Annotated in this window: 124 protein-coding genes, 1 tRNA gene and 3 other annotated features (2 of these 128 cut by a window edge); of the genes, 11 read left to right on the forward strand and 114 right to left on the reverse strand. The window is 41.5% G+C overall.

Features of this window, described 5'->3' with window-relative positions; translation table 11 throughout:
* The 8 genes from AC1EKL_RS01410 to pyrR form a co-directional block, all read right to left on the reverse strand.
* Window positions 1-422 carry the start of an RsmB/NOP family class I SAM-dependent RNA methyltransferase gene (locus AC1EKL_RS01410; protein WP_480189174.1) on the reverse strand. The gene continues 958 nt to the left of window position 1, outside the view, so only the first 422 of its 1,380 coding nucleotides appear in the window; it begins with the start codon at window positions 420-422; its stop codon lies off the left edge, out of view.
* 33 nt (window positions 423-455) lie between these two features.
* On the reverse strand, window positions 456-1,382 hold the full coding sequence (locus AC1EKL_RS01415) for a DNA/RNA non-specific endonuclease (RefSeq protein WP_480189175.1): 927 nt from the start codon (window positions 1,380-1,382) through the stop codon (window positions 456-458).
* 157 nt (window positions 1,383-1,539) lie between these two features.
* Window positions 1,540-2,466: a dihydroorotate dehydrogenase gene (locus tag AC1EKL_RS01420; RefSeq protein WP_480189176.1), complete on the reverse strand. Its 927-nt coding sequence runs from the start codon at window positions 2,464-2,466 to the stop codon at window positions 1,540-1,542.
* Between the two features lie 19 nt (window positions 2,467-2,485).
* Window positions 2,486-5,662, reverse strand: a complete 3,177-nt coding sequence (carB, locus tag AC1EKL_RS01425) for a carbamoyl-phosphate synthase large subunit (protein ID WP_480190172.1) — start codon at window positions 5,660-5,662, stop codon at window positions 2,486-2,488.
* 2 nt (window positions 5,663-5,664) lie between these two features.
* Window positions 5,665-6,744, reverse strand: coding sequence for a carbamoyl phosphate synthase small subunit (locus AC1EKL_RS01430; protein WP_480189178.1), 1,080 nt, complete (start codon window positions 6,742-6,744; stop codon window positions 5,665-5,667).
* Between the two features lies 1 nt (window position 6,745).
* Window positions 6,746-8,032, reverse strand: a complete 1,287-nt coding sequence (locus AC1EKL_RS01435) for a dihydroorotase (protein WP_480189179.1) — start codon at window positions 8,030-8,032, stop codon at window positions 6,746-6,748.
* Complete coding sequence (locus AC1EKL_RS01440; RefSeq protein ID WP_480190173.1) at window positions 8,032-8,985, reverse strand: aspartate carbamoyltransferase catalytic subunit; 954 nt, start codon at window positions 8,983-8,985, stop codon at window positions 8,032-8,034. The genes AC1EKL_RS01435 and AC1EKL_RS01440 overlap by 1 nt, the downstream gene beginning before the upstream one ends.
* Window positions 8,986-9,099: 114 nt before the next feature.
* Entirely contained in the window at window positions 9,100-9,621 is a 522-nt protein-coding gene (gene pyrR, locus AC1EKL_RS01445) for a bifunctional pyr operon transcriptional regulator/uracil phosphoribosyltransferase PyrR (RefSeq protein ID WP_480190174.1), read from the reverse strand.
* A 254-nt stretch (window positions 9,622-9,875) separates the two neighbouring features.
* Between pyrR and AC1EKL_RS01450 the strand changes: the two genes are divergently transcribed.
* Complete coding sequence (locus AC1EKL_RS01450) at window positions 9,876-12,539, forward strand: HAD-IC family P-type ATPase (protein WP_480190175.1); 2,664 nt, start codon at window positions 9,876-9,878, stop codon at window positions 12,537-12,539.
* 54 nt (window positions 12,540-12,593) lie between these two features.
* On the opposite strand, the gene AC1EKL_RS01455 is transcribed toward AC1EKL_RS01450, so the two are convergent.
* From AC1EKL_RS01455 to gmk, 34 genes are all read right to left on the reverse strand, one after another.
* Entirely contained in the window at window positions 12,594-13,940 is a 1,347-nt protein-coding gene (locus AC1EKL_RS01455; RefSeq protein ID WP_480189183.1) for an FAD-dependent oxidoreductase, read from the reverse strand.
* 227 nt (window positions 13,941-14,167) lie between these two features.
* A complete protein-coding gene (gene rplS / locus AC1EKL_RS01460; RefSeq protein WP_006916165.1) occupies window positions 14,168-14,530 on the reverse strand; it encodes a 50S ribosomal protein L19 in 363 nt (120 codons plus the stop codon).
* A gap of 126 nt (window positions 14,531-14,656) precedes the next feature.
* On the reverse strand, window positions 14,657-16,093 hold the full coding sequence (locus tag AC1EKL_RS01465; RefSeq protein WP_480189908.1) for an APC family permease: 1,437 nt from the start codon (window positions 16,091-16,093) through the stop codon (window positions 14,657-14,659).
* A complete protein-coding gene (trmD, locus tag AC1EKL_RS01470; protein WP_480189185.1) occupies window positions 16,083-16,841 on the reverse strand; it encodes a tRNA (guanosine(37)-N1)-methyltransferase TrmD in 759 nt (252 codons plus the stop codon). The genes AC1EKL_RS01465 and trmD overlap by 11 nt, the downstream gene beginning before the upstream one ends.
* Window positions 16,841-17,356, reverse strand: coding sequence for a ribosome maturation factor RimM (gene rimM, locus AC1EKL_RS01475; protein ID WP_480189186.1), 516 nt, complete (start codon window positions 17,354-17,356; stop codon window positions 16,841-16,843). Before rimM ends, trmD begins: the two co-directional genes overlap by 1 nt.
* A gap of 60 nt (window positions 17,357-17,416) precedes the next feature.
* Window positions 17,417-17,677, reverse strand: a complete 261-nt coding sequence (locus AC1EKL_RS01480; RefSeq protein ID WP_480189187.1) for a KH domain-containing protein — start codon at window positions 17,675-17,677, stop codon at window positions 17,417-17,419.
* A gap of 20 nt (window positions 17,678-17,697) precedes the next feature.
* Complete coding sequence (rpsP, locus tag AC1EKL_RS01485; protein ID WP_006916172.1) at window positions 17,698-17,973, reverse strand: 30S ribosomal protein S16; 276 nt, start codon at window positions 17,971-17,973, stop codon at window positions 17,698-17,700.
* Between the two features lie 85 nt (window positions 17,974-18,058).
* Entirely contained in the window at window positions 18,059-18,559 is a 501-nt protein-coding gene (locus AC1EKL_RS01490) for a mucin-binding protein (protein ID WP_480189232.1), read from the reverse strand.
* Window positions 18,463-19,713, reverse strand: a complete 1,251-nt coding sequence (locus AC1EKL_RS01495) for a mucin-binding protein (protein WP_480190176.1) — start codon at window positions 19,711-19,713, stop codon at window positions 18,463-18,465. The genes AC1EKL_RS01490 and AC1EKL_RS01495 overlap by 97 nt, the downstream gene beginning before the upstream one ends.
* A gap of 66 nt (window positions 19,714-19,779) precedes the next feature.
* The gene (locus AC1EKL_RS01500) at window positions 19,780-20,340 is read right to left on the reverse strand and encodes a hypothetical protein (protein WP_480190177.1); all 561 of its coding nucleotides are present in this window, start codon (window positions 20,338-20,340) and stop codon (window positions 19,780-19,782) included.
* Window positions 20,341-20,342: 2 nt separating this feature from the next.
* Window positions 20,343-20,447: a YSIRK-type signal peptide-containing protein gene (locus tag AC1EKL_RS01505; RefSeq protein ID WP_480189190.1), complete on the reverse strand. Its 105-nt coding sequence runs from the start codon at window positions 20,445-20,447 to the stop codon at window positions 20,343-20,345.
* A 92-nt stretch (window positions 20,448-20,539) separates the two neighbouring features.
* Window positions 20,540-21,121, reverse strand: coding sequence for a histidine phosphatase family protein (locus AC1EKL_RS01510; RefSeq protein WP_480189191.1), 582 nt, complete (start codon window positions 21,119-21,121; stop codon window positions 20,540-20,542).
* A 102-nt stretch (window positions 21,122-21,223) separates the two neighbouring features.
* A complete protein-coding gene (ffh, locus tag AC1EKL_RS01515) occupies window positions 21,224-22,666 on the reverse strand; it encodes a signal recognition particle protein (protein WP_480189192.1) in 1,443 nt (480 codons plus the stop codon).
* 12 nt (window positions 22,667-22,678) lie between these two features.
* Entirely contained in the window at window positions 22,679-23,020 is a 342-nt protein-coding gene (locus tag AC1EKL_RS01520; protein ID WP_480189193.1) for a putative DNA-binding protein, read from the reverse strand.
* 27 nt (window positions 23,021-23,047) lie between these two features.
* Window positions 23,048-24,382 carry a signal recognition particle-docking protein FtsY gene (gene ftsY, locus AC1EKL_RS01525; RefSeq protein WP_480189194.1) on the reverse strand — a complete coding sequence of 445 codons (1,335 nt, stop codon included), beginning with the start codon at window positions 24,380-24,382 and terminating at the stop codon, window positions 23,048-23,050.
* A gap of 14 nt (window positions 24,383-24,396) precedes the next feature.
* Window positions 24,397-27,966, reverse strand: a complete 3,570-nt coding sequence (smc, locus tag AC1EKL_RS01530) for a chromosome segregation protein SMC (protein WP_480189195.1) — start codon at window positions 27,964-27,966, stop codon at window positions 24,397-24,399.
* 15 nt (window positions 27,967-27,981) lie between these two features.
* A complete protein-coding gene (gene rnc, locus AC1EKL_RS01535; protein WP_480189196.1) occupies window positions 27,982-28,683 on the reverse strand; it encodes a ribonuclease III in 702 nt (233 codons plus the stop codon).
* An 81-nt stretch (window positions 28,684-28,764) separates the two neighbouring features.
* Window positions 28,765-29,013 carry an acyl carrier protein gene (gene acpP / locus AC1EKL_RS01540; RefSeq protein WP_006916180.1) on the reverse strand — a complete coding sequence of 83 codons (249 nt, stop codon included), beginning with the start codon at window positions 29,011-29,013 and terminating at the stop codon, window positions 28,765-28,767.
* 39 nt (window positions 29,014-29,052) lie between these two features.
* A complete protein-coding gene (gene plsX, locus AC1EKL_RS01545) occupies window positions 29,053-30,084 on the reverse strand; it encodes a phosphate acyltransferase PlsX (protein WP_480189197.1) in 1,032 nt (343 codons plus the stop codon).
* Between the two features lie 15 nt (window positions 30,085-30,099).
* A complete protein-coding gene (gene recG, locus AC1EKL_RS01550; RefSeq protein WP_480189198.1) occupies window positions 30,100-32,130 on the reverse strand; it encodes an ATP-dependent DNA helicase RecG in 2,031 nt (676 codons plus the stop codon).
* Between the two features lie 124 nt (window positions 32,131-32,254).
* The gene (locus AC1EKL_RS01555; protein WP_480189199.1) at window positions 32,255-33,940 is read right to left on the reverse strand and encodes a DAK2 domain-containing protein; all 1,686 of its coding nucleotides are present in this window, start codon (window positions 33,938-33,940) and stop codon (window positions 32,255-32,257) included.
* Between the two features lie 25 nt (window positions 33,941-33,965).
* On the reverse strand, window positions 33,966-34,328 hold the full coding sequence (locus AC1EKL_RS01560; RefSeq protein WP_006916184.1) for an Asp23/Gls24 family envelope stress response protein: 363 nt from the start codon (window positions 34,326-34,328) through the stop codon (window positions 33,966-33,968).
* A 139-nt stretch (window positions 34,329-34,467) separates the two neighbouring features.
* Entirely contained in the window at window positions 34,468-34,656 is a 189-nt protein-coding gene (rpmB, locus tag AC1EKL_RS01565) for a 50S ribosomal protein L28 (protein WP_295728236.1), read from the reverse strand.
* Between the two features lie 121 nt (window positions 34,657-34,777).
* Window positions 34,778-35,443 (reverse strand): thiamine diphosphokinase, encoded by a 666-nt coding sequence (locus AC1EKL_RS01570; RefSeq protein WP_480189200.1) that lies wholly within the window; start codon window positions 35,441-35,443, stop codon window positions 34,778-34,780.
* Between the two features lie 46 nt (window positions 35,444-35,489).
* A complete protein-coding gene (rpe, locus tag AC1EKL_RS01575) occupies window positions 35,490-36,143 on the reverse strand; it encodes a ribulose-phosphate 3-epimerase (protein WP_480189201.1) in 654 nt (217 codons plus the stop codon).
* Between the two features lie 16 nt (window positions 36,144-36,159).
* A complete protein-coding gene (rsgA, locus tag AC1EKL_RS01580) occupies window positions 36,160-37,029 on the reverse strand; it encodes a ribosome small subunit-dependent GTPase A (RefSeq protein WP_480189202.1) in 870 nt (289 codons plus the stop codon).
* 12 nt (window positions 37,030-37,041) lie between these two features.
* Window positions 37,042-38,961, reverse strand: coding sequence for a Stk1 family PASTA domain-containing Ser/Thr kinase (gene pknB, locus AC1EKL_RS01585; protein WP_480189203.1), 1,920 nt, complete (start codon window positions 38,959-38,961; stop codon window positions 37,042-37,044).
* Window positions 38,962-38,978: 17 nt separating this feature from the next.
* A complete protein-coding gene (locus AC1EKL_RS01590; protein ID WP_480189204.1) occupies window positions 38,979-39,710 on the reverse strand; it encodes a Stp1/IreP family PP2C-type Ser/Thr phosphatase in 732 nt (243 codons plus the stop codon).
* A gap of 18 nt (window positions 39,711-39,728) precedes the next feature.
* Window positions 39,729-41,072 (reverse strand): 16S rRNA (cytosine(967)-C(5))-methyltransferase RsmB, encoded by a 1,344-nt coding sequence (gene rsmB, locus AC1EKL_RS01595; RefSeq protein WP_480189205.1) that lies wholly within the window; start codon window positions 41,070-41,072, stop codon window positions 39,729-39,731.
* On the reverse strand, window positions 41,065-42,015 hold the full coding sequence (gene fmt / locus AC1EKL_RS01600) for a methionyl-tRNA formyltransferase (RefSeq protein WP_480189206.1): 951 nt from the start codon (window positions 42,013-42,015) through the stop codon (window positions 41,065-41,067). Before fmt ends, rsmB begins: the two co-directional genes overlap by 8 nt.
* A 13-nt stretch (window positions 42,016-42,028) precedes the next feature.
* Window positions 42,029-44,449 (reverse strand): primosomal protein N', encoded by a 2,421-nt coding sequence (gene priA, locus AC1EKL_RS01605; protein ID WP_480189207.1) that lies wholly within the window; start codon window positions 44,447-44,449, stop codon window positions 42,029-42,031.
* Window positions 44,450-44,464: 15 nt separating this feature from the next.
* Window positions 44,465-45,661 (reverse strand): bifunctional phosphopantothenoylcysteine decarboxylase/phosphopantothenate--cysteine ligase CoaBC, encoded by a 1,197-nt coding sequence (coaBC, locus tag AC1EKL_RS01610; RefSeq protein ID WP_480189208.1) that lies wholly within the window; start codon window positions 45,659-45,661, stop codon window positions 44,465-44,467.
* Between the two features lie 80 nt (window positions 45,662-45,741).
* Window positions 45,742-46,017 (reverse strand): DNA-directed RNA polymerase subunit omega, encoded by a 276-nt coding sequence (rpoZ, locus tag AC1EKL_RS01615; protein WP_480189209.1) that lies wholly within the window; start codon window positions 46,015-46,017, stop codon window positions 45,742-45,744.
* Complete coding sequence (gmk, locus tag AC1EKL_RS01620) at window positions 46,014-46,634, reverse strand: guanylate kinase (protein ID WP_480189210.1); 621 nt, start codon at window positions 46,632-46,634, stop codon at window positions 46,014-46,016. Before gmk ends, rpoZ begins: the two co-directional genes overlap by 4 nt.
* Before the next feature lie 172 nt (window positions 46,635-46,806).
* On the opposite strand from gmk, the gene AC1EKL_RS01625 reads away from it, so the two are divergent.
* Window positions 46,807-47,142 carry a hypothetical protein gene (locus tag AC1EKL_RS01625; RefSeq protein ID WP_480189211.1) on the forward strand — a complete coding sequence of 112 codons (336 nt, stop codon included), beginning with the start codon at window positions 46,807-46,809 and terminating at the stop codon, window positions 47,140-47,142.
* A 54-nt stretch (window positions 47,143-47,196) separates the two neighbouring features.
* On the opposite strand, the gene recN is transcribed toward AC1EKL_RS01625, so the two are convergent.
* From recN to AC1EKL_RS01720, 19 genes are all read right to left on the reverse strand, one after another.
* Window positions 47,197-48,879 (reverse strand): DNA repair protein RecN, encoded by a 1,683-nt coding sequence (gene recN, locus AC1EKL_RS01630; RefSeq protein ID WP_480189212.1) that lies wholly within the window; start codon window positions 48,877-48,879, stop codon window positions 47,197-47,199.
* 14 nt (window positions 48,880-48,893) lie between these two features.
* Window positions 48,894-49,343 (reverse strand): arginine repressor, encoded by a 450-nt coding sequence (locus tag AC1EKL_RS01635; RefSeq protein WP_480189213.1) that lies wholly within the window; start codon window positions 49,341-49,343, stop codon window positions 48,894-48,896.
* 15 nt (window positions 49,344-49,358) lie between these two features.
* Window positions 49,359-50,177: a TlyA family RNA methyltransferase gene (locus AC1EKL_RS01640; RefSeq protein WP_480189214.1), complete on the reverse strand. Its 819-nt coding sequence runs from the start codon at window positions 50,175-50,177 to the stop codon at window positions 49,359-49,361.
* An 8-nt stretch (window positions 50,178-50,185) separates the two neighbouring features.
* A complete protein-coding gene (locus AC1EKL_RS01645; RefSeq protein WP_480189215.1) occupies window positions 50,186-51,049 on the reverse strand; it encodes a polyprenyl synthetase family protein in 864 nt (287 codons plus the stop codon).
* A 9-nt stretch (window positions 51,050-51,058) separates the two neighbouring features.
* A complete protein-coding gene (locus AC1EKL_RS01650; protein ID WP_480189216.1) occupies window positions 51,059-51,358 on the reverse strand; it encodes an exodeoxyribonuclease VII small subunit in 300 nt (99 codons plus the stop codon).
* Window positions 51,345-52,736, reverse strand: a complete 1,392-nt coding sequence (gene xseA, locus AC1EKL_RS01655) for an exodeoxyribonuclease VII large subunit (RefSeq protein ID WP_480189217.1) — start codon at window positions 52,734-52,736, stop codon at window positions 51,345-51,347. Before xseA ends, AC1EKL_RS01650 begins: the two co-directional genes overlap by 14 nt.
* Window positions 52,729-53,589, reverse strand: a complete 861-nt coding sequence (locus tag AC1EKL_RS01660) for a bifunctional 5,10-methylenetetrahydrofolate dehydrogenase/5,10-methenyltetrahydrofolate cyclohydrolase (protein ID WP_480189218.1) — start codon at window positions 53,587-53,589, stop codon at window positions 52,729-52,731. The genes xseA and AC1EKL_RS01660 overlap by 8 nt, the downstream gene beginning before the upstream one ends.
* A gap of 75 nt (window positions 53,590-53,664) precedes the next feature.
* Complete coding sequence (gene nusB, locus AC1EKL_RS01665; protein WP_480189219.1) at window positions 53,665-54,078, reverse strand: transcription antitermination factor NusB; 414 nt, start codon at window positions 54,076-54,078, stop codon at window positions 53,665-53,667.
* A complete protein-coding gene (locus AC1EKL_RS01670; RefSeq protein ID WP_480189220.1) occupies window positions 54,078-54,521 on the reverse strand; it encodes an Asp23/Gls24 family envelope stress response protein in 444 nt (147 codons plus the stop codon). The genes nusB and AC1EKL_RS01670 overlap by 1 nt, the downstream gene beginning before the upstream one ends.
* Window positions 54,522-54,607: 86 nt before the next feature.
* The gene (locus AC1EKL_RS01675) at window positions 54,608-55,273 is read right to left on the reverse strand and encodes a 2'-5' RNA ligase family protein (protein WP_480189221.1); all 666 of its coding nucleotides are present in this window, start codon (window positions 55,271-55,273) and stop codon (window positions 54,608-54,610) included.
* Window positions 55,274-55,275: 2 nt separating this feature from the next.
* The gene (locus AC1EKL_RS01680) at window positions 55,276-56,352 is read right to left on the reverse strand and encodes a M24 family metallopeptidase (protein ID WP_480189222.1); all 1,077 of its coding nucleotides are present in this window, start codon (window positions 56,350-56,352) and stop codon (window positions 55,276-55,278) included.
* Window positions 56,353-56,429: 77 nt separating this feature from the next.
* Window positions 56,430-56,711, reverse strand: coding sequence for a 50S ribosomal protein L27 (rpmA, locus tag AC1EKL_RS01685; RefSeq protein WP_006916294.1), 282 nt, complete (start codon window positions 56,709-56,711; stop codon window positions 56,430-56,432).
* A gap of 22 nt (window positions 56,712-56,733) precedes the next feature.
* Complete coding sequence (locus AC1EKL_RS01690; RefSeq protein ID WP_480189223.1) at window positions 56,734-57,060, reverse strand: ribosomal-processing cysteine protease Prp; 327 nt, start codon at window positions 57,058-57,060, stop codon at window positions 56,734-56,736.
* Window positions 57,061-57,073: 13 nt separating this feature from the next.
* Window positions 57,074-57,382 carry a 50S ribosomal protein L21 gene (gene rplU / locus AC1EKL_RS01695; protein WP_006916296.1) on the reverse strand — a complete coding sequence of 103 codons (309 nt, stop codon included), beginning with the start codon at window positions 57,380-57,382 and terminating at the stop codon, window positions 57,074-57,076.
* 12 nt (window positions 57,383-57,394) lie between these two features.
* Window positions 57,395-57,464 (reverse strand) — a sequence feature (ribosomal protein L21 leader region).
* Window positions 57,465-57,524: 60 nt separating this feature from the next.
* Complete coding sequence (locus AC1EKL_RS01700) at window positions 57,525-58,160, reverse strand: TetR/AcrR family transcriptional regulator (RefSeq protein ID WP_480189224.1); 636 nt, start codon at window positions 58,158-58,160, stop codon at window positions 57,525-57,527.
* Window positions 58,161-58,645: 485 nt separating this feature from the next.
* Window positions 58,646-58,719 (reverse strand) — tRNA-Arg (locus AC1EKL_RS01705).
* A gap of 377 nt (window positions 58,720-59,096) precedes the next feature.
* Window positions 59,097-59,615, reverse strand: a complete 519-nt coding sequence (locus AC1EKL_RS01710) for a dUTPase (RefSeq protein WP_480189225.1) — start codon at window positions 59,613-59,615, stop codon at window positions 59,097-59,099.
* Window positions 59,616-59,627: 12 nt separating this feature from the next.
* Window positions 59,628-60,557: a hypothetical protein gene (locus tag AC1EKL_RS01715; protein ID WP_480189912.1), complete on the reverse strand. Its 930-nt coding sequence runs from the start codon at window positions 60,555-60,557 to the stop codon at window positions 59,628-59,630.
* A complete protein-coding gene (locus AC1EKL_RS01720) occupies window positions 60,550-61,437 on the reverse strand; it encodes an exonuclease SbcC (protein WP_480189227.1) in 888 nt (295 codons plus the stop codon). The genes AC1EKL_RS01715 and AC1EKL_RS01720 overlap by 8 nt, the downstream gene beginning before the upstream one ends.
* A 222-nt stretch (window positions 61,438-61,659) precedes the next feature.
* Here AC1EKL_RS01720 and AC1EKL_RS01725 point away from each other — a divergent pair, with 222 nt between their 5' ends.
* Window positions 61,660-61,785, forward strand: coding sequence for a hypothetical protein (locus AC1EKL_RS01725; protein ID WP_006916302.1), 126 nt, complete (start codon window positions 61,660-61,662; stop codon window positions 61,783-61,785).
* Window positions 61,786-61,856: 71 nt separating this feature from the next.
* On the opposite strand, the gene AC1EKL_RS01730 is transcribed toward AC1EKL_RS01725, so the two are convergent.
* Window positions 61,857-64,370: a mucin-binding protein gene (locus tag AC1EKL_RS01730; RefSeq protein ID WP_480189913.1), complete on the reverse strand. Its 2,514-nt coding sequence runs from the start codon at window positions 64,368-64,370 to the stop codon at window positions 61,857-61,859.
* 284 nt (window positions 64,371-64,654) lie between these two features.
* Window positions 64,655-65,578 carry a tRNA (adenosine(37)-N6)-dimethylallyltransferase MiaA gene (gene miaA / locus AC1EKL_RS01735; RefSeq protein WP_480190178.1) on the reverse strand — a complete coding sequence of 308 codons (924 nt, stop codon included), beginning with the start codon at window positions 65,576-65,578 and terminating at the stop codon, window positions 64,655-64,657.
* An 85-nt stretch (window positions 65,579-65,663) separates the two neighbouring features.
* Between miaA and AC1EKL_RS01740 the strand changes: the two genes are divergently transcribed.
* On the forward strand, window positions 65,664-65,840 hold the full coding sequence (locus AC1EKL_RS01740) for a DUF3042 family protein (RefSeq protein WP_295728320.1): 177 nt from the start codon (window positions 65,664-65,666) through the stop codon (window positions 65,838-65,840).
* A gap of 61 nt (window positions 65,841-65,901) precedes the next feature.
* Here the strand turns inward: AC1EKL_RS01740 and AC1EKL_RS01745 are convergent, their stop codons facing one another.
* The 7 genes from AC1EKL_RS01745 to AC1EKL_RS01775 all read right to left on the reverse strand — a co-directional run bounded on the left by AC1EKL_RS01745 (window position 65,902) and on the right by AC1EKL_RS01775 (window position 71,262).
* Window positions 65,902-66,324: a rhodanese-like domain-containing protein gene (locus tag AC1EKL_RS01745; RefSeq protein WP_480189234.1), complete on the reverse strand. Its 423-nt coding sequence runs from the start codon at window positions 66,322-66,324 to the stop codon at window positions 65,902-65,904.
* Window positions 66,325-66,349: 25 nt separating this feature from the next.
* Window positions 66,350-67,333: an ROK family glucokinase gene (locus tag AC1EKL_RS01750; protein ID WP_480189235.1), complete on the reverse strand. Its 984-nt coding sequence runs from the start codon at window positions 67,331-67,333 to the stop codon at window positions 66,350-66,352.
* Window positions 67,317-67,568 carry a YqgQ family protein gene (locus AC1EKL_RS01755; RefSeq protein ID WP_480189236.1) on the reverse strand — a complete coding sequence of 84 codons (252 nt, stop codon included), beginning with the start codon at window positions 67,566-67,568 and terminating at the stop codon, window positions 67,317-67,319. Before AC1EKL_RS01755 ends, AC1EKL_RS01750 begins: the two co-directional genes overlap by 17 nt.
* 2 nt (window positions 67,569-67,570) lie before the next feature.
* Window positions 67,571-68,233, reverse strand: coding sequence for a rhomboid family intramembrane serine protease (locus AC1EKL_RS01760; RefSeq protein WP_480189237.1), 663 nt, complete (start codon window positions 68,231-68,233; stop codon window positions 67,571-67,573).
* A 9-nt stretch (window positions 68,234-68,242) separates the two neighbouring features.
* Window positions 68,243-68,800 (reverse strand): 5-formyltetrahydrofolate cyclo-ligase, encoded by a 558-nt coding sequence (locus tag AC1EKL_RS01765; protein WP_480189238.1) that lies wholly within the window; start codon window positions 68,798-68,800, stop codon window positions 68,243-68,245.
* 119 nt (window positions 68,801-68,919) lie between these two features.
* Window positions 68,920-69,069: a 50S ribosomal protein L33 gene (gene rpmG / locus AC1EKL_RS01770; protein WP_006916314.1), complete on the reverse strand. Its 150-nt coding sequence runs from the start codon at window positions 69,067-69,069 to the stop codon at window positions 68,920-68,922.
* 141 nt (window positions 69,070-69,210) lie between these two features.
* A complete protein-coding gene (locus tag AC1EKL_RS01775; RefSeq protein WP_480189239.1) occupies window positions 69,211-71,262 on the reverse strand; it encodes a peptidoglycan D,D-transpeptidase FtsI family protein in 2,052 nt (683 codons plus the stop codon).
* 261 nt (window positions 71,263-71,523) lie between these two features.
* Here AC1EKL_RS01775 and AC1EKL_RS01780 point away from each other — a divergent pair, with 261 nt between their 5' ends.
* Window positions 71,524-74,115, forward strand: coding sequence for a YfhO family protein (locus AC1EKL_RS01780; RefSeq protein ID WP_480189314.1), 2,592 nt, complete (start codon window positions 71,524-71,526; stop codon window positions 74,113-74,115).
* A gap of 100 nt (window positions 74,116-74,215) precedes the next feature.
* On the opposite strand, the gene AC1EKL_RS01785 is transcribed toward AC1EKL_RS01780, so the two are convergent.
* The 10 genes from AC1EKL_RS01785 to AC1EKL_RS01830 form a co-directional block, all read right to left on the reverse strand.
* On the reverse strand, window positions 74,216-74,857 hold the full coding sequence (locus AC1EKL_RS01785; RefSeq protein WP_480189240.1) for a DUF421 domain-containing protein: 642 nt from the start codon (window positions 74,855-74,857) through the stop codon (window positions 74,216-74,218).
* A 15-nt stretch (window positions 74,858-74,872) separates the two neighbouring features.
* Window positions 74,873-75,319 (reverse strand): DUF3290 domain-containing protein, encoded by a 447-nt coding sequence (locus AC1EKL_RS01790; protein ID WP_480189241.1) that lies wholly within the window; start codon window positions 75,317-75,319, stop codon window positions 74,873-74,875.
* A gap of 66 nt (window positions 75,320-75,385) precedes the next feature.
* Entirely contained in the window at window positions 75,386-75,862 is a 477-nt protein-coding gene (gene greA / locus AC1EKL_RS01795) for a transcription elongation factor GreA (protein WP_480189242.1), read from the reverse strand.
* Window positions 75,863-75,948: 86 nt separating this feature from the next.
* Window positions 75,949-76,590 carry a uridine kinase gene (gene udk / locus AC1EKL_RS01800; protein ID WP_480189243.1) on the reverse strand — a complete coding sequence of 214 codons (642 nt, stop codon included), beginning with the start codon at window positions 76,588-76,590 and terminating at the stop codon, window positions 75,949-75,951.
* A gap of 16 nt (window positions 76,591-76,606) precedes the next feature.
* Window positions 76,607-76,966: an endolytic transglycosylase MltG gene (locus AC1EKL_RS01805; RefSeq protein ID WP_480189244.1), complete on the reverse strand. Its 360-nt coding sequence runs from the start codon at window positions 76,964-76,966 to the stop codon at window positions 76,607-76,609.
* An 83-nt stretch (window positions 76,967-77,049) separates the two neighbouring features.
* Entirely contained in the window at window positions 77,050-79,479 is a 2,430-nt protein-coding gene (gene pheT, locus AC1EKL_RS01810) for a phenylalanine--tRNA ligase subunit beta (protein WP_480190179.1), read from the reverse strand.
* A 6-nt stretch (window positions 79,480-79,485) separates the two neighbouring features.
* Window positions 79,486-80,532 carry a phenylalanine--tRNA ligase subunit alpha gene (gene pheS / locus AC1EKL_RS01815; protein ID WP_480189246.1) on the reverse strand — a complete coding sequence of 349 codons (1,047 nt, stop codon included), beginning with the start codon at window positions 80,530-80,532 and terminating at the stop codon, window positions 79,486-79,488.
* 36 nt (window positions 80,533-80,568) lie between these two features.
* Window positions 80,569-80,774: a binding site (T-box leader), on the reverse strand.
* A gap of 47 nt (window positions 80,775-80,821) precedes the next feature.
* Complete coding sequence (locus AC1EKL_RS01820) at window positions 80,822-81,154, reverse strand: winged helix-turn-helix transcriptional regulator (RefSeq protein ID WP_464465349.1); 333 nt, start codon at window positions 81,152-81,154, stop codon at window positions 80,822-80,824.
* A 26-nt stretch (window positions 81,155-81,180) separates the two neighbouring features.
* Window positions 81,181-81,687 carry an HD domain-containing protein gene (locus AC1EKL_RS01825; protein WP_006916325.1) on the reverse strand — a complete coding sequence of 169 codons (507 nt, stop codon included), beginning with the start codon at window positions 81,685-81,687 and terminating at the stop codon, window positions 81,181-81,183.
* Between the two features lie 85 nt (window positions 81,688-81,772).
* Window positions 81,773-82,546 carry a TrmH family RNA methyltransferase gene (locus tag AC1EKL_RS01830; protein ID WP_480189247.1) on the reverse strand — a complete coding sequence of 258 codons (774 nt, stop codon included), beginning with the start codon at window positions 82,544-82,546 and terminating at the stop codon, window positions 81,773-81,775.
* 60 nt (window positions 82,547-82,606) lie between these two features.
* Here AC1EKL_RS01830 and AC1EKL_RS01835 point away from each other — a divergent pair, with 60 nt between their 5' ends.
* The 3 genes from AC1EKL_RS01835 (at window position 82,607) to AC1EKL_RS01845 (ending at window position 84,447) form a co-directional block, all read left to right on the forward strand.
* Entirely contained in the window at window positions 82,607-82,885 is a 279-nt protein-coding gene (locus tag AC1EKL_RS01835) for an acylphosphatase (protein WP_480189248.1), read from the forward strand.
* 63 nt (window positions 82,886-82,948) lie between these two features.
* The gene (gene yidC, locus AC1EKL_RS01840; RefSeq protein WP_480189249.1) at window positions 82,949-83,893 is read left to right on the forward strand and encodes a membrane protein insertase YidC; all 945 of its coding nucleotides are present in this window, start codon (window positions 82,949-82,951) and stop codon (window positions 83,891-83,893) included.
* Between the two features lie 143 nt (window positions 83,894-84,036).
* Window positions 84,037-84,447 carry a peptide deformylase gene (locus AC1EKL_RS01845; protein ID WP_480189250.1) on the forward strand — a complete coding sequence of 137 codons (411 nt, stop codon included), beginning with the start codon at window positions 84,037-84,039 and terminating at the stop codon, window positions 84,445-84,447.
* A gap of 49 nt (window positions 84,448-84,496) precedes the next feature.
* Here AC1EKL_RS01845 and AC1EKL_RS01850 read toward each other — a convergent pair whose 3' ends face one another.
* The 25 genes from AC1EKL_RS01850 to AC1EKL_RS01970 form a co-directional block, all read right to left on the reverse strand.
* Window positions 84,497-85,984 carry a HAMP domain-containing sensor histidine kinase gene (locus AC1EKL_RS01850; protein ID WP_480190180.1) on the reverse strand — a complete coding sequence of 496 codons (1,488 nt, stop codon included), beginning with the start codon at window positions 85,982-85,984 and terminating at the stop codon, window positions 84,497-84,499.
* Between the two features lie 15 nt (window positions 85,985-85,999).
* On the reverse strand, window positions 86,000-86,686 hold the full coding sequence (locus AC1EKL_RS01855; RefSeq protein ID WP_480189252.1) for a response regulator transcription factor: 687 nt from the start codon (window positions 86,684-86,686) through the stop codon (window positions 86,000-86,002).
* Between the two features lie 138 nt (window positions 86,687-86,824).
* Entirely contained in the window at window positions 86,825-87,004 is a 180-nt protein-coding gene (rpmF, locus tag AC1EKL_RS01860; protein WP_178659582.1) for a 50S ribosomal protein L32, read from the reverse strand.
* Between the two features lie 50 nt (window positions 87,005-87,054).
* Complete coding sequence (locus AC1EKL_RS01865) at window positions 87,055-87,606, reverse strand: DUF177 domain-containing protein (protein WP_480189253.1); 552 nt, start codon at window positions 87,604-87,606, stop codon at window positions 87,055-87,057.
* 54 nt (window positions 87,607-87,660) lie between these two features.
* Entirely contained in the window at window positions 87,661-88,818 is a 1,158-nt protein-coding gene (locus AC1EKL_RS01870; RefSeq protein ID WP_480189254.1) for a nucleotidyltransferase, read from the reverse strand.
* Between the two features lies 1 nt (window position 88,819).
* Window positions 88,820-89,563 (reverse strand): class I SAM-dependent DNA methyltransferase, encoded by a 744-nt coding sequence (locus tag AC1EKL_RS01875; protein ID WP_480189255.1) that lies wholly within the window; start codon window positions 89,561-89,563, stop codon window positions 88,820-88,822.
* The gene (gene rsfS / locus AC1EKL_RS01880; RefSeq protein ID WP_480189256.1) at window positions 89,564-89,920 is read right to left on the reverse strand and encodes a ribosome silencing factor; all 357 of its coding nucleotides are present in this window, start codon (window positions 89,918-89,920) and stop codon (window positions 89,564-89,566) included. It abuts the gene before it with no gap.
* Window positions 89,920-90,534 (reverse strand): bis(5'-nucleosyl)-tetraphosphatase (symmetrical) YqeK, encoded by a 615-nt coding sequence (gene yqeK / locus AC1EKL_RS01885; protein WP_480189257.1) that lies wholly within the window; start codon window positions 90,532-90,534, stop codon window positions 89,920-89,922. Before yqeK ends, rsfS begins: the two co-directional genes overlap by 1 nt.
* Window positions 90,527-91,156 carry a nicotinate-nucleotide adenylyltransferase gene (locus AC1EKL_RS01890; RefSeq protein WP_480189258.1) on the reverse strand — a complete coding sequence of 210 codons (630 nt, stop codon included), beginning with the start codon at window positions 91,154-91,156 and terminating at the stop codon, window positions 90,527-90,529. Before AC1EKL_RS01890 ends, yqeK begins: the two co-directional genes overlap by 8 nt.
* Window positions 91,157-91,168: 12 nt before the next feature.
* Window positions 91,169-91,480, reverse strand: a complete 312-nt coding sequence (gene yhbY / locus AC1EKL_RS01895) for a ribosome assembly RNA-binding protein YhbY (RefSeq protein WP_480189259.1) — start codon at window positions 91,478-91,480, stop codon at window positions 91,169-91,171.
* Between the two features lie 17 nt (window positions 91,481-91,497).
* Window positions 91,498-92,625, reverse strand: a complete 1,128-nt coding sequence (gene yqeH, locus AC1EKL_RS01900) for a ribosome biogenesis GTPase YqeH (protein ID WP_480189260.1) — start codon at window positions 92,623-92,625, stop codon at window positions 91,498-91,500.
* Window positions 92,618-93,148, reverse strand: a complete 531-nt coding sequence (locus AC1EKL_RS01905; RefSeq protein WP_480189261.1) for a YqeG family HAD IIIA-type phosphatase — start codon at window positions 93,146-93,148, stop codon at window positions 92,618-92,620. Before AC1EKL_RS01905 ends, yqeH begins: the two co-directional genes overlap by 8 nt.
* Before the next feature lie 120 nt (window positions 93,149-93,268).
* Window positions 93,269-93,622, reverse strand: coding sequence for a 50S ribosomal protein L20 (rplT, locus tag AC1EKL_RS01910; RefSeq protein WP_006916342.1), 354 nt, complete (start codon window positions 93,620-93,622; stop codon window positions 93,269-93,271).
* 52 nt (window positions 93,623-93,674) lie between these two features.
* On the reverse strand, window positions 93,675-93,872 hold the full coding sequence (gene rpmI, locus AC1EKL_RS01915) for a 50S ribosomal protein L35 (RefSeq protein ID WP_006916343.1): 198 nt from the start codon (window positions 93,870-93,872) through the stop codon (window positions 93,675-93,677).
* Between the two features lie 20 nt (window positions 93,873-93,892).
* Window positions 93,893-94,405 carry a translation initiation factor IF-3 gene (infC, locus tag AC1EKL_RS01920; protein WP_480190181.1) on the reverse strand — a complete coding sequence of 171 codons (513 nt, stop codon included), beginning with the start codon at window positions 94,403-94,405 and terminating at the stop codon, window positions 93,893-93,895.
* Window positions 94,406-94,448: 43 nt separating this feature from the next.
* Window positions 94,449-94,583: a sequence feature (ribosomal protein L20 leader region), on the reverse strand.
* Between the two features lie 54 nt (window positions 94,584-94,637).
* Entirely contained in the window at window positions 94,638-95,549 is a 912-nt protein-coding gene (gene dnaI / locus AC1EKL_RS01925; protein WP_480189263.1) for a primosomal protein DnaI, read from the reverse strand.
* On the reverse strand, window positions 95,549-96,946 hold the full coding sequence (locus tag AC1EKL_RS01930; protein ID WP_480189264.1) for a DnaD domain protein: 1,398 nt from the start codon (window positions 96,944-96,946) through the stop codon (window positions 95,549-95,551). The genes dnaI and AC1EKL_RS01930 overlap by 1 nt, the downstream gene beginning before the upstream one ends.
* Window positions 96,939-97,415 (reverse strand): transcriptional regulator NrdR, encoded by a 477-nt coding sequence (gene nrdR, locus AC1EKL_RS01935; RefSeq protein WP_006916347.1) that lies wholly within the window; start codon window positions 97,413-97,415, stop codon window positions 96,939-96,941. Before nrdR ends, AC1EKL_RS01930 begins: the two co-directional genes overlap by 8 nt.
* A 56-nt stretch (window positions 97,416-97,471) precedes the next feature.
* Window positions 97,472-98,062, reverse strand: a complete 591-nt coding sequence (gene coaE / locus AC1EKL_RS01940; RefSeq protein ID WP_480189265.1) for a dephospho-CoA kinase — start codon at window positions 98,060-98,062, stop codon at window positions 97,472-97,474.
* Entirely contained in the window at window positions 98,059-98,892 is an 834-nt protein-coding gene (mutM, locus tag AC1EKL_RS01945; protein WP_480189266.1) for a bifunctional DNA-formamidopyrimidine glycosylase/DNA-(apurinic or apyrimidinic site) lyase, read from the reverse strand. The genes coaE and mutM overlap by 4 nt, the downstream gene beginning before the upstream one ends.
* Window positions 98,893-99,051: 159 nt before the next feature.
* Entirely contained in the window at window positions 99,052-101,715 is a 2,664-nt protein-coding gene (gene polA, locus AC1EKL_RS01950; RefSeq protein WP_480189267.1) for a DNA polymerase I, read from the reverse strand.
* Window positions 101,716-101,825: 110 nt separating this feature from the next.
* Entirely contained in the window at window positions 101,826-102,533 is a 708-nt protein-coding gene (locus tag AC1EKL_RS01955) for a Bax inhibitor-1/YccA family protein (protein WP_480189268.1), read from the reverse strand.
* Between the two features lie 86 nt (window positions 102,534-102,619).
* Window positions 102,620-103,930 carry a UDP-N-acetylmuramate--L-alanine ligase gene (gene murC, locus AC1EKL_RS01960; protein ID WP_480189269.1) on the reverse strand — a complete coding sequence of 437 codons (1,311 nt, stop codon included), beginning with the start codon at window positions 103,928-103,930 and terminating at the stop codon, window positions 102,620-102,622.
* Window positions 103,931-103,947: 17 nt separating this feature from the next.
* On the reverse strand, window positions 103,948-104,586 hold the full coding sequence (gene ytpR, locus AC1EKL_RS01965; protein ID WP_480189270.1) for a YtpR family tRNA-binding protein: 639 nt from the start codon (window positions 104,584-104,586) through the stop codon (window positions 103,948-103,950).
* 137 nt (window positions 104,587-104,723) lie between these two features.
* Window positions 104,724-105,044, reverse strand: coding sequence for a thioredoxin family protein (locus AC1EKL_RS01970; RefSeq protein ID WP_480189271.1), 321 nt, complete (start codon window positions 105,042-105,044; stop codon window positions 104,724-104,726).
* 157 nt (window positions 105,045-105,201) lie between these two features.
* Between AC1EKL_RS01970 and AC1EKL_RS01975 the strand changes: the two genes are divergently transcribed.
* Complete coding sequence (locus tag AC1EKL_RS01975; protein WP_480189272.1) at window positions 105,202-105,534, forward strand: hypothetical protein; 333 nt, start codon at window positions 105,202-105,204, stop codon at window positions 105,532-105,534.
* A gap of 93 nt (window positions 105,535-105,627) precedes the next feature.
* On the opposite strand, the gene AC1EKL_RS01980 is transcribed toward AC1EKL_RS01975, so the two are convergent.
* The 4 genes from AC1EKL_RS01980 to AC1EKL_RS01995 all read right to left on the reverse strand — a co-directional run bounded on the left by AC1EKL_RS01980 (window position 105,628) and on the right by AC1EKL_RS01995 (window position 109,330).
* Window positions 105,628-106,362 carry a transaldolase family protein gene (locus tag AC1EKL_RS01980; RefSeq protein WP_480189273.1) on the reverse strand — a complete coding sequence of 245 codons (735 nt, stop codon included), beginning with the start codon at window positions 106,360-106,362 and terminating at the stop codon, window positions 105,628-105,630.
* A 383-nt stretch (window positions 106,363-106,745) separates the two neighbouring features.
* A complete protein-coding gene (trmB, locus tag AC1EKL_RS01985; RefSeq protein WP_480189274.1) occupies window positions 106,746-107,390 on the reverse strand; it encodes a tRNA (guanosine(46)-N7)-methyltransferase TrmB in 645 nt (214 codons plus the stop codon).
* A 10-nt stretch (window positions 107,391-107,400) separates the two neighbouring features.
* Entirely contained in the window at window positions 107,401-108,600 is a 1,200-nt protein-coding gene (locus AC1EKL_RS01990; RefSeq protein ID WP_480189275.1) for an ABC transporter permease, read from the reverse strand.
* Window positions 108,593-109,330: an ABC transporter ATP-binding protein gene (locus AC1EKL_RS01995; protein WP_480190182.1), complete on the reverse strand. Its 738-nt coding sequence runs from the start codon at window positions 109,328-109,330 to the stop codon at window positions 108,593-108,595. The genes AC1EKL_RS01990 and AC1EKL_RS01995 overlap by 8 nt, the downstream gene beginning before the upstream one ends.
* 123 nt (window positions 109,331-109,453) lie before the next feature.
* Between AC1EKL_RS01995 and AC1EKL_RS02000 the strand changes: the two genes are divergently transcribed.
* Window positions 109,454-109,882 (forward strand): HIT family protein, encoded by a 429-nt coding sequence (locus AC1EKL_RS02000; protein ID WP_480189277.1) that lies wholly within the window; start codon window positions 109,454-109,456, stop codon window positions 109,880-109,882.
* A 1-nt stretch (window position 109,883) separates the two neighbouring features.
* On the forward strand, window positions 109,884-110,090 hold the full coding sequence (locus AC1EKL_RS02005) for a hypothetical protein (RefSeq protein WP_480189278.1): 207 nt from the start codon (window positions 109,884-109,886) through the stop codon (window positions 110,088-110,090).
* Between the two features lie 69 nt (window positions 110,091-110,159).
* On the opposite strand, the gene AC1EKL_RS02010 is transcribed toward AC1EKL_RS02005, so the two are convergent.
* From AC1EKL_RS02010 to argS, 5 genes are all read right to left on the reverse strand, one after another.
* A complete protein-coding gene (locus AC1EKL_RS02010; RefSeq protein WP_480189279.1) occupies window positions 110,160-111,128 on the reverse strand; it encodes a peptidylprolyl isomerase in 969 nt (322 codons plus the stop codon).
* Between the two features lie 96 nt (window positions 111,129-111,224).
* Window positions 111,225-112,181 carry a 3'-5' exoribonuclease YhaM family protein gene (locus AC1EKL_RS02015; protein WP_480189280.1) on the reverse strand — a complete coding sequence of 319 codons (957 nt, stop codon included), beginning with the start codon at window positions 112,179-112,181 and terminating at the stop codon, window positions 111,225-111,227.
* Window positions 112,182-112,240: 59 nt separating this feature from the next.
* Window positions 112,241-112,594 (reverse strand): YlbF family regulator, encoded by a 354-nt coding sequence (locus AC1EKL_RS02020; RefSeq protein ID WP_480189315.1) that lies wholly within the window; start codon window positions 112,592-112,594, stop codon window positions 112,241-112,243.
* Between the two features lie 53 nt (window positions 112,595-112,647).
* The gene (locus tag AC1EKL_RS02025) at window positions 112,648-114,741 is read right to left on the reverse strand and encodes a PBP1A family penicillin-binding protein (protein WP_480189281.1); all 2,094 of its coding nucleotides are present in this window, start codon (window positions 114,739-114,741) and stop codon (window positions 112,648-112,650) included.
* Between the two features lie 163 nt (window positions 114,742-114,904).
* A protein-coding gene (gene argS, locus AC1EKL_RS02030) for an arginine--tRNA ligase (RefSeq protein WP_480189282.1) crosses the window boundary here: on the reverse strand, window positions 114,905-115,343 show its final stretch. It continues 1,253 nt past the right edge of the window; the window shows 439 of its 1,692 coding nt (coding positions 1,254-1,692); its start codon lies beyond the right edge, outside the window — the gene reads right to left on this strand; it ends in the stop codon at window positions 114,905-114,907.

The following is a 115,343-nucleotide window of genomic DNA, read 5'->3' on the forward strand; positions in this document are numbered from 1 at the left end:
AGGTTAGATGCCAAAATTTGTACCCGTTTTTTAAAAATTTCGTTTGCAACTAACAAACCCTGATCGTGCATTTTAGCAATTAAATGGGTACTTTTCCCACCCGGTGCCGCACACAAATCTAAAACCCGTTCACCCGGCTGGGGATCGACGACTTCACCAACATACATAGCGGATGGCTCTTGACTATATACCCACCCCGTCACATGGTCCAGTGAATGACCATCAACCGAACCATAGTAACCATCTGGTACTGCAGGAACCTTGCCGTCAGCACTATCAATCGTTGCCGTCGGAATGTCATTTTTAAGCGGATTTTGGCGAAAACCACTCGTGCTTGGCTGATTAAACGATGCCAGAAAGGCGATGGCTTCATCCCCTAATAATTGTTGATATTTCTTTTTAAAAGCTTCTGGTAAGTCCATGAAATCCCTCTTTTAATTTAAATTCATTTTATTTTACCATTTTCGGACGTACTGCCGTGGATGATTAGCAATTGGTCGCTGATAATTACCGATAAATTTGAATTGGGAAGTCGTCTGATGCTGGTTGTCAGCCGCATCCACCGCATTGAGTGGAACTGGCACGGTCATTGTCGAATCTGCAACATAGCTATCACTTTGGTAATTAATCCGAATTCCCGGTTCAACGTTAAAAAGATAAACGTTGAAATTTAACTGGCCATTGGTCGAAATTGCTTGCAAATTAATGCCCCGCGGTACTAATTCTCGATCACGAAAAATTGGGGTAACTTGATAAATTACCCGCTGACCATGCTCAATCGCATGCCGGACTTTCGTTTCATAAATCGTCTGTACTTCCTGATTCACAAAATCAGTTTCCGTAAATAAATTTTGCGGATTATTTTGGTCACCAACCATTGTTGGCTGATACTTTCCCGTATCGGAATTAATTCCAGCCGTCAGTGAATAGGCAATCAGATGGCCCCGATTATACACTAGGTTGCCACCATAATTATCATGCCAACCAGCTGGTTGAGCGTCCTGATCCGATCGCAAAGATGTATCCGCATGATTGTGTTGTTCTAAAAATGCGGTATTACCACGTGATGTCCGTCCCAAATCATCAAGTGGCTGGTAATCCACCCGATTACTGGTCCAAGACCTGGGATTCAGGGTAGATCTTCCATGATTAACGTAGGCAATGACAGATTGCCCTGGTTGATAATTCAGCGCTGCTAACGACTGGCGTTGATGGTTAGTGATACCACCGATCACGCTGGCCGGTCGTGAATCCTGTTGAGTAAACTGACTACGTTGACTAAGCGCATGATGAGCTTGGTAAGCAATCGTGCCCCCTTCACCAAGTAATGCCCCCACAATCAGTAACAGGAAATATTTACTTGATTTTTGCCAAAAGTTCACTTCTGGTCCTCACTTTCCAAATCAATAACCTTCATATTGTAGCGGATTTTTTATTGAGGAGCCATTATTTAGACATAAATTATCATTTTCATAAGGACTAAAAAGAGCGTTACCCTGGTCGTTATCAACCGGACTAACGCTCTATTAAAGTAATATTCTAATTTCGTACTGAATTACTCAATTCCTGTAGTGAATCAATCCCCAACTTATCTAGTAAAGCCGGGAGTTGTTGAGCAATGTGTGGGCAAGCATTAATGTCTTTAAAGTGTGCTGCTCCTACCGCCACGGCATTCGCACCAGCCATAAAGAATTCGACAACATCCGCCGCTGTTGCAATTCCCCCCTGGCCAATAATCGGGAGTTTGGTTGCGTGGGCCACTTGGTAAACCATCCGCACGGCTAATGGTTTAATTGCTGTACCAGAATAACCGCCCATCCCGTTTCCGAGAACAGGTTTGCGCGTTTTAATATTAATATGTAATCCTAAAACGGTATTGATCAAACTTAGGCCGTCAGCGCCTCCCGCTTCTGCCGCCTTAGCAATCTCCACGCTATCAGTAACATTGGGCGTTAACTTAACGTAAACGGGAACTGCCCCAACAACGTCCTTCACTGCTCGCGTAATTTTCTCTACAGCATGGGGATCCACACCAAAAGACATCCCACCATGGGCAACATTCGGACAGGAAACGTTGAGTTCTAAAGCACCCACTAAACCACTAGCCGCCAACTTAGTTGCCACGGTCACGTATTCAGATAACGAGGCCCCACCAACACTGCCTAAAATTGGTAAGTTGGGGTAATTTGCATGGAGCTTAGGCAGTTTTTCCTTTATCACTACGTCTACGCCAGGATTAGTCAACCCGACTGAATTCATTACCCCATCAGTTAATTTAGCAATTTGTGGTTGAGGATTCCCGGTTGTGGCGCGAGGAGTGGTGGTCTTAATGGCAAGTGCACCCAGTTGATTAAAGTCGACTTGGTCAGAACCCCATGCATCACCAAACCCAAAGGTCCCAGAAGCAGGCATCAATGGAGTAGACATGTTTAACCCCGGTAATTTAACAGCAATTTGATTAGTCATAGTAAAACTCCTCACGTTTTTACAGTGCTTGAGTAGCAAATGAACGGTTTTCCAATGCCCGTAACAGTGCATCCACGGTGTCTAAGGCAGTCAACAATGGGACATTATGTTCAATGGCAGTTTGCCGAATAATAAAGCCATCCGATGTCTTTTGATAATCATGTCCCATCGTGTTAATAACGATATCAACCTCATTCCTGATCGCGTCAAGAATATTATGCTGTCCTGCTTCATGGAGCTTATCCACCACTTCGACATGCAGTCCATTTTTTTGAAGAAAATCGGCAGTTCCACTTGTGGCGAGCAAACGGTAGCCGATTTTAGCGAACCGTTGGGCAATTGGCAAAATTGCTTGTTTATCATGATCTTCAATCGTTAGCAGAACGTTACCATTTTCTGGAAGCTTCATTTTGGCGCCCACAAAGGCTTTATATAAAGCTTTTTCGAAGGTTTCATCGCTGCCCATCACTTCACCAGTCGATTTCATTTCGGGTCCTAGGAAGGCATCAACATCATCCAGTTTATTAAAGCTAAAGACTGGAGCCTTAACGTGAACCGTTTGCGGTTCGCGGTATAAGCCATCTTGATAACCTTGGTTCTTCAATGATTCGCCGAGAATAACCCGGGTCGCGACCTGTGCCATTTCAATTCCCGTAATCTTACTTAGGAATGGGACCGTTCGACTAGCCCGCGGGTTAACTTCCAAAACATAAGCCTCATGATTATGAATAATAAATTGAATGTTCATAATACCGATGCACTTCAGCGCAAGACATAATTTTTTGGTAGCGTCGACAATCTGTTGCTTGATATCTTGGTCAAAACTTTGTGGTGGATAAACCGCCATTGAATCACCAGAGTGGACTCCAGCGCGTTCAATATGCTCCATGATGCCAGGTAAGAGAACGTCTGTCCCATCACAAATGGCATCAACTTCACATTCACGTCCTTCGAGATATGCATCAATCAAAATAGGATGATCAGCTGCAACGTTAGCGTTATCTTGCAAGTATTGTTCCAGCTCAGTTTCGTTATAAACGATTTCCATCGCTTTGCCACCAAGAACATAACTTGGCCGGACTAACACCGGATAGCCAATTTTGGTTGCGGCAGCAATAACCCCTTCATGAGTCGTCGCTGTCAAACCAACGGGTTGCTTCAACTGCAGATCCTTAATAACTTGATCGAAGACCCGTCGATCTTCTGCAGCATCCAAATCTTGCACGCTGGTTCCCAGGATCTTAATTCCATGTTGATCCAACCCCGCTGCAAGGTTAATGGCAGTTTGCCCACCGAATTGAACAATCACTCCTGCTGGTTGTTCTAAGTCACAAACATTTAAAACATCTTCTAAGGTTAACGGTTCGAAGTATAACTTATCTGAAATTGAAAAGTCTGTTGAAACCGTTTCGGGATTTGAATTCATCACAATTGCCTCATACCCATGTCGTTGAATTGCTTTGACACAGTGGACGGTGGCGTAGTCAAATTCAACCCCTTGACCAATTCGAATGGGCCCAGAACCAATTACCAAAATTGCTGGTTTTGTAGAGCGGTGACTTTCATTTTCATGATCATAAGTACTGTAAAAGTATGGCGTTGCCGAAGCAAATTCGGCTGCACAAGTATCCACCATCTTATAAACAGGGACAATCCCATTAGCAAGCCGTAATTTACGGACGGCATCCACAGTAGTTTCCCAAAGATGAGCAATTGTCTCATCACTAAAGCCGTATTGCTTGGCTTGTTTCAAAACTTCGCGGTCATCCGGATGATTTTCAATTGTGGTTTCCAATTCCACTAAATGTTGAACAATATCTAAAAAGTAATCGTTAATTTTGGTTAATTCGTGAATATCTTCAATTGAATAGCCACGACGGAATGCTTCCGCAATGTAGAATAAACGGTCATCCTGTGCATGGACCAATTTATCTTCTAATTCCACATCCGTTGCCTGATGAGCTGCTGGTAAAAAGAAATCCTTTGTATCAATTTCCAGAGACCGGACCGCCTTTTGAAAAGCCTCTTCGGCATTGCGGCCGATGGCCATGACTTCTCCCGTAGCCTTCATTTGGCTGCCCAATGTCCGATCAGCCCGCGTAAATTTATCAAACGGCCACCGTGGAATCTTGCAAACAACATAGTCTAATGCTGGTTCAAATTCCGCATAGGTGGTCCCGGTAACGGGGTTAATAATTTCATCCAATGTCAACCCAACCGCAATTTTGGCCGCCATTTTAGCAATTGGATAGCCAGTAGCTTTGGAAGCTAATGCCGATGACCGCGAAACCCGTGGGTTAACTTCAATCACATCATAGTGGTAACTATTGGGGTCTAAGGCAAGCTGAACATTACAGCCCCCTTCGATTTTCAATGCACGAATCAGCTTGAGGGCACAATCCCGTAACATTTGGTATTCACGATCCGATAAAGTTTGGTTGGGGGCAAAGACGATGGAATCACCAGTGTGGATCCCCACTGGGTCAAAGTTTTCCATACAACATACCACCATCGCATCGTCTTTGGCATCCCGCATTACTTCAAATTCGATTTCTTTATACCCGGCAATGGATTTTTCAATTAAACACTGGGTGACCGGTGATAAATCAAGTCCGTTGGCCGCGATAATTTTCATTTCATCATCGTCATGACACATTCCGCCACCAGTACCACCCATTGTAAAAGCCGGCCGGACAATCACCGGGTAGCCAATTTCATGGGCAAATGCTAACGCTTCGTCAACCGTTGAGACCGTTTGCGAAGCCGGAACTGGTTCATGCAATTGTTGCATTAATTCCTTAAACCGTTCCCGATCTTCAGCTTGGTCAATTGAATCTAATTTGGTTCCCAGTAATTGGATCCCCAATTCATCTAAAAGACCAGTCTTAGCAAGAGCCACAGCTAAGTTCAAGCCAATCTGACCACCTAATGTTGGTAAGATGGCATCCGGATATTCCTGGCGAATAATTCGGGAAACTGATTCGACTGTTAACGGTTCAATATAAACGTGATCAGCAATCTCATTGTCCGTCATAATGGTTGCTGGATTAGAGTTAACGAGGACCGTTTCATAACCTTCTTCTTTAAGAGCTAAACAGGCTTGAGTCCCTGAATAGTCAAATTCTGCTGCTTGACCAATAATAATGGGACCGGAGCCAAATACCATAATCTTATGAATATCCTTGCGTTTAGGCATAATTAGCGTTCCTCCTTTTGCTGATCAACCATATTGATAAAATCGTCAAACAATGCGTCTGCATCGTGGGGACCAGGAGCTGCATCCGGGTGAAATTGTACTGAAAATGCTGGATAATGCTTGTGCCGCAGTCCTTCAATCGTCCCATCGTTCACTTCTTCATGAGTGATTAACAATTGATCCTTATCAATGGACTTCGCATCAACCGCATACCCGTGATTTTGGGAGGTAAACGCGATCTTGCCCGTTGCAATATCCCGGACAGGATGGTTAAAGCCACGATGACCAAACTTCATCTTGTAAGTTTTTGCTCCATTGGCTAACGCAAAAATTTGGTGCCCCATGCAAATGCCAAAGAGTGGAAAATGCTGCTCAATTTCCGCCACCATTTTAACTGCTGAAGTCATTTCTTCCGGATCACCAGGACCATTGCTCAAAAGAATACCATCCGGATTAAGGTTCATGATTTGTTGGGCCGTGGTTGAACAAGGTACCACAATCACATTACAGTCACGCTTGGCTAACTCCCGAAGAATACTGTGCTTGATTCCAAAATCAACGACCACAATGTTGCGCTTTGTTCCCGGATTCGGGTATGCGGACTTAGTGGAGACTTTCTGAATAATTCCCTTGGTTGGTTGCACCTGCTTTAAATGCGCAATTACCTCATCAACCTGTTCAACACTATCCACAATCGTGCCCCGCAAGGTTCCATGTTCACGCAATTGGCGGACTAATTCACGAGTGTCAATTCCTTGCAAACCTGGAATATTATTTTGTTTTAAGAAGTGTGGTAAAGTATCTTGCATCCGCCAACTGCTAGGGCGCCGTGCCAATTGTCGACAAATTACCCCCTTAATCTGTGGTTCTAGACTTTCCAAATCATCTAAATTAACCCCATAGTTACCAATTAAAGGGTTAGTAAACACCAGAATTTGGTTGGCGTATGACTGATCGGTAATTGACTCCTGATAGCCCGTCATTCCAGTGTTAAAAACTACTTCCCCAATGGTTGAAACCGTGGCACCAAATCCTTCACCGGCAAATACACTACCATCTTCTAACACTAAGTATCGCTTCATATTATTTTTCCTTTCGTTGGTAAACTACTTGCCCATCAACTAAAGTCATGACGGTCGTACCGTAAACTTCATCACCAGTAAATGGGGTATTAATGCCCTTTGATTCATAATCATTAGCATTAATCGTTGCTGAATGGTCAATATCAAAAATAGCGATATCGGCTGGCTTTCCCGGTTCTAAATGACCAGCTTGTTCAAGGTGGAACAAGTCAGCCGGCTTGGCTGTCATTAAGTCGATCAGTTTCGAGAGGGAAATAATTCCAGGCTGCACCAACTTAGTGTAGAGTTCACTAAAGGCAGTTTCGCTTCCGGTGATCCCATTGGCCGCGTGACGGAAGTCAGCTGGCTTATCCGCAACCGTGTGAGGAGCATGATCGGTAGCAATCATATCGATCGTGCCGTCTTGTAATCCGTGAATTAATGCTTGTCGATCAGCTGCCGTCCGCAGTGGTGGATTCATTTTGTAGTTCGTATCATGACCATCAATATCATCAACCGTTAAGAGTAAATGGTGTGGTGAAGCTTCGCAGGTTACGTTTACCCCTTGTTGCTTAGCCAAACGTACCATTTCAATGCTTTCTTTTGTGGAAACGTGGCAAATGTGATAATGAACTCCTGTCGCCTTAGCCAAGACCAGATCACGCGCTACTTGGGCTGACTCAGAAACACTTGGCGCACCAGGTAAGCCCAATTCCTTTGACCGTTGGCACTCAGTCATCACCCCACCAAACAGTAACGAATTATCTTCAACGTGAGCAGCTAGTGGCAAGCCGACTTTGGCGGCTTCTTGCATTGCTCGATACATTGTGCCCGCTGTTTGCACCCCGGAACCATCATTGCTAACCGCAAAGGCGCCCGCCTTCTTTATACCAGCAAAGTCAACGAGTTGATCGCCAGTCCGGCCCGTCGTGATCGTGGCAAATTGTTCAATATGCACGACCCCTTCTTGCCGATTCCGTTTGACCATTTCAGCCAACCGTTCGGGAGTATCTGGACTGGGCGTTAAATTTGGCATCGCCCCAACTGTCGTAAAACCACCATGGGCAGCAGCTAAGGAACCAGTCTTGATGGTCTCCTTTTGTGTTTCACCAGGATCGCGGTAATGAACATGGACGTCAACTAACCCTGGCGTAACTAACATTCCCGTTGCATCAATCGTTTTATCGACGTCGTTTCTAAAACTCCCTGGTTTTCCAATCGCTTGAATCATTTGACCATCAATCAAGATATCTGCCACAAGCAAACGACCATCCACATCAACTGTTCCATTTTGAATCAGTGTTTTCATTATTTTAATCCTCCTAGGTGCCGGCCACGTAGCACAGCTTCCAACATTGCCATCCGCATGAAGACGCCATTCTGCATTTGAAGGAAGAAGGCACTCTTTGGTGCTTCCACTAGGTCACCTGCTAATTCAACATCGTGATTAATTGGACCAGGGTGCATGATCAAGCATTCTGGTTTTAATCGATCATATCGGGCCTGGTTAATCCCATATTCGGCATGATACTTGGCTGCATCAAATTGGCTTTCGTTTGCATCTCCAGCGTGGCGTTCGTGTTGAACCCTCAATAGCATCATAACGTCAACTTGATCAACCAATTCATCCAAGGACCGATATTCTCCATAACGATCAAAGGCGTGATCGTACCAATATTCAGGACCGGAAAAGTAGACCTTGGCCCCCAGCCGCGTCAAAATTTCCATATTGCTGCGGGCTACCCGCGAGTTGGTAATGTCTCCGACAATGGCAACTTTTAATCCCTGAAAGTCCCCAAAGTGTTCATGAATTGTCATCATATCAAGTAGGCTTTGGGACGGATGCTGACCACTTCCATCTCCGGCATTTACAATTCCAAGGTTAAGATGATGGTTGGCTGTCGGATGAATTAATGGTTCATAGTATTCATTTTCTGAATCGCGAATTACCGTCAAATCAACCCCTAGAGCATTCATCACTAAACAGGTATCATACATAGTTTCACCCTTGCTGCGGGAACTGTGCGAACCATCAAACGGAATTTCAGTCAAGCCTAGCTTTTTTTCTGCCATCGCGAAACTTGTGTGAGTTCGGGTGGAATTCTCAAAAAACATGTTCGTTACGTATACCGGTTGCGTAAGCTGTGGTACCGCACCACCTTGCTTAAAGGATTCCGCCCGATTAATTAACGCCTTAATTTCTGGAACGGTTAGGTGTTCAACACTAACAAAATGAGGTAATGCTACTAAATCTTCAGTCATAATATTCTCCTCTATAAAAATAAAACCCGGTCGCAATAATTGCTCCGGGGGGGGTTCACGCCTAGCATGATTTTATTACCATCTCACCCTCTCTGGAGCACCCTTAATGGTCAATTATTTGATTAAATTAATCTGATCGTGCTGATCAACTTCTGATAAATTAACTTGGACTTTTTCGTCGTTAGCAGTGGGAATATTTTTTCCAACAAAATCTGGACGGATTGGCATTTCACGATGTCCCCGATCAACTAAGACTGCAATGCTAATTCGTTGTGGACGTCCCATATCCATTAAAGCATCCATTGCCGCCCGCATCGTCCGGCCAGTATAGAACACGTCATCCACTAAAACGATGTGCTGGTTGTCAATATTGTCCGGAATTTGGTTGGTTAATTGGCTGGCTTCAGAATTCTGCCGATCATCGCGATAAGCGAAAACATCAACTGCAAAGACTGGAACATGGGCCCCTTCTAGCTTTGTCATTTGATCCGCAATCCGTTTTGCAAGGAATTCTCCCCGAGTCTTGATGCCCACTAAAATCAGGTTATTAATTCCCTTGTTCTTTTCAATAATTTCGTAGGTCAGTCGCGTCAATGACCGTTGAATTGTTAAGTTATCCGCAATTGTCTTTTCCATATGAACCACCTTTCACTTTTCGATGTCCAATAAGAAAACCCCTAGCTACATCAACCGTGTAGTCTAGGGGTTGCGAGATAAAAACCTAGCCATGCTAAGTAATATTTAACCGCTCCTTACTAGCCTCACGGGACTAACTTAAAGGACATTGATTGCCAATATAATATAAAGAAAATTTAAGAATGTCAACGCCATTTTAAAAAATAGTTATGATAAAATTATTGTATAAACCAACAAAAAGTAAGGAGACTAAATTGAAGGAAAAATATCAATTAAATTTAACTGAGCTGAAGCAACAATTTGGCATTCAAGACTGGACGACCGGATTATCTAGTCAAGAAGCTGCCCAACGACTACAAGAAAATGGCCCCAACGAAATTGAAGTGAAGCCAACTCCTAAATGGAAAATTTTCTTACGTCAATACAACAACATTGTGATTTACATTTTGCTGGCCGCGACCTTATTAACAATCTTAATCGGTCACTATACCGATGCCGTGGTAATTACTGCCGTAGTGATCTTAAATTCGCTAATTGGTTATTTCCAAGAAACAAGTGCTGCCAACACCTTGGCCAAGATTAAAGAAATGATGGCCCAACACGCTACGGTCTACCGCAATGGTGAACGTCAAGACGTCAACGCAGCCGACCTCGTAGTTGGTGACGTGGTCTTTCTTGAAGCCGGTGATAACGTTCCCGCGGACCTGCGGATCGTCTCAGCTGACAATCTGCGGATTGAAGAATCCGCGTTAACTGGTGAAACAAACTCGGTCATCAAAACCGCGGAACCGTTAGTCGATGATAATGTTCCCCTGGCGGACCGGGTCAACATGGCATTTGCTTCCACATCAGTCACCAGCGGGAGCGGAATGGGTATCGTTGTGGCGACTGCTGAACAAACTGAAATTGGTAAGATTTCCCAAGAAGTCGCGCAAATCAATACGCAAAAGACCCCGCTAACTAAGGAAATCGATTACGTTGGTAAGGTCGTTTCTTACATTACCATCATTGCGTCGGTGATTGTCTTTATCGTTGGCTTCTTCTTGAAAATTTACTCACTACCGGCTCTGGCACTAGCGGTCGTCGCCATGCTAGTTGGGGCCATCCCTGAAGGATTACCAGCAATTACCTCTGTGATTCTGGCCTTTGGAATTAGTAAAATGGCTAAGCTGTATAAAACCATTATTAAGTCAATGCCTGCGGTGGAAACGTTAGGATCAGTGGACGTTATCGCGACTGATAAAACTGGGACCCTAACTAAGAACGAAATGAGTGCAACGGAACTGTGGGTCGGTAACCAGCATTATATGGTGAGCGGGAATGGCTACGCCCCCGTTGGAGAAATTACGATCGCTGGTCAGCCCGCCGAAATGACTAGTGACTTGAAACTTTTTCTTGAAGCTGGTTATCTAGCCAATGACACTATTTTGACAGAAAATGATGGTAAATGGTCAATTAACGGTGAACCAACTGATGGTGCATTCCTCACCCTTTACCGAAAGGCATTCGGGATTGACTATCAGTCACCATATGAACCGGAAGATCTTCTACCGTTTGATTCAGATTACCGCTACATCGCAGAATTAACCAAAAACCTGGAAAATCGCCGTCAGTATATTTTTGTTAAGGGCTCGCCTGATAAACTTTTTGAAATGGCAACCAAAGGGGACCCAAACTTCGCACTGGATCAATGGCAGCAACGGGTTGCTGATTGGTCAGCGGATGGTAAACGGGTGATTGCCGTTGGTTATCGTGAAGTACCTAGCAATGAAACACTGACCGACGTTGAACATGAACACCTTTTTGCAGGGATTAAGTTGCTTGGTTTAGCAGCACTGCGGGACGAACCCCGTAAAGAAGTCATTGCCGCCCTTAAAACCATGAATAAGGCTGGGGTGGCTGTTAAGATGATTACCGGTGACGACCCAACAACTGCGCGAGCAATTGGGAAAGAGCTTGGTTTGGCACCGGGTGAAATTAACGCCATTACCGGTGCTGAATGGGATCAGTTACCAGAAGACGCTCGCCCAGATGTTGCCGATCAAACCCAAGTCTTTGCACGGACGACGCCACAAAATAAACTTGAGATTATTGAAGCACTCCAAAAGAAGCAAAAAACAACCGCCATGGTTGGTGACGGTGTGAATGATGCGCCAGCCCTCAAAAAGGCTGATATTGGGGTTGCAATGGGGATTAAGGGAACGGACGTTGCTAAAGACTCAGCTGATATGATTCTTGGTGATGATAATTTTGCCACAATGGCGGCAGTCATTAAAGAAGGACGGCGAATCTACGACAACATTAAACGAAGCATTCTCTTTCTGCTTCCAACTTCCTTTGCGGAAGGATTAGTGGTTGCCTTTTCACTGTTAACCGGACAGGAAGTTCCACTACAACCTTCTCAATTGCTATGGATCAACTTGATTTCCGCGATTACTATTCAATTCGCCTTTGTCTTTGAACCAGCGGCCAAGGGGATTATGAATCGTGAACCACGACCGGTCCATCAACGGCTGATGAATCGACATGATTTGATTCAAATGGGATATGTTGCAGCCCTAATGGCAATCTTTGCCTTAGTCGGCTACGACTGGTTTATTCATGCTGGAGCAGATACAATTAATGCTACAACGATGATGGTAAACACAATTGTTTTCAGTAAGATCTTCTACTTCTTCAGTATTCGAACTGACGACTACGGTGTTCACCGTCTTAACAGCATTACTGCTAAAGCCTGGGGAGTTATCCTCCTGATGATTGGGTTCCAGTTAATCCTCACCTACGTTCCCTTCATGCAAAGTGTTTTCCACGTTGAAGGGTTAAACATTATTGAATGGATTGCCGTCCTTATCTTTGCTGCCCTGACCTTCATCTTGGCAGAACTAGATAAATTAATTATGGTTATTCGCCAACGATAGTTTTAATTTCAGATCAATAAAGGCGAGACAGAAAATGTCTCGCCTTTTATATTGTTATTTCACTGGTTGTTTAAATAAATCATTGAATGCTTCCGCCATTGTTGGATGAGTGTAAATCATGTCACGAAGCATTTCATATGGTAAATGGCCCTTCATCGCTAGCGCAACCGTGTTAATTAATTCGTGGGATTCTTCCGCATAGATCGTTGCCCCTAAAATTTCATGTGAATTTTGGTCAACAATCGCCTTAAAAATACCACGTTGATCTTCAATTACCCGGGCTTTTGGAATAGCATTAGCCATTAATTTGAAGACCAATACCTTCTTCCCTGCCTGTCGAGCTTCTTCTTCGGTCATCCCGACACTGGAAAGTGGTGGCGTGATGAATGTACTGTGAGGAACGACATTGCGGTCTGCCGTTGTCCGTTGCCCATCACCAAATAGCTGATCCTTAACAATCCGGAAATCATCAAGTGAAATGTAGGTAAATTGAGGCCCACCATTCACATCACCCAATGCCCATACATTATCAACGGTTGTTTTAAGGTACTGATCAACCTTAATTGCACCCCGCTTGGTTAATTCGATGTCGGTATTGTTAAGCCCAAGGTCCGCAGTATTTGGCTGCCTTCCGGTAGCAACTAATAGTACGTCAAATTCTTGTTCACTTGTTTGACCGTTTTGGAGATAACTAATCATTACATCATGATCTGTCGAGTGAACACTTTGTAATTCACTGTTCAATTCAACATTAATGCCAGATTCTTTTAAGTCAGTCGCTACTAATTTGGCTGCTTCTGGCTCCGTGCGTCCTAAAAGCTGATCATGATGATCAAAAATGGTCACATCACTACCATAGCTATTAAACATTTCAGCAAATTCTAGGCCAATGTGCCCACCACCTAGGATTGCTAACCGTTTTGGCAAACTAGGTAGTGTCATCGCTTCTTTAGACGTTACAATGCGCTTACCTAACTGTAATCCGGAAATATTCGGAATGATTGGCTGAGCACCAGTATTAATAAAGATCCGTTCACCTTCAACGGTTACTTCAGTGCCATCAGCCTTGCGCACACTAATTTGATGATTACCAGTAAAAGTAGCCTTACCATCTAGGACTATGATTGTTGGTTCATCAGCAAGCATATGGTAGTTCTTGTTCCGCAATTGGGCAGTCATTTCGCCCCGTCGTGAAACGGCTTCAACAAATGGCACATTCCGTTGACCATTTAAAATTAAATTCTTTGATGGCAGACAGCCGATGTTAATACAAGTACCACCGTACATTTGGTTGGATTGTTCAATTACTAACACTTCTTCATGCTGAGTAGCCAGAAATTTAGCAAGGGTTTTACCACCCTTACCAAAGCCAACAACAATATTTTGGTAACGTTTTGTCATGGTGTCGCCTCCTGAATCTTTCAACTTGATAACTTACTTTTTATAAGTGTTTCAAATTAAGTATACATAATTTCTAGGTATTTGGCAATTAATTATTATGTCAAATTGATACTGAACCTGAGAAGTTTTACCACTAGAGTCCCCCCCTGATGCAAAAAAAGACCGCCTCACCAAAAGTGAGACGGCCTTTAGTATTTTGATAATCCCTTGTGTCGCAAGGGTTAAGACTACTTAACGTCGCGACGCTTTTCAGCAATCCGAGTAGCCTTACCAGTACGTTCACGTAAGTAGTACAACTTAGCACGACGTACACGACCATGGCGGATAACATCAATCTTTTCAACACGTGGTGTGTGAAGAGGGAATGTCCGTTCAACACCAACACCGTTACTGATCTTACGAACAGTGTAGGTAGCTGAAATACCTGAACCATGGCGCTTAATAACAACACCTTCAAACATTTGAACACGTTCACGTGAACCTTCAACAATCAGGGCGTGAACACGAACTGTATCACCGGCACGAAAATCAGGAATGTCATCCCGAAGTTGACTTGCAGTGATCTTTTCAATCAATTGATTTTGACGCATATCTTTTCTTTCCTTTCGCCGACATTCATTCTTTCCCTTGGGAACAGCGGAATACCGTTTATATGGCTAAACAGCCATGAATAAATATAACATAATTTGCGACCACACTCAACACCCAATTTGACTTTATGGGTGTTGACGGGAATTTAGCACTGAATGCCGAATTCCATAACCAAAATATACAATTAAGCCAAGAGCAAACCAGCCCACCATCAATAACTTAGCATCAACATTTAAATTCCAAAAGATGACCGCTGAGAATAACGCGGAAATTGCCGGCAAATATGGATAGCCTGGCATCTTAAATGAAGCTTCTGGAAGATCATGCCCCTCGCGTTTCCGCAATGTGTAAATACCCAATGACACAAAGATAAAGGCCACTAGGGTTCCTGCAGAAACCAAGGTTGCTAAGAACGTAAATGGAAAAACGGATCCTAAAATCATTGCGAGAACGGTAATGGTCCACAAGGCATGATTGGGAACCTTTTTATCATTAACATGACCTAGTGTTTTGGGTAAGAGGCCATCCCGACCAAAGGCATAAATTAAACGTGATGAGGCAAGCAAAATGGCAATCAACGCTGAAAAAATTCCGATAATGGCAACGATCGATAATAAATTGGCAGTAATATAATGTCCTGCATGTCGCAATGCCCAAGCTGCTGGTTCTGCATTTCCTTTATAGTTGGTGTATTTAAACATTCCGACCAACACTAGGGAAACTGCGATAAAGAATCCGGTACCGAGTACCAGCGTACCGATTAACCCACGGGGCATCGTTTTTTGTGGATTCTTTGTTTCTGCTGTATTAGCAGCAATTGCATCAAATCCCACGTAAGCAATGAAGATCTGCGAAGCTCCAGCCATAATCCCAGTCCAGCCACCAAAGGATGTTCCTGGTTGGTGCGGTGGAATAAACGGTACGTAATTCTGCGGATGGATTGCTGTCGCACCAACGACAACAAACATGATAATCACAACCAGCTTAATGGCTACAATCGTATTTTCAATCCGACTAACCTGGTGAACTCCACGTGATAACAGCACGCCGACAATTAAAATCGCTACGGCTGCCAAAATATCAACGTAGGAACCCTGTTGTGGGCTAAAACCACCTGTCAGTGCTTTCGGCAGTTGAATACCAAAACTGGCTAAAAAGCCTTGCATATAAGCAGACCACCCTGAAGCCACAAACGCCACTGAAATAAAATACTCAGCAAGCAGTGCCCAGCCGGCAATCCAGCCAAAAAATTCGCCGAACAACACATTCATCCACGAAAATGCCGAGCCAGCAAAAGGTAATACTGATGCTGTTTCAGCATAAGCTAATGCCGACAGACCAGCGCCAATCGCCGCCACAATAAACGCCAGTGGCACTGCTGGACCAGTATGGTCAGCTGCCACTATCCCCGGTAACGTGAATATGGCAGTTCCGACCACCATCCCAGTACCCAAGCCAATTAAGTCCAAAGTTGTCAAAGTTGGATCAAGATTGCCATCCTTCAATTGATAAACTGACGGATCCTCTTTTTGCAAAAGACGCTGAATAAACTTATTCTTCATCGTCACTCTCCTGATCTAACTTTAAATCTTGCAGCATAATTTCCTGTTCCCGTGTTAAATTGGCGGTCTCGAGTAAATCAGGACGGCGCTCCAATGTCCGGCGCAGTGATTCACGCATCCGCCATTCCTTAATTTTTTGGTGATTACCACTAGTCAGCACTTCTGGAACCTTCATGCCCCGAAAATCTGCCGGACGGGTGTATTGGGGATACTCTAGCAAACCATTAGAAAATGAATCCCCCATTGGTGAAGCTTGATTCCCTAAAACACCAGGAACAAAGCGCACAGTCGCATCAATCATCACCATCGCGGCTAATTCACCACCCGTTAAGACGTAATCACCTAAGGATGCTTCATCAGTTACTAAATTACGAATCCGTTCGTCATAGCCTTCATAATGTCCACAGATAAACGTTAAGTGCTCTTCTTGGGCTAATTCTTGGGCATACTTTTGGTCAAACCGACGACCGGCAGGATCCATCAAAATAACTCGTCCCTTTGGATATTTACCGGCAACTTCTTGATCGATCGCCGCCATTGCATCAAAAATCGGCTGGGCCTGCAAAAGCATTCCTGCACCGCCACCAAACGGTGCATCATCAACGTGACGGTGTTTATCAGTGGTGTACTGACGAAAATCCGTCACATTAATATCTAAAAAGCCATCATCTTGCGCCCGACCGACAATGGATTCGCCCAGGGTTGCCTGAAACATATCGGGAAACAGGCTCAAAATATCAATTCGCATTACTCTAACCCCTCCAGTAATTCTACGGTTACCACTTGCCGAGCTAAGTCCACATCCTTAATGACATCGTTAATTACCGGTAAAAGTAGGTCGCTTTGCTGCTTTCTTTGCACGACCCAGACATCATTTGCACCTGGCGACATAATTTCCTTAATCTTGCCTAAATGACGACCATCGACCGTCACTACATCCAAGCCGATAATCTGGTGGTAGTAATATTCACCATCTGCTAATTCGTCTTGTTGGTCACCAGAAACCGCGAGAAAACAATCCCGAAATTTTTCAACTTCGTTAATATTGTCTAACCCCTGAAACTTGACAAGTTCCATCCCCTTATGTGGACGAGCCTTTTCAATGGTTACTGGAAGATATTCATGATTTTTTTCAATTACCAATTGGCTACCAGCCTTAAATCGTTCATCCGCAAAATCGGTAATTGGCACCACCCGGACTTCACCGCGGATGCCATGGGTATTTACAACTTTTCCGACATGATAATAGTTTGGTTTTGGCATTACTCCAATCTCCTTTTAGTAAATTACGAAAAAAGACCGGGAATTTACTCCCAGTCCTTTTTAATGGCGATGATCATTAATGACTAACCGAATTTTCTTTGCGTTGATATGTTTGTTCCGTGCCCCTTCGACCACGGTCCGTAACGCACTCGCAACATGTCCTTGCCGACCAATCACTCGACCGACGTCAGTAGCGGAAACGTCTAATACGTATTCCCGATACCGTTCAGTATCGCGCTCAGTCACATTAACAGCACTGGGCTCTTGAACTAATGGCTGAACTAACGTCACAATCAACTTTGAAAAATCAATTTCTTTCATGCATTATGACCTCAAAACCACTACTTTTTAGCGTACTTAGCTTCGTGGTACTTCTTCATAACCCCAGCCTTTTGAAGCATGTTACGAACAGTATCAGAAGGTTGTGCACCCTTTTGCAACCATTCCATGACAGCGTCTTCATCAAACTTAACTTCCTTTGGAGTGGTAAGTGGGTTGTAAGTACCAAGACTAGTGATGAAACGACCATCACGTGGTGCACGTGAATCAGCTACAACGATCCGGTAGAATGGACGTCTCTTAGAACCCATGCGCTTTAAACGAATCTTTACGGACATTAATGACACCTCCCTCGGCTTTTTTCTAACAGGTAATAATATACCAATTTTTTAGAAGAATGTAAAGTATTTTTTCTTGACAGGCTTAATTATTTTTACGCCGATTCTGATCACGGACTAATAATCCTAAAGTTGACATCATGGTGATTAATCCTAAGCTCATTAAGCCAAACCCATCTTGACCAGTTTGAGGGAGTTTCTTCGCTTGCGTGGTTTGGTCCTCACGAGAGGCTTTCTGATTATCAGTAGTCGTTTTTTGTTCGGATTGAACTACTTCTTGTGGTGCCTGAGATGTTGGCATTGGTGTTACGGATTGCGGATCATCAGCCTTTGGATCCGTCTTTGGTTCATCATGCCCTGGATTAGGAATGTCCGGCTGCGGCGCTGGAACTACTTGTTGTGTGTATTTGACCGTCCGTTCGAAATTAAGCGTATCATGGACAACATTAACCGCTGGGATCACCTTTTGATCTGCTACGTACCCATCAATTAATGGCGAATTAATGGCCGCAATCGTCTTCCGTGATGGTTGCCAATCATCCCAACTTTCTTCTTTAGTAACTTCGTCCCGACTCCCTTGCAGAATGAAAGATACTTGACGAACTTGATCTGGTGCGGCCTTTTGACCTTGTAATTAGTACCTGATTCACCAGTTAATGGTCCTTCAGAGTGCACTTCTTTACCGTCCGTCGGCACAAAGTTCGTTTTACCAGGGTTATTACGCAATGCGTGATCAACATCAATATAATGGACTGTTACTGAACTCATTTTTGGTGCCGGTGCTAAATAGATTGTGACAATCTGATCGACACTGGAATCATGATCAAAAGACGCTGGCAATTGGTCTGTCTTCTTTAGTTTGGTATCTGAAGAATTATGATCAACAATTGCATAGCGAGCATGAGATCCAGAGTCAGAATACTGTTGGTACTTCTGTAAAAGGTGATCCCACTTTTGTTGCGTAGCATTACTAATATCAGCATCTGATTTACCGGTTTCTAGTAATGTCCTTGGGACAAGCGTTGAATGATAGTTACCATTGGCGTCTTCTAACACAACTTGATAATAAAGATGCTGAGGCTGCCCCTGATAAACGACATTGACTACTAATGCCTTTTCAGACGGATCATAAGTTACTTGACGAGTATAATCAGACGCACTCGTTGAGTCTCCATAGGTAAAGTAACCTTGGAAGCCCGTCTTGGTAATTGGCGTCTTTAAATCGCCAGCTTGGTAGGCAGTGTACCCATCAATGACTGGAACGTCGACATCATAAAACTGCCCTTCTTGGAAATGGTTATTTTCTGGCGAAGTCCCATTAAACCAAGTGGCGCCCTTATCTGAACTAACAAAGGTAACGGTCCGGACGCTATCATTAGCTGCTGACTTCCCGCCAACTTGATCATACCAATAATGGATAATTTGCTTGGCAACTCCTTGATTAAAGGTTGGCCGTTGCCCGACTGCAATCCCGTAATTATTAGGAGCATGCAGAATTGTTTGCGGATTTTTCATAAAGAAGTAGCCTGCTTGACCATCTTCACCAACATTCGTTAGCTTAATCTTCTTGCCCTGTTGATCCGTAACTTGGACTTGCCAAGGATGATTTTCAAGTTCTTTGATTAAACCGTCGTCCACTAGCACTCCTGCAACGTGATGATAGTTGGGGTACTTTTTGGCAATTGCATTCGAATCATCAGAATCATAATTTGAAATTTCCGCATCCGCTGGTGGCAACAAATCAAAAGCATCTTTCGGTTTCCAACTCAGTAGAGTAACGGTCGAAGCATATGAACGGGTACCATTTTAATCATGGCGAAAACCTAAATAATCGCCATCAATATGGACATGATACGTCTTGGTGTTACCATTCTGTGTACTCGTAACGGTTACTTGAGGTTTAGTAATTACCGTCTCACTACCTACCGCAATTTTTTCATTGTCCACCAATGGATCCGCTGACTGGGTTTCACTTGTCCCCACAATCGTCCGTTTCAGATCCTGCTGAACTTGATCATCATCCGCAAAGAAGTACTCAACCTTATCAGAATCAGCTGGTTTAGTAACCGTGAGATCAAAATAGTCGCCCGCCTTTAGTTGTTTAACTTGCTCATTTGAAAGGTTAAATTCAAAACTTAACTTTGTGGATCCCGCCGTTGAGATACCATTTTGATCAGTCTGTCCCTGAACCTTTTCGACCTGAACGTTTGAAACGTTCTCATTAGTCAGTTGATCCTTGACATTATGCTCAGCGGTGGGCACCGTTGATTCTTGATCATCTGACTGACCACCGGTCGGCTCAGAGTTAGGTACTTCAGTTACAGCACGATTATCGAGTGTATCTGCAAAGCCATTCTCCTGTGTCACTCCTAAGTTGATAGGAGAACAGAAGCAACCCCAATACTTAACTTCCGTAAACCATAATGTTGAATCCGTTGATCTGAAAAATGGTGATTATTCTTTCCTGTCATCATCATCATCGCTCCCCAAATTTTTAATTATGATATTAAATGATAAATAATCGTAACCTTAACTAGAATATCACTATTAATTTAATTATCAACATTTAACCGCCGTAAATTTTTAAAATTGGCTGACCATAGGTCAAACTGATTTTCGTAACACTAGCATTGACCGGTTCCGCAAGATTTTCGGGGTGCTTAAGTCCTAATAAAAGAGCCACCCATAATTTAATCGTCATGCCATGTGAAACCACCAACACTTTTTCGTCAGCGTCATCATTTAAATCAGCCATAAAGCTTTGCAAACGGGCTTGGGCTTGTTGATAATGTTCTCCACCAGAGATTTTCCACGACTGACCAAAATGAACCAGATCATGAAAATACTCTGGATACTGATCCAGAAGATCCTCAATTTTCTGTCCGTCCCAGGATCCATAATCAAACTCAACTAAACGTGGATCATAAGTCAATGTCGTTGATTGACCAACAATAATCTGCGCTGTCTCACTAGCCCGGCGCAATGGACTCACATATACACGGTCAAAATGGTGGTTAACTAACCGATCTTTAGTTAATTCTGCTTGTTGACGACCCTTACTAGTTAGTGAAGTATCAACTTTCGCTCCTTGTAAAATGTGAGCAGCGTTAGCCTTGCTCTGCCCGTGCCGAACTAAATATAATTCCATTGCTATTCCTCCCAAGTTATTGATCATATTTTAACTCAATACAAACAAAAAACTCTAGAAAGTTGCTTTCAACCCTCTAGAGTTTTTTTCATCAGTGACAGCTTACTTCTTGCGTAATTTACGCAGCTTCTTCATTCGTTTTAATTTATCTTTCTTCATTTTACGTGCCATCCGGTTCATCGCCATCTGCCCCATTTTACCACCAGGCATTTGACCACCCATCATGTTTTGCATTCCAGAAAAGTTACCATTGGTTACTTGCTTCATCATCTTCCGCATTTGGCCAAACTGTTTAATCATCCGGTTAACTTCAACGATTGGTCGACCAGCACCCGCTGCTAACCGACGACGGCGACTTGGATTCATCAAATCCGGATTTTCCCGTTCTTCTGGGGTCATCGATTGGATAATCGCCTTAATATGAAGAAACTGTTTTGGATCAATGTTGAGGTTCTTTAATGCTGGATTATTAGCCATTCCCGGCATCATTTTCAAAATATTTTCCAGTGGGCCCATGTTACTAATTTGATCTAATTGGGCGAGAAAGTCATTGTAATCAAATTCATTGGCCCGCATCTTTTCCATCGTTTCTTGGGCCTGCTCTTCATCAAAATTCTTTTGGGCCTTTTCAATTAGGGTCATCATGTCCCCCATACCCAAAATCCGTGAAGCCATCCGATCAGGGTGGAAAACATCTAAGTTCTCCATCTTTTCACCTTCACCGACAAACTTGATTGGTTTACCAGTGACTGCACGGATAGACATTGCAGCCCCACCACGGGTGTCACCATCTAACTTAGTCAGAACTACCCCGGTAACATCTAGCTTGTCATCAAAGCCTTGAGCAGTCGCAACGGCGTTTTGCCCGGTCATTGCGTCGACCACCAGTAAAATTTCATTTGGTTGGGCTAATTCTTTAATATTAGCTAATTCATCCATTAACTGCTCATCAATTTGTAGACGACCGGCAGTATCAATAATCACGTAGTCATTATGGTTGGCCTTGGCCACAGCTAAACCTTCACGAACAATTTCAACTGGATCAACGTCCGTTCCTTTTTCAAATACGGGCACGTCAATGGAGTCCGCGACCTGTTGTAATTGTGTAATGGCCGCCGGCCGGTAAACGTCCGCCGCAATGAAGAGTGGCCGAGCATGATCCTCATTTTTCAGACGGTATGCTAACTTACCAGCGGTGGTCGTTTTACCTGCCCCTTGGAGCCCAACCATCATAATTACGGTTGGAATGTGTGGCGCCTTATTTAGAGCGACGGCCTCACTCCCCATTAATTCGGTTAATTCATCATTAACGATCTTGACGATTTGTTGCGCCGGATTTAATCCCTTTAAGACTTCTGCACCAGTCGCCTTTGTCCGAACCTTTTTTACGAAATCCTTAACTACCGTAAAGTTAACATCGGCTTCCAATAGAGCGAGCCGAATCTCCCGCATCGTCTCTCGTAAATCTGCTTCTGTAACTTTTGGCTTCCGCCGCAATTTCTCCATGGCTTTTTGCAGCCGTTCCGTCAATCCTTCAAATGCCATTGGTATCCCTCTTTATTCTTCTTCTAGATTTTCCAAGTGTGTCACCAAGTGATTTAGTTGTTGATCATCTGGATAGTGATCATGAACATACCGTTGAATTCGTTCCGCTTGCTGATTACGGCGACTAAATTCGGCATAAAGATGTAGCTTCTGTTCATACCCTTCCAGTGCTTTCTCGGTGCGTTTAATATTATCATAGACTGCCTGCCTTGACACGGAAAAATCCTCCGCAATCTCTCCCAAAGAGTAATCATCCGCATAGTACAGCTGCATATAATCATACTGTTTTTGGGTTAACAGTGGAGAATAAAATTCAAATAGGTCATTAATTCGCTCATTTTTTTCTAGTTCCACTTTTTCACCTCATTATATGGATCAACACTAATCAGTAGTGGTAACTAAGCCCTTAAATAATCCATAGACAAATTCACTTGCATCGAATTTTTGGAGATCGGTGACCTTTTCACCTAAACCAACGAATTTCACTGGCAAATGAAGTTCATTGCGAATCGCTAAGACGATTCCTCCACGGGCGGTACCGTCTAGTTTAGTTAAAACAATCCCGGTAACATCCGTACTTTCTTTAAAGAGTTTAGCTTGATTTAATGCATTTTGACCAGTGGTGGCATCTAATACAAGTAATACTTCGTGAGGCGCATCAGGAATTTCACGGGTTAAAATCCGTTTCATTTTGGCTAACTCATTCATCAAGTTGACCTTGTTTTGTAGTCGACCAGCGGTATCTACAAAGAGAACATCATAGTCTTCCGCCTTGGCTTTTTTTACACCATCGAAGACCACCGCGGCTGGATCACCATTTTCTGGTCCGGTTACGATATCAACTCCGTCGCGTTTAGCCCAGACGTCCAACTGCTCAGTTGCTCCTGCCCGGAATGTGTCAGCGGCAGCAAGAAGCACTTTTTTACCTTCGTTTTTAAAACGCGCGGCCATTTTACCAATGGTGGTCGTTTTACCAGCACCGTTGACTCCAACAAACATGATCACGGTTGGCCCGGATTGAGCAAAATTAATTCCCGTTTGTTCATCTTGACCAGCGGCATCATATAATTCAACCATCTTTTGAATAATGACATTAGAAACGTCCTGTTTCGACTTAGCGTTTTGTAACTTAACTTCTTCCCGCAATGAATCACTTAATTTCATTGCCATATCATAACCAACGTCAGATTCAATCATTAAATCTTCTAAGTCTTCAAAGAAGTCCTCATCAACATGGCGGAAGTTAGCGAGAAACTTATTTAGTCGGGCCCCAAAACCGTTTCGTGATTTTTCTAATCCAGCATCATACTTCTCTTCGCTGGTCTTATCAGTAGAAGCGCTATTTCCTGGTTCATTTGGGGTTGCTTCTTCTTCATCTGATTCAACCGTCGGCTTCTCATTTTCTTGAGATGATAGAGTTTCATCAACCAATGATTCAGTCGTAGTTGAACTTTCTTTATTTTCTGTAACCGTATCATCTTCATCAGCGGGACGGTCTATATGGGTTGCCGCTGCAGACGCTGAGTCCTGTCGCTCCGTTTGGGAGACTTCAACCGACTCTGTCGAATTCTCCTGCACATTTTCCGTTGGTGTCGTGTCCTGAGCTTGGTCACCCTTGGTAGATCCTTCGGCCTCTGGATCTTTGGTTGGAGTTGGCTTTACTTCTTCTTGTTCGTCTTGGTGTCGTTTCCGACGAAAAATATCAAATAATCCCATCTAATTTCACCTCGTTATTGATTGGCTGTCTCTTCACCTAGCGTTTTGGCAACATCAACTGAAACTACTTCGGAAATTCCTGATTCCTGCATGGTAACTCCGTAAAGAACATCTGCATTCCGCATTGTTCCTTTCCGGTGTGTAATCACAATAAACTGCGGACCAGAATTGCCAAATCGATCCAAATAGTTGGCAAACCGATCAACATTGACATCGTCTAATGCCGCTTCTGGCTCATCAAGAATAGCAAATGGTACTGGTCGCACTTTCAAAATTGCAAATAATAATGCAATCGCCGTGAGGGCTTTTTCACCACCAGATAGCAGACTTAATTGCTGATTTTTCTTGCCAGGCGGTTGCGCCATTATGTCCACTCCTGTTTCCAGCAAATCGTCAGGGTCTGTCAAAATTAACTTAGCCTGACCACCATTAAAAATTTGGCTGAATGTTTCCGTAAATGATTGGGAAACTTCATTAAAGGTTTTAATAAAGCGTTGCTTGACCTGGTCATCCATCTTATCCATGGTAGTTTCTAGTTGTTTCTTAGCCGCCAGTAAATCATCCTTTTGCCCAGTTAAGAATTGGTAACGTTCTGAAACTTGTTTGTATTCATCAATTGAACCGAGATTAACGTTACCAATTTCAGCTAAGCCTCGTTTTAATAGTTTAATTTGGCGGGCTAATTTCTCATCAGAAATTGTTGATTGATTTTGCTGAGCTTCTTGGAGTGTCATGCTATATTGTTCGCTAAGCTTGTTCAAGCCCTGATCAACGGCAGCTTCCAAATGACCTTTCTGATCATTTAAGCCAGATACATCATTTAATACTGCCCGGGTTAATTCTTGTAATCGCTCATTTTCTGCGGTTGCTTGATCAATTTTTTCTTCTAAGTCCGTTTGCCGATCATTACACTCACTAACGGCTTGACGTGCCTTCTTCAAAACAACTTGGGCCTGTTGTAAAGCTGTTTCTTGATCCTGCGTGCTCGTTTGATCATCGGCAGCTCCCTGTGCCAATTCATGTAATTGTTGTTCAATGGCTGCCAATTGTTGTTGTACATCAGTTCGTTGACGAATCAGTTCATCATGCTGATCGGCAAGTTGCCGCTGACGTTCCTTGGCGACTGCCTGTTCTTGCTCCAATTGATGCATAACTTCGTCTTGACTAGACGCATTGGATTCTAATTCAGCAATTTGTTTTTTAGTCTGTTGAACCTGATTCTTGGCATCAGTTAATTGCTGGTTTAAGTCCGCCGTCTTTTCTTCATTCGCTTGTTGCTGATTAGTAAATGATGCCTGTTGATCATTACGCTGGTTAGCCTGAAACTCAAGAGCTTGGACCCGCCGTTGTAATTCGTTTAAATGATTTTCAGCAACCTCAACCGTAGTTTGCAAGCGGTCAGTTGCCTGACGCTGCTCATTAAATTGTGCTTCGGACTGTTCAATCGTTTGTTGGTTAGCCTGTCGCGCGGTCGCCAGTTTTTGAACCCGTTCTTTTAAAGCAGATGCATTTTGTTGTTCTTGCTGCAAAGCTACCTTTAATTTGGTTAACTGTTGCTTTTGGCTCAATAAACCAGCCCGTTGATGGCGATTTGCGCCACCCGTCATGGCACCACTGGCATTAATTAATTGACCATCTAACGTGATAACCCGTAACTGGTGGTGTCCTGCACGACTGATGGCTGTAGCGTGATCAAGATTATCCACTACAACCGTTGTCGACAGCAGATGGTTAATCACGGTCTTAAATTGATCAGAATACTGGATTAACTGGGTAGCTTGACCAATAAAGCCAGGCAACTTTTGAACATCAGTCAGTGTTTTAGGTGTCCATCCTGGACGAATCGTATCTAATGGCAAAATGGTTACCCGACCACCACGATGACGAATCAAGTAATTAATAATTTGTTTACCAGTACTTTGATTATCAACTACTAATTGCTGCAGTTGACTTCCCAGTACAGTTTCAATTGCTGTGGTGTACTGAGCTGGCACCTGGATCAACTCACTGACTGAACCAGCCAGGCCTTGAAACTGCTGACGTTCTTTCAAGATCGTTTGAACCCCAGCATAATAACCAGTGTAGTCCGTTAACATCGCCTGATAATTTTTGACTTGCTGTTCAGCCGAACGAACCGTTCCTAAAGATTGATACCATTGCTTTTGGACCTGTTCATATTGACCCTGCAACTGTTGACGATGCTGATTTGCTGCCTTCAATTCACGCTCAGCCCTCGTCAACTTAGTTTGTGCTGCTGTTAATTCTTTTTGTTGGGCAGCTAACTGTTGGCGAGCCGTATTCAATTGATGACGGCCTTCAACCAGGTTTTGCTGATCTTGCTTTACAACGTTTAAGTTACGTTCATGGTTTTGCTTTAAGTACACCCGCTCATTATGCAGCGTCGTCAACTGCTGCATTAAATCAACTTGGCGCTCTTGGAGCTGTTCCAATTCCTGATTTAGTCTTTGAACCCGTTCCGCCGCACTCAATGATTGCAAATCTTTTAATTTTTTTCGCTCTGTTAATAACTTGCTCTTTAGCTCCGCAGCTTGATGCTCATTTTGGTCTAACTGCTGAGTAAGTTGCTCCTGGCGTTCCTCGAGATCCTGTTTTTGCGATGATAACCGCTGCTGATCTTTAAGCCGTTGTTCCTGGCGAATAGAAGATAGCGACTGCTGATTTTGTAATTTAGCAATTTCTTCAACCTTAGCAGTAACCTCATTTTGGGATTGATCTTTTTGTTGAAGAACCTGGCGCCGATTGTCCTGAAGCTTTTGTAAAGTATCTTTTGCCTTTTTAGCTTGCTGATCATACTGGATGCTCATTTGATTAGACTGATCCAGTTTCTTTCGAATACCGGCCAGTTCATCCTGATCTCTTAATACCTGACGAACCGTTTGCGTACGATCAAATTGATCAAGCTTTTGTTTTTGTTCTAAATAATCTTGCGCCAGTGAACTTTCTTCTTTTAGCGGTTCTAGTCGACGTTCTAATTCAACGACAATATCATTAACTCGGTCGAGACGCTCGTCGGTTTCCTTGAGTTTCTTTTCAGCGGTCGTTTTATTTTGCTTATACTTAGCAACCCCTGCGACCGTTTCAATAATGTGGCGACGATCGCCCGGTTGTCCATTAAAGATTTCGGCGACCCGGCCTTGCGAGATAATTGAAAATGACTCACGACCAATTCCTGAATCAATAAATAAATCTACAATATCTTTTAAGCGGACGCGATGATCATTAATTAAGTATTCACTATCGCCATTACGATAAAGCTTTCTAGTAACAGTAATTTCAGAATATTGGCTTTGCAAATAATGGTCACTATTATCAAGGGTCATTTTAACAACCGCCCGATTGAGCGGATGATGATCCTTAGAACCATTGAAGATCACATCAACCATTTTGCCACCACGAAGTGTCTTTGCAGATTGTTCCCCCATGACCCAGCGGAGAGCTTCAATGACATTACTCTTCCCACTACCATTGGGGCCGATAATACCAGTCATCCCAGGCTGGAACTTAATCGTGGTCTTATGGGCAAATGACTTAAACCCATCAATTTCCATTGACACAAGTTGCATTAAACGTTCACCATCTTATTTCGTTGTTGTTCGTAACTTTTTCAGCGCCTGCGCAGCTGCATCCATTTCAGCATGCTTCTTTGACGATCCTGTCCCTTGAGCTAATACTTGACCATCAGCACTGACGTTTACCTTAAATTCAGGGGCATTTTCTGACCCAGTTTCGTCCAGAAGGTGATATTCAATATCAACATCGCCATCCCGTTGGAGAAATTCTTGTAAACTGGTTTTGGTATCAACCGCATGATCAAACCATCCCATATCCAATTTAGGAAAAATTACCCGGTGAATAAAGCGTTCAACAGCATCACGACCCTGATCTAAGTACAATGCCCCAATAAAGGATTCAAAAATATCACACAATAGGCCCGGACGATTTCGTGCTCCGGCCATTTCTTCACCCTTACCTAAGCGGATGTATTGGTCAAAATGACATTCCTTGGCAAATTTAGAAAAACTATCTTCACACACCATTGCCGCCCGTAACCGAGTTAATTTCCCTTGAGGTAATTCTGGATAGCGCCGATAAATATATTCTGAAACGAACAATTGTAAAACGGCATCACCTAAAAATTCAATCCGTTCATAATACTTCAAGTGCTGTTCAGGATGTTCGTTGACATATGAGGCTTGGGTAAACGCCTCAGCTAATAAGTCTGGATTCTGAAAATGAATGTCAAATTCATCTGCCAGATATTGTTGTAATTCAGTAATCATACCGTTTCCCTTTCTCAAAAAAAAGCCGCCGATGAAAATCCTTCATCGCGGCCCACATCATAATATTACCGTAATCTTCATTTATTTGTCGTTTTGATGGGCAGCAATATAGTCGACTACTTCACCAATGGTGCTTAACTTTTCTGCTTCCGCGTCATCGATTTCTGCCCCAAAGGTATCTTCAACTTCCAAAACAAATTCTACAAAGTCAATTGAGTCAGCATCGAGATCTGTCTTCAAATTTAAATCATCGGTAATCTTGGCACGATCAATGTCAAAGTGATCAGCAACAATGGCTGATACTTTATCAAAGATTTCATTTTTTTCCATTGCTAAATACCTCTTATATTTAATAACTACCTACCTATTTTATTCGTTTTTTGTCCCGTTGTCTACGTTTTCTTCATTACTAAAGAATTCAACGGTTTGATCAATCACTTTGGTGTTGATCATTGTCCGAATTTGCTGAATGGCTTTGGTAATGGCGGTCACGTCAGCGGAACCATGAGCCTTCACAACCGGTGCTTTGAGGCCTAATAAGACTGCTCCGCCATATTGTGACGGATTCATTAAATGGCCAATTCGATGAAAAACTGGTCTTAACAAAAGGTAGCCTAGTTTGGCACGAAGCCCGCCATTCATAATACCGTCCTTAATCAGGGTCATCATCATTCGAACGCTTCCCTCAGTCGCCTTCAAAGCCGCGTTCGCCGTCCAACCATCAGAAACAACTACATCTGCTGCACCATGGAGAAGGTCACCAGCTTCAATATTACCGACGAAGTTTAAAGCTTTTTGGTCAGCAAGATCTTGATGAACGGCCTTATGCAATTGATCACCTTTGTCCGCTTCAGCGCCATTATTCAAAAGTGCCACCCGTGGATCTTGAATATTGAGAACATTTTGAGCATAGAACCGGCCTAAATGGGCAAATTCAACTAGGTTTTTTTCTTTCGATTCGGCATTGGCACCTGAATCAAGGTATACAAAACCTCGTCCTTGCTGTCCCGGTTGTGCCACAGGCAAAATACTTGTTAATCCAGGTCGATCGATCCCCTTTATCCGACCAATAATGAAAATTCCAGCAGCAAGGATTGCTCCAGTATTACCAGCTGAAAAGAATGCATCTGCCTCACCATGTTTGACGGCATTGGCCGCCCGGACAATTGAAGAATCTTTTTTGCGCCGAATTGCCCGAACGGGTTCTTCACCCATGGCAATCTCTTCGGTCGTATTAATTAAAGTTAACCGTTCAGGATTCTTAATTAATGGTTTAACCTTCTGTTCATCCCCATATAAAAGAAATTCCAGGTCATTAAACTGATCCCGCGCGTTTTCAATTCCTCCAATAATCACTTGGGGCGCATGATCGCCACCCATTGCATCAACAGCTATTTTCATATTCATTTTCCTTTCTTAGTCAAAGTGTGTCGTTAGTTCATGCCGAGTTAGGTAATATACTAATGGTTGATTTTCATCACGAAGATCCCAGTCAGGAGTGTTAATTAAGTTTGCTGCATCTGAGCGCGCAATTTGTAACATTTTTAAATCAGCCACCGGATCACCAACTTTAAAGTCTGGCACCCCAGACTGCTTATTCCCCAAAACATCACCTGAACCACGTAACTCCAGGTCACGTTGGGCAACGACAAAACCGTCATTGGTTTCAACCATCGTCTGCATTCTTTTAACACCGTCTTCAGTTTTTGGGTCGGCAATCAGCAGACAGTAACTTTGCTGCTGACCACGACCAACCCGCCCCCGGAGCTGGTGTAATTGCGCGAGGCCAAAACGGTCAGCATCATAAATTAACATTACTGTAGCGTTGGGATTATCCACCCCAACCTCAATTACCGTTGTGGCGACCATTACCTGAATCTTATTGTCTTGAAAATCTTGCATGACCTGTTCTTTTTGTTCGTTGTCCATTCGTCCATGAAGGAGACCAACTTGGTACTGCGGTGCAAAATATTCAACAAACTCTTGATACAGATCAGTCGCATTTTGAACATCGAGAGTTTCAGATTGTTCGATTAACGGAGAAACCACATATACCTGCGCTCCCTGAGCTAACTGACCTTTTAAAAACTGTAAAGCTTGGTCCGCTTGATTTTCTTTCAGCCAGGTGGTCTTAATCGGTTGACGACCCGCTGGTAATTCATCGATGATAGAAACATCCATTTCCCCATAACTGGTAATTGCCAGAGTCCGTGGAATCGGTGTTGCCGTCATTGCTAAGACGTCAGGATGAACCCCCTTCATCCGTAATTGCTGACGCTGGTTAACTCCAAAACGGTGCTGCTCATCAATGATGGCTAAGCCCAAATTGGCGTAATCAACCTGCTCTTGAATCAATGCGTGAGTCCCGATAATGAGATTGATACTACCATCTTTGATACTTTTTAACATTTGCCGTTTCTGACGAGTATTCATCGATCCAGTTAATAATCCAATATTCACGTGCGTTCCTGCAAAAATCTTAGCTAATTTTTGGGCATGTTGGGCTGCCAAAATTTCGGTTGGCGCCATTAAAGCTGCTTGGTAGCCAGCAATCACAACTGCATTAATGGCAATTGCCGCCACAATCGTTTTCCCCGAGCCAACATCCCCCTGCAAGAGACGATTCATTTGGTAAGGTTGTCGGAGATCGCGACAAATCTCATTAACCACCCGTTTTTGAGCAGCCGTCAATTCAAAGGGAATTGTTTTAATAAAATCGCGTAATTCTTGATTATTGTAAAGAATTTGGTTGCCATCCTTTTGCCGATTGGCTCGCCGTATTGATTGCAGTCGTAATTGAAACAGGAAAAACTCTTCATAAGCAGCAGTCCGGCGTGCTGCCCGTGCCGCTGGACCATCTTTGGGAAAGTGCATATCATGAATCATGGTCCGCCGATCCAGCAATTGATAACGTTGCCGTAGGCTAATCGGTAGTAACGTCGCAATCACATTGGCATAATTATGATATGCGATCTTGATCAGCTTACGCAAGGTTGCTTGATGAACATGCTTATTTGCCGGATAGATTGCGCCCATCTCTTGATCCTGTTGATTGGTTAATAACTTGGTCCCCTGAATTTCCTGTCGTGAAGCATTCCAAGTTCCCATGATCGTAACATCCTGATCCATTACAGCCTGCTTCTTTAAGTATGGCTGATTAAAATACACCACTTGGACGACGACATGCCCAACCATTACCCGAAAGCCAAGTCGCGTACGGCGGTAGCCAAAACGTGACATCACGGGTTCAGAGACAATCGTACCGTGAATCGTCACCTTCTGCTTGTCCTTTGCGGTTTCGAGATTAGTAGGCGCAAAATCATCATAACGACTCGGAAAGTACGTCAATAAATCTTCAACCGTTTGAATTCCTAACGTAGTTAAAGCTTCAGCAGTTTTGAGACCAACACCACGGATCGTACTAACTGGATCTTGTAAACTTTTCATGATGTATCTCCCTCCTTCTGTTATAAAAAAAGTGGGAAAGAACTAGTCAGTTAGTTCAATTTCCCACTCAATCAACCTGGAATCACTTAGCAGTTCGCTGAATAGCAAGTTAACCTTTTCCTAGTTATTCGACAGAAATTAAATATGGATAAACTGGTTGGTCACCTTCATATACCTGAACATCCAATTCATCATCCATCTCTTCAATTGCACTCTGCAATTGAGCAGCTTGATCTTGGTTACCATCTTCACCATAGTAAATGGTAACCACACTGCTATCTTCGTCTAGCATCTTCTTAACCATTGCTTCAGCAGTAGTTGCCAAGCTGCTATCGGTTGTCACAATATCACCATCGACAATCCCAATATAATCATCTTTTTTAATTGTAATCCCGTTTACAGTCGTATCACGGACAGCAGTAGTAACTGCACCACTCTTCACAGTATCAAGTGCGTCTTCCATTGCTGTATGGTTTTCTTCCAAGGTGCTGTCAGGATTGAATTCCAGTAAAGCAGTCATTGCTTGTGGAATAGTTTTCGTATGAACAACATCCGTTGGAATCTCCGCAATATCTTTTGCCTGATCTGCCGCCATGAAGATATTACCATTATCCGGGAGTACCAAAGCCTGTTTAGCACCACTGTTATTAATTGCATCAGCAATATCTTGAATACTTGGATTCATTGTTTGTCCACCACTAATAATGTGAGTTACGCCCAAGCTCTTCAATAATTCGCTAATTCCTTGACCGGCAGCAACTGCAATTACCGCTGTTTCTGGTGTCTCTTTTTCAACATCAGCATCAGTATTTTCAGCTACTGATGGTTCGTCTTCATCCATAATTTGTTCTTGTTGCCACCGCATGTTATCAACTTTAACGGTTTGCAAATCACCAAATTGTTGACCCCAAGATAAAACCTTTCCTGGGTGCTCAGTGTGAACATGGACCTTCACAATTTCATCATCATTGATAACTAATAGGCTATCACCAAGCTTGGCCAGGTAATTATAGAATGTGTCATAGTCAAACTTTTGAGTTACCTGCTTACCCCGTCCAATTCGAACCATGATTTGGGTACAATAACCATATTTGATATCGGCTGGATCTAACTTCCCTTGAGCACTTTGATGATGCTTAGCATTAATCATCTCATTCATCTGCGCATTATCTGGTTTAGTTTCAACAGTTACCTTGCCAGTTAATGCTTCTAAGAATGCATGCAAAACGTAGTCTAAACCTTGACCACCAGAGTCTACCACCCCAACTTCTTTCAAAACCGGTAATAAATCTGGTGTCTTTTGGAGTGCTCGATCAGCCGCCGAACAAATTTCCTCTAAAATCTTTTCAATATCGTTGGTGGTTTTGACAGTGTCAATTCCTGCTTGTGCAGATTCTCGAACTACCGTTAAGATCGTTCCTTCTGTAGGCTTCATCACGGCCTTATAGGCAGTTTGGGCACCATTTGCATAGGCGTCAACGAATTCTTGAGCGCTCAGATCTTTCTTGCCCTTACAGCCACCGGCAAAGCCACGAAAAATTTGTGAAAGAATTACCCCAGAGTTTCCCCGAGCCCCCATTAAGAGACCCTTAGCTAAGGAATTGGCCAAGTCGCCAACATTTTCACTCGTATCTTCCCGTTCATATTTTGCACCACTTGCCATGGACATACTCATGTTCGTACCTGTGTCACCATCAGGAACGGGAAATACATTTAACGAGTTAATAAATTCTGCATTCTGATTGAGTTTGGCCGCAGCGGCCTGAACCATTTTACCGAATTCGAGGTTTGTAATCTTTGTGATTGCCAAAATATTATTCCTCCGCCTACCAAATTTAGTCTTCAGAAACCCGTACACCTTGAACGTTAACATTCACGGCATTTGCGGTAATTCCTAATAATGTCTCTAAATTGTACTTAACCTTTTGTTGAACACTTTTTGAAACTTCGGAAATCTTGATTCCATATTCAACAATAATATTTACTTCAACAGCAATGCCGTTATCCTGTTGCCGGATAACTACACCTTGACTGTAATTATCACGTTGCAAAATCTTATTAAAGCCATCTTTTAATGGGTTGCGACTAGCCATGCCGACTACACCGTAATTATCAGTTGCTGCACCACCAACTACGGTCGAAATCACATCATTAGAAATATCAATCGTACCTGATTGTGTTTTAATCTTCACTGCCATCTTTATGGCCTCCTTGTCGTGATTAATGAATTATCCTGTTTATTTTACCACACTTAGCAAATGAGACAAATTCATATAATGTCGCTTTTTGCAGAAATAGAAATAAAAAAGGCTGCCCGTGGGCAGCCATACTTTTTATTTAGTTAACACGAGTAACCTTACCCGACTTCAAAGTACGTGCTGAAACGTAAACCTTCTTTGGCTTACCATTAACTAAAATAGTAGCTTTTTGCAAATTAGGCTTCCAGCTGCGACGAGTTGAGTTAAGGGCGTGGGAACGCTTGTTACCAAACTTAGTACTTTTACCAGTAATAAAATCCTTAGCCATGTTGGAACCTCCTCTCCTCATCAGTTTTTTCGTGCGCATTACTGCGCTGTAACTCACCTAAATAATTTACCATAGGCGGACGCACTTTGCAACAGTTTCTTTCAAGTATTTTTACTTGACACTAATCATTACCATGGATTTGATCATAGCTCTGAATCACTGCAACCACTCCTTGATGGAACGAAAAATGATTCACCTTCCCAACAAATTCATTGCTTGACCATGAAAACGGAATGTCTGAATTGAAATCAACTAATGGATATTTTTCATCCGGCAAATTCAATCCGCGAACAGGTGTTAAATTGACAAAAGCGAGGTACCGCATCCGCGTCTCCTTGACAACTGAGTACGAACCTGGCCAATAAAAATCTACCGTATTTTCCCGATCAATCAACCTAATTCGGTCTAAATAATCACGAAATTCATCTTGCATAGGCATAAAGAGATTCGCTAATAACTGATCAAGGCGACCACCAGTACCACCGTAAATATTAATCTGCGTTGGATGAAACTCCTGAATTGCTAATCTAGTACCATATTGAGTATCCGTAACATCCTTTGCTGTCGGCAAAATCCGAACATCTTTAACCAATTTCTTTAAGCGTTCCATTTCCTGGGGGGCAGTAGAATCAAAATCCCCCGCCACGACTGCTGGAGTTATTCCATGTTGCAATAAATAGGTGGCCCCATAGTCAATCCCAATCCACAGCTCATGTTGATGCTTAAACACAATATCTAGAGGAATTTCCTTCGCCGGTCCACCCACCATTAAATTAACTACTGTCATCTTTCTCTAAAAAAAGTGCCATTACGATAAATGGCACCGTTCATTGTTACTTTGTTGCATTCTTAATGGCATTAATCCGAGCAACTGGATCATCAGCACCGTAAACATATGAACCAGCAACGGCAACGGTTGCACCTGCCTTGTAGCAGTCAACAACTGTTTGATCATTGACTCCACCATCAATTTCGATATAAAAATCGTAGCCATGGTCCTTCTTTAGCTGATTCAATTCGGCAATTTTGTCAACCGTTTCTGGCAAGAACTTCTGACCACCAAAACCAGGGTTAACTGTCATTACTAACACTTGATCAACCATATGAAGAACTGGCTTGATCATTTCAACTGGTGTTCCAGGATTAATAACTACTTCAGCCTTGACACCACCGTTCTTAATGATTTGTAATGCGCGGTGAATGTGTTGCGTTGCTTCAACTTGGACCCCAATGATATCAGCTCCAGCATCAATAAAGTCTGGAATAATACGTTCAGGATTTTGAACCATCAAATGAACATCTAACACCATTTTCGTAATTGGACGAATTGCCTTAACGAAGCCAGGGCCAAAAGAAATGCTTGGCACAAAGCTACCATCCATAATATCAATGTGAAGATATTCGGCACCGCCTTGGTCAACCTTTTCAATGTCCTTTTGCAAATTAACATAATCAGCACTCAAAATTGATGGTGCAACTTTAATCATAATCTACTACCTCACTTCAGTATTTTGGCTTTTGGTTTTTAATTAGTTCTTGAAATTGAACATAATTATTATACCTTGACTCTAATATTTTACCATCTTCCACTGCATTTTTCACAGCACAGCCTGGCTCTTGTAAGTGTAAACACCCACGGAATTTGCATTCTGGAGCTAGCCGTTTCATTTCCGGAAATAATTGGGGCAATTCTTCCTTGGTCATTTGGAAATCCTCATAGGACGAAAAACCAGGAGTATCAGCAACTAAAGCATTACCGACCTTCAGTAAAGCCACTTTGCGTGTTGTGTGCCGTCCTCGCTTCAAAGCTTTTGAAACTTCACCGGTTGGCAGGTCAAGGTTAGGTGCTAAATGGTTTAATAAAGTTGATTTACCGGCACCTGTTTGTCCCATCATCGTAACAATTTGCCCGTTAATCTGTTGCTGCAATTGATCTAAATTTGTCTGACAATATGGTTCTTTAGAATAGTAAACCGAATAGCCAATCTGGCGATAACCATCTACAAAAGTTTGCAGTTTCTGGTCTTCCTCTGCAGACAACAGGTCCACTTTTGAAAAGAAAATAATTGGTGTGATAGACTGCGCTTCTAGAGCAATTAACTGGCGATCTAATAAGTTGCTTGAAAACTGCGGATTACTAGCTGCAGTAACCACAATAGCCGTATCAACATTGGCAACCATTGGACGTACCAACTGATTGGTGCGCGGCTCAATTGCTAAGAGATAACCATCGGCAAACTGAACATGATCACCCACCAGTGGTTTAATCCCCCGTTTGCGAAAATTCCCGCGGCCCCGCGTGCGATAAATCTCACTGTCAGCAATTATATCGTAGAACCCGCTCAATGATTGTTGAATAATTCCTTCCTTCAAAAAGCACCTCCATTAACCTGTGATGTTGGTTGCACTCATAATTGTTCGACCATTTCGGATAACCTTGTAGGCACCCATTTGGTGATTCCGTAGTGTAAACGGAACGTTGATTGTGGTTTCTTGATTGATCGTAATATCTTGATATTCCATTGTGAGATTATGGTACGCATCCGAAATATAAACCTGAACCCGGTTTTCCTTTTTGCCACCATTTCCATCAAACGGAATATTAATCTGAATATTAGTTGTCTTTAAATTGGCTCCTGTGTCAGCCACCTGGACGGCTAGAGTATCATTCTCGGCTAGTTTAGTTCCTGCTTTTGGCGTTTGACTAATAACGTGATTAACCGCAATTTTATTCGAATTCTTCTTAATCACCGTTACTTGAAGGTGATGTTTGTTAGCAAAATCTTGAACTTCATTTAGATCTTTGTTCTTAAAATTAGGAATTTTAACCTTATGCTGTCCACGACTCACCGTCAGAGTAATAGCCTTATTCTGTGGCTTAATGACACTTCCGGCACTAACGTTTTGTTTGATAATTGATCCCTCATCAACTTCATTTGAATACACCATTTCTTTATTAACGGTGAATCCTTTCGCACGTAATTGAGCTGCCGTGTGATCATAATCATCACCAACAAAGTCAGCCATCTTATAGCTGTTTACACCGCTACTCAAAACAATATCCACCGAACGACCAAACCGTACCCGTTCTGGACTATCAATTGATACCACATGGTCCTTTGCTACAACCTTACTGGTAGTTCTAGTAATGTTGCCAATCCGCAAATGCCGTTTAGCTAACGTTTTTTCAGCCTGGGATGCCGATTGCCCATCTATATTAGGAACGGTAACCAAACGATTAAAATACCAACCAGCAAACAATAGTATTACTACTGCGCCACTTACCAATCCAACCCACCAGTGCCGATGACTAATAGGTTTCTTTGCCGTAGGGTTGTTTTGAGGGTTAGTCTGTCCGATTTCTTTTGTTTGACCATTATCTTGATCAGCTTGCTTTTTTGCATGTTGAATTGATTTTAGGTCCAAGACCTTCGTTTCATCATCACAATGACTATTTTCCCTAAATCGTGGTTCACCACTCCGCTGCTTATCGAGCGAAGTCCGTAAATCAGCAGCCATTTCCTTGGCACTAGAATAACGCTCTTGTGGATCCTTAACAGTAGCTTTATAAACTACATTTTCCATTGCCTGAGGAATCGCGGGATTAAACTCCCGAACAGATGGAATTTGATCTTTAAAGTGCTTTAATGCAATTGAGACAGCATTCTCACCTTCAAAAGGAACTGTCCCCGTTAATAACTCATAAAGAATTATGCCAAGCGAATAAATATCTGAACGTTTGGTGGCTACACTACCGCGTGCTTGCTCTGGTGACAAATAATGAACGGAACCAACTAACGTATTCGTTTGGGTCAATGAATTATCAAAACTGGCTGTAGCAATGCCAAAATCTGTAATTTTAATGTTTTTGTTTTGATCAATTAAAATATTTTGCGGTTTCAAATCACGGTGAATAATGCCATGTTCATGTGCTGATTCAACAGCTGACAATACTTGTTCCATGATATTGATCACTTGGGGCAACGGAATCGGATAATTTTGCGCAATGTATTTTTTCAGATCCATGCCTTCCACATACTGCATAACCATATACTGCATGCCATGGTTTTCGCCAACATCATAAACACCAACAATGTTGGGATCATTCAGTTGGGTTGCGGCAAGTGCTTCACGTTGAAAACGTTTCTTAGTTTGCGGATCGTCACGCAGGTCTAAACGCAGTAACTTAACGGACACTTCGCGATCTAAGACTAAATCATGTGCTAGATATACATTGGCCATTCCGCCCTCACCAAGTGATCGGATAATTTTATACCGATTGCCTAGTACATATCCGGGTTTCATATAGCTTCATGCCTCGCTTAATTATTTTGGCTGATTAACACGGTAACATTATCCGGGCCACCCGCTTGGTTTGCTAAGGAAACTAAGCGTTGACATTTTTCACCCAGTGTCCACTGATCAGTACTAAGCACTGCCTTGATCTGTTCGTTGTTAACCATTTTCGACAGACCATCTGAACACAGCAAAAACAGATCTCCGGGTTTAACCGGAAAACTGTTCACTTCAATTTGGGCATCTTGGGAAATACCAATTGCGCGGGTAATAATATTTTTCTGTGGTGAAACACGCGCAGCATCCTCGGATAAGTCACCATTTTTTACTAATTCATTTACTAATGAGTGATCAATCGTGATCTGGGTCAATAGACCATCATGATAAATATATCCACGACTATCTCCAATGTTAGCAACCACTACTTGTTGATCATTAAAAAAGAGCGCAGCAACCAGTGTTGTCCCCATTCCCTGATACGATTGATTCTCTTGTGATTTCTTTAAAATTAATGCATTTGCTGCCAGCACTTGTTCTTGAAACCATCGTTTGGCTTCTGAAACACTTTGCGGCTGGGCAGCCATGAATTGGCGGCCAAGTTGATCAATAGCAATCGTTGCGGCAACATCACCGCTCCGATTACCACCAATCCCGTCTGTAACAACGGCAAGCATATTCTTACCATTGTGAAAGACTCGCACACGATCTTGATTCTGTGAGCGCTGTTTTCCAATGTCAGTTTGATAAGCAGTTTTCATAATCTAAATAATTTTCCTTTATTTAATCCGTTGAAGGGTCCCGATAAAGAAACCATCAGAACCATAATCACTCGGCAAAATCGTGAGTGTCTTCTGTTGACGGTCAGCCTTAATTGCACGTGCCGTTTGCGTTTTCAACAACCTAAAATTCGGGTGGTGTGCCAAAAACGTTTGAACCGTGTGTTCATTCTCTTCTTGGAGAATCGTACACGTGCTGTAAACAATTATACCGCCTTTTTTTACTTTCGGGGCAACCGCATTTAAAATTGCTCCTTGAATTTCATGAAGCCGGCTACTAGTGGAACTAGTTTTATCATAACGGATTTCCGGTTTACGTCGGATTAATCCGATCCCCGAACATGGAGCATCAACCAAGATTTTATCAAAAGACTCATCTGTAAAGTAATCATCTACCTGACGAGCATCTAATTGCCGTGCCACAACTCGGTCAGCAACCCCTAACCGTTCCATGTTCTTACGAATTAGTCGAACCTTATGTTGATGAATATCCAGAGCATCAACTTGACCCGTTGTTGGATCTAAAGCAGCAGCAATTTGTCCAGTCTTGCCACCTGGTGCAGCACACGCGTCCAGCACACGTTCATCGCCCCGGAGTTGGAGCGCTTCCACTGCTAACATGGCACTTTCATCCTGAATGGTAACCATCCCGTTAACAAACGCTGCACTGGTGAGTACATTGCCGCTTTGAACTACCAGGCCGTCCTGCGCAACCTTGCTCCGTTGAACAACAATCTGCTCATTAGCTAAGGTTTGAATTGCTTTTTGAATAGTTGTCCGGGCGGTATTCACTCGTAAACTGATACGGGAAGGTTCATTAATCTGGTGAACCAATTTTTCAACCTGCTCTTGACCATACTGATGAAGCAGGCAACGTACCAACCATTCCGGAATGCTACCAATAATCGATAATTGTTGAATAGGATCCGCAATCTCTAGCGGATCAGCAGGTCCCTGACGAAGGAAAGCATGTAAAACGCCCGTTACAAACTTTCTAATTCCCGGATTTCCCCGCCATTTAGCAATTTTAATAGCTTCATCTGTCGTAGCCCATTCTGGAATTCGATCCATAAATTGATACTGATAAAAAGACATCATCAATAGCGTTTTAACCCAACTATCGGGCTCACGCTTCACCAGTGGCGTTAACCAGTATTCCAGGGTTATTTTGTGTTGTAATACCCCATAAACTAACGTCGTCACCAGTCGTTTATCCACTTCTTTTAATCGATGGCGCTTTAGTGTTTCATTTAATTGTAAATTAGAATAAGACCCCCGTTGAAAGACCTTATCAAGCGTTTCTAAAGCCAAATTACGGGGGCTATTTTGAATTGAATTATTCATTAGTAATTGCTTGTACTCCTGGTTGTAAATCTTGGTGACCATTTAGGTATGCGGTAATATCCATCAAGCCTTTACCAGCTGGTTTCAACCGATTGATTTGATAGGTTGTCCCATCACCAGCTGCAATTACCAGCGCGTGTTTGGCTACCCGCACGACCTTACCAGGTTCCAATGACGTTGACTCTGGTAATGGGGTAACGTCAATTATTTTAGTACGTACTCCATCAATGATCATATTTCCCAATGGTTGGGGACGAAGGCCACGTACTAAATCATCAATCCGGTTAGCTGGCAGAGTATAGTCAATTCGCTCCTGAGCAGAAGCAATATTTGGTGAAAAGACGACTTTAGTTTCATCCTGTGGAATTGAAGGTGCAGTCCCCTCGATTAATGCTGGCAGAGTCTCCATTAACAAGTCTCGTCCTAAAATACTTAGTTTTTCAAACATCGTACCTGTATCGTCTTGCTTAGTGATTGGAATGGATCGCTGGGCAATAATGTCCCCTGCATCCATCTTTTTCACCATGTACATAATCGTCACACCCGTTTCAGTATCACCATTCATTACAGCATACTGAATTGGAGCGCCACCCCGGTACTTCGGTAATAGTGAACCATGTACATTAATCGCCGCGATATTAGCTGCTTCCAACATTTTAGTCGGTAAAAACTGTCCATACGCTGCCGTGATCATTAAATCCGGTTGGAGAGCAATCACTCGTTCCATTTCTGGACTACCACTTAACTTGGCCGGCTGTAAAACCTCAATTCCGTTTTTGACTGCTAATTCCTTTACCGGTGAAGCCGTCATCACATGTTTACGGCCTCGTGGCCGGTCAGGCTGTGTTAATACTGCCTGAACATCATAATCTGGACTTGTGATTAGTGCCTGTAAAATGGGCACAGCAAACTGGGGAGTCCCCATAAAAACTACTGATGTCATATTAATCCCTTCTTTATAGGAAGTACTGCGGATCCGGATCAATTGCCAATTCCGCACCACGTTGATATTTATTTTGCGTTTCTTGCATAATTTTAGTTAGTAATGAATGAAGCTGAGGATCCTGACGGTATTTAATCACAATCTGATAATAATACCGTTTTTTCAAACGAGCAATTGCTCGCGGAGTGGGTCCTAAAATCATTGTATCACCCGCAAGCTGGTTTCCTAATTCCTGCCTAATATCATACATCATTTTGGCAGCCACTTGTTCATCTTCATGGCTCCCCATCAGACGAATCGTGTAGTAATAAGGGGGATAGCTCGCTAATTGTCGTATCTGCATCTCAGTATTAAAAAATTTCCGATAGTCATGCGCTTGGACTAAGCGAATCACATAATTATCTGGATTAAAAGTTTGGACAATTACCTGACCCTTTTTGTCAGCCCGACCCGCACGACCACTAACTTGTGACAACAAATCAAAGCTGCGTTCACTCGCCCGAAAGTCAGGCAAATCAAGGCCCGTATCGGCATTCAACACTCCGACTAAAGTAACGTTCGGAAAATCTAGTCCTTTAGCAATCATTTGGGTCCCCAATAGGATATCTGCTTGACCGCTACCAAACTTTTGCAATAATTTTTCATGCATTCCCTTACGACGGGTTGTATCTACATCCATCCGCAGAATCCGGGCAGTGGGTAATAGGGTCTGTAGTTCCCTGGTGGCCTTTTCAGTACCAGTTCCATAATATCGAATATGACGACCATGACACTGCGAACATCGTTGAGGGATGGGTTCTTCATGACCACAATAGTGGCACCGCATCGTATGAGTATCTAAATGCATCGTTAATGAAATATCACAATTAGGACATTTCAACACAAATCCGCAATCACGGCACATGATAAAAGAGGAAAAGCCGCGACGATTCAGCATTAAAATACTCTGTTCATGTTTGGTAAGCCGTTCTTGCAAAGCCGTTAAAAGTGCAGTTGAAAAGTTTGATTCCCCTCGTCGCTGAACCTCTGGACGCATATCCACAACTTTAATTGGTGGTAATGGACGTTTGTTGACCCGGTGTGGTAATTGTAATAGTTGGTAATTACCTGCCAGTGCCCGTGAATAACTTTCCAAACTTGGTGTTGCTGAACCTAATAGCAAAGGCGCATGATGATATTTAGCACGCCACTTGGCAACTTCGCGAGAATGATAGCGAGGTGCATCGTCTTGTTTATAGCTAGTCTCATGCTCCTCGTCCATAATAATAATTCCAATATTTTTCAACGGTGCAAAGACCGCCGACCGTGCACCCACAACTATTTGAGCTTCACCACGTTCAATTCTTCGCCACTCATCATAGCGTTCCCCAGCGGATAATCCAGAATGAAGAACCGCAACTTGGGAACCAAAACGAGCCCGAACTCGTTCCGCAATTTGAGGCGTTAACGAAATTTCCGGAACCATTAATAACGCGGTTTTTCCTTGTTGGAGAGCATGAGCCATCGCCTGTAAATAAACTTCGGTTTTACCGCTCCCAGTAACTCCTTGTAACAAGAAGACCGTGGGCTGGTGATTGTCAATTGATTGTTTAACTGATGCTAATGCACGTTGTTGGTCTGGGTTTAAGGAAAGTGGTTCCTTAGCAGCAGGATCTGTCAACTCCGCACCAAATGGTTGGCGATATTGTTCAATTTGTTGCATAGAAATCCAGCCCTTATCTTCCGCTTGCTTAAAATTAGCCGCAGACAGCTGCGTAACCTTTTGAGCTTGGCTCATTAAAACTTGTTGCCCAACAATTGATTGTAGATAGTCCAGCATTTTTCGCTGAACGGTAGCGTTGGCACGGGTTTGTAAATGGAGTTGCTTGTATTCATCAGCCGTCAATACTGGTTGAATCCGAGCCACAGTTTTTACCCGGGCACGGTCCTGAACCTGATATTCAAATTGAACCTTACCAGCGCGCTTGAGCGTTAGTAGCCGACTAACAACTGAGGTTTGATTTTGAACCTCTGAGTAATCGAGTGCATCTTGTTGACCAAAAATTGCTTGATCCTCAGGGGCTAGTGGTTGGACCATCTTAACAATTCGCTTTGATTTAGCCTTGAGCATGTTTGGAAGCATCGTATATAAACATGAAATCCAAAACGAGTAGGTTTTGTCTGCCAGCCAGTGACTTAATTGCATCATTTCAGCATTTACCACCGGAGCTAAATCCATTAAGGCTATTATTTGCTTGAGGGTTCCTTGAAAATCAGCCGGTTGATCAAGTCCCACTACAAATCCTTGAACAGACCGCTTCCCCTTACCAAAGGGCACAATTACCCGCATGCCGACTTGAATCAGATGTTCTAGTTTTGACGGCACTTGATAAGTATATGGCCGATTAGTTTGCAATGTTGGCACATCCACAATAACTTGCGCTAGTTCAGCCACTGCCACCCCTCCTTTTTAAGATAATTGCTCAGCAATCAACTTCATTAAGCGTTTACCTATGTCGTGTTTGGTTGCGATCGGCCAAGCAAACGGTTTTTGCTGGGGACGTAAAATCGTTACTTTATTGGTATCAGCATTAAAGCCCGTTGTGGTTTGACTAACATCATTTGCCACAATCATATCAGCCCCCTTGTTAGCTAACTTTTGTTGTGCATTTGCAAGGACGTCTTGAGTTTCTGCAGCAAACCCCACTACTAACTGGTGATTTTTCCGATGCCCCATCGTTTTTAAAATATCTACCGTTGGTGTTAGTTTTAAATTTAACACCGTTTGGTGGGGAGCCTTTTTTATTTTCTGTTGAACAACGTTGGCTGGTTGAAAATCCGCCACAGCCGCTGCCATAATCAAAACATCACATTGACCAAAGTCCTTTGCAATTTGTTCATACATTTCCTGTGTGGTCTGGACCCGCTCAATCGTTAACCGATTTTGTGCTTCAAGATGAATATTAGTGCGACCAGCAACAACCGTTACTTCAGCTCCCATTCTTAAAGCAGCTTGTGCAATTGCCCAGCCCATTTTCCCAGAGGACCAATTTCCAATATAGCGGACTGGATCAATCGGTGCGACAGTGCCGCCAAGCGAAATCAACACATGTTTTCCCTTCAAAATTCCTTGGGAGGACATGACCTGGTCCATGAAGTGGACAATTGCCTTTGGTTCTGGCATCCGTCCATCACCTGCATAGCCTTCAGCTAGTTGTCCATGAACTGGTGAAAGAATTAACCGCCCATCACGGCGTAATTGATCCAGGTTCCGTCGTGTTGCTGGCTGATGCCACATGTGAGTATTCATTGCCGGCACAATCATAACTGGCGTTGGCGTTGCCAAAACCGTTGTGGTAACCGCATCATCCGCAATCCCATTAGCAATTTTAGCAATTATATCCGCACTGGCCGGAACCACAATCGAATAATCTGCCCAGTCGGCCAACTCAATATGTGGAATGTCACCATTCAACGTTGGTTCCCATAAGTCAACTAACACGGGATAATGGGTTAACGCTGTAAAAGTCGCTGGCCCAACCAATTTTGTGGCGGATTTAGTCATAACGACCCGCACTTCATGATGAGCACGTTGCAACATTCTTACTACCGTAACTGCTTTAAAAGCTGCGACACTACCACTCACATGTACCAAAATTTTTGCCATAATTTTCACCAAATTTCCCCAAGAATAATTAATGGGTTAGAAAATAACTATTGTTATCCCCCAACCCATCAAAAGGTGCGTTAATCTTGTTTATCTTCAGTATGGTATGGATCAATTGTGACCTTACCTGCTTCAATTTCTTCTAAGGCCTTACCAACTGATTTTGCTGATTGGTAGTGATCCAATAGCAACGGCTTATCGCCTTCCATGCTAACTGGTTTGTCGCTGTGATCAGCACGCCATTGATCCGCTTCATACTTATCAATTTCATGGGCACGCTTGCTGGCCAACATGATTAATGAGTATCGAGAATCAACCCGCTTTAATAATTCATCAACTGATGGGTATAAGATCATTTTTCTGAATCTCCTAACATTTCAAGATAATCTGGCATTACTCGTGGAACCCGTAATCGCTCAGTTCGAATGATTCCCTTAATTTTTTCAACAGCATTATCCACTTTGTCGTTAACAACGGCGTAGTCATAATTCTGCATCATTTCGATTTCACCAAATGCTTTATGGATCCGCTTATTAATCACGTCCATGCTATCAGTCCCACGGTGAATCAATCGGTGCTTTAATTCCATTAAATCAGGTGGCGTCAGAAAAATAAAAACACCATCCGGTCGTTTTGAACGAACTTGCATCGCACCATTAACTTCGATTTCAAGGAAAACATCTTTTCCAGAGTCTAATGTATCATCAATATATTTTAATGGTGTTCCATAATAGTTGTCAACATACTTTGCGTATTCTAACATTTGCCCAGTTTGAATATTGTGCTCAAACTCTTCCTTAGAAACAAAGAAATAATCGACACCGTTCTTTTCACCAGGGCGCGGCTTACGGGTGGTCATCGAAATTGAATACTGAAAGTCGTTTCCTGGTTGATCAAATAATGCTTTACGCACTGTTCCTTTACCAACGCCAGAAGGACCAGAAAGTACAATCAACATTCCACGTTTTGTCATGATTAGTTAACCCCTCATAATTGATTCAAAGTAATTAGTAAACATTATTAAATAAAATCACCCGTAATTCAACAGTTCATAGCAATCAAAATAAAAAAATTGAATTTCTCTTGCAATTCTGAACGTTCGTTCGTATAATAATTATTACAAACAAGCGTTCGGAGATGATCAAATGAAAAATCCAAATACTAATCTCATCAATCGTGGATCTGTAGCTCTCAACAGATATTTCCATCACCTTTTTGACGATGAGGCCACTTCATACAACGATCATCCGGCACCTAAGATACTACCAGTCCAGCCCGTTGCTCAGCGAAAATTATTTACTAAACTTGCAGTAGAAGATCATCGATCTATTTTTATCCAATTAAATCCACTAACCCCAGAAGGACGAATCACCAATTGTCGTGGACAACTTTATCCACTTTCAAACAAACGTTTCCTTCTGCGCAATCAAAATGTATCTTACATTTTCACTTTAAAACAGGTTCGCTATATTGCTGGTTAACTAAAAAAAGGAATTGTCGATAAACATAGTTAATGTTTACGACAATTCCTTTTTTTATTCGTGAGCCATTTTTAAAAGCTCATTAGCATGTTCACGCGTTAATTTAGTAATTTTTTCTCCTGCCAGCATCCGTGATAATTCATCCACTCGTTCTTGATGATTTAATTTAGTTACAGTCGTGGTGGTTCGTTGATCATGGACTTGTTTTTGAATTAAAAACTGGTGTTGAGCAACTGCGGCCACTTGTGGAAGGTGCGTAATACACAAAACCTGCGAATGATTAGCAATGACTTTAATTTTATCGGCAATTGCTTGCGCAACACGACCACTAACTCCAGTATCAACTTCATCAAAAATAATACTAGTCACATCCGCTTGCTCCGTAAAAATCGTCTTCAAAGCCAACATTACCCGGGAAAGCTCCCCACCGGAAGCAATCTTTGCTAACGGCCCCATCCGTTCACCAGGATTAGTTTGAATATAAAATTCAACATTATCAATCCCAGTGGGGGTGAAATTATGCACCGGGACCTTAGCAAAATGAACCTTAAAAACTGCCTTTTCCATGTATAAAGCACTTAATTCATGATGAACCCGTTTTTCTAGATCTTTAGCCACTTTTTTTCGTCGCTCACTTAATTGATGTCCTAATTCTTCTAGTTGCTTAACAACCGTGGCTAATTGATCCTCTAACCCATCATTCGAGTCCACAGTCCCTTCCATGTCAGCTAATTCGTGGTGAATCTTATTGTAATAAGCAAGAATGTCCGGCACAGTATCTCCATACTTTCTTTCCAGATCATTTATCAAATCTAAGCGGGTATTAATTTCATTAAGTCGTTCTTCGTCAAATTCTAGGCCATCCAGTTCATGACTTGATTGGTTAGCTACATCCTGCAATGAATAGTACGAATCTTCCAATGCTTTGCCAATGTCAGCATAATTATCATCGAATTGCGTAATTTCATTAACGGCATCCATGGCTGTTGCCAACTGATCAAGCACCGGTGCATTTTCACCACCATTTAAAATGGCAACCAGTTGCTGCAATGTATTTTGAATTTGTTGGAAATGGTCTAAGCGGTCACGTTCACTAATCAAAGCCTCTTCTTCGTCAGCCTTTAAATCCGCAGACTGAATTTCTTGAACCTGATAACGGAGCATGTCTAAGCGTTGTGCCCATTGTTGTTCATTGGCCTGTTTGGTGGCTAAAGTTTTCTTTAACTTTCGATACTGCCGATACTGTTCTTGATATTGTTGAAGTAATCTTTGAACCTCCGTACCAGCAAAATGATCCAACATTGGTAGGTGCTGATCAGGCTGTAATAAGCGTTGATTATCATTTTGACCTTGAATATCGACCAGTGGTGCACCGATTTTTCGCAAAATGGTGGTATTAATTAATGTTCCGTTTGCCCGAATTGTATTTCTCCCGTTCCGATGAATTTCTCGCGAAATAATAACGGTGCGGTCCTCATGATCAATTCCCAACTGATCAAGCAATTCACTATATTGGGGATCGTCCGGAATCAGGAATTGTCCCTGAACCTCAAGTTTATCGGTTCCCTGGCGAATTAGTTCCTGCGATCCACGAGCACCGGCCAGTAATCCGACCGCATCAATGATGATTGACTTACCCGCACCAGTTTCCCCCGTCAGGACAGTCATATTCTGACCGAAAGCCAATGTTAAGTGATTAATAATGGCGAGATTATCAATAGTAATTTCTTGTAACACGACGCGCTCTCCTTTTAATTCAGGCTGGTAATGATTTGCTCAAATTTAACTGCATCTTCCACTGATTGGCAAACCACCAAAACACTCGTGTCATCACCAATTGCCGTAAAAACTTCTGGAAAATTAAGTCGCTTGATTAGCACCGCCGCCATTGGTGCATGTCCTGGCCGCATTGTTAATGATAAAAACCGGTCAGAACGCTTTAGCGACTGCAAATCATTAGCCACCGCATCCGCCAACTGCTGTTCCTTATTATCCTGCCGATGAGTTGGCATGTTATATCGATAACCGCCTGCTGCACTGGGAACCTTTACCAACTGCATCTCTTTAATGTCGCGCGAAATGGTCGCTTGTGTGACGTGTATTCCTGCGGACAAAAGAAGCTGTACGAGGTCCTCTTGACGTTCAACATCATGATTTTCAATCATTTCACGGATTTTATCCTGCCGCTCCGATTTTTTCATTCCACATACCCCTTTCTAGGACTGTTTAAGTTCAGCATAGGTGTTATCAATTACCTGATCAATATCTACAATTGGGGAAATAGTTCCCTGATGATCCGTTAACTGAAGGTGTACCAAAAACTCGATATTACCTTGTCCACCCTTAATGGGTGAAAAATCAAGATTTTTAACATCAAAATGATTGTTGACCGCAAATTGACAGACATTTTTTATAACATCTTCATGAACGTTTCGACTACGGACAATCCCATGCTTGCCGACATGGTCACGGCCAGCTTCAAATTGCGGCTTAATTAATGCCACCACAGAACCACCAAGCTTGAGAATATGACTTAATGGTTCCAGAATTAATTTTAATGAAATAAATGAGACATCAATGGAAGCAAATTCTGGTTGACCCATCGTAAAATCTGCTAGTTTACTATACCGGAAATTAGTTTGTTCCATTACGACAACACGAGGATCTTCACGCAATTGCCATACTAGTTGATTTGTCCCAACATCAAGCGCATAGCTGCGTTTAGCTCCATTTTGAAGCATCACATCTGTAAAACCGCCAGTTGATGAGCCAATATCAAGAACCGTTAGATCTCGAACCGTTATCCCAAATACCTTTAAGGCCTTAGCCAGTTTCAAGCCACCACGACTAACATATGGCATCTTTTTACCCTTCATGTGTAAAGTAGTGGTTACTGGTATCTTTTGTCCCGGTTTATCTAATCTTTCATTATTTTTGCCAAGGATTTCTCCGGCCATTACTGCCCGCTTAGCTTGTTCACGCGAATCAAATAACCCCTGCTTAACTAATAATACGTCAACCCGTTCTTTTTCCATTTTTTCACCTATTTAAAGTATGCCAAGAATTCTTCTAAAACCGTAAAATCTCCATTGGTTTGTTGATTGAGCTTTGCCGCCAATTTGCGAGCCTTAGATAGGGCTAATTCCAACTGATGCTTAGTTTCAGCTAAACCTAACAAGCCTGGATAAGTATTTTTTGCTTCCGCTTGATCCTTGTGAACAGCTTTGCCCATCTGTTCTTCGCTACCCACAACATCCATTAAATCATCATAAATTTGGAACGCCAAACCATAATACTCACCAAAACGAGCCAGTAAATGTTTAGTTTCCGGAGCTTGATTTGTGATTATTCCTCCAGCAAGAACCGCATAGCGAATTAATGCTCCTGTCTTCTTTTCGTGCAGTAATTGTAAGACTGGCAACGCTAAATTGTGTCCTTCATTGTGAATATCCATGGCTTGACCAGCCACCATCCCTGATGAGCCCGCGGCTACGGATAGTTCTCTGACTAACGCCAGCCGAGTAGCAACAGTCAAATTATTGTCACTCAACCATTGAAAAGCTAACGTTAGCAAACCATCTCCTGCTAGTGTTGCCATTCCTGCGCCAAAGCGGCGATGGTTAGTCGGTAACCCCCGCCGCAAATCATCATTATCCATCGCCGGTAAATCGTCATGAATAAGTGAATATGTATGTAATAATTCGACTGCACAAGCCGCCCGTAAAACGTCTTGATTAATTGATTGCTGAAAGGCATCACAAATTGCTAACGTAAGTGCCGGTCGAAGACGTTTACCGCCCGCCATTAAGGAATAAATGGTCGAAGCCGCTAACGTCGGTTCAGCGCATTCGTTCTTGACGTGGTCACTTAAATATTGATTAATCTGTTTCTGATAGTCCTGAATCATAACTTTACCCTACTTTTCATCCTTATCAACAAATTCAGAGTGATATCCCTGATTCTGAACACCATTATTGCTTAGATCATCTCCGGCCTCCTCTGCCGGATGTAATTGGCCATCCGCCCCCATCAGTTGTGCTAAGGTTTCATCTGCTTTATCAAGTTGATTTTGCAATTTATTAGCTAACTTCATCCCATTCTTAAACTGCTTTAGTGAATCATCTAATGATAGATTTCCTTGTTGAAGATTATTAACAATATCTTGTAGTTCATTCATCTGCTCTTCAAACGTCACTTTTTTTCTAGTTGTTGCCATGTTGTGCTGCTCCCTTGTGTTTAATCTGTTTAATCTCTGCTTCGACGTCACCATCAACCAAATGAATAGTAATGCGATCAGTAACCTTTACCTGTTGAACCTGTTTAATGACTTGATTTTTTTTCGTTACATAACTATAGCCACGCGCCAACACTTTCTCCGGATCAAGGGTTGCTAATTGATTAATTAACCCCGTTAACTCTAGTTGCGATCGATGAACCTGGCGACTACCAACTGTCTGCAGTAATCGTTGCAAGCCCTGTAAACGCTCACGATCTCGCTTAAGGCGATCAGAAGGCGAAAAACTATGTAACTGGGTAGTCAATAAACGTAGCTGTTGTTGGCTTTCATGCTGATGTTGACGAACGCTTACCATTAATTGTTGTTTAAGATCATCTAATCGTTCCGTGGGCTGTTGTAAAATCCGGGTTGGTTCTTGAAAAATATAACTCTTTTGTAGTGTAGTCAGCCGTTCTTGAAGATGATCAATGTTGAGCTTCATTAAATGGGAAAGTTGCTGCCGAACATTTTGAATTTCCGTTTTAACATCCGCCAGTAACCATGCAGAAGCGCGAACTGCCGCACTAGTCGGGGTCGCCTCACGATCATCGGCCACTAAATCAGCAATTGTAGTATCAACTTCGTGACCAACTGATGAAATAACCGGAATGGGACACTCAGCAATCGCACGCCCCACTTCTTCCGAGTTAAATGCCCAGAGGTCGCCCCGCGAACCACCACCACGAGCCACAATTAAAGTATCGTAATTACCATCAGCGCTGACCTGGCTAATTTGTTGCGCAATCATCGGTGCTGCATCATCACCTTGAACTTTAGTTGGGTAGAAAACGAGCTGAATGAGTGGATTACGTCGACGAAAAGTTGTGATAATATCATGCTTTACCGCTGCATCATTACTCGTTACAATCGCAACCCGCTGCGGAAAGGATCGAATTACTTTTTTAGGTTGGTCAAACAGTCCCTCTTTTTTGAGTTTTTCATACATTTGCTGGAAGGCAACTTGAAGGGAACCAATTCCCTGAACTTCCATTTGACTAACATAAAATTGGTAAGCGCCACGGTTAGGATAGATATCAACATGCCCATAAACCAGCACTTTCATCCCATTTTCCGGTTGAAACTTGACTTTACGAAAATCATTGGCAAACATCACCGCACTAATCTTGTATTGGTTGCGAGCTGATAATTCTTCATTATCATCCTTGAGAGAAAAATATTGGTGAAGGCTGCTCGGCCGATAATCAGTTAATTCCCCGACTAGCCAAAAATTAGTCTGATAAATGTAAGGGTCCGCTTGAAATTTCCGACGAATGTATTTGGTGAGCTGATTGACAGTAATTGGTTCTACTTCAGTCATTGTTTGTACTCCACTCTGCTAAGTCGACCGTTTGTTGCATTAAAGTGGCGATGGTCATTGGTCCAACTCCACCCGGAACAGGTGTAATTGCGCTGGCAATGCCGCTAACGTTATCATAATCAACGTCTCCAACGAGGTGCCCGTCTGGTTTACGATTAATACCGACGTCGATCACAACTGCACCTGGTTTAATTTGATTAGCCTTTAAAAATTGCGGTTTCCCCACAGCAACGACCACAATATCAGCGTGTTTTAAATAGTAATTGACATCTTGACTGGCATGGTGAAGAATTGTCACCGTCGCATCATGATTCATCATCAGGGCTTGAAGAGGCTTACCAACTAAATGGCTCCGCCCAATAATGGCCACTTCGGCACCAGTTACATCAATGTCCATCGTTTCCAACATAGTCATGATTCCCCGTGGTGTGCAGGCAACCGGATAGTTAGTTTGATCATTGGTATATAGTTTACCAACATTGACGGGATTGAAACCATCGACATCCTTTTGCGGAGCAATTGCTTCAATGACCCGACTTTCAGAAATATGGGCTGGTAAGGGAGATTGAACCAAAATACCATGAATTTGAGGATCATCATTTAATTTCTGAATTTCACCGAGTAACGTTGCTTCACTAACCTCTGCCGGGTACTTTTTTAAAACGGAATAAAAACCAAGGTGATTGGCTTGCCGAGATTTATTTCTGGTATAAATCACACTTGCCGGATCATCACCAACCAAGACCACCGCCAATCCGGGAGTGATCCCGTTGTTTATAAGTGTTTTTGTCCGCATCGCGGTTTGCTGATTTAAATTTGAAGAAATTTGTTTGCCATCAATTATTTTTGCCATCGTATTCCCCTTTTCATATTGCAAAAAAGAGGTTGGACACCGCCAGCCTCTTTCCTAATTCACGTATCTTTGAAATTAATTAGCATGCTCTTTTTCATAGTGACCCAACACACCATTAATAAACCGTCGTGACTTATCATCACTGAATGACTTAGCTAATTCAAGCGCTTCATTGATGATAATCGGTGCTGGTAACTCTTTTTCATATTGAAGTTCGTATAAAGCAATACGAAGAATAACTAGATTTGGGCGAGCAAGACGCTCAATCGTCCAATTATTAGTTAAATAGCTACTAATAATTGCATCCAAATCTGCTTGATGTTCTTGAACTCCACTTACTAATTCATCAAGATATTGGGGAGCAGTTTCCTTGGAACCGAGTTTTAAAACTTCAGCATAAAGAGCACCCTTATCTGCTGATGGATTGTTAATTAATGCAAACAGCGTTTGAAAGGCTGCAATGCGAATTGTATGACGACTAAAACTCACTACTCTTCACCATCTTTATCATTATTTTGTGTTCCAAAAATATCGTTGGGGTCAATATCACTTTCGGTCTTTTCAGCATTAATTCCTTGGACATGGACATTTACAGTGGTGACCACTAAATCAGTCATTGAAGCAATGCGCTGTTTAACATTTTCTTGAATTTTAGCAGCCACTTGTGGTACGGAAACCCCATAATCAAGATAAACCGCAACATCGATCATCAAAGTATCATCATCAGAACGCGTTAATTTAACGCCACGGCGGTGGTCAGAACGACCCAATAATTCACCAACATTATTAGCCAGTGATCCATACATTTTTGCAACCCCATCAACCTGGCTGGCTGCGATTCCAGCAATAAATTCTAAGACACGTGGGGAAATTTGGATTACCCCTAATGTTTGGTCTTTACTACTTAAAACGATCTTTGATTCCTCAGCCATTCTCTGACCTCCAATTATCTTTCTTCATATAGCTTATCGTATTTTATTTTGCACTAAATCGCCCCGAATTGCAACAATTCATCACCCTACGCATTAGAAAAGGTTGCTACCGGTTGTACCTGACGATGGTACCAATCATGAATCACCAAATCGACCTGATTTACCTCGAAAGTTCCAAACTGTAAGCTGGAGTTTTGTTCAACATATTTTAATAAGCTTGCTCGATGTTGAACCTCAGTTGGAAAGCGAGCAATGGTCATATGACCAGAAACCGTCTGATAGCGTTCCATTAACGGAAGGTTCGCTAACGGTATTTGCAGACGAAGTTGATTTCGTAAATTTCCTAATGACAATGAATAATAGCCCTTAACTAAAACCGCTCCCGGACTGACTATCAATCCCTGCATTCGCCATTGAATTGGTAAAAAACGATCAACTAATGGCTGCAGCTGACTAGCATAAGCATCCAGAAGTTGCTCTGATGGTCGTCCCCGATATATATCCATAATGGTTAAATGCAATGCTGTACTTGGATAATAATATAGTTCTGGAACACTAGCTTTCATTCCCTGAAGACACATTTTTATATTACGGGAAACGTGAGCAGGAACTGTTGCAATCAGTGTGAGCGATCTGCGGTGATCGTTCCTCAGCTGTCCTAACCAGGGATCAATTTGTTCGTGTCGACATTGAATTGCAATTCGGCCTTGCTGATTAATTTTTTTGTAAAGTTGGTCTAATTGCTCATCCATCGTTACTTACCCACAACCACTATCTCAATAGGTGCTTTCGTCAATATCTGCGGTTCGCCATGGGTGATTACGATATCATCTTCAATGCGCACACCACCCAATTTAGGAATATAAATTCCAGGTTCGACAGTAATTACCTGGTTAGTTTCTAATTTTAAACCATGAGCAGCTGGTCCATAACTAGCGGGCAGTTCATGTACCGCCAAGCCAATACCGTGCCCCATGCCATGATTAAATTCATCACCATAGCCTGCTTCGTCAATAATAGAACGTCCATACCCATCTAACTGATCTCCACGAACTCCAGAATGAGCATGATTAATAACTTGTTGGCGAGCCCTATTTACAATTTGATAAACATCACGTAATTCTGGATCAATGGAGCCAACAGCAAACGTCCTCGTCATATCAGCAGTATAACCATCAACAAAGTAGCCAAAATCAAGAATTACAATATCACCCGATTGGATTTTACGATCGGATACCGTCGCATGTGGCTTCGCCGAATTAGGGCCACTTGCCACAATAGATGGAAATGAAGCTGCGGTTGCACCATGTTCCTTCATCCAATAGTCTAATGCTGCAGCCACGTGCCGTTCTGTCATACCGGGTTGAACCATTTTAAGGATGTATTGATAGCCAGCACTTAATAAATCAGCCGCGTGTTTTAATTTTGCAATTTCGGCTGAATCTTTGACTGACCTTAACTTTTCAATCACATTTGTAAATGGAACTAGGTCAGCAACCATTATTTCATCCAGTAAATCATAAATCTGATAAGACACCGACTTATCAAACCCTAAAACTTGAATTTGCATTTTCTGACAAAGTTCATTAAGCGTTTCATAATAATCTGCTGTAATCAAGCCAACCACGGATTTTGATTCATACTCCGCTAATGCTAACTGGTACCGTGCATCGGTAATCATTATAGCTTGGTGATTGGAGATCAATAAAATGCCATCACTCTGCATCAATGAAAATCCCGTTAAATATTCAATGTTTTTACTATTAGTTACTAAAAACGCATCTAAATACAGGCCAGGCAACTGCCTTTGGAGTCGTTCAATTCTTGTCATATACTCTGATAACCTAACCTTTCAATAAAATTATTGCAATAAAAAAAGCTTCCGCATTCACGAAAGCTTTTTTGAAATTAAGCTTCAGCCGGGTAAACCGAAACCTTTCGCTTACTACGACCCATGCGTTCAAACTTAACAACGCCATCGATCTTTGCAAATAACGTATCGTCACCACCACGGCCAACATTTTCACCGGGGTTAATGTGAGTACCACGTTGACGGTAAATAATTGATCCAGCAGTAACTACAGAACCATCCGCAGCCTTAGTACCAAGACGACGACCAGCTGAGTTACGACCGTTAGCAGTAGAACCGCCCCCCTTGTGGTGGGAGAAGAATTGAAGATCCATAATCATAATCGTTCACCTCCAGAATGAACTATTTTTCATACATTTTAACTTCAATGTATTGTTGGTAACGATCTTGAATATCCAAAAGTCCATTCAAGAAAGTTTGTAATAAAATTTGCGAATCATGCCGCAAATCTAAATTAGTAGCATTAATGTAGCCACCCTCAGTTTCATTCATTTCGACATTAGGATGAGTATCAATAACCCGCACTAATCCATTAATTGTCGAGATGGTCAAAACAGAAACTGCAGCACACACGATGTCATGACCATAATCACCTGCATCAGCGTGTCCCGTTAACTTAAATGAAGTAATCTCGTGATTCGGCGTCACATTAAACACTGCGCGAATCATAATCTCACCTCACTTAGGCATTAATAGCGTTAATCGTAACCTTAGTGTATGGTTGACGATGACCTTGCTTAGTGTGGGTGTGCTTCTTTGGCTTGTACTTAAAGGTAACAACCTTCTTTTCCTTGCCTTGCTTGTCAACAGTCCCTTCAACTGATGCTCCATCAACGAATGGAGTACCAATCTTAGTGTTGTCACCGCCAACAAAAACGACTTTGTCAAAGGTAACCTTGTCGCCTGCGTTAACATCAAGCTTTTCAACAAAGATTGATTGACCTTCTTCAACCTTGTATTGCTTTCCACCTGTAACAATAATTGCGTACATCTTGTGCACCTCCTTAAATCTCAGACTCGCCGACACAAGTAGCAAATGCTTTTTACTTGTGACCGTGCGGTTGTAGTTGTTGGTTCACAAATACAACGTTTGTATATTACCAAGGATTTCTCAGTACGTCAATAGCTAAGGCCTAAATACTTATGCCACTTTCTAATTCATCATCAAAGAATGACGGAAGTAAAATTCCCGTTGCTTCAAAACGGTTCAAAATCCGTGAAACTGTCTTCGTCATGTATTTTGCCGTATAAATCAAACCATTATTTAACCACTGAGCAATTAATCCCAACATCGCGGAAGCTGTGAAAGCAACCTGAACCTTCATTGGCACGTCCATATCATCAAGATCTTCACCCATCTCTTTAATGAAAGTTTCCATTTCACTAGTCAAACGACTATACAGTTGCCGATAGAAATTATTATTTTGTGCCCGATCTAATAAAATCGTAAAAATATCAGAATTCTTCTCAATATAGTCGAAGGCCTTATTCAGCGACATTAATTGAACTGTCTTACCATTAACTAAGGTGTCTGAATCAACCATTACTGAGTCAAAAAATTCAGTAATGATTTCATCCATTGCCTTTTTCACAAAGTCTTTCTTATCCTTATAGTGTAAATAAAATGTTCCTCGTGTAATGTGGGCAGCTTCAGTAATCTTCTGAACACTGATACTGTCGATTTTTTCGTTTTGCATCAGATAAACCAATGCCTTACGTAAGTTCGTCCGCGTTTTAACTACCCGAGGGTCTAATTTCTTATCTGCCATAAAAATCAGCCTCCATCTTATGATAATTCAATCCTTAATTATTCCTTTTACCAGCAGTGTAAAAGCTTAACCGTACTTTGTCAAAGAAAAATCATTACAGTTTGTCTCTATTCATCTATTTAGCGATAGTAATTTGGTTTAAAGAACGTGATTGTTTAATTATTTTTGGATAATTTCAACTTTTTAGTTAATTATGTTGAACTTATCACATGAAAATTGTTCTTCTATTAAATTCTATAATCTGCACTACTAATTAGCCGCGATGATAAAAAAATAGAAAGTCTAATCACTATGGCTTCCTATTATTTCATTTCCAAATTATATGAGCCATTAACACATAAATCAAGGCACCGTCTTTTAAGAATGATCATTTAAAAATTAACAATCATATTGTTAATAAACTAAAAATAATTTCACTCATCGTTAGCTTGTAGATACCAATAAAAAAGAATCCTATCATATCAAGGCTTCTAAGGCGGTTTCAATGAGAAGAGTGGGAATCGAACCCACAACCTTCGGTTTAGAAGACCGATGCTCTATCCAGTTGAGCTATCCTCCCAAGCCAATAATATACTAACTTTTTTAAAATTTGTCAATTTTAGCCCCTACTTTTTAGCAATCTTCCTAATTTGTTTAAGAAATATTAAAAATAGATGTTAAATGTTACAAAAAGATTGCATTTTTAATCATTTTGATAATAATAAGAGTTAGACAATGTTTTGTGGGGGTGTTGAAATGTTACCATTAATCGTCATCGTATTAATTATTTCATTATCAGCGGTCGCTCAGGCCAAAGTATCAGGTTTCCAGCCGGTGAAGCACTCCCAGGGACGTCATGCTGCAAGCGTGGATTCCCATAAAGCATAGCCGATCTTTTTCTTTTATCTTATCAACAGGAAAGTGGCGCTACTGTTTAAATGCAGTAACGCCATTTTTCTATCTTATATTTTCCTTTATTAAACGTTCATGTTCTTGCATAATTGCATCCGTTGACAGCTTAAGGTCGACCAGGCCGTACTTGATCAAGAGTCGCCAAGCGTGCCGAAAGTCCGCTTGCCGATGGGTATAATAGCTCGTAAATAGAAAATACTTAATCGTTAAGTATTGCTGATCCTGATCCGCTAACTTTGTAACTGGCTTCGCCTGGGTTAACTTATGATAGCTAGCCTCGTCCATGACAACTAAGTGCGTCCACTGTTTTTGCGCACTAAATAGTAAAAACCAGTGTAAAACAGCAACATATCGTTCTAAAATCTGTTGGTTAGATAACGATACTGCTGGAGCCTTTATTAAATCATAGCTAATTGCGGGTTGGTACAAGCCTGCCAGTGAACGGTCACAATGGACTAAAATTTCCCTTAGGTGACTCTCCGGTCCTAATAGCAAGTCCCGCCGTTCAATAATTTGATTATCAAAATAAATTGTATCTTGCAATAATTGAGTAATGTCTAACACATGTTCACCCCATTAGTCAGCAAATACAACCGGATCCGAACGTACTGCTAACGCCTCTCGGTTATTCAGGTACCAATCACGAATCATATCGTAATGAAGCAAGATATCAAACAATGAATATTGTTCATCAGGATCACTAACGTGGAAGTACCATTGCTTGCTGTAATCATCAGGATCATACGAAAGAGTTAACTTAATCTCTCGGTCCAAGTCTAACAATGCCCCATTATTCTTTGGCAGACTTAACAACATGAATTCTGTGTCAGTAGTTTTGACAAACAACCGATCAATCACTGTTAAATCTAATTCAGGTGCTTGCAATGGGAACGCAACTTCATTGGACGAATCCAAAATACCGAGATCTACGGTAAAGCCTAACTCGTTGACCAGAATTTTAGAGAAGTCAATTAGTGACTGTAGAGTTGCTTGAATATCCAAGTCACTATAGCGATTAATCTCTCTAATCACGAAAAAGTTAACGAGTGCTCGATTGCTAAACCGTAAAACCTTCCGTTCCAAATTTAGATAAAATAATGGCTCATGCTTTTCTTGTTCCGTAAAAAATGCTCCGCCATTTTGCCGGTCTAGCTCAAAACGAAATTCAATATTTTCGAAATGAGTTGATGTCATTGACAAACGATGTTCTGTTTCATCTTCATTGATACTTAACCCCGAAATATTAGCTAAGTCTAATAGGCGACCCATAAATAAAAGATAGTAGTCCGCAGTTTGATAGTGTTGAGGAAACTTTACAAATGGTGATGATAAATCAATCTTAGCTAATTTCACGGTTGCCGTTAATAAATCTTTTGGATCTGTCTTCCCACATAATTCATTTAGCAAGGCAACATATTGTTCACCAATTCGCAGTCCATTCGTTAAGGAATCACTTAACGCTTGGACTTTTTCAGTGGCTGTTTCTGGCATTTTTTCATTACTCATGATCAGCCACCTGCTTTCCGTCATCTTGTTGTGATAAGTGTTTTAAATAATGGGCATATAGGTTGCGGTTGGCTAATTCGAAATCTTCAAAACTTCCAAACGTATCGATAATACTCTTTTGTTCGTAACTCAAAATCGTATTCTCCTTGGACAATTCCAAAACCGTTTGATTATTCTGTTTAATATGTGCCTGAGCACCCCGCGCTTCTTCAGTTTGATCCTCTAATTCGCTAATCCGATCAATAATATCTTGCCGGGCTTCCTTATTCTTACTTGATTCAAATAAGCCGGATCGCGAATTAGCTTCCTTGAGTTCATTCTGTAATGTTGCCTTTTCTTGTTCTCGTTCCGTTCCGGAGTCAATTAAGCTTTGCAAATGATCATTTTCTTCTGATAATTTTTGAATACGGGCACTGTTGTATTTTTTACCCTCTTCACTCAACTTAAACGATTGGGCAAGCTTATTGTATTCATCCTGATTAAAGGCAAAGCGAATATTTAAAACATCCAACTCACCAAATTGGCGCCGATCCCACCAATTACCAAAATAAATTCGGTAGTGACCAGTTTGATACTCTTCATAATAGAAAAATGGGTAAGCCTTGCCTAAATAGTCGATCAAACTCTTACTTAAATAGTCACTTAATTGATCCGCCAAATTATCAACTAGATTCATTACCCCAGCATCATTGGCCTGTTGTTCACGATGTTCAATTTCTGCTGCATAACGTTGATTATCAAGTAAACGGTAAATTTCAGCATCTTGATGACGAGTCACTGCCGCTTTAAGTTTAGTTAAATAATCAATCTTTTGTGTAATGGCTTGATTAATCATGCCACCCACATCAAGTTTTTCATTGTCATACTTTTCGTTTGCCATGGATGATATCTCCTTAACTGTTACACATAATCTGTGTAATTATATACTATTAATTTTAACCATTCTGATCAATAAATTAAAGTTAATCATTGATCTTGTAATATTTCTTAAGATTTTATGACGAATTTGCATTTTAGATTTGGCGACCTATAATAGAGATAGTTAGTTATTTTACAAATGTGAAATAGTTAACTGTTTGGATTTGGAAAGAGGCGAATGTTGATGACTTTAAGTAAGCAAGAACGCAAAGAAATGGCTCGTAAGGCTATGGAAAAGCGTGGTACTAAGAAGCCTGATGGCTCTGGTTTTGCAAAGATCGACGCTGACGCCGCCAAGCTTAGTGATTAATTTAAAAATTAAACATTAAACTAATAAAGAGGCTGGGAAATTATCCCAACCTCTTTTCTATTTGGTTTCGATTAATCTTGTTGGCGCTTTTTTAAACCAACTAATGCTAACAAACTTGTTAACATTCCTAATCCAACGTAGGCAACCAATTTTTGGTCGTCATGACCAGTTTGTGGTAATTGACTAGCAATGCCATCAGTCTGACCTGAGTTATCTTTCTTTGGATCACCTACTGAGGTCCGTACAATAGTGGTGCTTGTCGTTGGTTTTTCTGGAGCTGGAGCTTCTGGTGCTTCGGGCGCCGTTGGTTGCTCTGGAACTGGAGTATTTGGTATTTCCGGCGTCGTTGGTTGCTCTGGAACTGGAGTATTTGGTGTTTCCGGCATCGTTGGTTGCTCTGGAGTTGGAGTATCTGGTGTTTCCGGTGTCGTTGGTGTTGGACCAACTGGAGTACCCGGTTCGTCATTTTCTGGATTAATATTTCCTGGTTTTGTCTTATAGGAAACAGTGACCATTTGGCGATTAGATGGATCATTCGGATTAATTTTAACTGCTTCTACTTCCGTGATATCCGGGGTAAGATAACCATCGACTTCAGGAGATTTAACTGCTTCCCACCCATCATGATCTGTCTGCCAACCATCACCATCAATAAGTTGACCATTTTCGTCAACATAACCAAGGAGATTGCCGTTAACCTTATCAACCAGGGCGGTCCGCTTAGCGTTCACCGTTTGTTCCTTTGAGTCCGCAACTGGTTGGTTTGTACTGTCATCAACATAATTAATGGTTCGTACATAACTATGATTTAAATGTTCATTATATGTTCCTTCAGGAAACTTGGGCCCAGTTGGGTTATCCGGATTAACGGGAGTATCAGGATCAACCGGTTTGTCTGGAGTAATGGTTACTGTATCATGTTCAACATAGATAGTGACCGTTCGTGTTCCCTTAGTAATACTACCTGGAACAGAAACATCTGGATTTGTAACTTTGTAACCAGCCTTCTGGAGTTCAGCAATGGTCTTATCAATTTGATAATTAACGGGCGTATCAACATCTTGGAGACCAGTTTCATACATGTAATTGTCCAAATCTTTATTTTCAGTTAGATCATGGACTTTAACGATTATATTTCCTTGATCTTTTGCATAAATAAAGGTTGTTACGTATTGATAAGCAGTAAATTGCCCAGTAGTTGCTCCGGCAGTCTTAACTAGGTGGTACCCATCAATTGACTTAGCTTCAGCTTGCCATTCACCAGCTGGATACCAGTGTTCACTTTCATTAAGTCCATCATTTGTTTGATCAGGGTTCGCCCCGTTAAAGGCAATCGTATCGTCAGCCGCTAATTGGTTTCCTTGTTCATCAACATACCGAACCACAACTGGCTTATTAGGTAGTAAGTACAGGTTCGTTCCTTTAGCATAGTAATTGTAGTAATCACTATTGTAATACTTACCAGTAGTACCAACATACGTGAACCCTTGCTTTTCATAATGGTTAATCAGATCACTAGTCCGCTTTTCAACATCACCATTACCGTCTTCATCAATCCGGGTGCCGTAAACCCCTTGAATGGTGAACATTCCAGGCAAACTGGTCCATTGGCGTACGATGACTGCACCATCACTTCCCTTACCCGACGTAGTGGTAACCGCATCATCATTAGTCATCACTTTTTTATATTTAAATGTTAGGTAAACATAATTAGGATCTTGGAAATAGTTTTGTGTTTGTCCCGTGATCTTACCGCCAAGGACTGGTTCTGAAACCAGTTCATAACCCGGAATATGGATTGCTGCCCCTTCATAACGTGATGCATATGGGGCTTTAACATCACCAGCTTGATGGGCAGGTGATTCAGTAGTAATCCAGTATGTTGGTAAGACCATTGAAGCAAGCACATTTCCATTATCAACATCAACATACTCCACCTTAATTGGTGAAAGCATTGCATAGTCCAACGTAATGTTAATATTTTGGTCAGTCAGTCCCGACTTCAAAGTTGCATAACCAGATGTATCAAATGTGAAGTATTGGTCTAATACTTCAGGATTCATAAGTTTGTAACCAGCATATGGGGCTTTAAAGATTTGGTAAATTTTATTACCAGTCCGGACTGCTGTTTGCTTAAATGGTTGTTTATATTCCCACTTGTTATTAGTTAACGTTTGGATTGGTTGATTATTACGAGTAACATCCCGGTAGTTAACTGTAATGTTGTAGTAACTCGGTATAGGTGTTGATTGATCTTGACTTTCATTAGTCGTAGTTTTAGCTTCTACTTGTTCAGTTTCGCGATTGTTTGCAATGGCATTATTGCTTTGATCCACACCATTATTAATCTCTTGATCATCATTTTGGTCAGCCGCCTGCTTCTGATCATTACCTTGTTTTTGAGCAGTGATAGCAGTTTCACTAGCATCGTTAGTATCTGCACTAGCGGTGTTTGCCCCACTCCACATAAACATGAAACCAATTAATACTGAAGCTACTCCCACCGTCAACTTTTTAATGGTAAATTTTTGGCGTTGAGAAACTTGCTTCTTCAAAAGCTCGTTTTTGTTATTAGATGATAACATTATTTGCTCACTCCTCTAAAATTTTAACAATAAATTTTATACGATAATTGATAAACGCTTGTCAATAGTTTCAGAGTGTATATAAATAAGGTTATATTAATAAATGATTTGACCAGGGCTTGTTAAATTTTAATAATTAAAATTATATCTATTTATTTATGCAAAATGTGTTACCTTAGGGAATGTATCATAAGGCAAAATGGGCAATCTAGAATTATCAATCATTAAAAAAATCCTGAGTTTGGCCAAGGCTCCCAAAACTCAGAATTTTTAATTTAGATCAATTAATGTGCAAGCCATTCGGCAACCTGCTGCTTAATTTCTGTAATCGTATTCTGGCCACCTACCAAATCAAACCAGTGAACATTCATTTTATTCCTAAACCAGGTTAACTGGCGTTTGGCATAGTGGCGAGAATCTAATTTAATTTTATCAATTGCCTGTTCAAGTGAAATCTCACCGTCAAAATATGGGAATAATTCACGATAACCAATCCCCTTTCCCGACTGATAATTTTTACCACCTGCCTGATATAGAGAACGAGCCTCCGCAACCAAGCCTTGATTTACCATTTCATCAACCCGCTGATTAATCCGTTGATATAACTTCTGTCGATCAGTGTTTAAACCAATTAAGTAAAAATCATTTAACGCTGGTCGCTGTTCCTGTTGTGAAAATGGGTGGCCAGTTTTTTGGATGACTTCCAAGGCCCGAATTACTCTACGTACATTTGCAACGGGAATTTGAGCAGCAGCAACTGGATCAAGCTTATTTAAATGGTTCCAAACGAATTGTCCCCCTTGTTGTTCAGCAACTTTGTGCCACTTTTGACGAATCTTTGCTGACTGTTCATCAAAGTGATCAGCCCCTAATGTCAAATTTTGGGTTAGGGATTGAAGATAAAACCCAGTTCCACCAACCACCATTGGCAAATGATGTCGGCGACTAATCTCTTGAATTTTTCGATTGGCCAATTGTTGAAAATCTGCTACAGAGAACCTATCATCAACATTCCGTATATTAATTAGGTAATGAGACACCCCTGCCATTTCAGATGGGGTAATTTTAGCAGTCCCAATATCTAAGCCTCGGTACACCTGCATAGAATCACCAGAAATAATTTCACCGTTTAATTGTTTGGCTAATTGAATGGACAGGGCGGTCTTGCCGACCGCCGTCGGTCCAACAATTCCCACAACTTTGACCATCTGCCTGCCCCTTTCTATAGATGACTGGAAATCTCCTTAAAAATCTTGCATAATGGAATCAGTAAGAACGAAAGGAGTTTCCATTATGAAACAATTTACTAAAGGTTTTGCTCTAGGGACTTTAGCAACCCTTGGAGCCGTTGCTACTGGTATTATCACATTCCATAAAACTGTAATCGAACCAATCGAAGAAACTGAAGAAAAGTTCGATAATAACCGTCGGGCAGCAAACCGTAAGGGCCGTTCTGCTCACCAAATGTAATAACCCATCATTATGATAAAAAAGGACAGCGTTCAGCTATGAGCGCTGACCTTTTTATTAATTAATCTGCATACTTAGCCTTCTTAGTCTTTCCAGACCATTTGGCATAACCATCCTTCAGGATATAGACCTTATCGAAACCACGTTTACCTAAATATGCTGCGGCTTGAGTACTTAAAGTCATTCCTTCATCATACAAATATACGGGCAAGTCCGGACGAAGTTCACCCATCTGTTGACGTAAGAAAGTCAGTGGCATTGATCGTGCTCCCAAAATGTGACCCCGATCAAACTGATTTTTAGGACGCACATCCAATACTTGGGCCTTGTGCATTCCCTTTTGAAAATCATCTTCATCAATTACCGTGGCATATTTATTACGACGCCAGCGACCAAATAAATAACTACCTAACCATACCAAGATAATCGCAATAAAAATAATGTCCAAAATCAAGGCACTAGTACTAATTGCTCCAACTACCAATTCTTTTCCCTACTTTCTCTGCATTCTAGTTGGCATTTTCTTCAAATTGGGTTGCTAATGAAGCAGCGCCAATGACACCAGCATCATTCCCCAATTCTGCTAACTTTAGTTTAGTCGATGTCCGAACAGTTGGAAAGGCAAATTTTTCAAAATTCTTTTGAACCCGGTCGAGGAGAAAATCACCTGCTGCAGAAACACCACCACCGATAACCATGTATTCTGGGTTGAGAGTGTTACTAATGTTAGCAGCTGCCAGCCCTAAGTAATAGGTAACCTTGTCAACCACCCGATTAGCTAAGTAATCATGCGCCTTGGCTAAATCAAAGACAATCTTGGAAGTAATTTCATCCCCATTGTCAATCATGGCCTTCAGCTTGGAATCACCTTCGTATTCTTCTGCCAAATCCTGAGCTAAATGGACAACCCCCGTTGCGGATGCGTATTGTTCCAAACAACCATGATTACCACAAGTACATTGGTAACCATTCGGTTCAACGATAATATGGCCAACTTCACCACCAGCACCGTTCACTCCGTGAATCAGTTTCCGGTTAGCAATTAATCCACCACCGACTCCGGTACCCAGAGTAATAAAGGCCACATCGTCACCATCATTACCAGCACCCTTCCAGCGCTCGCCAAAACCAGCGCAGTTCGCATCATTATCAAGGGCAAACTTCAAACCTGTCCCCTTCTCAATCTGTTCTTTAACTGGTTGCAGAGTCTTCCAGTTTAAATTGTAAGCACCAATTACCGTTCCCTTTTCACGGTTAACAGTCCCGGGAGTTCCCATCCCGATACCAATAAATTGATCCCGACTCATCTTATAAAGGTCAATATGGTGGTTAATTGAGTCAACAATATCAGAAACAATATGGGATCCTTCATCTAAAATATTAGTACGAATTGACCACTTTTGTTGAATTTCCCCCGCAGCTGTTAAAATTGCAAATTTGATTGTGGTTCCACCAAGATCTACCCCAATGAGTTTTTTATTTTTTGTTTCCATATAATTTCTTCCTTTCTTTTGCCATTTTTTGTTCATTCCGGTGTTCACGCTTTAACACTAACTTTGCTTGTAAAAAGAGAGCTCGATCAATTACCCCTGCCTGATAGAGGTTGTCAATTTCCAGCGCCATTAGTTCAATATCCCATAAACGTTTCCCAACATAAACAAAAACGTCAAAGCGCTTTAGAAGTTGCTGAACGTCATATAACGTTCGCAGGTGTACAATCGGTTTCATTCCTATGACACCGCCTTCCAAAACATTAAGATAATAAATACAATTAATATAGTGCCACTAAGAAAACGCTTTAGCAAGTCTATTTTGCCAATTTTTGTTGAACCTAACATCCCAGCACTTAAAAGCCCCCCAAAAAAGCCGCCCAAGTGCCCTGCTAAATCAACTCCGGGCATTAACAAGTCCGCTCCAAAATTAAAAATCACCAGGATAAAAAATTGACGGGCAATTTGACGAACTAAAAGATTGTCTCGAAAAACAATTCCTAACATAATAAAAGCCCCAAAGAGGCCAAACAACCCTGTACTAGCCCCGGCACTCACTGAATTAACCGGCTGCATCAACATACTAAACAAATTGCCGCTAACAACGCTCACTAAGTAAATTATTAGCATTCGCCAATGACCAAAGAGTGTTTCCACATACATCCCTAAAAAGTACAAGGTCAGCATATTAATTACTAAATGCTGAATACCAATATGAAGGAAACCAGCAGTTAACAATCGCCACCATTGGCCTTGTAAAATCAGCGGGGTATCCTTGGCACCTGAATGAATTAAAACCGCCAGGTTCGTTGATCCACCTTGGACTACCGTCCATAAATAACAGCCAACACAAATTACAATTAACGTAATTGTAACCGGCATTTGTCGTAAAGAATTTTTCATACCACGCCTCTATCGTTCATCACTAGCGAGATTAACCACCCGATCCATTGGAATATCAAACTCTTCTACGGCCCATTCATCCTCATCTGCCAATTGGGTGTTCAAAGCTAGCGCTAACTTAGGGCCGTGGTATTTAGTTAAATAACGGTCATAGTAACCACCGCCAAATCCTAAACGTTTTCCGGATAGCGTAAAGGCAACTCCCGGAACTACCATGAGATCAATATCATCAGGAGTAACGACCTGGCCATTGACCGGCTCTAATACCCCAAAGTGGCTCTCACTAAACTGTGTTTCCTCGGTAAGCGTTACAAATTCCATTTGACGATGAGGAAGCGTACGCGGGACCACAACTTGTTGTCCCTTATGCCGCGCATGGAGAATAATTGGTGCAGTATTAATTTCAAAAGATTGACTTAACGTAATTGCAATCATTTGAGCACTTACCCATTCTGGCTGATCGTATAATTTAGAAGCGAGCTGTTTTTCTTCTTCCAAACGGGTATTGAGATCCAATTGTTGCAGTCGAGCTATATATGCCTGACGCATTTCCTTTTTGCTGTACATGGTTATCCTCCTTGAAATAGTTAACGGGCACTATTATACCGATGATCAAATTGAATGAAAAGGCCAATGGTAGCAAAAAACGTCATGGAATGAATTCCATGACGTTTCATGCATCTACCTTACTTAGTTTCGCGATGTAAGGTAACCTTACGTTCCCGTGGGCAGTACTTCTTTAATTCGAGCCGGTCGGGATTGTTACGACGGTTCTTACTAGTTAAGTAAGTCCGTTCGTGGCATTCAGTGCATTCAAGTGTGATATTTACACGCATTGTTTTTGCCTCCAAACTTAATTTTATTTTTAACGAGAATACGTTATTTAATACGTAACCCTAACTCGTACAACTATATCATTAATTCGTAAGTTTGACCAGTTTTTTACCAAAGTTTGTTAAGGTTTTTTCCTTGACACTTTATTGACTTGTCTTATCACTTTGAACATCTTTCCAATAAGCTTGGAAAATCTGCTTAGCCATCGTCAGGTTATTTTCTCCACCTGAAGCGTTAGCAATCGCCAATGCAACCACTACTTGTGGTTTATCTGATGGCGCATAACCAGCAAAACTTAGCGTTTCAGTACTTTGTTTCTTGTAGAAGGTTTCCGCCGTCCCCGTCTTCGCAGAAATGGATGGCTTAACACTGCTTAATGACTTAGCAGTCGTGTAAGAATTCGTCCCGTGGGTAACTAAATACAATCCCCGCCGAACTAGCTCAAAATACGACTTTGGTGCTGGGATCACCTGTTGAACCTGAGGTTGTGCAGTATAGGTAATGTTTCCTAACTCACCATTGGACTTGGTTCCCCGAATTTCCTTAACAATGTATGGTTTCATCCGGTAACCACCATTTGCAATGGTCGACATGTACTGTGCTAACTGGATAGTAGTGTAACCATCGTAGTTCCCATATGATAAGTCCAGTGCAGAACCAATATTTTTCTTTTTCGATGGTCCTTTATAACCAGATACTTCCCCAGGGAGGTCAATTCCGGTCTTTTGCCCTAAACCAAACATGTTGTAGTAGTAACGCATCTTAGTGAAAATGCTTGGCTTCAAAGTCAACTGTGCGCCACTATGGTAGTTCATGCCACCTTCCTTCATTGCAATTTGCATCATGTAGGAGTTAGATGACACTTCTAGTGCTTCTGGCGCGCTTAATGCCATGCTTGCTGATCCTGATTTGTTAAACCAAGAACTCTTCACTGAGGTCCCAGCGACCTTAATTGGTGTATCCGTTAACGTATTATTCTCTGGTGTGATTACTTTTTCCATCAATCCACCCATAATTGTGGCTGGCTTGACAACTGATCCCATTGTAATGGGGTGATTGATTGCCCCAATTTGATCATCGGTCATTTTACCGGTTGATGGATTACGATCGATTCCGCCCATCGCGTAAATGGCGCCCGTATATGGATTCATAACTACGGCATAAACCCCCGTCGAGTTACCACCTGCCGGAAAGTTACTCTTGAGAATCTTTTGCACATCATTTTGGAATTTGGCATTAACGGTCAAGACCAGATTGTCACCCTTTTTACCTGGATAAGTTACTTTCGTCTTCGTGACATTATTGCCACTAGTTGTGACCTGAGTTTGTGACTTCGATCCAGCAAGAGTGGCCTGATATTGCTTCTCAAGGTAGCTTTGTCCGACATTATCATTCCGTGAATACCCTTGTGACAATAAGCTATTGACTTCATCACTCGGTAATCCGGTCGTCGAAACCGTCCCGGCTAAACTCTTAACATCTTTACCAGATGGGTAATTTCGCGACCAAGAAGTTCCAATTTTGACACCAGGCATTTCACTCAAGTGTTCACTAACTTCCGCTAGTTCCTTGGCTGATACATTCTTAGATTTAATATAGGTAGTTGAAAGTGAGTAGGCACCGCTCATTGAGCCATAAATCATTGCCTTATTCTTTTCACTCTTCGTCAGTTTAAAGTAGTGGGGGTGGCGATTTAAGTAATCAATTGCATCATCATACTGACTAGAACTATCGGTACTCTTCGCTAATTTGATTACGGTTTTTAAATGTTGTTTATCAGCTAAGTAATAATCTTGCTGATTCCGCGTTGTCAAACGACTAGTCGGTACCGTTAAATAGTTACCAAGCCGGTTGGCAATTTTGTACAAGTCATCACTATCAACATTTTGCCCCTTGGTATATGTGATAGCCTGGGTTGCCTGATTACCAACCATCACTTTACCGGTGGCATCATAGATCATTCCCCGTTGAACATTATTCGTTTGTGTCGTGGTGTCAGAACGCTTGACCTCTGCCTTGTAAGAAGCTCCGTTCAACACCTGTAAATAGAACAGTCGGACGGCAAGCGCAAGCAGTAGCAAGCCGACAATCCACAAAAGAAAGTTTAACCGAAATGGGATTGCGGACTTGGCTGTCTTATTTCGTGAGCGAGAACGAAATTTAAAAAGTCCTTTAAAGCGATTCAAAAAATTCACTTGACATTCTCCTTCATTGTTAGAAAATTCTAACTTTTCATTTTAAAGATTATCGATGGTCATTCAAGCTAATAACCAAAATTATTCCATATTAAAGTAACGGTGTTAATAATACTCCCTTTTTAAGCAAAAGTGAGTACTTTAACAGTGATTTAATTAAATTTAAAACCTTCATGATAACCAATGTTGAAAAAAGTATCCTGTTATATAATACAAGCTAGTTTATTTGAGGTGATTTTATTGTTTAAAAAACACAGCCAAATGCAATCATCATTGTTAATTGCATTCTTTATTCCGGTGATTATCATGGGGAGCTATTTTGCTTACCGACAAATGGCCCCCTTCGGTCAAAATTCGATTTTAACTGTTGACCTTGGACAACAGTACGTCGACTTCTTGGCCGCCTTTCGAAATTTAGTTCTTCACCACCCAACTAGTTTATTTTACTCCTTTTCTAAGGGGCTTGGCGGTGAAATGCTCGGTACCAATGCTTACTATCTATTTAGCCCCCTCAATCTACTTCTCTTGTTTTTTCCTGGACCGTCACTTTCATCTGGGATCCTAATCCTTGTACTGCTCAAATATGGATTCGCTAGTCTGAGCTTTTGTTGGTTAATTCAACGTTGGCACCTCCAAACACCACCCCGTAGCTGGGCCTTTGCAACGGCCTATGCCCTCATGGGGTGGATGATTGCCAATCAGTTAAACATTCTTTGGCTAGATGTTCTTTTCTTACTGCCCCTTGTAATTAACGGTCTGCTCCGTTTAATTAACAATCAGAGTCCATGGCGTTATGTTGGTTGGTTAACTCTTACCATCTTGGATAACTACTATATGGCCTGGATGGTCGCTATTTTTACTGTCCTCTTCTTTATTTGGCAAACTACTCGTCAATTTAGTAACTGGTCCCATTTGGGAAAAATTACGGGACGCTTCTGCTTCTTTTCACTCGTCAGCGGCTTACTTAGTTCTATCGTAACGCTCCCGACCATTTATGCACTAACCCAAAGCAAGGGGACCTATACGGAGCAAAAAATTAAATGGGCATTTGAATATCAGCCACTCAAGATTCTAGCTAAATTAGTGCCGGGATCATTCAATTTTGGCCAAATGCCTTCTGGACAACCAAACATTTACGTTGGCATGCTATTCATCATTGGAGCCTGTCTCTACTTCATCTACAGTCATGACCATTGGCCGGCCAAATTAACAGCATTGTTGATCTCTGCCCTGTTAATTTTCTCCTTCTGTTTTCAACCATTAGACTTACTTTGGCACCTCGGACAATTTCCCGTCTGGTACCCATCCCGTTTTTCGTTTGTTTTCTGTTTCTGGGTTCTTTACCTAGCCGCAATGACTCTAAAACCCGACCTTAAAATCAACTGGTATGTAGCGGGTGGTTTATTGATCCTCATTTGTGCAATTACAACTTATTTGTGGTTAAACAAAGCTCATTTTTCATACATCAATTCATCCCAACTGGCAATTGGTCTCTGTTTTGCTCTGATCAGCATTTGTCTACTCCTGATTGATTATCACCACGCACCTAAAATGACGGACCTACTGTTTGTCCTATTAGTTATAGTTGATGTGACAAGTAATTCGGCCATCTCACTCAATCATATCTCGTACGTATCTCAACCCGAGTTTGGTAACTATACAACTGCAATGAACCAAGCTGTTCGTAAAACCAAACAGGGGGACCATTCTTGGTACAGAATTGCTAAAAACTTCATGCGCACTAAAGATGATCCATTTCAAAGTGACTATTACGGCGGTGAACACTTTGGCTCCACAATGGAACCAGCCGTTTCAACTTTCATGGGTACAATTGGTCAGCCAGCCGGCGATGGTTTCATTACCTACTCTAATGGAACCCAAGTTACAGATTCTTTATTAGGCTTCAAATACTTTCTAACTGCCCGTCATCATGGTCAAGTGAATGGTAATCAAGTTCTACCCATTACCAGTACTAGAATGGATTGGCATCGTCTCCGCGATTATCACCACACCAAGTTAGTAAATATTAAGGAAAATCCGAACGCTCTCCCCATTGCTTTTGGGGCTAGCAAAAAAATCCTTAATTTCCATGACGTGACATTAGATCCGCTCAGCTACCAATCACAAATTTATCAATTATTAGCTGGGCAGTCAGCTAATAATCGTCTCTTTAACGTTCAAAACTTTGACCACGTGACATTCAAAAACGTTCAAAGTGCCAAACAAATTACTGGCACCACTTTTACACGCAGAGAACCGTCGCAATCCGCCAGCGTCACCCTCCACTTTACACCGCAAACCAATGACTCTTATTACATGACTCTTGGTGCAAGCGTCAAAAGTGTTGCTTCAATTAAAATTAATGGGCGCCCGCTGGATCAATATCCGACCTATCACAATACCATCGTGATTAATTTGGCTCACCAACAAAAGGGCAAATCCATTAGTATTCAATTCAAACTCAAAAAGCAGGCTTTATGGATGCAAAACGTCAGTCTGTACCGACTTAATGGTCAAGCCTTCCAGCATTCCCGCAAAGCTTTGCAAAGTGCCGGCTTACGCGTGACCAGTTACCGCGCTAATCAAATTAAAGGAACAGTAACTATACGGAAACCGCACCAATTTTTGATGACCACCATCCCTTATGCAAAGGGCTGGCATGTTAAAGTGGATAATCATTCTGTCACGCCATTTAAGGTCATTGGTACTTTCATGGGGATTCCAATGAATTCAGGGACCCATCGTGTTACCATGACTTACATTCCGCCATTGCTCATCCCAGGAACGTTGATTAGTCTAATTACCCTCATCATGTGCTGCTGGTACCAAAAACGACGACCAAATCGGCAATAATCTTAATTCCCGGAAAAGCCTTATAATACAATAACAGCCGCGCCAGTTCTGAATCAACTGAACTGACGCGGTTATTTTCAAATCCACTAATTGATTGAACTTAACGTTTGGGATACCCGACCAACCGCAATTCACCATGTAAATATTCGCCAAGGTAAATATCATCTAATCCATGATAACCAGCAGCCGATATCTGTTGTTCAACCCACTGAGCATCACGATGAATTAGTTCTAAAATATCTGTATTCAACTGGCCATCACTGATTAATGGAAATTTTACATCATGCTCATTATTTTCAATTACCACTAACTGGCCATTTTGCTCTAAAATACCACTTTTTACTCGTGCCACTTCATAGATACCTTGACTCCGTAAACGAAACATCAGATCATTTGCACTCATACCCGAACGAATGCAATTATCAACCAACACATGACCATTTTTAATCAGTAACTGTGGCTGCCCATCAATCGCAATGCGGACCCATCGATTATGTTCCTTGATGTACCGAAGAATTAAAACAATTACTGTCCAGATCAGCAGGACTAAAATAAATTCAACAATGCTAATGTCATTATCATAAATAATGCCCCCGATAATGGCCCCTAAAATATAATTTTGCACTTGGTCAAGGGCCGAGGTTGGTGCTAAATTTCCCTTACCAAGTAGATTAATTTGTAAAATCAGGCAGAGCATTCCTAAAGCAAATTTAAGAGTAATTAACAAATAAGTATTATCCATCTTTCTTGCCCCTCCTTAGTGCTTCTTAATAATTACTCGATGGTCAATCACATGCGCCCTCGTCAAAGTATAATTGTTACTGTCGGCACTTAAATTCACCCGGTAATCTTTATCCTTAATCCGGACAATGATACCATCCGTTAAAGTAGTTGAATTAACCACGACCTCACGTGTTTTCACGTGGCGATCTCTGGCAACTGCCTTCACAAAAGGAACCATCTGTGAAGATTGGGATTTTTGTGTATTTAACGATTCCAATTTGGTGTATTGTAAGCCAATAATGATCAACAGTAGCAAGGAAAAAATAATGCCTAAATCACGATACTTGGTTTCCAAACGGTGCCGAGTATATTGAACCAGCATTAACAGCATTAATCCACCCAAAATAATGATCAATGCATAGCTAAAAATGGTATTAGCTTGTTGATGATTTTCTAAATATGTCAAATTATAAAATGTCATTTTTTACCCTTAATAAAAAAATAGTGAGTAATAACACAGCTGTTATCCCCACTAAATGATCTTTCACTACTTTACTTCAATAATTTCCACGTGCATAACGCCACTTGGAATATCAATATCTACTTTTTCACCAACTTTGTGACCTAACAGTCCCTTGGCCATTGGTGATTCATTAGAAATTTTACCAGACAGTGGATCAGATTCTGATTCACCGACAATTATGTAAGTTTCTGGTTCTTCATCTGGTAACTCTTTGAAAGTTACGCTCCGTCCCATTGATACTTCATCAGCCGCCACATCGTCGTTATCAATGATCACTGCATACTGCAGCATGTTTTCGATTTGACTGATCCGGCCTTCAACAAATGCCTGCTCATCTTTAGCGGATTCATATTCAGAGTTTTCAGAAAGGTCACCATAACTCCGCGCAATCTTAATGCGTTTAATAACCTCTGGACGACGCTTCAAACGTAAATCTTCAAGTTCTTGTTCCAACTTTTCTTTACCTTCCGCAGTCATCGGAAATGTTTTTTCATCAGCCATAAATTTTTAATTCCCCTTTATTAAAAAATACCAATTGCAACATTACCATTTCGGCACCAATTTTTCAACTATTGGGGCACGATTAGTTAAACCTGATGACCCCGTTTAACTAGAATGTCGCGAACCTTAGTCGCTAACAAGTCAATAGCCACTTGGTTTTGACCACCCTCCGGAACAATGATGTCAGCATAGCGTTTCGTAGGTTCAATAAATTGATGGTACATTGGCTTAACGGTTGCCAAATACTGGTTAATCACTGAATCAAGTGAACGGCCACGCTCTTGCATATCACGTTTAATTCGGCGAATAATGCGTAAATCACTATCTGTATCCACAAAGACTTTAATATCCATTAAATCACGTAACCGCTCGTCATCAAGAATCAGAATCCCTTCCAAAATAATCACATCTTGTGGTTCAACATGGACCGTTTCAGTTGACCGAGTATATTGTTCATAATCATAAACCGGCATTTCAATGGCTTGATTATGACGCAATTGATCCAGCTGTTGAACCAGCAGCGCCGTATCAAATGCTAACGGATGGTCATAATTAACGGCCTTCCGTTCAGCCATCGACATCTCACTTTGATCATTATAGTAGGTGTCTTGCGTAATAATTTGAATTGAATTGCCATGCAATTGGTCAAAGATAGCGTGGGCAACAGTCGTCTTACCACTGCCGGAACCACCTGTGACCCCAATGATAATTGGTCGTTTTTCTTCCATTTTTGCCTCCAAATTGTTAGTGCTTCTTTGCGTGACGGTTTTCTTGCAGCCGAACTGTAATTTCGGGAACCGACTGGGATTGTTTTAATGTAAAAGTACCAGCCTTAACACCATTTGTCTTATGCGTTTGCAAATAATAGTAAAAGACATAGCGACTGCGCACTAATTCTTGTCGCTTCAATATTGTACTAACCTGCTGATCAGTACTGTTTCGTGGAATAATCACTTTTTTGGTCTTTTGACTATTTTTATTTACGGGGGTTAATGAATAATTAAAGTAACCATGAACACATACCCCCACCGCCAAAAACAAGGCTACAATCACTAAGGCCAGCAAATTTTGTTGCCGAATTTGTTTTTTTGAAAATCGGTGCATAAATTAGGCCCTTTCTATCACTTACAACAACACGAAAAGCAAGAGACCGGAAATCCTCTTTCAGCCCCTTGCTAATTTATTTATTAACGAATTTCTGCACCTAATTCTTCAGTGAGGTGTTTTTCGATCTTTGCGAATGCTTGGTTAACCGTTTCTTCCTTTAATGTTCCCTGATCATCTTGATAAGTCAGCGTGTACGCCAATGACTTCTTACCCTTTGGTAAATGAACACCAGTGTAAACATCAAAGAGGTGGATGTGCTTCAAGAAGGCACTACCACGCCGCTTAATAATTGCGACGACTTCATCATTCGTAACGGTATCATCAACTAATAAAGCAATATCACGGGTAATTTCTGGATACTTGCTAATGTGTTGATAGTGCTTATCACGAACATCCGCTGCCAATACTGCTTCCAAATTGATTTCAAAGACGTAGGTTTCATCAATCTTGTAATCTTTAGCAACATTTGGATGAACTTCACCAATAAAACCGATTACTTCACCATCTAATAAAATATTGGCGGTCCGTCCTGGGTGCATTTCTGAACGACTTTGATCGGCAACAAAAGTAATCGTCCCTGCCACTGCTAAATTATCAAGGTACTGTTCCACGATCCCCTTCATTTGATAAAAATAAACCGAACGTGCCTTTTGATTCCAGCTATCCGCAACTAAACTCCCAGTGATTGCACCAGCAACATGTTCTTGTTCCTCAGGGCGTTCGCCACCTTTTGGAATGAAGACCCGACCTTGTTCATACAGTGCCACATTGGTTACTTTTCGGGCTTCATTATAAGCAATATCGTTTAACAGGCCAGAAATAATGCTCATCCGCGTCGCCACATGATCAGAGCTCATCGGATAATCCAACTTCATTGGCTCCGTCGTGCTTGGGGTAACTTCAAACTGCTTAGCTTTATCAACCGTGGTTAAGGAATAGCTAATCGCTTGATTTAAGCCCATTCCTTCAAGAACATGGCGACTAGCCCGCAACTTCTTTTGCCGGTTGGTTAAACCACCCAGGTTCCGGGTCATCACTGGCAGGGTTGATGGAATATTGTCGTAACCATACAAACGGGCAATTTCCTCATATAAGTCAGCTGGCAGACTAATGTCCCACCGCCGCGCTGGGACATTAACTATTAACGTATCCTTATCTTTTTGAGTTGTCTCAAAAGCTAATCGATCAAAAATCGCCTTTACTTGTTCCATATCGATATTGATCCCCAGAACATGCTTAACTTTTTGTAAGGATAAGGTAATTTCTTGTGATGGATATTGCTGGTCATGACCAACCACAATGCCCTTAGTTACCTGTCCATTAGCTAATTTTTGCAGCCAATATGCTGCTTCGTCCAACGCCTGTTCAACGGTTTCTGGATTAATTCCCCGTTCAAAGCGCATTGAAGATTCACTATGTAAGTCAAGTCGTCGTGCTTGCTTTCGAACCATCACTGGATCAAAAATTGCAGATTCTAACACGACATTCGTTGTTTGATCATCAACCTTGGTGTTCTCGCCACCCATAGTTCCTGCAAGGGCCGCTGGTTGATCACCAGCAGTGACAACAATATCTTGGGCCTTAAGCGTTTGCTCTTCACCATCTAGAGTTGTCATAGTTTCACCCTCATTGGCATGCCGAACACGGATCTTGTGGCTGGGCAGCTTATCATAATCGAAACTATGTAATGGCTGTCCATACTTCAGTAAAATATAATTAGTAATATCAACAACGTTGTTAATTGGCCGAATACCGGAATTCCACAGACGAATTTGGAGCCACATCGGGCTATCCGCAATCTGAACGTTTTTAATGACCCGAAGTTTATATACTGGTGCCATTTGATCATCAGCAACCTCTGCAGAAATTAAATCAGCTGTCTTAGCATCGTCGTTTTCTGTGACCGCATGACTTTCAAAACCATTTGGCAAGTCATAGATTGCCGCAAGATCATTCACATTCCCGTAAATACTCAACATATCACCACGGTTTGGTGTGACATCAGTATCCACGATCGTATCGTCCATCCCAAGGTATGGAAAGACTGAGTCACCAATTTTTGCATCATCAGGCAAGAACCAAATGCCATCTTCATAGTCTTTAGGTGCGACCTTTTCACTAAAGCCGATTTCCTGTAATGCACAAAGCATTCCGTCAGACTCTTCACCACGGATCTTGCCTCGCTTAATTTTAACGTTGTCCGCAATCCGTGCTCCATGTAAGGCCACGATAACTTTTTTGCCTGCCTGCACATTTGGCGCGCCACAGACAATTTGAATGGTTTCATCATCACTAACCTTAACTTGGCAAACTGACATATGGTCAGAATCAGGATGCGGAACACATTCTTCCACATAACCAACAATAATTTTCTTTAAGCCGTCACTTGGGGAATAAACCGCATTAATGTCCACTGACGTCCGGGCTAATTTCTCTGCCAGTGCAGCAGGCTTAATTTTGTTTTGCGCTAGCGGCAAATATTTATTTAGCCATTGATATGATACTTTCATAGTCCACTATCCTTTCTGATCAAATTGGGTTAAGAACCGTACGTCATTTTGGTAAAAGTCACGAATATCTTCGACTCCATACTTCAACATGGCAAAGCGATCCGGACCTAATCCAAAGGCAAAGCCACCATATTCTTCGGGATCGACACCAGACATCTTCAAAACGTTTGGGTGAACCATTCCGGCACCTAGTACTTCAATCCAACCGGTATTCTTACAAATGGCGCACCCCTTACCTAAACAATTGAAACAAGTAATATCCGCTTCAACTGATGGTTCAGTAAATGGGAAATAACTTGGCCGCAGGCGAACCTTTAATTGATCACCAAATAGGTGTTGAGCCACTACTTCTAACGTTCCCTTCAAATCAGCCATTGTGACGTGCTTACCAACAACCATTCCTTCAACCTGGTGGAATTGGTGACTGTGGGTGGCATCGTCCGTATCCCGCCGGTAAACTTTACCTGGTGAAATCATTTTTAACGGGCCCTGACTAAAATCATGTTTTTCAAGCATTCGTGCTTGCATCGGCGAGGTTTGGGTCCGCATCAGGATCGAATGGGTAACATAGAAAGTATCTTGCATATCCCGTGCAGGGTGATCCTTTGGAAGGTTTAATTTTTCAAAGTTGTAAACTTCCTCTTCAACTTCATCACCAACCGCAACTTCATATCCCATATCAGTAAACAGATCTACTAATTGATCAATCACTTGCTGAATCACATGTGGTTGTCCCTGGGCAACTGGTGTCCCCGGCAATGTCACATCGAGACTTTCCTTCGCAAGCCGTGCATCCATTAATTGCTTTTCTAAAGTTGTGCGCCGTTCTTCTAACATCTTTTGTAAATCATCACGAACTTGGTTGGCATACTTCCCAACCTTTGGCCGTTCGTCGGCACTTAAGTCCTTCATCCCACGTAAGACATTAGTAATTGGTCCCTTTTTCCCTAGGAACTTGACCCGAATTTGATTAATTGCATCTAAATTCGCACTGTTCTGAATTTCATCAGCACCTTGCTGACGTAATTCCTCTAGTTTTTCCTTTAATCCCATATGATCCTCCTTAAAAAATAAAAAAGCCTCATCCCATCAAGGGACGAGGCTATCGCGGTACCACCCTAGTTTATGACAATCGTCATACACTTATAACGATTCAGTAACGGTCATCAACCGGGTACATCAATACCAGCTCTGGAAGTGAAATTCATCTTTAAAGTCTAAAAACGACTTGCAGTTTATGAATCGTTTCTCCCTGCTAGACTTACCAGACTACTAATTTCCATCATTGCTTTTCTAAAAAGTTGGTCTTATTGTAAACTAATTCCGCAACCAACGTCAAGAACTAATCACACCATTTGTCACTCCAAGTGTGAACCGCACTCATTACTGGAGCTAATTCTTGGCCCCGCTTAGTTAATGAGTATTCAATCCGGCTTTCACCAGGAAAAGTATTGCGTTGAACGATTTCTTCGTCTTCTAACTCCTTTAGTCTTTCGACTAAAACCCGATCACTACATTTATCAACGTGTGCAGCAAGATCCTTAAAACGTTGTGTGTGCTCATTTAAAAGCACTTCGATAATTAGCCCGTTCCATTTCTTCCCTAAAATTGTAAAGGTATGTTCGAAACGAGGACAGAGACAGAAATCATCCTGTTGACGATTAGAATGCTCCATAACTTGACCTCCTTTTTCTAAATATTTTACGAAAGCTTTTTATATGAACGCTTGCGAAGCCGCGATTCAACCCGAACCCGAAGTGGACTAAAGAACTCATGCTCTGCTTCATAATCATCAACTAATGAGACGATTAAACTTTCTAAGTACTTTGGCACTGCTAATGTTGCACCAAACATGTGCTTTAAAATAATGTCGCGTTCCTTATCATTGAGGTTGGTAATCTTTTCGGCGTTTCGTAAAGCCACCCGTGGGTGAATAAAAGCATGGGAACCCAAATCAAACTTCGTCGTCCGCCAATCATAATAGAACAAATCGTGTAATAATCCTGCTCGTGCAGTGCTCCGGTAATCCAGGTGCATTCGCTTGGCGATTCGGTAGCTATCGTAAGAAACGGCAATCGAATGACGGAGACGATTTGAATGGTGGTGCTGAGTATAATTGGCTAATTTTTGAACGGCAGGTTGAGCTAACAAATCCTGAACAATGGCAACATACTGGGCGTCATTTTTCCACTCATCCGGTGTTCTCATTGAGATCATTACCCCTTTTTTATTTTTAATTATATTTTACACGATTTTAAAACAAAAAGGAACATCAAACTTACTTTTCATAAGTTTAGCTTTCCTGATTTAACTGAAACATTAAAATTCCGGCCGAAACGGCAACATTCAGTGATTCAGCATTGCCCCGCATTGGGATATACAAATTGGCAGTCGTTTGGTTTAATAATTCTTCAGCCATTCCTTGACCTTCATTCCCCATTACTAATGCAAAATTTTTGCCTGGCTGAACATGACGAAAGTTTTTGGCCCGTGGATTTAATTGGGTTCCGTATACTGGATGCTGATCATCTTGGAAATCGTTAATCCACCGTTTTAAATCGGCCACCACTAACTGAAGATGAAATTGGCTTCCTTGCATAGAACGAACCACCTTAGGATTGAAGAAATCAGCAGTCCGCTTACTGGCAACAACCCCGGTAAAGCCTGTTGCATCAGCTGTTCGGACCATGGTCCCTACATTTCCCGGATCCTGCACCCGATCTAATAGCAACCACGCCCCAGCCTTAGGATTAGTAACCTGCTTTACATCTGGTATTTCTACCACAGCCACAATTCCTTGCGGAGTATTGGTTTCTGTGATGTGCTTAATAATCTCCGGTGTCACTTCATACACATTTTCGAATCGTGCTACAATGTCTTGGTGTTGGGATAGCTCTTCTGCACTCCCAATCAATGCAATCAACCGTTGATTGCTTCGACTGGCCTCTTGAACAAGATGCCAGCCATCTAATAAGTATTGGCCGAATTTTTTGCGTCCCTTCCTGGTTTGCAGTTTGCGCCAATCTTTAACGTGTTGATTATGAACAGACGTTATTTGTTCTCTCATTTAGTTTCACCTCATTTTAGTAACGCAATTATACCATTAATCAAGCGGAGGCGTTTTACAATGATTAATTATCATTTAACAGTTAGCGGGCGAGTGCAAGGAGTCGGCTTTCGCTGGAGCACCTATCAATTGGCACAAAAACTCGGGCTCACCGGTTTTGTTCAAAATCAAATGGATGGCACCGTGCATATCGTGGTTCAAGGGCCACACAATTTGGTCCGTAAATTCACCAAGCAAGTTCAGGCTGGGGTTAATCAATACGCCCGCGTAACTAACGTCAAAATTAAGCCAGGAAACTTGATCAATACCCAAACGTTTTCGATTAAGGAATCATGGTAAACTGACTGGAATTCCCCCCGTTTTTAAGGTAAGATACCTTCTGTATAATTTTAAAATAAAGGATTGAGTTTATTGAAAAAACAACGACGCTGGTTATTAGCAGGAAGCCTGCTTAGTACATTGCTCATACTTTCCGGTTGTGTACGAACCACCAAAAGCGGCAAACCATACGGAATGGTTTACGAATACCTTGCTAAACCAATGCAGCACTTAATGGAATGGCTAGCAAGTCTGATGGGCAATAATTATGGCTGGGCAATTATCGTCATCGTAATTGTCGTTCGTCTAATCCTGCTGCCAGTAATGATGAGTCAAATGAAGAAGTCGACATTGATGCAAGAAAAAATGTCAATGATTCAACCGCAATTACGAGAAATTCAGCGACAACAAAAGGCAGCCAAAACGCCTGAAGAGCAAGCGGCTGCTACCCAAGCCATGATGGCGCTGTACCGCGACAACAATATTAGTATGACTGGTGGAATTGGCTGTCTTCCTTTACTAATTCAACTACCGGTTTTTGCAGCATTATACGCTGCCATTCGTTACTCTCCTGATCTTTATCATGCTACCTTCCTTGATATTCCTCTGGGGAAGCCAAGCATTTTGTTGGCAATTTTATCTTTTGTGGCCTACCTTTTCCAAGGGTGGCTTTCAATGATCGGAATGCCAAAAAATCAGCAGGCCCAAATGCGGATGATGATGTTAATGAGTCCGGTGATGATTTTCTTCATTTCAATGACTTCATCAGCTGGTTTAGGATTATATTTCTTTATTGGTGGTCTATTTGCCATCTTGCAAACTTGGTTAATCAATGCCTACCGGCCGCACTTGAAAAAACAAATTGCTCAAGAAGTAAAAAATCGGCCAGCTCCAAAGCCGGTTGTGCATTCTCAACCAACGACTAATACCAAAGCTGATCATCAAGATACCATTCAACAATTACAAAATAAACCAGCGGCTAAGCCTAAGCGACGAAACGCTGGTAAGCAACAGCACCACCATAATTAATAATTTACGGTACTGTGTCTTTCAATCCAATATGTAAATCGACTCCAGTGTCTAAAACGTGACACTGGAGTCGATCATCTCAGGACGTGACGCCGAAGTTATCGATAGCTTCCACCACGTCTTTTTTATAAAGGAGTTTTCACATGATTAAACCGATCATTCATGATCAAAAGATTTTAACCAAGGTCAGTACCCCAGCCCAGCTTAGTGATGTCAAGATCGCTCAAGATTTGCTAGATACACTGCAAGCTCATCAAATAAGTTGTGTTGGGCTCGCTGCCAATATGATTGGCATTCACAAACGAATCATCGCAATAACGATTGGTCCAGCCCAAGTTGCAATGTTAAATCCAGAAATCATTGATCATCAACAACCATACCAAGCTCAAGAAGGTTGCTTGAGCCTAAATGGACAAAGAACGACAACTCGTTATCAAACCATCACAGTGCAATTTATGGATATCCAAGGACACCATCAACAAATAATGTTAAATGGCTTTCCCGCACAAATTGCGCAACATGAAATTGACCACTGCAATGGTATTTTAATATAACTTTCACTAACAAGCATAAAGGGAGCGTCCATAGACGCTCCCTTTATGCTTAATTATTGTCATCATACTTCACAATTGGTAGTGTAATCCGAAAAATGGATCCGGCTCCCAACTGACTTTCCAAAGTAATTGTCCCATGGTAGCCCTTGATTAACCGTTGGGCAATGGACAATCCTAAACCATTAACGCCTTTCTTACGACTACGAGCTTTATCCACTCGATAAAAGCGATCAAATACCTTATCGACTTCTTCTGGCGCGATTCCTTCACCAAAATCTTGAACAGCAATCTCGACCGAATTATAATTACGCGACAACGATAGATGAATTTCCTTCCGCTCTGCAGAATACTTCACAGCATTATCACATAAGATAATTAAAATCTGTTCCAGATGATCCCGATAAATATTCACTTCCACATCTTGGCGTAAGTCATCATCAAGGGTAAATTGAAAATCTGGATGAATCATCTTGAAATTATTATAAACTTGTTCAACAACCTCTTCGACCTTGGTCGTGGCATCACGAAACTTAATCTCAACTTGCTCTGCTCTGGATAGATCCAACATTTCTTGAACTAGATTATTCATCCGACTTGTTTCCGCCAGTGCCGCCTTAATTGAATCTGCCAGAACCTTAGGATCATCCTTGCCCCACCGTTCTAGCATTTCCATATGCCCTTGAATGATTGCTACTGGGGTTCGTAATTCATGAGAAACGTCGCCCACAAATTGGGACTGTTGGTCAATATAACGCTGCGTCCGATCAAGCATTTCGTTTAATAAGTGGCTTAATTCCCCCAGTTCATCGTTCCGATTGGTTTCGGGAGTCCGGACATCTTTGGTCGAATCTTTTGTCACCACTGCCAAAGTTTTTCCAATATCCGTTAAGGGACGTAATAAGATATATGAAAGTCCATAACCTAATAAGCCACTAAAAATCACCACTAAACATAATGCCAAAAAGACGATTAGCAACATCCGGTGATAGTGCTGATAATAGTTAACCAGCGGATTTTCAATTTGCAAATATCCAATAATTTGATGGGTCTGTTTGTCATAAATTGGTGAACGGCCAACGATCATTTTATGGCCATGCCATTTTTTTAGCGTAACTCGTTGATGCGCGGTACGCTGGAACTTTTGTACAACATCACCAGTTTGAAATAATGGCTTGCCATTTAAATTAAATACTGTCACATTTTGGTGAGCATCGCTCAGTCCTTGAAGTACCGGACGATGATAAATTTTATCTTCATGAGTTGCCCGCTGCGAATCAAGTACCTTTTTTTGTAAAGTATCACTTACCATCTGACGAGTTAATTCTCGCTGATTAGCATTTTCGCCTAATTGCTGACTAATCGTCGTTAAACTTTGCTTAAGTGCTGTCCGCTCCTGATTCAAAAAATCACTCGTAAACGCACTAAAAATGGCTAAAACGACGATTAAACTAATCACCAGCGAGCCAATGGCCGTCCCAAATGCCCACTTTAGTTTTAAAGAAAAAAACTTGCGCGGCTTTTGTTCATGATCATCCATAAGCTGCCTCCCGTTTTACGAACGGATTACGTAGCCAGTCCCCCGAACAGTCTGAATGTAACTCTTCTCTCCCGGGCGATCGATTTTATTCCGCAAATACCGAATATAAACATCAACAACATTGGTTTCCACCTTGGCATCATATCCCCATACTTTACTGAGTAACTCCTGACGCGACATAACCACATTGATGTTTTCCATTAAAATGAGTAATAATTCATATTCACGTTTAGTTAAGTTAATCACTTCATCACCGCGGCGGACCACCCGATTTTCCTTTTCAATGGTTAAATCTTGATACTTAACCGTAGTTTGATGGTTATTATTATTTCCATCTTCAATACTAATCCGCCGTAGTAATGCACGGACCCGCGCTAACAGCTCTTCAATCGCAAATGGCTTCACGATATAGTCATCAGCACCATGGTCCAACCCCGATACTCGATCAATAACCGAATCACGTGCTGTCATGATGATAATTGGCGTATTCTTTTCTTCACGAACTCGGCGAGCTACTTCAATTCCGTTAAGTTCTGGCAACATTAAGTCCAATAGAATTACATCAAAATCTTCATTTAAAGCTGATTCCAACCCACCTCGACCATCAAGCTCAACATCTGTTTCATAACCTTCATGTTTCAGTTCCAAATTAACAAAGTTGGCAAGGTTTTCTTCATCTTCAATGATTAAAATCCGACTCATTTTTTCACCTTCACAATTTTTTCTAAATCAATATTAAGTTTATCATAGTTCTCTAATTAACGGTCCCAAAATTATAAAATAAAAAAGGCTTTCCCAGGTCCGGCGCCTAGAGGAAAGCCTTTAATTAAAATTGGTCGCTTAGTTGTTCTTAGCAACAACTTCCTTACCATTGTAGTAACCACAGTTTGGGCAAACCATGTGTGACTTACGAAGTTCACCACAGTTTGGACAAGGTGCTAAACCAGGAACAGTCAACTTAATGTGTCCCCGACGGTTACGCTTACGAGTCTTTGATGTCTTTCGTGCTGGTACAGCCATGTTTGACACCTCCTTATAAAAATTTTATCCACTTGGTTTTTAACCGTCCGCTAACCATCTGTGTCCTGATCAGGAAATAAATTTTTTAACTTAGCGAAACGTGGATCAACATGGTTAGTTTCCTGATGATCATCAGTAACCTCTTCAGTTACTGACCAGCCCTTTCCTGAAGGTAACTGATCCTTGGATTGTTCATCAGGGGTTAACACCCGTGTCGGAATCTGCTCATAGATATTTTCTAATAACGATTCATCAAAATCAATTGTCTGATGGTCATGCGGTAACAAAAAAACGACCTCTTGATCATCATACCGTGACAAGTGATTTTCCTCTGCCGTGTATGTCTCTGAATAGTCAAAATTCAACGGCAACTTCACAGGTGTTAATGAACGGGTGGAAGGTACGGTAATCTGTCCCTCTACGTGAGCAGTGACTGTGGCATCACCATCGTCATAGCTAACGTAACCTTCAACATCCATTGCTTGCGCATCCAAAATTTCATTCGGGAAGCGCTTCATTAATGATGCTTTCAGATCAAAAGTACTTTTGAAATGAAGTGGTTCTTCTGAATAGCGATGTAATTCGTTTAGTGACCATTTCATAGTACTAACCTCCTAATGCAACGTGCCCAATTATACGCTGACCACTAATGAATGTCAACGACTTTTACTTGACACTTCTAACCGCAATGGTGAGTGTTTCAAATCCTGCTCAACTGGCGTAAAGTTTTGATACAATTTTCCCGCCCGATAATCTAAATCAAGTCGGCCGCCATCGAGAGTTTGGTCAACTTTCACAATTAATGGATATTCTAATTGCTTTTTAACCTCGTGTAAATATTGCCGCCCTCGTGCCGTGAACCCCAACACGTGATGATATGGATTCTGAATGGCGGTATTGACTTGACTGGTAGTAGCTTGTAGAACAACGTATAGCAACAGACGGCTTAAATGAGCGTATGTATAGCGTTTTGTCTTGGCTTCCTTAATAAACTCTGTAAAAGTGAGGTGGTGTTGAGCAGCTCGTTTTAAACGATTTTCCAGTCCCTCTGACATCTGGTAGATCTTCGCTAATCGTGAGCTGGGCGCCTGAATTAACTCGTTTCTCAATATCGGGTATAGGAATTCCCACGAGGGTACCCTTGACTGAGTTCGTAACTGCTTAAAGGTCCTGTTCGGTACCGCCTTTTTCAATAGATCCCATTTTTGTTTCTGAACTGCATGCCGAATGGCACTAGCACTGGCAATTTCCCCAGTGATTGTTTGATCATGATACTGACTGTTTTGACGGGCCAGCGGAACCAAATTAAGGTGCAGGTCATTTTTGAGTTTAGCTTTGGTATAACTAAACGCCAAAATATCATTCGGCTCAATTAATGAAATTCCTAACTGTTCATGTAACTGACTGTTGAATTGCGTTGCGTAAGTTTGGTCAAACTGTTTAAATTGTTCGGTAGAAAAGTGGTCCTCCATCGCTACCATCCGTTCAAAATCCCATTGCGGATGTTCGGCCCCAAACACAACTGAGTCAACTTGGAGATCAGCCAAAAGGCGGAGGGCTCCTGCTGCAAAACGATCGGCAGGTTCGACTGCATTGACTAGGGGCAATTCAACCACTAAATCGACCCCATTGACCAATGCTGCTTCAGCTCGTTGCCATTTATCAACAATGGTTGGTTCGCCACGCTGGGTAAAATTACCACTCATTACCGCTATTACAACATCCGCACCAGTCAATTCATGCGCTTTTTGCAGGTGATAACAATGTCCGTTGTGAAAAGGATTGTATTCAACAACTAACCCAACTGCTTTCATCTTATTCACCCTTCTGACACTTGAAAAACCAGCGAGTTGTTTGTGCATTGAGCTTTCCATGGCCAAAGTCACTGGATACTTCAATGCTCTTAAAGCCCGTTTGTTGAAGTGCCTTTACAACTAGTTGACGTGGATACGAACGTTCAAAGTGGGTTTCAGCGAGTCGCTGGTAATTACCATTACTCAGCCGATTGAAAAATGATAATTCATGAATCACACCATGCTCAACATCATCATTTTGATAACTTGACCATAAAAAATAGCGCTGCTGGTCTTCAGATTGATAGTTATACATAAAGCCCGGATACACGACATCCGTTTGATATGGTGTAATCATATCAAATAAAAAGGTCCCACCATCAACTAAATGTTGCTGAACTTGTTGAAAAACTTGCTGTACTTCCGTTAAATCACGCAGATAACATAGCGAGTCCGCAAAACAAGTAATGGTGTTAAATGATCCTAGCGCTGTCAAATCCAGCATATTAGCCTGCACTAGTTGTAGTTTAATATTCGCCGCTTGTGCATGGTTAGAAGCAAGAGCAAGCATTTCATCGGACAAATCAGCATCTGTAACTTGATAACCTGCTTGGGCTAACAAAACACCCAACCGACCAGCGCCACCGGCCAAATCAAGTAACTGCCCTCCCGTTGAAGTATTTTCTTGAACGTATTGGGCCCATTTTGAATATAATTGTTCATCAAACAACTCATCATAGTATTGAGCAAAGGATCCGTAAATCATTTAGTCATTTACCCATTCACTAACGTTCACCAATGGTGCGTCAGACCAAAGTTTTTCTAGATTATAGAAATGGCGAGTTTCTTCGCGGAAAACGTGAACAACAACATCTCCTAAATCCACTAGAACCCATTGAGCAGCATGTTTTCCCTCCACACTACCAATTTCCAACTTGTTGCTATGTGCCATCTCAACAATTGCATTAACAATGGCCTGTACCTGACGATCAGAGCCACCAGTCATAATAACAAAGTAATCGGCCATTGGGCTAATCTGGTCCACTTGGAGTGCCACAATATCTTCAGCACGCCGACCGTCAGCGGCTTTCACAACTTTTTCCAATAATTCCTTACTATTCATTAATTAATTTCCTTTCTATATTTTGGTACCCAAGAATTATACGTATCAATCGTTTTGGGGTAAACAGGCTGTCCTGCGGCAATCAAGTAGTTTAACGTATGCTTGGTTTGATAGGCCACCCCGGCCCCCAAATCTTTTTTCGTTATTCGTCGCGCTTCTTCGACCCCCGGGAAATCACGGCCCGGTTCAATATAATCAGCCATATAAATAATCTGGGCTAACTTGGTCATATACTGACCACCAGTGGTGTGTTGACGGATTGCGTTAAGGATATCTTCATCATGAACACCAAGCTCATCCTTAACCAATTCAGCACCAACGACGCCATGCCAAATCGCGTTACCATACTGAAGTAATTCCGGGGACATTTTACGTTGATGGATCAACTTAACAAAGTCCTCATCTGGGCTTTCTTTTGCATAGTCATGACAGAGCCCAGCAATACTTGCCCTTTCGACATCAACATTGTATAACCGGGCCAGCTCAATCGCTGTTTGTTCAACCCGACAAACATGTTCAAAACGCCCTTTTGAAAGTGCCTGTTGTAAACGTTCAACCAACTCTTCCCTAGTTAATGGTAATAAATTTTCTTGATATGTAATTTGCTTAGTCAATGTATAACTGATGCTCCTTAATATACTGCTCAACTTTTTCTGGCACCATATATTTAATCGAACGACCATCATGAATTCGTTGTCGAATATCACTTGACGAAAAATCAACTTCAGGCACATCCACCCAAATGACCGGATAATCGCTCTTGTTTGCTGCTCCAGTCCGACGAACACCGACAAAATTTACTATCTTTAATAGATCCCGAATCCGGTACCACTTTGGTAAATAGTCAACCATATCTCCGCCAATAATAAAGTAGTAATCCACTTCTGGATGCTGTTGCTTTAATTCACAAATGGTATCGTAAGTGTAACTCACACCGCAACGTTGAATTTCAGCTAATTCAATCCCCAAAAAAGGGTTCTCTTGAATGGCTAATTGAAGCATCTTGACGCGCAACTTTGCCGCAATAGCATCCTTTTTATCAACATGTGGTGGAATCATATCCGGCATCATCAACACTTTATCTAATGCCAAAGCTTTCCCCACTTGGTCCGCAACTAAAAGGTGCGCATTATGCACGGGATTAAACGTGCCACCATAGAGTCCAATTCGTTTGCGTCGCCTAAAACCTACGCGTTGATACTTAACCTTTGGTACCGTTTGAACCGCCGCTCGCAAAACTATCGCCCCTTAAATCTTCTTCACTCTTAACGAAACATTGCGAAATTCTGGTTGGTCAGATTCCTTAAATAGGACTAGAACGCGCCCAATAACCTGAACAACGTCAATGTCACTGTGGCCTTCGATATAATCACGAACCTCATCAGTTGTAACATCAGCATTTTGTAAAATATTAACCTTAATTAATTCACGACGATTCAGTGCACCATCAAGCTGTGCTAGCCATTCTGGAGTTAACCCATTTTTACCCACACTAAAAATTGCTTGAAAATGGTTCGCCTGTGCACGAAGGTATCGTTTTTGTTTTCCTCGTAATTTCAATTGTTTACTCCTTATTATTAAATCATTGCACGCCGGGTCAGAACACGCACTCCTTGGGGAGCCCATCCCGCAACCGCAATTCCAGCTGGAATCGTAATCCACCCTAGGCCTTCATAAACCAGATCCGTCTTTTCGTCAGTAGAAAATTCAAAACGCTCTAATGATGGAATTTGGTCTTTAGTGGTCTTTGTAGGCGGAGTTAGTAAATCACCAAGATGTTTTTCATAGAATTTATCAGCATTACTAAGTTTAGTCCGGTGAAGTTGCAAATTATTATCAAAGTATGCTACTACACCGACCTTAGGACCCTTTAAATAATCAAAACGCGCAATGCCCCCCATAAAAATGGTCTGACCATCAGATAATTGATAGGTGCGAGGCTTAATCTCTTTCTGTGGTGCTACTAATTTTAAATCTTGATCCGGTAGAACATGCGCCATCTGGTGTTGATGAATAATCCCCGGTGTATCAATTAGTTCTTGTCCATCATCAAGTGGAATTTCAATTTTATCTAAAGTGGTTCCCGGAAAACGCGAAGTTGTGATCAAATCTTTGACGCCCGTTCGTTGTTTAATAATTTGGTTAATTAGTGTCGATTTACCAACATTAGTTACCCCAACCACATAAACGTCACGATGTTGTCGATATTTCTCAATCGTATTTAATAGTTCCTCAATTTGGTGGTTCTTTTTGGCCGATACCAAGAGTGTTTCAATGGGCCGAATTCCTGCAATATTAGCTTGTTGTCTGATCCAATCACGCAACTTTGACCGGCGTAGAGAATGCGGTAATAAATCCTCTTTGTTACCAACTAAGAGTACCGGATTATCCCCGACAAAACGGTGGAGACCTGGAATGAGACTCCCATTAAAATCAAAGATGTCTACAACATACACAATCAGCGCATTAGCTTCACGGATATGGTTCAGTAATTGCAAAAAATCATCATCCGTTAATGAAACCGGGGCAATTTCATTGTAATGACGGAGACGAAAACACCGTTGACAATATAATTCGTTGGTTGCTAATCCATTTTTGACGGCCGCCGCAGGAGTATACCCCGGCTCATTTGGGTCCTTAGACTGAATAATTGCTCCACAGCCGATACACCGTAATTCTTCATTAGTTTTACTTTCTTCAGTCATCCAAATCCTCCTGCCATCTTAATTCTGGATATTTTTTCAGTAGATCTTTCATCACAAATTTTTCAAAGAACCGGTTAATCTGGGTATCCCATTTATCAGTATTAATTAACGGTTGTACCAAGATTGACCGTACTCCAGCAATATTAGCGGACAGCATATCTGTCATCAGTTGATCGCCAACCATGACCACCTCATTCCGGGAAAGCCCAAGGCGTTTCCGTGCTGTTGTGATCCCAAAGCTCAATGGTTTTAAGGAACGAGAAACAAACGGTAAATCAAGTTGTTTAACCGCCTTAGCAACTCGTTGCGCACTATTGTTAGAAACAACGATCAACGGAATCCCCGCCTGGCGTAATTCGCTCATCCATTGTCGTAACTCGGGAGTACCGTTTGGATTATTCCAAGCAATCAGCGTATTGTCAAGGTCCGATAACACCGCCTTAATCCCGTATTGTTTTAATTGATCAGGTGAAATATTATAAACTGTTTTTACCATCCACGTTGGTTTGAATTTTGCTATCAATGTCTTACCTCATGTTTCATTAATCAATCTAATTATAACGATTGAACAGGGGTGGTTCAATTAATAAAAAAAGATTAGGGTCACTTCGCTGGGTTCCCCTAATCTCAATAAATTGATGAACTAGTTCAAAGCCTTCTTAGCTTCGTCAACAACCGCTTTAAAACCTTCTGGGTCGTTAACGGCTAAGTCAGCTAACATCTTACGGTTGATGTCAATGTTAGCAAGCTTTAAACCGTGCATTAACTTGCTGTAACTAATGTCGTTCATTCGAGCACCAGCATTGATCCGTGCAATCCATAATTCACGGAACTTACGCTTGTTTACCTTCCGGTCACGGAAAGCGTAAGTGTAACTCTTCATCACTTGGTCCTTAGCAGTCTTAAAAAGACGATGCTTTGAACCAGTATAACCCTTAGCTAACTTCATGATGCGCTTACGACGAGCGCGTGTAACTGTTCCACCTTTAACTCGCATAGTGGTAACCTCCTAGTTTGATTTGTATTGTTAAATTAATTAGCAGTATGCATTACTTCGAAGGAAGCATCTTCTTGAAACGCTTTACGTTAGTCTTGTCTAACATGCTCAGACCACGTAATTGACGACGTTGCTTCTTGGTCTTACCGTGGAAACGGTGACTAGTAAATGAGTTACCACTCTTGAAACCGCCTTTAGCAGTCCGCTTAAAACGCTTTGCAGCAGCGCGATTAGTCTTCATCTTTGGCATAACTATTTCCTACCTTCTCTTTATTTTTTTGCCTTATCAGTAATTGGGGCAAGTGTTAAAAACATGCTCCGTCCTTCCATCTTTGGTCGTTGAACAACGGTGGCAATGTCCTTAGTCTCATCTGCCATCTTTTCAATCATGTCACGACCGATATCCTTGTGCGTGATCGCCCGACCACGGAAACGTAATGAAACTCGTACTTTATCACCCTTGGCAATAAACTTACGAACCCGGTTTAACTTAACGTTAAAATCGTTGGTATCAATCGTTGGGCTCAAACGGATTTCTTTTACCGCTTGAGTCTTTTGATTCTTACGGGCTTCACGTTCCTTCTTTTGCATCTCAAAACGATACTTACCGTAATCCATAATTCGTGCAACCGCTGGACGAGCCTTTGGTGCAACAAGAACCAAGTCTAAATCAGCTTCTTCTGCTAATTGTAAAGCTTCACGCTTGGATTTGATTCCTAATTGATTTCCATCTTGATCAATCAAGCGAACTTCTATGGCACGGATACCGTTATTGACATTCATTCCTTGAGCTATGGCAATACACCTCCAATTTTGATAACGAAAGAACAAGCAAAAAAAGCGAGGTGCATATCACCCCGCCTGAAAATACTAAATCACATTCGTAATCTAGCTTCATTCAACTCGTCAGCCCGGCAACTCTAGTCACCAAGGCGAGAAGCGGGTGCTTCTGCTTTTCTTTCAACAAATACTAGATTAATCAATTCGCTAAACTTTGTCAAGACTAAATCTTATTTTATCCCTTGGCTCGTAGATTTGGCCCCACCATCCGAACCTCACGGGACAAAAAGCGAATCCGTTCCATAATTCGTTGGGCTTTTAACGGCTCACTATTACCGTTATTATCTTGTGCAAGATGGTCAGTTAATTCATCCATGGAAAAGTTTGAGCTAAAAAAGGTTGGTAATTCTTCTTGCATCCGATATTCCAGAATCACTCCCAAAACTTCATCCCGTAACCATGGTGATAATGCATCTGCTCCAATATCATCGAGCATTAAAATGGGGGCTTGTTTAACTTCATCGCGTTCTTGCTCGGTGGTATGACGGGCAATGGACCCCTTCATATTCACCGCAAAGGTTGGAAAATGAACTAGCATACTATTAACTCCCTGATCTGCAAGTTCATTTGCAATTGCCCCTAGTAAATAGGTCTTCCCAACACCAAAACTACCGGAAAGATAGATTCCGGGAACGAAGTTATCCTTTGAGTAACTATTAACAAACTTTACAGCTGCATTCAATGCTGCAGCTCGACCTTCATTATTAGTGTAATAGTCATCGAGGGTGGCATGCTCAATAAATTTTGGCATATATCGCTTATTGACCCGTCGCCGTTTTGCCTGGATTGCCTGCTGTTCTAGTAGTTCAGTGGTTGGAACATAGGTTACATCAATTTGCCCGGCCGACATAACCAGTCGTGGAGTATAACCTGGAGCGACACTTGGGGCACCATTTTGAGCGAGATGTTTTTCATGAACATATTCATATAGTTTTGATCGTCCCCGTTGAATATCTTCGTCAGTTAACCGCTCTCGATTGGTATCTAAAAAGGCTTTAACATCTTGATCAGCAAACACTTCAGAAAAAATCTGCTCAGTGGTTTTTTCACTATTTTGATTCTTTAATAACTTACGTAGTGGTTCCATTAATGGTCACCCCCATTTCCTTGATGACGCTTTTGACGATTCTTTCGTAACTCAGCCAATAAGCGTTTTGACTCGGCCAATTGTTCAGGAGACGCTGACTTGGTCTTCGGTTGGTAGCCCTTCTTTGCCCACTCAGGTAATTTTTCTTTAACTGATCCCTTTCGTCCATTACTATGGAACGAACGTCCAGCCCTTTGCCGTTGTAGTCGAGCGGCTTGATGCCGTTTAATTTCATTGAAAGCATCCACCGAATTTTGCACTCCAGCCCGTCCCCAGTTATTAGCAATCGCATCTGCTAGGTTAGCATTAACCGTTGCCAAACCTTGCTCACCAATAATATACCATAGCAATAAATTAATCGCACCATCGGATAACCCACTTTGTTGGACGAGCCGTTCCACTGTGTATCGTTCGGCAGAACTGACGTAACCATTGGTTTGCTGTTTCAATTGTGCTAAAAACTCCATCGGTGCTTGATTTTCACACTGCCGAATTAGTTCCTGTACATTCTCTGGCAACCCGGTCATTTCTAGTCCGTTAACTGGTTTGTCACTAGTGTGACTTTCTTGCTGATCTGGAGTAGAAACGTGACCAGCATTGCGCGCCCGTTTTTTAAACTCCTCAGCACTGAACTGATTATCAACCATATCAATTGATTGCTCAATCAAACGAGCAATGGCTAACTCATCATATCCATATACCCGGTGTTCAACTAAAATTAGTTTTTGGTATTGATTAACTATTTCAGGATCAATCCCAGCTCCCGATAACTGTTGCGCTACAAAATGTAAATCAAAACCGTCTTTGGGAACCTGATTAGTGGCTACCCGATGACTAGTGGCGTCTTTAATTTGTTTTTGCGTGCGTTTAAGTGCGACATCATCTGCCAGATGGTCTCGATCTGGATGAAACACTGTAAAGAAGGAATGGCTGACATTTGTTAATTCATCGACATCTAAATAATAACCCAATGCCGCAGTTCCTAACTGCTCAAAACGTTCTGGGCCCACCATTTCTAATAATTGGACACTTAGTAATTCATCTCTCATGAACGCAGCTGGAGTTAACGTGGGATGTAATTCAAAGACGGCTACCGCCCCTAATTCGTCAGTCCTGGTAAACGTCTTGATTAACCCAACGGCTTCCAATTGCGAAAGTGCTTCTGTAATCACCCGGATACCAACGTTTAATTGGGATAATAATTTGGTAACTGGTTGGCGATCTGAAATCATTGGGCGTTCCTTTAGTTGATACTGCAATGCTGAAAAAAGCCCCAAAGCATTGGGACTCATTAACGGTAAATAATAATCAACAAAAGTTTGTTCATTATTATTGGCAAAATCGGGGGCAGCACTAACAACATAGCCGGTTTTAGGGGTTAACTGAAAGTTAGTCATTATGATCACTTCGTTTGTTGTTACCAATCATAGTTTGTAATTCACTCATAAAGGCATCCACATCCTTAAATTGCCGATAAACACTTGCAAAACGAATATAGGAAACTTCGTCCACCGCTTTTAATTCGGTCATTACATACTTACCAATTAGCTGACTAGAAACCTCGGTCTCACCTAAACGACGGACTTGACTTTCAACCTTATCCGCAATTTTTGTAAGTTGTTCCATGCTGACTGGACGCTTTTCGGCTGAACGGACCAAACCATTTAAAATCTTTTGGCGATTAAATTCCTGTCTGGTCCCATCCTTTTTAACAACTAACAGCGGGGTTTCTTCGTATCGTTCAAAAGTAGTGAACCGAAAACCACAGTTAGCACATTCACGCCGTCGGCGAATACAAGTACCGTCTTCGCTCGGCCGACTATCAATTACTCGGGAACCATTTTTATGGCAGTGTGGACATATCAAACTACTGCCCTCCTTATACTAGCTTAATAAACAAGCATCATTATACCACATTCATACTACTGAACATTATCCAACCATTGTTGGACTTGTCGTTCGGTTCTAGCAATGGTCGAATTATTATCAATAACTAGATCTGATAATGCTTCTTTAGCCACTAATGGCATCTGACTTTTAATTCTTGATTCAGCCTGTTCCACTGTGAGCTGGTTACGTTTCATTAAACGTTCTAATTGAATCGCTGGTGAAACGACCACAACCATTACTAAATCACACAGTGCATCATAATGTTGCTCAAATAATAACGGTGCATCTAAAAAGATTAATTGGTGATCCGCCCTTTGCAATGCTGTCAATTGTCGGATAATTTCCTGTCGAATCAGCGGTTGCAAAATCTCGTTTAATCTTTGTAATTGATTTGGTGAATCAAAAACTATCTGACCCAATTTCTGCCGATTTAAACGTCCATCACCAGTTAAAATCTTTGGGCCAAAGGTCTGCACAATTTTTTTCAAGCCACTTGTTCCTGGTGCAACCACCTGTCTAGCAACCTGATCAGCATCCACTACTGAATAACCACACCGGATTAAATAATTACTGACCGTTGACTTTCCAGAGGCAATCCCACCAGTAATACCAATAATCATCATTTTTCAATCAATTCTTGACAGTGCGGACAATAAGTTGTACCGCGTTGAGCAACCTTAATCTTAACCATCTTGGTTCCACAACGGGGACACTTCTCGCCACCATGATCATAAGCTTTTAAGTAGTCTTGAAAACCACCGGCATCGCCAAATGCATTTTTATAAGTATGCACAGTCGTCCCCTTATGTTCTGTGGCCGTTGCAATTTCCTTAATAATATTTTCTCGTAACGTCTTAGCTTGTTCATGTGTAAGAGTGTTAGCGGCCTGTTCCGGATTGATCTTGCTCATCCACAATACTTCATCACAGTAAATATTACCAAGCCCAGCAACGTGACTTTGATTCAATAAAAATGGCTTAATTTTTCCACGACTCTTATGTAATATTCGTTCAAAGTAATCGAGCTTAAAGTCTTGTTCAGTTGGTTCAGGACCAATTGTTCGTAGACCACCGTAATTCATCTCTTCACCAGTCGTTACTAGTCGCATCCGGCCAAATTTACGGGTATCACGGTAACACAAATCTGTACCATTCTTAAAATGAAAAATCACGTGAGTATGCTTATCAACCGGCGTTCCCGTCTGTTGTTTAAAATAACTCCCTTCCATCCGTAAATGAGAAATCATCGTTAGGTGGTTAGAAAATCTAAACAGTAAGTATTTTCCACGTCGATCAACATGTTCAATCGTTTGACCAACTAAAGCTTCGCGGAATTCTTCCACATCATTTTCAATTGTTTTCCCATAATTAACATCAATTCCAATAATTTGCTGACCGTCTGCAATTTGGTTTAATCCACGACGAACCGTTTCTACTTCCGGCATTTCAGGCATAATCCCGCCTCCCGAGTTTTTAGAACCATTATAAACTGTTACGGAAATATTGCAAATTACTCAATCTAGCCCAGTCTACAAAATGGGATTGTGAGCATGAAAACGTTAGTGTCTTCTGTCACGATCCCATCTTAAATAACGATTATAATTACCGCTCCATTATTTCAAATCATACCAGGTGTCGCCAACTTTGCTTTCAACTTTCAGCGGTACATCTAATTTAACTGCGGAATCCATCACCTTTGGCACCAATTCTCGCAGTTGATCAATTTCCTCTTCTGGAGCTTCAAAGATTAATTCGTCATGAATTTGCAACAACATTTTAGCTTTTAACCCAGCTTTTTGAAGTTGCTCATTCATATTAATCATTGCAATTTTAATAATATCAGCGGCACTCCCTTGAATCGGTGTATTCATTGCCGTTCGCTCAGCAAATGAACGCTGACTGAAGTTCTTGGAATTAATTTCTGGCAAGTACCTGCGACGATGGGTTAAAGTCTCAACATACCCTTGTTTCTTGGCGCGCTTGACAATATTTTCAATATATTCCTGAACTCCTGGAAATTCTTTGAAGTAACTTTGAATAAATTCGTGAGCTTGTTTTCGGGTAACATGGATGTTTTGTGACAATCCATAGTCACTAATCCCATAGACAATCCCAAAGTTCACCGCCTTAGCCTGCCGTCGCATGTTTGGAGTTACCTTTTCTCCAGGTAACAAGTGGAAAATTCGTCGAGCAGTGCTTTCATGAATATCCTTGCCATCAATAAAGTCTTGCTGAAGGTTACGGTCCCCCGTTACGTGAGCGAGAACTCGCAATTCAACTTGAGAGTAATCACTAGAGAAAATCTTCCATCCGGGTTGGCTCGGCTTAAACGCGCGCCGAATTTTTCTTCCTTCCTCTAATCGAACGGGGATATTTTGGAGGTTTGGATCAACTGATGATAACCGCCCCGTTTGTGTTAAGGTCTGCAAATAACGAGTATGGATCTTTTGATCTGATGAATGAATAACCTTGAGCAAACCAGTGATATACGTTGACTGAATTTTAGAAATTTGGCGATAAATCAAAATATTATCAATAATCGGTGCTTGGCCCTGCAATTTTTCTAAAACCTCAACCGATGTCGAATAACCGGTTTTTGTTTTTTTAATAACTGGTAACTTCATCTTCTCAAAAAGAATCGTTCCCAACTGTTTGGTCGAATTAATATTAAATTCTTCCCCAGCTTCGTTGTAAATGGCTTGTTCTAATTCCGCTAGTCGTTCCTTTAACTTGCTACCCATCTCTTTCAAAGTGGTGGCATCAACGTGCACTCCTGCAATTTCCATTTGGGCTAACACGTGGGAAAGCGGACGTTCAATGTCGGTATACAACGGCCACTGCTCATTTTCATGAAGCTGGTCAATTAAAGGACGTTTTAACTGCTCAATCGCCATTCCTTTTTGAACCAGATGAGTGAAGAAAACATTCTGATCATCGGGGAGTTGGCGACTTTTCCCCTTCCCATAAACTTCTTCATCAGATTGAACTTGGTAATAATCATGTTCATGGGCTAATTGACCCAGATCATTACTGTTATCATTCGTATTTAATAAGTAAGAGACGAGCAAAAAATCAAAACCAACATCATGAAGTTCAATCCCTTGTCGATGAAGGACAACATAATGTGCCTTTGCATTAAACGTATCCTTTTTAATTTGTTGATCTTCTAATAACTCCTTGATTTCTGGTGCCGATAAAAGTTCTGGATCCCGACTAACCCACCAGTGACCCTGCGAGCCAATCACAAACCCCGCCACTGGTGAGACATGGTAATTAGAATCAGGTAATTCCAAAAGGAAGACCATCTGATCTTTAATTTGCTTAAGTTCTGCAAGATTGTCAGCAGTGAGTTCAGTAAACTGGATCTGTTCATTGACCACTGGTTGATGAGTATCTGGAGCTACTTGCATTTTGGCTAAAAATGATTTGAAATTTAGCTTTTTAAATAAAGCAATTAACTTTTCCTGTTGAGGTCCTTGGTAAGTTAGGTCTGCTAGTCCAATTTTAACTGGCGCATCACGTCGAATCCGTGCCAAATCTTGACACTGCCGAGCGATAGCTTCTTCATTGATTAAATTATCCTTCCGTTTGCTCTTCTTCATCTGGTCAATATTTTCATAAATCCCATCTAAAGAACCATACTTACGAATTAAATTCAATGCAGTTTTTTCACCGATTTTGGTTACTCCCGGGTAATTATCTGAACTATCACCCATCAAGGCTTTAACATCAATGAATTGAGTTGGAGTTACCCCGAGTTTCTCCTTCATATATTCTGGCGTAAAGTGTTCGGTTTGGGTGACTCCCTTCTTAGTTACCGCGACGGTAGTATGGTCAGTTGCCAATTGGGTTAAATCACGGTCCCCAGAAACAATTAAGGTTCGAAAGCCCGCCTGATCTGCCTGTTTTGCTAGTGTTCCGATAATATCATCGGCTTCATAATCTGGCAGCTCATAGCTATGCAGTCCTGAAGCTTCTACCAATTGCCGTACATAAGGGAACTGCTCGGTCAATTCCTCGGGTGTCTTTGCTCGGCCAGCTTTGTAGTCATGATATTTAGCAGTCCGAAAAGTAGTTTTACCAGCATCAAAGGCAACTAAAGCCGCATCCGGTTTAAAATTTTCTAAGACATGATCCAACATTAGTTTGAAACCATAAATGGCTGCTGTATGTAAACCATCTTGATTAGTAAAACGGTCGATTTGCGTGTGCATTGCATAAAATGCCCGGAAAACTATACTATTTCCGTCAATTAATAAAAGTTGCTTTTCTGCCATAATTCAACCTCGCTCTCTTTCTGGTACCATTGTACCAATCTTTAACCCAAAATAAAAAGAGGCCGGACTAGAACTAGCACACTAGCTCATTGTCCGTCCCCTAGGAAACGTTAATTCCGATCGCTCATCCCAAAGATTTGTAATAAGGATAGGAAGAGGTTAATGAAGTCCAGGTATAATTGCAAAGCACCTAAAACGGCTAACCCACCAACTGATACTTGTGATCCATAATTAAGATAAATGTTCTTCATCTTTTGCGCATCCCAACCAGTTAAGACTACGAAGATGATTACCGCAATATACGAAAAAACGTAAGAAATTGCAGCGCTTCGTAAGAACATGTTAATCAGACTAGCGATAATTAATGCCACCAGGGCAGCTAAAGCATGACTTCCTGCACGACTAAGATCACGTTTCGTTACTGTTCCATAAATTGTCATCGTAATGAAAACTGCAGATGATGATAGGAAAGCAGCAGCAATATTAGCAGTGGTATATGCAATCGAGATGAGCGAGAACTCAAATCCATAAATTACTGCAATTACCATTAGCATTAGCAGGCTTCCTGCTGGATTCCGCGTAGCACTAAAACTAATCCCCATCGAGAGTGCAATAGGCAAAAGTAGAATTAACCAAACCATTCCACTGTGCTGCGTCGCAAATGCTAATGACGATGCCCGAAATGGAACCATCGTTAAATATGCTACAAATGCAGAAACGATGACCGCAACTGACATTAACCCATACATCCGGGTTAAAAAACTATTTAATCCCGCAGCGTTCACTTCACGACGCGGTTCTTGTGAAAAATTATCCACGATAACTCCTCCTTAAATCAGTAAATTTATAAAGAAATGGTAGCAAACGCCACCATTTCAATCAAGGATTTTTACTCTTTTATAAACTACTTTTTCAATAAACGCGCATATTCATCTTCATACTTTTCAATATCACCAGCGCCCATGAAGACTACCACTGCATGATGGTAATTTAAAAGTTTATTCATAGTTTGCATGTCAATATCTTCACTACCAGGAATCAGCTGTTCAAGGTCCGCGCTAGAAACATGCCCCGCATTTTCCCGAATTGAACCAAAAATTGGGGTAACGAATGTTTGATCCGCCTTACTTAAGGCTTGCCCAAACCCTTTTAAGTACGCCTGAAGCCGTGAATAAGTATGGGGCTGGAAAACCACCACTAATTCCTTGTCTGGATACTTCTGCCGAGCAGCATCGATCGTAGCATTAATTTCTGATGGATGGTGAGCATAATCATCAATAATCGTCATGTCACCCAGCTTACTTTCACTAAAACGCCGCTTAACCCCATTAAAGTTTGCTAACTCTTTTTGAATTGCGGTTAAATCAACATGTTCCATGTAAGCCACTGCAACAACCGCTAAACTATTAAGGACACTGTGTTCTCCGTAAAGATGAATTGTAAACGTTCCTAATTTTTGATCACGATAGTAAGCATCGTAGGTCGATCCTGCTGGTGTCCGCACGATATTTTCAGCCCGAAAATCATCCTGCGAATTGGTTCCATAATAATAAACTGGAACATCAACTTTAAGTTGACGCAGGTTCGGATCGTCACCCCAAGCAAAAATCCCTTTTTTGACCTGCTGGCCATACTGCTCAAATGAAGCACGAACATCATCAATATCCTTAAAGTAATCAGGATGATCAAAATCAATATTCGTCATAAGCGCATAGTCGGGATGATAAGCTAAAAAGTGGTCACGATATTCATCTGCTTCAAACACAAAGAACCGTGAATCTGGGTTTCCGTGACCGACTCCATCACCAATTAAGTAACTTGTTGGTTCAACATTTGAAAGCACATGTGATAGTAATCCGGTGGTACTAGTCTTACCATGTGCCCCGGCAATACCAACAGATGTGTTACTCTCAATGACTTGTTCAACCGTTTGTGGGTATGTTTGAATCGTTAGCCCCAGTTCCTTGGCGCGAACAATTTCTGGATGATCATCACCAAAGGCATTCCCTTGAACAACGATCATCCCCTTCTTCAAATTAGCCGGATCAAATTCATGAATCTGAATTCCCGCCTTTTCTAGAGGATCCTGCGTGAAAGTCTCTTTAGTAATATCTGAACCTTCAACATGGCTGCCAAGATCATTTAACACCCGTGCTAGAGCGGCCATTCCTGTCCCTTTAATCCCAACAAAATAGTAACTTTTTTGATTATTCATATTAGTGTTCCTTTCTGTTAGGCGAATAGTTGATTACCACGATTAAAATCAAACGGTGCACCATTTGCAGCGAAATCATCATCAAGAATTAAACATCCCGGCTTGTCAGGAGCATTTTTCAATCCCAATTCACGTGGGGTACAAATCATTCCATCACTTTCTACTCCCAGCAATTTACCAGGCCAAATCAATTTACCATTAGGCATCATTGTACCAACCGTTGCAGCAACGACTTTGATATTTTCTCGCAAATTAACTGATCCACAAACAATTTGGCGTTTTTCACTCCCAAAGTCGACCGTTGCAATGTGCAAGTGATCTGACTTCGGATGATCAATCATTTTTTCTACGTAACCAACTTGAAAATGGGGCTGCGTAGCTGGTTCAATCAGCTGCTTAAAACCAGCTGCCGTCAAATGAGCATTAATCTTGTCAATCTGATCAGCATCTAAGTCAACATTACCATTCACTGACTTTAGTTCTGGTAATAATTCACTAGCCTGTAAAATATTGTAACCTAATAATTTACCGTCCTCGTGATTGCTAATTTCAACAACACCATTTTTGGTTTGTTCACTTTGGTCACCATTGCCAGGTGCAACCATTAACACTAAAATATCGCCCATTTCATGGGAATTATAACTTGCGATTAGCATCTCTTTTAATCATCCCTCTAAGTTTCATTCTTCTTTTAATATTCACAGATTAGATTGTACCATAACCGCCGTAATCAGTAAGCACTAATTACAAAATAAGGGACCCGGCATCATCACGATTACCCAGTCCCTCATTTTTATGCTAAACCCTTTAAAAAGTCTTCAACCTGTTCCTTCGTTTTACGATCCTTATTAACAAATCTGCCAACTTCTTGGCCGGCCTTATAAACCACAAAACTTGGAATTCCCATAATCCCTAAGTCAGCCGCCAAGTCAATATTTTCGTCACGATCTACTAGTAGGAAAGTATAGTCATTAAAATCTTTTTCAATTTCCGGCATTGCTGGTTTAATGAAATTACAATCAGGACACCAATCAGCTGTAAAAAATAGAACATAGTTGCCATCAGCAACTCGCTGATTTAATTCATCTTGGGTCATCTTAGGTAAACGTTCCATGATTCCATCTCCGTTTCTCTTATTTTATGTAAGTAGATTTTACCACATCCGTCGATGTTTCGGCAACTTCGCTTAACCACTAATCGATTTTCTTGCTGAGTACGTCTAAAATTGTTAAAATACAATTTAATTTAACGACATAAAGAAAGTGATTAGAATGAATAACAGCAATAGCACATATCGGCCATTATTCCTTTCCGCAACGTTAGGAATTTCCAGTGTTGCCGGATTTTTATTAGGTAAACTATTGGGTAAAGGACAAATTTCCCCTGTAACAATATTACATGAAACCATTGATGCCTTTAAGAAAGAAGGGACCGTCGAAGGAAGTTGGATTGACCACCAACCACATTCTTACCAACGGTTTGCAACTAAAGCTACCGTTTACCGTGGTGGTATCCAGCGGCGTGAAGATGACCAATTAGTAGATTATCGATTCATTGCCGATGCTGATACTGGTTCGATTTTAAAAATAACACGTGCAAACTAATATTTTACGTCTAAACGGGTTCGAAGACTGATAAGTAACTAGTCTTCGAACCCGTTTGCGTTACTTTTTTATTAAGGAATGCTAATAACTAATTTAGACCAGTACGGCATCATCTAAGATACTGAAGCCAAGGGTTTTAATATCTTTGTCAAAACCATGCACGGTATCTAACGCCACATCATCAGGCGTAAATGACCGGCGTTCATTATACTTTTGCAGGATTACCGGTGGCACTGTGATAATATCTACGCCAAGTTGTTCAGCTTGCGTGATGTTATAGACTTCTCGGGTCGAAGCCCAGAGTGTTTGAACATTGTCAAAATCATCCGCCATCTCAACAGAATTCTTAACAAAATCAATCGGATCTGCTCCTGTATCAGCAACCCTACCAACAAATAATGAGACAAATGCAGGTGATCTTGAACAGAGGGCTGCCAATGCTGCTTGAACCTGTAATTCGGTCGTAATTGCTGTTACGTTAACTTTGATCCCATTGGCCGATAATGTATGAATGAGTTCCGTATTATAATTGCCCTTTAGATTAATAATTGGAATTTTTACATATACATTTTCACTAAGGCCGGACAAGATTTCCGCTTCACGCTTCATTTCATCTGCAGTTTGTCCAAACACCTCAAATGAAACACAGTAATCTGGAAATTCCGTAACCACTTGTTTAGCAAATGCCAAATAATTAGTTACTCCAGCTTTCTTCATTAATGAGGGGTTGGTTGTAAAACCACTTAAATAATCATTTTTTACCATTTGGCGCATGGCTTTAATATCTGCACCGTCTGAGTAAATTTTAATTGCATATTGATTTTGCATTTTTATTTCCTTTCACAAATCAAAACTATACCAATTAATATTTTTCAATCCACGATGCCTATATTGCCATTAAGCATGATCCTCGTCAAGCAATAAGTAGACCATTTTAAGCAAAGCTAAATTATAATCCTTTATCAGTTTCGTCGTTGTGCAACCGTGTGCTACATAGTTAACGTAAGCTTACAATTTTATGATAATCGTTTATCAGTTCTCTATTGAATTTTTTCCAAAAACTTTTAAAGAATTTCTAAATATAAGGTATACCAATTTTTAATTTTAATATTTTTTCACAAACAGCAAACAAAAACCGTGTTCTAATATCCGGTAACTATGCCGAACTAGAACACGGTTTTACTTAATAAAAGAATTCTTCTGCTTGCCAATTAATTATCGAAATGAGCAGCTAATTTATAAATTGGTTGTCCCAACTCACTAAATTTATGCTCATATTCAGTCTCAACATTCATTGCATTTTCATCACTGTGGTGCAAGTCTAACCAAACCCCATCAAATTTCATGCCATAATTATTCAAGCTCTGTAAGGAGAATTCGAAAAATCCCATATTATCAGTCTTTAACTCTAGGCTTCCCCTTTGCTTGACCACCTGCTCATAACCTTCCAGAAAAGTATGGTAGGTAAGTCGTCGCTTAGTGTGCCGCTTTTTCGGCCACGGATCCGAAAAGTTTAGAAATAACTTATCAATTTGATGGTCAGCAAAAAAGTCAGTTAGTTCCGCCCCATCAGCACAAATCAATTGTAAATTTGGTAGATTTTCAGGCAAAGCCTTTTTTAAAGCAATTGCTGCAATGGTCTTTTCAATTTCTAAGCCAATAAAGTTAATATTCGGATATTTTTTTGCCATTCCGATAATGAACTGACCTTTTCCCATCCCCACTTCTAGTTGAATCGGTTGATCTTTAGGAAAGCGCTCAGCCCACTGGCCCTTGACTTCACTAGGGGTTAAAACCATTTTTTCTGGGTGGGCAACCAGGAGTGGCTCTGCCCACTTTTTATGTTTCACACGCATTCAAAATTCCTCACTTCTTCATTTTTTTCGTTCGTGATTGAACATATCGAGTTGATAAAATCGGTACTTCGATTAAGGCAATGATCGCATTAATGATTAATTGTTCAAAACTTCGTTGCGTACCAAACGAAGCAAGGACCATTATCACCGCAACAATAATCATTACTTTGCAAATAACATCTTTAAAATCGTGGATTTTTGATTCGGCACTAACCGGATAAACATAAGTAAAAGCATTATTGGCATATTGATCATATAGCGGCATTAGTTGAGCCGCAATCAAATACAGAGCAAGTACCATAATGGCACTATTTAACCATATTATGGGCACAAACGCCAAAATAATTGCCATTACCAATGTCAGACGCAGGACGAGATCACTAATATCGGTATTACGTACTAAGCCACGGCCATACAAAAAGTGCCATACCGAATCTTCTCGTAACCACCTCATCAATGGGTTTAAATAGGCGCGTTTTTTTACGTGACCTTGTAAATTAGGAACATCTGTAAAGAGATTGAAAAAGCGGTACACCGTTGCCATCCGATTGCGCTCCACTAACACTGCCCGCCGCCAGTCAATTGCTGACCAACGTATAACTAACCAAGTAGAAATTATGCTACTCAGAATACTGAGTCCTAATCCTATGAGTGGATTGATAATCCAGGTACCGCCCCAAATTATGAACGGGCCACCCCACTGAAGGTAACGCAGCCAATCAGCATCACTAAACCGCAACGTAATTTTCAAATTATCCAGCTTCAGCCAACTCCATTTAGTTAGCATTGCTGTGAAGGCTACTTCACTAATTAAAATAGTGGTCATTCGATCGGTAACCATCGCCAATGGTAAAATTACCACCAACCCGGCCAGTGTAATGAGTTCGGCAGGGAGACAACTATACCAAAAAGCTTGACGGAAATACCGCCTCATCTGAAATGACTGCGGTAGTAAGAATACCGGATCAGCATTTTTAACTAGCGTCGCGAATCTCCCTAATTGTGTCACAATCACCATAATTAGCACCAACAGTAATCTAATCCATAAATTTTGCGGCGGAATATTCGGCAACAATTGGGCATAACCATACGCTAGAGCACCAAACAAGAAAAACAATGCAATTACAAAATGATCATTAAATACCAATCGCCAGTATTTCAAAAGCAGCAGGAAATGCTTTTGCCGACGTTCATAAAATAACCTATCCATCCTGCTCACCCTTTGCCATATTTAGATAAATGTCATTTAGTGATGCTTGCGGATCGTCAGCTTTCTGGCGCATTTCCGCTAGCGTTCCCCGAAATTTAACCCGACCATTGTTTAGTAAAACAAACCGGTCACAATACTTTTCCGCGGTGTCCAACACGTGAGTGGACATTAAGACCGCCGCTCCAGCTTGTTTACGATCTTCAATTAAATCTAGTAAATCTCGAACTGCTAACGGATCCAACCCATAGAATGGCTCATCGACAATGAATAGTTGAGCATTGGTAATAAAGGCACACACAATCATTTCCTTCTGCTTCATTCCCTTAGAAAAATCCGCTGGAAACCAATCAAGTTTATTATCAAGCCGAAACTTCTTTAATAAATTAGTGGCCCGTTGCCAGGCTTCATCATGGTCTAACTGATAAGCTTTGATGGTTAGCGCAATGTGTTCGCGCAGGGTCAACTCATCATATAAAATCGGGGTTTCTGGAACATAGGCAATTTGCTGCTGATAGCCAATCGGATCCGTTGCAATATCGTGGTCGTTGAGCACAATCGAACCAGAAAAAGGATGCAATAAACCGATTAAGTGGTTAATAGTGGTAGATTTTCCGGCACCGTTTAACCCAATCAAGCCAACTAATTCTCCCGGATGGACCTCAAAACTAACTTGATGCAAAACCGGAATTTGAGAATAGCCCCCTACCAAATTCTGGACTTGTAATGTCATGCGGTATTCCTTCTTTTCTTATTATTTATTCTTGATTATAGCATACCGTAATCTAGGACTTTGCCCAATTAAAAAGGAATGCGGTATACTAGTATATATCAACCAAGAAACGAGGAACGCAATATGACTGACTGTATTTTTTGTAAAATTATCAATGGTGAAATCCCAAGCTACACTGTTTATGAGGATGATGTTGTCAAAGCATTCTTGGATATTTCGCAAGGTACTCCTGGTCACACCCTCGTGGTTCCTAAAAAGCATGTCCAAGATATTTTCGCTTATGATGATGAGTTAGCTGGTGAAGTTTTTGCACGGTTGCCTAAAATTGCACGCGCAATTAAGCATTCCAACCCTGATATTGTTGGAATGAATATTTTAAATAACAATGGTGCGGTTGCATACCAATCGGTTTTCCACTCTCATATTCATTTAATTCCCCGTTATTCTACTCAGGACACGTTTAGCATTAACTTCACTGATAACTCTGATCAATATAACGATGCTAAATATCAAGCAATTCAAAAATCAATTATTGACCAAATGGAGAAATAGCATGAAAAAATTGTCAATGGATTGGCAATCCCTCAAAAAGGTCATCCGTAATTACCAACAGCTCCAGCAGAATGTGGCTAAATTACCATCTAGTTTTGCTAAAGCAACTAAAACAATTCATGAATTACAACGGGCCACGCAACGGTACCAATTTAAAATTCAACCAGCGCTCAAGAAGATCGAGCAAATTTTAGCTAAAAATGAATAAAAAAATGGCGTGATTATCATTCTGCTGTATCAGCGGTCTGAGATAATCGCGCCTTTAATATTTTATTAATTAATTGGAACTGCTACTTGAACTTGTCGAACTGGAGTTAGAAGTTGATGAACTATTTCCAGAGGTGGTACCAGTATTAGCACTTGGGTTTAAGTATTGTGACAGGATGTTTTGCAGATCCTTATCCTTAATTGAAACGTTCCCCTTCTTCAGATCCTTAGAAATAACCTTTTCCATAAATGATTGGTTATTCATGTTTTGTTGAACAATTTGGGTCTTCAAATCGGCAATGTGAGCACTCTTGGCACCCTTAGCAGGATGCTTAACCATGTAAATAACTTGGTAACCATTATCAGTTTTCACGGGTTCCTTCGTGTATTCGCCAGTCTTCAATGCAAAGGCAGCTTTCTTGTATGCAGAATCCACTGAAGTACTCGTGTTATCAAACGCTGGAACTATTCCACCCGTACTCTTATTGGAAGTATCAGTCGACTTGGACTTTGCTAACTTCTTAAACTTCTTGTATTTATTACCACTTGTACTATCTAATTGACTGATAATGTCCTTAGCATCGTCCTCTGAGCCAACCAGAATTTCTGCGGTTTCAACCTTTGGTTCATACTTCTTCCACTGCTTATTAATCGCCTTGTTTGAGAAAGTGGAATAATGCCGAACCGCTGCTTCAAGAAGCAAGCGGGACTTAATTTGATCCTTAAAAGTCTTTTCAGTTAAGTTTTGTTGTTGTAAAACTGCACTAAATGATGACCCGTATTGTGACTTATAAGAATTGTATTCCTTATTAACATCAGCTTTGGAAACTTCCTTACCGTATTGCTTTTGTAAGACCTTATCCAAAATCATTTGTTGCAGGACAGCCTTCCCTTGGGAAGTATTCTTCATACTACTGTAGTATTCGTCTTGGGTGATCTTGCCACCACTAGTAGTTGCAACTGCTTTATTACCACAAGCTGCTAATGGCATCATCACAGCGACACCAGCTAAAATTGCTAATAATTTTTTTGATTTCAAATCAATTTCACATCCCTTAAATAATTAATCACCAGTCTAATATAACATAATCTGAAATAGTTTTACGCCTGAAGACAATTGTTTATGAAAATTTCATTATTTTTTCTTATTTTCAGCAGGTTGGTAAAAAGAGCGGTTATCAAGCGCAAAAAGGCGTTCCGTAAATTCGCCAGGGGAAACTTTGGACAAAGCTGATTGCATCATCATAATGGAAGCATCCAATTCGTCTAAATGATGAAGAATTTCTGCTTCTAATAATTCTGGTCGAACTGGGGACCCGTATTCCAGTAAACCATGGTGAGCTAAGACCATGTGGCGAAGTAACACCACCGTTTCACTTTCATAATCAATCCCTAATTCTTGACAAGTAGCACAGATTTCACCATCAATCAAAGAAATATGTCCCACTAGTTTACCTGTAGTGGTGTATTGGGTACCAACCGCTCCCGAAAGTTCCACTGTCTTTCCTAAGTCATGGAGTAACGCTCCTGCGTACAATAGCGATTCATTAATCCCCGGATATTGTTGAATGACACTCTGGGCTAAACGCAAAATCGAAAGGGTATGGTATGAAAGTCCCCCGACAAAAGCATGATGGTTGGTTTTGGCTGCCGGTGATTGAAAAAAGGTTTCGCCATGCTTAGCTAATAAATGATTAACAATTTGTCGCCAGGTTGTTTCTTTAATTGCCATTACAAATGGTCGCAAGGCACCCTTAATTTGATCTTCCGTCTCTGGCGATCGTTCAACATATAATTCTGGTTGATGCGGTTCATCCGCAGTCGCTAACCGCACTGCTGTAATACTGATTTGGGGACGTCCTTGATAACTAGTACGTTGCCCTTCAACCTGCACAACTACCCCAGGCTGAAAATCTTGAATTTGCTGATCCGTTACATCCCACAAATTACCGGAGAGCTCCCCAGATTGATCACCAAAAGTTAGTGCCAGATAATTATCTCCTTTTTTAGTTGTCCGCACTTGAACATCCTTCACGAGTGCAAAGATCGTGAAATGATCGCCATCTTGAAAATCGTTAATTCGTTTTGCCACACCTATTACCCCTCTGATAGTAAAAGACGGCCACCTAAAGAGTGTCCGTCTAATTAAAATTAGTCCATTGCTTTCTTATATAATTCTTGAATTGGCGCGGTAATGGTTTGGTTCAATTGTTGCATCATTGAATCCATCTGCCGTTCCTTTTCCATTAACTTCTTCACAACATCCTTCTTGCTAACTTCGCTAGCCAAATTTTGGACATTTTTAATTTCATCCTCGGTTAGCTTTTGCCCTTGCATTTGCTTTTGTTGGGCAGCTGCTTGAGCCTTTTGGAAGTTCTTAAAAAGATCAAACGCATCCTTATCTGCCATCATTTCATTGAAGGCTGCTTCAAGCGCCGTATATTCCTGCGTTTCGCGCATTTGCTTTGCTAAATCATTGGCGGTGTCATAAATATTTACCATGATAGAGTCCTCCTAAAATTTCATCTTTTTTATTGTATCATGCTTTCAGCAATTGTCTAAAACATCGAACGAATTCCATTCCATAACTGACTCGCCCGATCACCAAGCTCACTAGCTCCCCGCTTAAATTCATCAGCAATTTGGCCAGTCCAGTTACTTTCTGATTTAGTTCCTGCCTGAGCGCGTTCCTGAGCATCTTTAACCGTAAATTGGGTGCCCTTAGTATTTGGTAACAAGCTACCCATTTCAGTCTTAAAAAGTGAATTAATATCCGTACTTTCAACGCTAGAAAGGTATTGATTCTTCTTAGCGTTATCGTACCCTTCCCAAGTTGCCACCACGACGTCAGGAGTATAACCAATTATCCACTGGTCACGATCGTTATTATCGTCCTTACCAGTGTCGGTGGTGCCGGTTTTCCCTGCTAGGGTATAGCCACTTGGCCGCGCTGTTTTCCCAGTACCGTGTTTGTAAACACCTATTAACATGCTCGTCATTTGGTTAGCAATTTTTTGTGAAATCACCCGTTTTGTTTTCAAACGGCGGTCACGCTTGATGACCTTTCCTGATGAATCTTCAATCTTTGTAATAAAATGGGTAGTCGGTAATTGACCGCCTGAAGCGAAGACTGCATACGCCCGTGCCATTTGAGTTGGCGAAACCCCTTTAGTCATCCCACCAAGGGCCAGTGCTAAATTGCGATCACCCTTCGTAACCGGAATGCCAAATTGTTGGGCCATTCGATAACCGGTATTAACCCCGATTTTATTTAATAGCCAAACTGCTGGTGCATTCAAACTTTCGTAAACCGCTTTATACATTGGAACACTACCGCTGTATTGGTGATTATAGTTCTGCGGAGTGTAATGATTGCTACCATATGATTGCTTTTTGTCTGCCAAACTGGAATCATAAAAATAACCATGTTCCAAGGCGGGAGTGTAAACCGCAATTGGCTTCATCGTTGATCCTGGTTGGCGGGTCATCTGGGTTGCTCGATTATAGCCGCGAAAAACGTGCTTGCCCCGACCACCCACAATGGCCATAACACCACCGGTCTTCGGATTCATCGCAATTGATGCAGATTGTACGGTTGCGCCATTACTGGTTGGAAAGTTATCGTCATCATCATAGACATCCTGCATTGCTCGCTGCTGACCTTGATCTAAAGTCGTGTAAATTTTATAACCATTATTCATAACCTCTTTTTCGGACAGGTGGTAACGACTAATGGCTTCATTGATAACAGCATCAAAATAGTATGGGTACTTATACGTATCCTCGTAATGGTAACCGTTACTAATCGTTAATGGTGTCTGCTTATATGAATTAGCAGCTGACTGACTCAGTTTTTTATTTTCAACCATCAATTGTAAAACAACGTTGCGTCGTTCCTTAGCCGTCTGTGGATGATCCACTGGATCATAAATCCCTGGAGAAGTTAACATTCCAGCCAAAGTGGCAGCTTGCGGCACCGTTAGTTCACTCGCGTTGCGATTAAAATATCGCTTCGCTGCATCTTGAACTCCCCACACTCCATGACCAAAGTAGGCATTGTTTAAATACATGGTCAAAATTTCTTTTTTTGAATATTTATTTTCCACTTCAATGGCAATAAATATTTCCTTAGCTTTCCGCGAAAAAGTTTGCTGCTGAGTTAAAAATGCATTCTTGACTAACTGCTGGGTTAACGTACTTCCCCCACCAGAAATATAATCACGATGAAGAAGTTTGTTTTTTAAGAGCAAGAATCCGGCACGTCCAAGTCCACGGAAAGAAAAACCATGTTCATGATAAAATCCCCGATCTTCAGTTGAAAGGACCGCATCGGGTACATTTTGGGAAATCCGGTCTAATTTAACATACGTCCCCTTTTGGGAATAAAGGCTACCAGCTTGTTGATTATGACGATCATAAATGATTGTATTCCGCTCAAGACGTGAGGCAAGTTTACCAACCCCAGCTGTTTTAGCAACAATCGTGAGATAAATACTCATAAATAAAAAAAGGGTCAGACAAATGACAATTAGCCATCTCGTTAATTGGTAACGATGCCAAAATCTTTTTAGCCACGCGAGAAACTTCTGCCAATGTTCTTTAACCCATTCTTGGATTCGCTGACCTAAATTGTCTAGTTTGAACGACTTCATTTAATCCTCCATTATTTACCAATCCAAATAATTCTATCACAAAGCAACATTTTCCAGCATTTTTTCGCAGACCTTTAGTAAAACTTATTCAAAAGAAGAGGGACAAAGCCTTGATAGCTTCGTCCCTCTTTCTGGTAGAACCACGTTAATTTAACTACAATTATTACATTTCATCTGGTGCCTTAACCCCGAGTAAAGCTAAGGATGACTTTAGAACTTCACTAACTGCCTTGACCAAAGCAAGACGGGCCATTTTTTCATCATCGTCAACTAAGATTCGGGTGTGAGCGTAGTATTGGTTAAAGTCCTTTGCTAATGCGAGAGCATACTTTCCAATTAATGATGGATCATATTCGTTAGCTGCTCGTTCAATAACCTCACTATATTGACCAAGCCGGGTCAAAATTCCCCAAGCTTCATCACCAGATAACGTCAAAGATTTAGCTTGCGTAAAGTCAGGTGACCCTGCCTTTCGTAAAATACTCTCTGCCCGTGCATGAGCATATTGAACATACGGACCCGTTTCCCCTTCAAACTTAACAACATCTGCTAGTTTGAAGTCAATGGAGTTTGTCCGTTCATTCTTTAAATCATGGAAAATA

Source organism: Limosilactobacillus sp. C0001E2 (assembly GCF_056590915.1).

Excerpts from the sequence above, each read along its gene's own strand:
- AC1EKL_RS01420 (WP_480189176.1), bottom strand. The coding sequence starts at position 2,466 with ATGACTAATCAAATTGCTGTTAAATTACCGGGGTTAAACATGTCTACT.
- carB (WP_480190172.1), bottom strand. The coding sequence starts at position 5,662 with ATGCCTAAACGCAAGGATATTCATAAGATTATGGTATTTGGCTCCGGT.
- AC1EKL_RS01430 (WP_480189178.1), bottom strand. The coding sequence starts at position 6,744 with ATGAAGCGATACTTAGTGTTAGAAGATGGTAGTGTATTTGCCGGTGAA.
- AC1EKL_RS01435 (WP_480189179.1), bottom strand. The coding sequence starts at position 8,032 with ATGAAAACACTGATTCAAAATGGAACAGTTGATGTGGATGGTCGTTTG.
- AC1EKL_RS01440 (WP_480190173.1), bottom strand. The coding sequence starts at position 8,985 with ATGACTGAAGATTTAGTAGCATTACCTCATTTTGTTAGTGTTGAACAC.
- pyrR (WP_480190174.1), bottom strand. The coding sequence starts at position 9,621 with ATGGAAAAGACAATTGCGGATAACTTAACAATTCAACGGTCATTGACG.
- AC1EKL_RS01455 (WP_480189183.1), bottom strand. The coding sequence starts at position 13,940 with ATGACAAAACGTTACCAAAATATTGTTGTTGGCTTTGGTAAGGGTGGT.
- rplS (WP_006916165.1), bottom strand. The coding sequence starts at position 14,530 with ATGCGTCAAAATCAATTGATTGAAAAGATCACTGCAAGTCAACTTCGG.
- AC1EKL_RS01465 (WP_480189908.1), bottom strand. The coding sequence starts at position 16,093 with ATGAAGAATAAGTTTATTCAGCGTCTTTTGCAAAAAGAGGATCCGTCA.
- trmD (WP_480189185.1), bottom strand. The coding sequence starts at position 16,841 with ATGCGAATTGATATTTTGAGCCTGTTTCCCGATATGTTTCAGGCAACC.
- rimM (WP_480189186.1), bottom strand. The coding sequence starts at position 17,356 with ATGCCAAAACCAAACTATTATCATGTCGGAAAAGTTGTAAATACCCAT.
- AC1EKL_RS01480 (WP_480189187.1), bottom strand. The coding sequence starts at position 17,677 with ATGAAAGAAATTGATTTTTCAAAGTTGATTGTGACGTTAGTTCAGCCA.
- rpsP (WP_006916172.1), bottom strand. The coding sequence starts at position 17,973 with ATGTCCGTAAAGATTCGTTTAAAGCGCATGGGTTCTAAGAGACGTCCA.
- AC1EKL_RS01505 (WP_480189190.1), bottom strand. The coding sequence starts at position 20,447 with ATGATGACAGGAAAGAATAATCACCATTTTTCAGATCAACGGATTCAA.
- AC1EKL_RS01510 (WP_480189191.1), bottom strand. The coding sequence starts at position 21,121 with ATGGAATTATATTTAGTTCGGCACGGGCAGAGCAAGGCTAACGCTGCT.
- ffh (WP_480189192.1), bottom strand. The coding sequence starts at position 22,666 with ATGGCATTTGAAGGATTGACGGAACGGCTGCAAAAAGCCATGGAGAAA.
- ftsY (WP_480189194.1), bottom strand. The coding sequence starts at position 24,382 with ATGGGATTATTTGATATTTTTCGTCGGAAACGACACCAAGACGAACAA.
- smc (WP_480189195.1), bottom strand. The coding sequence starts at position 27,966 with ATGCAACTTGTGTCAATGGAAATTGATGGGTTTAAGTCATTTGCCCAT.
- rnc (WP_480189196.1), bottom strand. The coding sequence starts at position 28,683 with ATGATTACTGAATTACAACAATATCTGGCAGATGAATTTGACATTCAT.
- acpP (WP_006916180.1), bottom strand. The coding sequence starts at position 29,013 with ATGGAAAAAAATGAAATCTTTGATAAAGTATCAGCCATTGTTGCTGAT.
- plsX (WP_480189197.1), bottom strand. The coding sequence starts at position 30,084 with ATGAAAATAGCTGTTGATGCAATGGGTGGCGATCATGCGCCCCAAGTG.
- recG (WP_480189198.1), bottom strand. The coding sequence starts at position 32,130 with ATGAAAAGTTTACAAGATCCAGTTAGTACGATCCGTGGTGTTGGTCTC.
- AC1EKL_RS01560 (WP_006916184.1), bottom strand. The coding sequence starts at position 34,328 with ATGGCAGTGAAGATTAAAACACAATCAGGTACGATTGATATTTCTAAT.
- rpmB (WP_295728236.1), bottom strand. The coding sequence starts at position 34,656 with ATGGCTAAGGATTTTATTACTGGTAAAAGTACTAAGTTTGGTAACAAG.
- AC1EKL_RS01570 (WP_480189200.1), bottom strand. The coding sequence starts at position 35,443 with ATGACAGTAGTTAATTTAATGGTGGGTGGACCGGCGAAGGAAATTCCT.
- rpe (WP_480189201.1), bottom strand. The coding sequence starts at position 36,143 with ATGATTAAAGTTGCACCATCAATTTTGAGTGCTGATTATGTTAATTTG.
- pknB (WP_480189203.1), bottom strand. The coding sequence starts at position 38,961 with ATGAAACCCGGATATGTACTAGGCAATCGGTATAAAATTATCCGATCA.
- AC1EKL_RS01590 (WP_480189204.1), bottom strand. The coding sequence starts at position 39,710 with ATGAAAACTGCTTATCAAACTGACATTGGAAAACAGCGCTCACAGAAT.
- rsmB (WP_480189205.1), bottom strand. The coding sequence starts at position 41,072 with ATGAATAATTCAATTCAAAATAGCCCCCGTAATTTGGCTTTAGAAACG.
- fmt (WP_480189206.1), bottom strand. The coding sequence starts at position 42,015 with ATGACATCAGTAGTTTTTATGGGGACTCCCCAGTTTGCTGTGCCCATT.
- coaBC (WP_480189208.1), bottom strand. The coding sequence starts at position 45,661 with ATGGCAAAAATTTTGGTACATGTGAGTGGTAGTGTCGCAGCTTTTAAA.
- rpoZ (WP_480189209.1), bottom strand. The coding sequence starts at position 46,017 with ATGATCTTATACCCATCAGTTGATGAATTATTAAAGCGGGTTGATTCT.
- gmk (WP_480189210.1), bottom strand. The coding sequence starts at position 46,634 with ATGACAAAACGTGGAATGTTGATTGTACTTTCTGGTCCTTCTGGCGTT.
- AC1EKL_RS01625 (WP_480189211.1), top strand. The coding sequence starts at position 46,807 with ATGAAAAATCCAAATACTAATCTCATCAATCGTGGATCTGTAGCTCTC.
- AC1EKL_RS01635 (WP_480189213.1), bottom strand. The coding sequence starts at position 49,343 with ATGAAAAAATCGGAGCGGCAGGATAAAATCCGTGAAATGATTGAAAAT.
- AC1EKL_RS01640 (WP_480189214.1), bottom strand. The coding sequence starts at position 50,177 with ATGGAAAAAGAACGGGTTGACGTATTATTAGTTAAGCAGGGGTTATTT.
- AC1EKL_RS01645 (WP_480189215.1), bottom strand. The coding sequence starts at position 51,049 with ATGATTCAGGACTATCAGAAACAGATTAATCAATATTTAAGTGACCAC.
- AC1EKL_RS01650 (WP_480189216.1), bottom strand. The coding sequence starts at position 51,358 with ATGGCAACAACTAGAAAAAAAGTGACGTTTGAAGAGCAGATGAATGAA.
- xseA (WP_480189217.1), bottom strand. The coding sequence starts at position 52,736 with ATGACTGAAGTAGAACCAATTACTGTCAATCAGCTCACCAAATACATT.
- AC1EKL_RS01660 (WP_480189218.1), bottom strand. The coding sequence starts at position 53,589 with ATGGCAAAAATAATTGATGGCAAACAAATTTCTTCAAATTTAAATCAG.
- AC1EKL_RS01670 (WP_480189220.1), bottom strand. The coding sequence starts at position 54,521 with ATGGCTGAGGAATCAAAGATCGTTTTAAGTAGTAAAGACCAAACATTA.
- AC1EKL_RS01675 (WP_480189221.1), bottom strand. The coding sequence starts at position 55,273 with ATGGATGAGCAATTAGACCAACTTTACAAAAAAATTAATCAGCAAGGC.
- AC1EKL_RS01680 (WP_480189222.1), bottom strand. The coding sequence starts at position 56,352 with ATGACAAGAATTGAACGACTCCAAAGGCAGTTGCCTGGCCTGTATTTA.
- rpmA (WP_006916294.1), bottom strand. The coding sequence starts at position 56,711 with ATGATTATGGATCTTCAATTCTTCTCCCACCACAAGGGGGGCGGTTCT.
- AC1EKL_RS01690 (WP_480189223.1), bottom strand. The coding sequence starts at position 57,060 with ATGATTCGCGCAGTGTTTAATGTGACGCCGAATCACGAGATTACTTCA.
- rplU (WP_006916296.1), bottom strand. The coding sequence starts at position 57,382 with ATGTACGCAATTATTGTTACAGGTGGAAAGCAATACAAGGTTGAAGAA.
- AC1EKL_RS01700 (WP_480189224.1), bottom strand. The coding sequence starts at position 58,160 with ATGGCAGATAAGAAATTAGACCCTCGGGTAGTTAAAACGCGGACGAAC.
- AC1EKL_RS01715 (WP_480189912.1), bottom strand. The coding sequence starts at position 60,557 with ATGAGTAATGAAAAAATGCCAGAAACAGCCACTGAAAAAGTCCAAGCG.
- AC1EKL_RS01720 (WP_480189227.1), bottom strand. The coding sequence starts at position 61,437 with ATGGCAAACGAAAAGTATGACAATGAAAAACTTGATGTGGGTGGCATG.
- AC1EKL_RS01725 (WP_006916302.1), top strand. The coding sequence starts at position 61,660 with ATGACTTTAAGTAAGCAAGAACGCAAAGAAATGGCTCGTAAGGCTATG.
- AC1EKL_RS01730 (WP_480189913.1), bottom strand. The coding sequence starts at position 64,370 with ATGTTATCATCTAATAACAAAAACGAGCTTTTGAAGAAGCAAGTTTCT.
- miaA (WP_480190178.1), bottom strand. The coding sequence starts at position 65,578 with ATGGTCAAAGTTGTGGGAATTGTTGGACCGACGGCGGTCGGCAAGACC.
- AC1EKL_RS01740 (WP_295728320.1), top strand. The coding sequence starts at position 65,664 with ATGAAACAATTTACTAAAGGTTTTGCTCTAGGGACTTTAGCAACCCTT.
- AC1EKL_RS01750 (WP_480189235.1), bottom strand. The coding sequence starts at position 67,333 with ATGGAAACAAAAAATAAAAAACTCATTGGGGTAGATCTTGGTGGAACC.
- AC1EKL_RS01755 (WP_480189236.1), bottom strand. The coding sequence starts at position 67,568 with ATGAAACCGATTGTACACCTGCGAACGTTATATGACGTTCAGCAACTT.
- AC1EKL_RS01760 (WP_480189237.1), bottom strand. The coding sequence starts at position 68,233 with ATGAAAAATTCTTTACGACAAATGCCGGTTACAATTACGTTAATTGTA.
- AC1EKL_RS01765 (WP_480189238.1), bottom strand. The coding sequence starts at position 68,800 with ATGTACAGCAAAAAGGAAATGCGTCAGGCATATATAGCTCGACTGCAA.
- rpmG (WP_006916314.1), bottom strand. The coding sequence starts at position 69,069 with ATGCGTGTAAATATCACACTTGAATGCACTGAATGCCACGAACGGACT.
- AC1EKL_RS01780 (WP_480189314.1), top strand. The coding sequence starts at position 71,524 with ATGCAATCATCATTGTTAATTGCATTCTTTATTCCGGTGATTATCATG.
- AC1EKL_RS01785 (WP_480189240.1), bottom strand. The coding sequence starts at position 74,857 with ATGGATAATACTTATTTGTTAATTACTCTTAAATTTGCTTTAGGAATG.
- AC1EKL_RS01790 (WP_480189241.1), bottom strand. The coding sequence starts at position 75,319 with ATGACATTTTATAATTTGACATATTTAGAAAATCATCAACAAGCTAAT.
- greA (WP_480189242.1), bottom strand. The coding sequence starts at position 75,862 with ATGGCTGATGAAAAAACATTTCCGATGACTGCGGAAGGTAAAGAAAAG.
- udk (WP_480189243.1), bottom strand. The coding sequence starts at position 76,590 with ATGGAAGAAAAACGACCAATTATCATTGGGGTCACAGGTGGTTCCGGC.
- AC1EKL_RS01805 (WP_480189244.1), bottom strand. The coding sequence starts at position 76,966 with ATGCACCGATTTTCAAAAAAACAAATTCGGCAACAAAATTTGCTGGCC.
- pheT (WP_480190179.1), bottom strand. The coding sequence starts at position 79,479 with ATGAAAGTATCATATCAATGGCTAAATAAATATTTGCCGCTAGCGCAA.
- pheS (WP_480189246.1), bottom strand. The coding sequence starts at position 80,532 with ATGGGATTAAAGGAAAAACTAGAGGAATTACGTCAGCAAGGTGCTGAT.
- AC1EKL_RS01820 (WP_464465349.1), bottom strand. The coding sequence starts at position 81,154 with ATGGAGCATTCTAATCGTCAACAGGATGATTTCTGTCTCTGTCCTCGT.
- AC1EKL_RS01825 (WP_006916325.1), bottom strand. The coding sequence starts at position 81,687 with ATGAGAACACCGGATGAGTGGAAAAATGACGCCCAGTATGTTGCCATT.
- AC1EKL_RS01830 (WP_480189247.1), bottom strand. The coding sequence starts at position 82,546 with ATGAGAGAACAAATAACGTCTGTTCATAATCAACACGTTAAAGATTGG.
- AC1EKL_RS01835 (WP_480189248.1), top strand. The coding sequence starts at position 82,607 with ATGATTAATTATCATTTAACAGTTAGCGGGCGAGTGCAAGGAGTCGGC.
- AC1EKL_RS01845 (WP_480189250.1), top strand. The coding sequence starts at position 84,037 with ATGATTAAACCGATCATTCATGATCAAAAGATTTTAACCAAGGTCAGT.
- AC1EKL_RS01850 (WP_480190180.1), bottom strand. The coding sequence starts at position 85,984 with ATGGATGATCATGAACAAAAGCCGCGCAAGTTTTTTTCTTTAAAACTA.
- AC1EKL_RS01855 (WP_480189252.1), bottom strand. The coding sequence starts at position 86,686 with ATGAGTCGGATTTTAATCATTGAAGATGAAGAAAACCTTGCCAACTTT.
- rpmF (WP_178659582.1), bottom strand. The coding sequence starts at position 87,004 with ATGGCTGTACCAGCACGAAAGACATCAAAGACTCGTAAGCGTAACCGT.
- AC1EKL_RS01865 (WP_480189253.1), bottom strand. The coding sequence starts at position 87,606 with ATGAAATGGTCACTAAACGAATTACATCGCTATTCAGAAGAACCACTT.
- AC1EKL_RS01870 (WP_480189254.1), bottom strand. The coding sequence starts at position 88,818 with ATGAAAGCAGTTGGGTTAGTTGTTGAATACAATCCTTTTCACAACGGA.
- AC1EKL_RS01875 (WP_480189255.1), bottom strand. The coding sequence starts at position 89,563 with ATGATTTACGGATCCTTTGCTCAATACTATGATGAGTTGTTTGATGAA.
- rsfS (WP_480189256.1), bottom strand. The coding sequence starts at position 89,920 with ATGAATAGTAAGGAATTATTGGAAAAAGTTGTGAAAGCCGCTGACGGT.
- yqeH (WP_480189260.1), bottom strand. The coding sequence starts at position 92,625 with ATGACTGAAGAAAGTAAAACTAATGAAGAATTACGGTGTATCGGCTGT.
- rplT (WP_006916342.1), bottom strand. The coding sequence starts at position 93,622 with ATGCGAGTTAAAGGTGGAACAGTTACACGCGCTCGTCGTAAGCGCATC.
- rpmI (WP_006916343.1), bottom strand. The coding sequence starts at position 93,872 with ATGCCAAAGATGAAGACTAATCGCGCTGCTGCAAAGCGTTTTAAGCGG.
- infC (WP_480190181.1), bottom strand. The coding sequence starts at position 94,405 with ATGAATGTCAATAACGGTATCCGTGCCATAGAAGTTCGCTTGATTGAT.
- dnaI (WP_480189263.1), bottom strand. The coding sequence starts at position 95,549 with ATGGAACCACTACGTAAGTTATTAAAGAATCAAAATAGTGAAAAAACC.
- AC1EKL_RS01930 (WP_480189264.1), bottom strand. The coding sequence starts at position 96,946 with ATGACTAACTTTCAGTTAACCCCTAAAACCGGCTATGTTGTTAGTGCT.
- coaE (WP_480189265.1), bottom strand. The coding sequence starts at position 98,062 with ATGATGATTATTGGTATTACTGGTGGGATTGCCTCTGGAAAGTCAACG.
- mutM (WP_480189266.1), bottom strand. The coding sequence starts at position 98,892 with ATGCCTGAAATGCCGGAAGTAGAAACGGTTCGTCGTGGATTAAACCAA.
- polA (WP_480189267.1), bottom strand. The coding sequence starts at position 101,715 with ATGGCAGAAAAGCAACTTTTATTAATTGACGGAAATAGTATAGTTTTC.
- murC (WP_480189269.1), bottom strand. The coding sequence starts at position 103,930 with ATGAATAATCAAAAAAGTTACTATTTTGTTGGGATTAAAGGGACAGGA.
- ytpR (WP_480189270.1), bottom strand. The coding sequence starts at position 104,586 with ATGCTAATCGCAAGTTATAATTCCCATGAAATGGGCGATATTTTAGTG.
- AC1EKL_RS01970 (WP_480189271.1), bottom strand. The coding sequence starts at position 105,044 with ATGGAACGTTTACCTAAGATGACCCAAGATGAATTAAATCAGCGAGTT.
- AC1EKL_RS01975 (WP_480189272.1), top strand. The coding sequence starts at position 105,202 with ATGAATAACAGCAATAGCACATATCGGCCATTATTCCTTTCCGCAACG.
- AC1EKL_RS01980 (WP_480189273.1), bottom strand. The coding sequence starts at position 106,362 with ATGCAAAATCAATATGCAATTAAAATTTACTCAGACGGTGCAGATATT.
- trmB (WP_480189274.1), bottom strand. The coding sequence starts at position 107,390 with ATGCGTGTGAAACATAAAAAGTGGGCAGAGCCACTCCTGGTTGCCCAC.
- AC1EKL_RS01990 (WP_480189275.1), bottom strand. The coding sequence starts at position 108,600 with ATGGATAGGTTATTTTATGAACGTCGGCAAAAGCATTTCCTGCTGCTT.
- AC1EKL_RS01995 (WP_480190182.1), bottom strand. The coding sequence starts at position 109,330 with ATGACATTACAAGTCCAGAATTTGGTAGGGGGCTATTCTCAAATTCCG.
- AC1EKL_RS02000 (WP_480189277.1), top strand. The coding sequence starts at position 109,454 with ATGACTGACTGTATTTTTTGTAAAATTATCAATGGTGAAATCCCAAGC.
- AC1EKL_RS02005 (WP_480189278.1), top strand. The coding sequence starts at position 109,884 with ATGAAAAAATTGTCAATGGATTGGCAATCCCTCAAAAAGGTCATCCGT.
- AC1EKL_RS02025 (WP_480189281.1), bottom strand. The coding sequence starts at position 114,741 with ATGAAGTCGTTCAAACTAGACAATTTAGGTCAGCGAATCCAAGAATGG.